At 51.7% G+C, this 114,667-nt stretch carries 107 protein-coding genes and 2 tRNA genes (2 of these 109 cut by a window edge); 47 read left to right on the top strand and 62 right to left on the bottom strand.

Annotation, left to right across the window (positions count from 1 at the left end; translation table 11 throughout):
* The 3 genes in view from ABDW36_RS20380 to ABDW36_RS20370 are tightly spaced (at most 13 nt apart) and all read right to left on the bottom strand, a layout consistent with a single transcriptional unit that may run on beyond the window.
* Positions 1-126: the beginning of a Gfo/Idh/MocA family oxidoreductase gene (locus tag ABDW36_RS20380; protein ID WP_343703765.1), read on the bottom strand. 795 nt of this gene lie to the left of the window's left edge; 126 of the gene's 921 nt are visible here — the first part of the coding sequence; its start codon is at positions 124-126; its stop codon lies beyond the left edge, outside the window.
* Positions 123-893, bottom strand: a complete 771-nt coding sequence (locus ABDW36_RS20375; protein WP_343703764.1) for an aldolase/citrate lyase family protein — start codon at positions 891-893, stop codon at positions 123-125. Before ABDW36_RS20375 ends, ABDW36_RS20380 begins: the two co-directional genes overlap by 4 nt.
* A 13-nt stretch (positions 894-906) precedes the next feature.
* Positions 907-1,767: a hypothetical protein gene (locus tag ABDW36_RS20370; protein ID WP_343703763.1), complete on the bottom strand. Its 861-nt coding sequence runs from the start codon at positions 1,765-1,767 to the stop codon at positions 907-909.
* A 155-nt stretch (positions 1,768-1,922) separates the two neighbouring features.
* Here ABDW36_RS20370 and ABDW36_RS20365 point away from each other — a divergent pair, with 155 nt between their 5' ends.
* Positions 1,923-3,227 carry an MFS transporter gene (locus ABDW36_RS20365; RefSeq protein ID WP_343703762.1) on the top strand — a complete coding sequence of 435 codons (1,305 nt, stop codon included), beginning with the start codon at positions 1,923-1,925 and terminating at the stop codon, positions 3,225-3,227.
* A gap of 68 nt (positions 3,228-3,295) precedes the next feature.
* On the opposite strand, the gene ABDW36_RS20360 is transcribed toward ABDW36_RS20365, so the two are convergent.
* The 8 genes from ABDW36_RS20360 to ABDW36_RS20325 form a co-directional block, all read right to left on the bottom strand.
* Entirely contained in the window at positions 3,296-4,246 is a 951-nt protein-coding gene (locus ABDW36_RS20360; protein WP_343703761.1) for an aldo/keto reductase, read from the bottom strand.
* A gap of 35 nt (positions 4,247-4,281) precedes the next feature.
* A complete protein-coding gene (locus ABDW36_RS20355; RefSeq protein WP_343703760.1) occupies positions 4,282-5,736 on the bottom strand; it encodes a hypothetical protein in 1,455 nt (484 codons plus the stop codon).
* A 9-nt stretch (positions 5,737-5,745) separates the two neighbouring features.
* Positions 5,746-6,951, bottom strand: coding sequence for a DUF4998 domain-containing protein (locus tag ABDW36_RS20350; protein WP_343703759.1), 1,206 nt, complete (start codon positions 6,949-6,951; stop codon positions 5,746-5,748).
* 19 nt (positions 6,952-6,970) lie between these two features.
* The gene (locus ABDW36_RS20345) at positions 6,971-8,158 is read right to left on the bottom strand and encodes a DUF5000 domain-containing lipoprotein (protein WP_343703758.1); all 1,188 of its coding nucleotides are present in this window, start codon (positions 8,156-8,158) and stop codon (positions 6,971-6,973) included.
* Positions 8,159-8,182: 24 nt separating this feature from the next.
* Positions 8,183-10,069 carry a RagB/SusD family nutrient uptake outer membrane protein gene (locus tag ABDW36_RS20340; protein WP_343703757.1) on the bottom strand — a complete coding sequence of 629 codons (1,887 nt, stop codon included), beginning with the start codon at positions 10,067-10,069 and terminating at the stop codon, positions 8,183-8,185.
* Between the two features lie 20 nt (positions 10,070-10,089).
* Positions 10,090-13,194 carry a TonB-dependent receptor gene (locus ABDW36_RS20335; RefSeq protein ID WP_343703756.1) on the bottom strand — a complete coding sequence of 1,035 codons (3,105 nt, stop codon included), beginning with the start codon at positions 13,192-13,194 and terminating at the stop codon, positions 10,090-10,092.
* A 377-nt stretch (positions 13,195-13,571) separates the two neighbouring features.
* Positions 13,572-14,000 carry an SRPBCC family protein gene (locus ABDW36_RS20330; RefSeq protein ID WP_343703755.1) on the bottom strand — a complete coding sequence of 143 codons (429 nt, stop codon included), beginning with the start codon at positions 13,998-14,000 and terminating at the stop codon, positions 13,572-13,574.
* Positions 14,001-14,062: 62 nt separating this feature from the next.
* A complete protein-coding gene (locus tag ABDW36_RS20325; RefSeq protein WP_343703754.1) occupies positions 14,063-14,278 on the bottom strand; it encodes a hypothetical protein in 216 nt (71 codons plus the stop codon).
* Positions 14,279-14,485: 207 nt separating this feature from the next.
* On the opposite strand from ABDW36_RS20325, the gene ABDW36_RS20320 reads away from it, so the two are divergent.
* Complete coding sequence (locus ABDW36_RS20320) at positions 14,486-15,208, top strand: hypothetical protein (protein WP_343703753.1); 723 nt, start codon at positions 14,486-14,488, stop codon at positions 15,206-15,208.
* Positions 15,209-15,361: 153 nt separating this feature from the next.
* Here ABDW36_RS20320 and ABDW36_RS20315 read toward each other — a convergent pair whose 3' ends face one another.
* The 3 genes from ABDW36_RS20315 to ABDW36_RS20305 all read right to left on the bottom strand — a co-directional run bounded on the left by ABDW36_RS20315 (position 15,362) and on the right by ABDW36_RS20305 (position 17,955).
* Positions 15,362-16,069: a LytTR family DNA-binding domain-containing protein gene (locus ABDW36_RS20315; RefSeq protein ID WP_343703752.1), complete on the bottom strand. Its 708-nt coding sequence runs from the start codon at positions 16,067-16,069 to the stop codon at positions 15,362-15,364.
* Between the two features lie 12 nt (positions 16,070-16,081).
* Positions 16,082-17,077, bottom strand: coding sequence for a histidine kinase (locus ABDW36_RS20310; RefSeq protein WP_343703751.1), 996 nt, complete (start codon positions 17,075-17,077; stop codon positions 16,082-16,084).
* Positions 17,078-17,172: 95 nt separating this feature from the next.
* A complete protein-coding gene (locus ABDW36_RS20305) occupies positions 17,173-17,955 on the bottom strand; it encodes a hypothetical protein (protein WP_343703750.1) in 783 nt (260 codons plus the stop codon).
* A 365-nt stretch (positions 17,956-18,320) separates the two neighbouring features.
* On the opposite strand from ABDW36_RS20305, the gene ABDW36_RS20300 reads away from it, so the two are divergent.
* Both ABDW36_RS20300 and ABDW36_RS20295 read left to right on the top strand, forming a co-directional pair.
* A complete protein-coding gene (locus tag ABDW36_RS20300) occupies positions 18,321-19,715 on the top strand; it encodes a hypothetical protein (protein ID WP_343703749.1) in 1,395 nt (464 codons plus the stop codon).
* Between the two features lie 8 nt (positions 19,716-19,723).
* Positions 19,724-20,197 (top strand): hypothetical protein, encoded by a 474-nt coding sequence (locus ABDW36_RS20295; protein WP_343703748.1) that lies wholly within the window; start codon positions 19,724-19,726, stop codon positions 20,195-20,197.
* Positions 20,198-20,205: 8 nt separating this feature from the next.
* On the opposite strand, the gene ABDW36_RS20290 is transcribed toward ABDW36_RS20295, so the two are convergent.
* Positions 20,206-20,439 (bottom strand): helix-turn-helix transcriptional regulator, encoded by a 234-nt coding sequence (locus ABDW36_RS20290; RefSeq protein WP_343703747.1) that lies wholly within the window; start codon positions 20,437-20,439, stop codon positions 20,206-20,208.
* Between the two features lie 141 nt (positions 20,440-20,580).
* On the opposite strand from ABDW36_RS20290, the gene ABDW36_RS20285 reads away from it, so the two are divergent.
* Positions 20,581-20,811, top strand: a complete 231-nt coding sequence (locus ABDW36_RS20285) for a hypothetical protein (protein ID WP_343703746.1) — start codon at positions 20,581-20,583, stop codon at positions 20,809-20,811.
* Positions 20,812-21,228: 417 nt separating this feature from the next.
* Here the strand turns inward: ABDW36_RS20285 and ABDW36_RS20280 are convergent, their stop codons facing one another.
* From ABDW36_RS20280 to ABDW36_RS20255, 6 genes are all read right to left on the bottom strand, one after another.
* The gene (locus ABDW36_RS20280; RefSeq protein ID WP_343703745.1) at positions 21,229-21,810 is read right to left on the bottom strand and encodes a YdeI/OmpD-associated family protein; all 582 of its coding nucleotides are present in this window, start codon (positions 21,808-21,810) and stop codon (positions 21,229-21,231) included.
* Between the two features lie 22 nt (positions 21,811-21,832).
* Positions 21,833-22,258, bottom strand: a complete 426-nt coding sequence (locus ABDW36_RS20275; RefSeq protein ID WP_343703744.1) for a VOC family protein — start codon at positions 22,256-22,258, stop codon at positions 21,833-21,835.
* Positions 22,259-22,408: 150 nt separating this feature from the next.
* Positions 22,409-23,464, bottom strand: a complete 1,056-nt coding sequence (locus tag ABDW36_RS20270) for a hypothetical protein (protein WP_343703743.1) — start codon at positions 23,462-23,464, stop codon at positions 22,409-22,411.
* A gap of 158 nt (positions 23,465-23,622) precedes the next feature.
* Positions 23,623-24,846 carry an alkaline phosphatase family protein gene (locus ABDW36_RS20265; RefSeq protein ID WP_343703742.1) on the bottom strand — a complete coding sequence of 408 codons (1,224 nt, stop codon included), beginning with the start codon at positions 24,844-24,846 and terminating at the stop codon, positions 23,623-23,625.
* Between the two features lie 18 nt (positions 24,847-24,864).
* The gene (locus ABDW36_RS20260) at positions 24,865-26,343 is read right to left on the bottom strand and encodes a SusD/RagB family nutrient-binding outer membrane lipoprotein (RefSeq protein ID WP_343703741.1); all 1,479 of its coding nucleotides are present in this window, start codon (positions 26,341-26,343) and stop codon (positions 24,865-24,867) included.
* Between the two features lie 34 nt (positions 26,344-26,377).
* Positions 26,378-29,437 (bottom strand): SusC/RagA family TonB-linked outer membrane protein, encoded by a 3,060-nt coding sequence (locus tag ABDW36_RS20255; RefSeq protein ID WP_343703740.1) that lies wholly within the window; start codon positions 29,435-29,437, stop codon positions 26,378-26,380.
* A 333-nt stretch (positions 29,438-29,770) separates the two neighbouring features.
* On the opposite strand from ABDW36_RS20255, the gene ABDW36_RS20250 reads away from it, so the two are divergent.
* Positions 29,771-30,388, top strand: coding sequence for a TetR family transcriptional regulator C-terminal domain-containing protein (locus ABDW36_RS20250; RefSeq protein WP_343703739.1), 618 nt, complete (start codon positions 29,771-29,773; stop codon positions 30,386-30,388).
* Here the strand turns inward: ABDW36_RS20250 and ABDW36_RS20245 are convergent.
* On the bottom strand, positions 30,354-30,626 hold the full coding sequence (locus ABDW36_RS20245) for a hypothetical protein (RefSeq protein WP_343703738.1): 273 nt from the start codon (positions 30,624-30,626) through the stop codon (positions 30,354-30,356). The genes ABDW36_RS20250 and ABDW36_RS20245 overlap by 35 nt on opposite strands.
* Positions 30,627-30,740: 114 nt before the next feature.
* Here ABDW36_RS20245 and ABDW36_RS20240 point away from each other — a divergent pair, with 114 nt between their 5' ends.
* Positions 30,741-31,151 carry a VOC family protein gene (locus ABDW36_RS20240; RefSeq protein WP_343703737.1) on the top strand — a complete coding sequence of 137 codons (411 nt, stop codon included), beginning with the start codon at positions 30,741-30,743 and terminating at the stop codon, positions 31,149-31,151.
* An 11-nt stretch (positions 31,152-31,162) separates the two neighbouring features.
* Here the strand turns inward: ABDW36_RS20240 and ABDW36_RS20235 are convergent, their stop codons facing one another.
* Entirely contained in the window at positions 31,163-32,290 is a 1,128-nt protein-coding gene (locus ABDW36_RS20235) for a TlpA disulfide reductase family protein (protein WP_343703736.1), read from the bottom strand.
* Positions 32,291-32,459: 169 nt separating this feature from the next.
* On the opposite strand from ABDW36_RS20235, the gene ABDW36_RS20230 reads away from it, so the two are divergent.
* Both ABDW36_RS20230 and ABDW36_RS20225 read left to right on the top strand, forming a co-directional pair.
* Positions 32,460-33,494: a hypothetical protein gene (locus tag ABDW36_RS20230; RefSeq protein ID WP_343703735.1), complete on the top strand. Its 1,035-nt coding sequence runs from the start codon at positions 32,460-32,462 to the stop codon at positions 33,492-33,494.
* A gap of 62 nt (positions 33,495-33,556) precedes the next feature.
* Complete coding sequence (locus tag ABDW36_RS20225; RefSeq protein ID WP_343703734.1) at positions 33,557-34,897, top strand: Gfo/Idh/MocA family oxidoreductase; 1,341 nt, start codon at positions 33,557-33,559, stop codon at positions 34,895-34,897.
* Positions 34,898-35,001: 104 nt separating this feature from the next.
* On the opposite strand, the gene ABDW36_RS20220 is transcribed toward ABDW36_RS20225, so the two are convergent.
* Positions 35,002-35,532, bottom strand: a complete 531-nt coding sequence (locus ABDW36_RS20220) for a DinB family protein (RefSeq protein WP_343703733.1) — start codon at positions 35,530-35,532, stop codon at positions 35,002-35,004.
* 142 nt (positions 35,533-35,674) lie between these two features.
* On the opposite strand from ABDW36_RS20220, the gene ABDW36_RS20215 reads away from it, so the two are divergent.
* The 4 genes from ABDW36_RS20215 to ABDW36_RS20200 all read left to right on the top strand — a co-directional run bounded on the left by ABDW36_RS20215 (position 35,675) and on the right by ABDW36_RS20200 (position 41,357).
* Entirely contained in the window at positions 35,675-37,909 is a 2,235-nt protein-coding gene (locus tag ABDW36_RS20215; protein ID WP_343703732.1) for a tetratricopeptide repeat protein, read from the top strand.
* A gap of 60 nt (positions 37,910-37,969) precedes the next feature.
* On the top strand, positions 37,970-38,602 hold the full coding sequence (locus ABDW36_RS20210; RefSeq protein WP_343703731.1) for a response regulator transcription factor: 633 nt from the start codon (positions 37,970-37,972) through the stop codon (positions 38,600-38,602).
* Positions 38,603-38,742: 140 nt separating this feature from the next.
* Positions 38,743-40,041, top strand: coding sequence for an OmpA family protein (locus ABDW36_RS20205; protein ID WP_343703730.1), 1,299 nt, complete (start codon positions 38,743-38,745; stop codon positions 40,039-40,041).
* Positions 40,041-41,357, top strand: a complete 1,317-nt coding sequence (locus ABDW36_RS20200; RefSeq protein ID WP_343703729.1) for a hypothetical protein — start codon at positions 40,041-40,043, stop codon at positions 41,355-41,357. Before ABDW36_RS20205 ends, ABDW36_RS20200 begins: the two co-directional genes overlap by 1 nt.
* A gap of 52 nt (positions 41,358-41,409) precedes the next feature.
* Here ABDW36_RS20200 and ABDW36_RS20195 read toward each other — a convergent pair whose 3' ends face one another.
* The 3 genes from ABDW36_RS20195 to ABDW36_RS20185 form a co-directional block, all read right to left on the bottom strand.
* Positions 41,410-41,946 carry a VOC family protein gene (locus tag ABDW36_RS20195; RefSeq protein WP_343703728.1) on the bottom strand — a complete coding sequence of 179 codons (537 nt, stop codon included), beginning with the start codon at positions 41,944-41,946 and terminating at the stop codon, positions 41,410-41,412.
* Between the two features lie 18 nt (positions 41,947-41,964).
* The gene (locus ABDW36_RS20190; protein WP_343703727.1) at positions 41,965-42,366 is read right to left on the bottom strand and encodes a nuclear transport factor 2 family protein; all 402 of its coding nucleotides are present in this window, start codon (positions 42,364-42,366) and stop codon (positions 41,965-41,967) included.
* Positions 42,367-42,535: 169 nt separating this feature from the next.
* Complete coding sequence (locus tag ABDW36_RS20185; RefSeq protein WP_343703726.1) at positions 42,536-42,964, bottom strand: winged helix-turn-helix transcriptional regulator; 429 nt, start codon at positions 42,962-42,964, stop codon at positions 42,536-42,538.
* A gap of 90 nt (positions 42,965-43,054) precedes the next feature.
* On the opposite strand from ABDW36_RS20185, the gene ABDW36_RS20180 reads away from it, so the two are divergent.
* Positions 43,055-43,501 carry a hypothetical protein gene (locus ABDW36_RS20180; RefSeq protein ID WP_343703725.1) on the top strand — a complete coding sequence of 149 codons (447 nt, stop codon included), beginning with the start codon at positions 43,055-43,057 and terminating at the stop codon, positions 43,499-43,501.
* A gap of 154 nt (positions 43,502-43,655) precedes the next feature.
* The gene (locus ABDW36_RS20175; protein ID WP_343703865.1) at positions 43,656-44,168 is read left to right on the top strand and encodes a class I SAM-dependent methyltransferase; all 513 of its coding nucleotides are present in this window, start codon (positions 43,656-43,658) and stop codon (positions 44,166-44,168) included.
* 154 nt (positions 44,169-44,322) lie between these two features.
* Here the strand turns inward: ABDW36_RS20175 and ABDW36_RS20170 are convergent, their stop codons facing one another.
* Together ABDW36_RS20170 and ABDW36_RS20165 are read right to left on the bottom strand one after the other, a co-directional pair.
* Complete coding sequence (locus ABDW36_RS20170) at positions 44,323-45,180, bottom strand: potassium channel family protein (protein WP_343703724.1); 858 nt, start codon at positions 45,178-45,180, stop codon at positions 44,323-44,325.
* A 141-nt stretch (positions 45,181-45,321) separates the two neighbouring features.
* A tRNA-Pro gene (locus ABDW36_RS20165) sits at positions 45,322-45,395 on the bottom strand.
* Between the two features lie 201 nt (positions 45,396-45,596).
* Between ABDW36_RS20165 and ABDW36_RS20160 the strand changes: the two genes are divergently transcribed.
* From ABDW36_RS20160 to ABDW36_RS20115, 10 genes are all read left to right on the top strand, one after another.
* Positions 45,597-46,865: a dihydroorotase gene (locus ABDW36_RS20160; protein ID WP_343703723.1), complete on the top strand. Its 1,269-nt coding sequence runs from the start codon at positions 45,597-45,599 to the stop codon at positions 46,863-46,865.
* Between the two features lie 12 nt (positions 46,866-46,877).
* Positions 46,878-47,363, top strand: a complete 486-nt coding sequence (locus tag ABDW36_RS20155; RefSeq protein ID WP_343703722.1) for a DUF4199 domain-containing protein — start codon at positions 46,878-46,880, stop codon at positions 47,361-47,363.
* A complete protein-coding gene (locus tag ABDW36_RS20150) occupies positions 47,364-48,317 on the top strand; it encodes a glycosyltransferase family 2 protein (RefSeq protein WP_343703721.1) in 954 nt (317 codons plus the stop codon).
* Positions 48,314-49,432 (top strand): glycosyltransferase, encoded by a 1,119-nt coding sequence (locus tag ABDW36_RS20145; RefSeq protein ID WP_343703720.1) that lies wholly within the window; start codon positions 48,314-48,316, stop codon positions 49,430-49,432. The genes ABDW36_RS20150 and ABDW36_RS20145 overlap by 4 nt, the downstream gene beginning before the upstream one ends.
* A gap of 26 nt (positions 49,433-49,458) precedes the next feature.
* On the top strand, positions 49,459-50,439 hold the full coding sequence (locus ABDW36_RS20140) for a hypothetical protein (protein WP_343703719.1): 981 nt from the start codon (positions 49,459-49,461) through the stop codon (positions 50,437-50,439).
* A 78-nt stretch (positions 50,440-50,517) separates the two neighbouring features.
* Positions 50,518-50,997: a YdeI/OmpD-associated family protein gene (locus tag ABDW36_RS20135; protein ID WP_343703718.1), complete on the top strand. Its 480-nt coding sequence runs from the start codon at positions 50,518-50,520 to the stop codon at positions 50,995-50,997.
* A 5-nt stretch (positions 50,998-51,002) separates the two neighbouring features.
* Complete coding sequence (locus tag ABDW36_RS20130; RefSeq protein ID WP_343703717.1) at positions 51,003-51,632, top strand: VOC family protein; 630 nt, start codon at positions 51,003-51,005, stop codon at positions 51,630-51,632.
* Between the two features lie 81 nt (positions 51,633-51,713).
* Positions 51,714-52,100, top strand: coding sequence for a group III truncated hemoglobin (locus ABDW36_RS20125; RefSeq protein WP_343703716.1), 387 nt, complete (start codon positions 51,714-51,716; stop codon positions 52,098-52,100).
* A complete protein-coding gene (locus ABDW36_RS20120) occupies positions 52,097-52,609 on the top strand; it encodes a hypothetical protein (RefSeq protein WP_343703715.1) in 513 nt (170 codons plus the stop codon). Before ABDW36_RS20125 ends, ABDW36_RS20120 begins: the two co-directional genes overlap by 4 nt.
* Positions 52,587-53,042 carry a hemerythrin domain-containing protein gene (locus ABDW36_RS20115; RefSeq protein ID WP_343703714.1) on the top strand — a complete coding sequence of 152 codons (456 nt, stop codon included), beginning with the start codon at positions 52,587-52,589 and terminating at the stop codon, positions 53,040-53,042. Before ABDW36_RS20120 ends, ABDW36_RS20115 begins: the two co-directional genes overlap by 23 nt.
* 77 nt (positions 53,043-53,119) lie before the next feature.
* Here ABDW36_RS20115 and ABDW36_RS20110 read toward each other — a convergent pair whose 3' ends face one another.
* From ABDW36_RS20110 to ABDW36_RS20095, 4 genes are read right to left on the bottom strand one after another with little or no spacing between them, the layout of a single operon-like run.
* Positions 53,120-55,654, bottom strand: a complete 2,535-nt coding sequence (locus ABDW36_RS20110; protein ID WP_343703713.1) for a DNA gyrase/topoisomerase IV subunit A — start codon at positions 55,652-55,654, stop codon at positions 53,120-53,122.
* Between the two features lie 33 nt (positions 55,655-55,687).
* A complete protein-coding gene (locus ABDW36_RS20105) occupies positions 55,688-56,089 on the bottom strand; it encodes a hypothetical protein (protein ID WP_343703712.1) in 402 nt (133 codons plus the stop codon).
* A gap of 1 nt (position 56,090) precedes the next feature.
* Positions 56,091-56,987 (bottom strand): DUF1835 domain-containing protein, encoded by an 897-nt coding sequence (locus ABDW36_RS20100; protein ID WP_343703711.1) that lies wholly within the window; start codon positions 56,985-56,987, stop codon positions 56,091-56,093.
* Positions 56,988-56,991: 4 nt separating this feature from the next.
* A complete protein-coding gene (locus ABDW36_RS20095; protein WP_343703710.1) occupies positions 56,992-58,887 on the bottom strand; it encodes a DNA topoisomerase IV subunit B in 1,896 nt (631 codons plus the stop codon).
* Between the two features lie 436 nt (positions 58,888-59,323).
* Here ABDW36_RS20095 and ABDW36_RS20090 point away from each other — a divergent pair, with 436 nt between their 5' ends.
* From ABDW36_RS20090 to ABDW36_RS20075, 4 genes are all read left to right on the top strand, one after another.
* Positions 59,324-59,479: a hypothetical protein gene (locus tag ABDW36_RS20090; RefSeq protein ID WP_343703709.1), complete on the top strand. Its 156-nt coding sequence runs from the start codon at positions 59,324-59,326 to the stop codon at positions 59,477-59,479.
* Positions 59,480-59,837: 358 nt separating this feature from the next.
* On the top strand, positions 59,838-62,123 hold the full coding sequence (locus ABDW36_RS20085) for a PSD1 and planctomycete cytochrome C domain-containing protein (protein ID WP_343703708.1): 2,286 nt from the start codon (positions 59,838-59,840) through the stop codon (positions 62,121-62,123).
* Positions 62,124-62,205: 82 nt separating this feature from the next.
* Positions 62,206-63,663, top strand: coding sequence for a DUF1501 domain-containing protein (locus ABDW36_RS20080; RefSeq protein ID WP_343703707.1), 1,458 nt, complete (start codon positions 62,206-62,208; stop codon positions 63,661-63,663).
* A gap of 3 nt (positions 63,664-63,666) precedes the next feature.
* Positions 63,667-65,802 carry a c-type cytochrome domain-containing protein gene (locus tag ABDW36_RS20075; RefSeq protein WP_343703706.1) on the top strand — a complete coding sequence of 712 codons (2,136 nt, stop codon included), beginning with the start codon at positions 63,667-63,669 and terminating at the stop codon, positions 65,800-65,802.
* Positions 65,803-65,847: 45 nt separating this feature from the next.
* Here the strand turns inward: ABDW36_RS20075 and ABDW36_RS20070 are convergent, their stop codons facing one another.
* On the bottom strand, positions 65,848-66,477 hold the full coding sequence (locus ABDW36_RS20070) for a response regulator transcription factor (protein ID WP_343703705.1): 630 nt from the start codon (positions 66,475-66,477) through the stop codon (positions 65,848-65,850).
* Between the two features lie 84 nt (positions 66,478-66,561).
* Complete coding sequence (locus tag ABDW36_RS20065) at positions 66,562-69,693, bottom strand: two-component regulator propeller domain-containing protein (protein WP_343703704.1); 3,132 nt, start codon at positions 69,691-69,693, stop codon at positions 66,562-66,564.
* Between the two features lie 542 nt (positions 69,694-70,235).
* On the opposite strand from ABDW36_RS20065, the gene ABDW36_RS20060 reads away from it, so the two are divergent.
* The 3 genes from ABDW36_RS20060 (at position 70,236) to ABDW36_RS20050 (ending at position 74,760) form a co-directional block, all read left to right on the top strand.
* On the top strand, positions 70,236-72,632 hold the full coding sequence (locus tag ABDW36_RS20060; protein ID WP_343703703.1) for a glycoside hydrolase family 31 protein: 2,397 nt from the start codon (positions 70,236-70,238) through the stop codon (positions 72,630-72,632).
* Between the two features lie 128 nt (positions 72,633-72,760).
* Complete coding sequence (locus ABDW36_RS20055; protein WP_343703702.1) at positions 72,761-73,990, top strand: MFS transporter; 1,230 nt, start codon at positions 72,761-72,763, stop codon at positions 73,988-73,990.
* A 41-nt stretch (positions 73,991-74,031) separates the two neighbouring features.
* Positions 74,032-74,760, top strand: a complete 729-nt coding sequence (locus tag ABDW36_RS20050; RefSeq protein WP_343703701.1) for a hypothetical protein — start codon at positions 74,032-74,034, stop codon at positions 74,758-74,760.
* A gap of 13 nt (positions 74,761-74,773) precedes the next feature.
* Here ABDW36_RS20050 and ABDW36_RS20045 read toward each other — a convergent pair whose 3' ends face one another.
* The 5 genes from ABDW36_RS20045 to ABDW36_RS20025 form a co-directional block, all read right to left on the bottom strand.
* Positions 74,774-75,274, bottom strand: a complete 501-nt coding sequence (locus tag ABDW36_RS20045; RefSeq protein WP_343703700.1) for a DUF6691 family protein — start codon at positions 75,272-75,274, stop codon at positions 74,774-74,776.
* 10 nt (positions 75,275-75,284) lie between these two features.
* Positions 75,285-75,848 carry a YeeE/YedE thiosulfate transporter family protein gene (locus ABDW36_RS20040; protein WP_343703699.1) on the bottom strand — a complete coding sequence of 188 codons (564 nt, stop codon included), beginning with the start codon at positions 75,846-75,848 and terminating at the stop codon, positions 75,285-75,287.
* 23 nt (positions 75,849-75,871) lie between these two features.
* Positions 75,872-77,284 carry an MBL fold metallo-hydrolase gene (locus tag ABDW36_RS20035; RefSeq protein WP_343703698.1) on the bottom strand — a complete coding sequence of 471 codons (1,413 nt, stop codon included), beginning with the start codon at positions 77,282-77,284 and terminating at the stop codon, positions 75,872-75,874.
* A 69-nt stretch (positions 77,285-77,353) separates the two neighbouring features.
* Positions 77,354-78,154, bottom strand: coding sequence for a sulfite exporter TauE/SafE family protein (locus tag ABDW36_RS20030; RefSeq protein ID WP_343703697.1), 801 nt, complete (start codon positions 78,152-78,154; stop codon positions 77,354-77,356).
* A gap of 59 nt (positions 78,155-78,213) precedes the next feature.
* Positions 78,214-78,837, bottom strand: coding sequence for a Crp/Fnr family transcriptional regulator (locus tag ABDW36_RS20025; protein WP_343703696.1), 624 nt, complete (start codon positions 78,835-78,837; stop codon positions 78,214-78,216).
* Between the two features lie 142 nt (positions 78,838-78,979).
* On the opposite strand from ABDW36_RS20025, the gene ABDW36_RS20020 reads away from it, so the two are divergent.
* From ABDW36_RS20020 to ABDW36_RS19990, 7 genes are all read left to right on the top strand, one after another.
* Entirely contained in the window at positions 78,980-80,203 is a 1,224-nt protein-coding gene (locus ABDW36_RS20020; protein ID WP_343703695.1) for a sterol desaturase family protein, read from the top strand.
* A gap of 4 nt (positions 80,204-80,207) precedes the next feature.
* Positions 80,208-80,277, top strand: a tRNA-Cys gene (locus tag ABDW36_RS20015).
* A 188-nt stretch (positions 80,278-80,465) separates the two neighbouring features.
* Positions 80,466-81,296, top strand: coding sequence for a universal stress protein (locus ABDW36_RS20010; RefSeq protein ID WP_343703694.1), 831 nt, complete (start codon positions 80,466-80,468; stop codon positions 81,294-81,296).
* 10 nt (positions 81,297-81,306) lie between these two features.
* Positions 81,307-81,825 (top strand): flavodoxin domain-containing protein, encoded by a 519-nt coding sequence (locus ABDW36_RS20005; protein ID WP_343703693.1) that lies wholly within the window; start codon positions 81,307-81,309, stop codon positions 81,823-81,825.
* Between the two features lie 11 nt (positions 81,826-81,836).
* Positions 81,837-82,238 (top strand): hypothetical protein, encoded by a 402-nt coding sequence (locus ABDW36_RS20000; RefSeq protein ID WP_343703692.1) that lies wholly within the window; start codon positions 81,837-81,839, stop codon positions 82,236-82,238.
* A complete protein-coding gene (locus tag ABDW36_RS19995) occupies positions 82,235-82,837 on the top strand; it encodes a hypothetical protein (protein ID WP_343703691.1) in 603 nt (200 codons plus the stop codon). The genes ABDW36_RS20000 and ABDW36_RS19995 overlap by 4 nt, the downstream gene beginning before the upstream one ends.
* Positions 82,838-82,914: 77 nt before the next feature.
* Positions 82,915-83,748, top strand: coding sequence for a hypothetical protein (locus ABDW36_RS19990; RefSeq protein WP_343703690.1), 834 nt, complete (start codon positions 82,915-82,917; stop codon positions 83,746-83,748).
* A gap of 8 nt (positions 83,749-83,756) precedes the next feature.
* Here the strand turns inward: ABDW36_RS19990 and ABDW36_RS19985 are convergent, their stop codons facing one another.
* Positions 83,757-84,602, bottom strand: a complete 846-nt coding sequence (locus tag ABDW36_RS19985) for a TIGR00730 family Rossman fold protein (RefSeq protein WP_343703689.1) — start codon at positions 84,600-84,602, stop codon at positions 83,757-83,759.
* 121 nt (positions 84,603-84,723) lie between these two features.
* Between ABDW36_RS19985 and ABDW36_RS19980 the strand changes: the two genes are divergently transcribed.
* Both ABDW36_RS19980 and ABDW36_RS19975 read left to right on the top strand, forming a co-directional pair.
* Positions 84,724-84,903: a hypothetical protein gene (locus ABDW36_RS19980; protein WP_343703688.1), complete on the top strand. Its 180-nt coding sequence runs from the start codon at positions 84,724-84,726 to the stop codon at positions 84,901-84,903.
* Between the two features lie 20 nt (positions 84,904-84,923).
* Positions 84,924-85,166, top strand: coding sequence for a hypothetical protein (locus tag ABDW36_RS19975; RefSeq protein ID WP_343703687.1), 243 nt, complete (start codon positions 84,924-84,926; stop codon positions 85,164-85,166).
* Positions 85,167-85,184: 18 nt separating this feature from the next.
* On the opposite strand, the gene ABDW36_RS19970 is transcribed toward ABDW36_RS19975, so the two are convergent.
* From ABDW36_RS19970 to ABDW36_RS19875, 20 genes are all read right to left on the bottom strand, one after another.
* Positions 85,185-86,195, bottom strand: coding sequence for a pyocin knob domain-containing protein (locus ABDW36_RS19970; RefSeq protein WP_343703686.1), 1,011 nt, complete (start codon positions 86,193-86,195; stop codon positions 85,185-85,187).
* A 75-nt stretch (positions 86,196-86,270) separates the two neighbouring features.
* Positions 86,271-87,284 carry a formylglycine-generating enzyme family protein gene (locus ABDW36_RS19965; RefSeq protein WP_343703685.1) on the bottom strand — a complete coding sequence of 338 codons (1,014 nt, stop codon included), beginning with the start codon at positions 87,282-87,284 and terminating at the stop codon, positions 86,271-86,273.
* 96 nt (positions 87,285-87,380) lie between these two features.
* Positions 87,381-89,273, bottom strand: coding sequence for an ATP-binding protein (locus ABDW36_RS19960; protein WP_343703684.1), 1,893 nt, complete (start codon positions 89,271-89,273; stop codon positions 87,381-87,383).
* Positions 89,274-89,532: 259 nt separating this feature from the next.
* On the bottom strand, positions 89,533-90,108 hold the full coding sequence (locus ABDW36_RS19955) for a hypothetical protein (RefSeq protein ID WP_343703683.1): 576 nt from the start codon (positions 90,106-90,108) through the stop codon (positions 89,533-89,535).
* Positions 90,109-90,216: 108 nt separating this feature from the next.
* Positions 90,217-91,140 carry a DUF4382 domain-containing protein gene (locus tag ABDW36_RS19950; protein ID WP_343703682.1) on the bottom strand — a complete coding sequence of 308 codons (924 nt, stop codon included), beginning with the start codon at positions 91,138-91,140 and terminating at the stop codon, positions 90,217-90,219.
* A 151-nt stretch (positions 91,141-91,291) separates the two neighbouring features.
* Positions 91,292-93,280: a 1,4-alpha-glucan branching protein GlgB gene (gene glgB / locus ABDW36_RS19945; protein ID WP_343703681.1), complete on the bottom strand. Its 1,989-nt coding sequence runs from the start codon at positions 93,278-93,280 to the stop codon at positions 91,292-91,294.
* 90 nt (positions 93,281-93,370) lie between these two features.
* A complete protein-coding gene (locus tag ABDW36_RS19940) occupies positions 93,371-95,128 on the bottom strand; it encodes a DEAD/DEAH box helicase (protein ID WP_343703680.1) in 1,758 nt (585 codons plus the stop codon).
* Positions 95,129-95,193: 65 nt separating this feature from the next.
* Positions 95,194-96,501, bottom strand: a complete 1,308-nt coding sequence (gene rimO, locus ABDW36_RS19935) for a 30S ribosomal protein S12 methylthiotransferase RimO (protein WP_343703679.1) — start codon at positions 96,499-96,501, stop codon at positions 95,194-95,196.
* A gap of 175 nt (positions 96,502-96,676) precedes the next feature.
* Positions 96,677-97,576, bottom strand: a complete 900-nt coding sequence (locus ABDW36_RS19930; protein WP_343703678.1) for a cupin-like domain-containing protein — start codon at positions 97,574-97,576, stop codon at positions 96,677-96,679.
* Positions 97,577-97,772: 196 nt separating this feature from the next.
* Positions 97,773-98,735, bottom strand: coding sequence for a signal recognition particle-docking protein FtsY (gene ftsY, locus ABDW36_RS19925; RefSeq protein WP_343703677.1), 963 nt, complete (start codon positions 98,733-98,735; stop codon positions 97,773-97,775).
* A 634-nt stretch (positions 98,736-99,369) separates the two neighbouring features.
* A complete protein-coding gene (locus ABDW36_RS19920; protein ID WP_343703676.1) occupies positions 99,370-99,540 on the bottom strand; it encodes a DUF4295 family protein in 171 nt (56 codons plus the stop codon).
* A 95-nt stretch (positions 99,541-99,635) separates the two neighbouring features.
* A complete protein-coding gene (gene rpmG / locus ABDW36_RS19915; RefSeq protein ID WP_012790733.1) occupies positions 99,636-99,818 on the bottom strand; it encodes a 50S ribosomal protein L33 in 183 nt (60 codons plus the stop codon).
* A 28-nt stretch (positions 99,819-99,846) separates the two neighbouring features.
* Entirely contained in the window at positions 99,847-100,086 is a 240-nt protein-coding gene (gene rpmB, locus ABDW36_RS19910; protein WP_119079658.1) for a 50S ribosomal protein L28, read from the bottom strand.
* 115 nt (positions 100,087-100,201) lie between these two features.
* The gene (locus tag ABDW36_RS19905; protein ID WP_343703675.1) at positions 100,202-100,789 is read right to left on the bottom strand and encodes a carboxymuconolactone decarboxylase family protein; all 588 of its coding nucleotides are present in this window, start codon (positions 100,787-100,789) and stop codon (positions 100,202-100,204) included.
* A gap of 70 nt (positions 100,790-100,859) precedes the next feature.
* Complete coding sequence (locus tag ABDW36_RS19900; RefSeq protein ID WP_343703674.1) at positions 100,860-101,414, bottom strand: peroxiredoxin; 555 nt, start codon at positions 101,412-101,414, stop codon at positions 100,860-100,862.
* A gap of 710 nt (positions 101,415-102,124) precedes the next feature.
* The gene (gene bshB1, locus ABDW36_RS19895; RefSeq protein WP_343703673.1) at positions 102,125-102,856 is read right to left on the bottom strand and encodes a bacillithiol biosynthesis deacetylase BshB1; all 732 of its coding nucleotides are present in this window, start codon (positions 102,854-102,856) and stop codon (positions 102,125-102,127) included.
* Between the two features lie 68 nt (positions 102,857-102,924).
* Positions 102,925-103,524, bottom strand: coding sequence for a DUF4294 domain-containing protein (locus ABDW36_RS19890; protein WP_343703672.1), 600 nt, complete (start codon positions 103,522-103,524; stop codon positions 102,925-102,927).
* Between the two features lie 28 nt (positions 103,525-103,552).
* Positions 103,553-104,548: an alpha/beta hydrolase gene (locus tag ABDW36_RS19885; RefSeq protein WP_343703671.1), complete on the bottom strand. Its 996-nt coding sequence runs from the start codon at positions 104,546-104,548 to the stop codon at positions 103,553-103,555.
* Positions 104,549-104,624: 76 nt separating this feature from the next.
* A complete protein-coding gene (ccsA, locus tag ABDW36_RS19880; protein WP_343703670.1) occupies positions 104,625-107,111 on the bottom strand; it encodes a cytochrome c biogenesis protein CcsA in 2,487 nt (828 codons plus the stop codon).
* Positions 107,112-107,150: 39 nt separating this feature from the next.
* The gene (locus ABDW36_RS19875) at positions 107,151-107,552 is read right to left on the bottom strand and encodes a cytochrome c maturation protein CcmE (RefSeq protein WP_343703669.1); all 402 of its coding nucleotides are present in this window, start codon (positions 107,550-107,552) and stop codon (positions 107,151-107,153) included.
* 137 nt (positions 107,553-107,689) lie between these two features.
* Here ABDW36_RS19875 and ABDW36_RS19870 point away from each other — a divergent pair, with 137 nt between their 5' ends.
* From ABDW36_RS19870 to ABDW36_RS19860, 3 genes are read left to right on the top strand one after another with little or no spacing between them, the layout of a single operon-like run.
* A complete protein-coding gene (locus ABDW36_RS19870) occupies positions 107,690-108,724 on the top strand; it encodes an agmatinase family protein (RefSeq protein WP_343703668.1) in 1,035 nt (344 codons plus the stop codon).
* 2 nt (positions 108,725-108,726) lie between these two features.
* Positions 108,727-109,314 carry a hypothetical protein gene (locus ABDW36_RS19865; RefSeq protein WP_343703667.1) on the top strand — a complete coding sequence of 196 codons (588 nt, stop codon included), beginning with the start codon at positions 108,727-108,729 and terminating at the stop codon, positions 109,312-109,314.
* Positions 109,311-110,606, top strand: a complete 1,296-nt coding sequence (locus tag ABDW36_RS19860) for a radical SAM protein (RefSeq protein ID WP_343703666.1) — start codon at positions 109,311-109,313, stop codon at positions 110,604-110,606. The genes ABDW36_RS19865 and ABDW36_RS19860 overlap by 4 nt, the downstream gene beginning before the upstream one ends.
* On the opposite strand, the gene ABDW36_RS19855 is transcribed toward ABDW36_RS19860, so the two are convergent.
* Positions 110,548-111,807 carry an MFS transporter gene (locus ABDW36_RS19855; protein ID WP_343703665.1) on the bottom strand — a complete coding sequence of 420 codons (1,260 nt, stop codon included), beginning with the start codon at positions 111,805-111,807 and terminating at the stop codon, positions 110,548-110,550. The two genes, ABDW36_RS19860 and ABDW36_RS19855, sit on opposite strands and share 59 nt — an antisense overlap.
* A gap of 235 nt (positions 111,808-112,042) precedes the next feature.
* On the opposite strand from ABDW36_RS19855, the gene ABDW36_RS19850 reads away from it, so the two are divergent.
* The 3 genes in view from ABDW36_RS19850 to ABDW36_RS19840 are tightly spaced (at most 54 nt apart) and all read left to right on the top strand, a layout consistent with a single transcriptional unit that may run on beyond the window.
* Complete coding sequence (locus ABDW36_RS19850; protein ID WP_343703664.1) at positions 112,043-112,924, top strand: hypothetical protein; 882 nt, start codon at positions 112,043-112,045, stop codon at positions 112,922-112,924.
* Positions 112,925-112,978: 54 nt separating this feature from the next.
* Positions 112,979-114,457, top strand: a complete 1,479-nt coding sequence (locus ABDW36_RS19845) for a DUF5723 family protein (protein WP_343703663.1) — start codon at positions 112,979-112,981, stop codon at positions 114,455-114,457.
* Positions 114,458-114,465: 8 nt separating this feature from the next.
* Positions 114,466-114,667 carry the beginning of a folylpolyglutamate synthase/dihydrofolate synthase family protein gene (locus ABDW36_RS19840; RefSeq protein WP_343703662.1) on the top strand. 1,085 nt of this gene lie beyond the right edge of the window, so 202 of the gene's 1,287 nt are visible here — the first part of the coding sequence; the start codon lies at positions 114,466-114,468; its stop codon lies beyond the right edge, outside the window.

The raw sequence follows: 114,667 nt of genomic DNA, 5'->3' as shown, positions 1-114,667 counted from the left end.
AGCAGTAACGCCGGGGTACCCCACGCGGGTGATCTCCTCCCCGTCAAACACACCGTTGATAATGGCAGACCAGGAGTATGGATGAGCGTTGCCGCTGCTCATGCCGATGATGCCCGTCCTGATCATGCTTCACTGAATTTCTGCACCAGCTGGCGGCAATAATTTTTCATGCCTACCACGTCAGCGCCCACGTTTACAAACTGGTACCCCATGCCCAGAAAATCTTTCAGGCTGTCTATACTTCCGGAAGTGGCGGCAAACTTCCCGTGCTTGCGGGCTGCTTCCGCCACCAGGCGGCGGGCTCTCAGCAGCTCCGGATGGTCCCACTGGCCCGGCGCGCCAATGCTCTGGCTGAAATCTCCCGGGCCGAAGAAGAGCATGTCATACCCTTCCAGGGCGGCAATGGCCTCAATTTCCCGCAGCGGTTCATGATCTTCGATCTGCAATATTACAAACCGCTGCCTGTTAGCCTGCTGCATATATTCCGTCAGCTCAATGCCGGTATAACCCGCGTCTGCGCTGCCGCCGTCTATGGCGCGTTTGCCCAGCGGGTGGAAACGGGTCATTTTTACGATGGCTTTGGCATCTTCAAGGCTCATGACATGCGGCACCAATATGCCGGTGGCATCCAGCTCCAGCGGTTTGATATAGTCGCTGTAGCTGCCGCGCGGTACGCGTACCATCACATCTACGTTATGCGCCTTGGCGGCACGCACGTGTGAAGCTACCACAGACCAGTCTTGCGCCAGGTGCTCCCTGTCTACCCATAAGCAGTCAAACCCTGTCATGGCAGCCAGTTCAGACACCTGGGCGTCCCCAAAATTGACCTTCAGGCAACTGGCCGTACCGCCTGCCCTTAATTTATTCAATACCCGGCTTTCTCTCATTTTCATAGATCCTGTCAGTTTATTGTTTATTGCGTTGTTCAATGTGTAAAATAGCATTGGCGGCGGCCACTCTTACGTCTTCATTTTCATCGGCCAGCATCCGTTCCAGCACCGGCAAGTCTGCCGGGCCTCCCCTGAGCGCCAGGCCTTCCGCTACCTGGTAACGGTCTCCGGCGTTTCCCTGCAGGCAGTTCAGCAACGCCGCCCTGGCTTCCGCCAGGCGCTCCGGCGCGGCGTGGGCATAAAAGGAACTGAGCACCAGCACGCTGCCTGTGCTGCCCGTGGTTACAGCCCTTGCGCATGAGTCCAGCAGGCGGTAAGTAGCGGGCAGTATACGTTGCCGGAAGCGCAGCGCGTAAGCGGCGTAATAACTTTCAGCCGGTACATCAGAAGCCAGCAGCGCGGCCAGCCGTTCTTCTCCCTGCGCTGTACCGTTGTTGGCCAGCACCCACAAGGCCATGGCCCTGAAACCGCCGCTGCCGGTATCCGCCTGCGCCGTGATGGAGCGCAGCGGCTTGCTGAAGCCTATTTTGGCAAGGCTTTCCAGCGCCGTCAGCCGGGCGCGTGCGGAATCCGCATGCAAAAATTCTTTTATGATGCGGCGCTCCATGGCTTTCCGGCGTTGCAGCCTGGCCCGCACACGGGCGGAGCCGGTAGTTTCAATGGAAGGCATGCGCCTGCGCAGCGGGAAATAACCTGCCACGTTATTCGTATAGCCGTTGCCTGTCAGGGCTTCCGCAGCGTGCATTCTTACCAGGAACTGGCTGCTGTGGGCCATGGCCCCTCTTAAAACAGACAGGCATTCCGCGGTACGGCCCTGCCCTGACGCTTGAAAGGCGGCCAGCAGCGGCAGGAACACAGCAAAAAGATATTTCGGCATAAGCTCAAAAGTACCCACTAAAGGCAGCCGCATCTGTTACGATCATCTATATTAATGATACTTTCTTTCAAGGGTTGCGCTACCCGATATTTCGTATATTGATCACTTGCAAAAAAGCATAGCCAATATAATGAAAAATAGTACCATTAATATAGATGATCGTAACAGCAACGCTGTTACCGGAGGGCTACTTTTGGAGCTTTGACATGCAAACACCTGATATGACGACCATCAACGCTATACCCGCTTCCCGGCCTATGTTCCGCGCCTGGCTGGCGGTGGCCCTGCTCTGCGTGGTAGGCTGCCTGAATTACCTGGACAGGATCATGATCACCACCATGCGGGAATCCATTGTATCCGCCATTTCCATTACAGATACGCAGTTCGGCATGCTTACGTCTGTATTCCTCTGGGTATATGGCCTGCTGAGCCCGTTTGCAGGTTTCCTGGCAGACCGTTTCAGCCGCAGCCGCGTGATCATTATCAGCCTCTTTGTATGGTCTGCCGTTACCTGGCTTACCGCGCATGCCACTACCTATGAGCAGCTGCTGGCCACGCGCGCGCTGATGGGCATCAGTGAGGCCTGTTACATTCCCGCAGCGCTGGCCCTGATCACAGACTACCACCGCGGCCCCACCCGCTCGCTGGCTACCGGCATACACATGGCCGGCATCATGTTCGGGCAAAGCCTGGGTTTTGTAGGCGGGTGGATAGCGGAGCGGTCAGACTGGTCTCATGCGTTCAGCCTGTTCGGTATAGTGGGCATTGTGTATGCATTCATCCTGTTCTTCTTCCTGCGGGACGCGCCGCAAAGACAAACCGCCGCAACAACGGAGCGGCCGGTCAATTTCAGGGAAGGCGTCCGCAACCTGTTCAGCACACGGGCATACTGGCTGGCGCTGGCCTTCTGGGGCCTTATAGGGGTGGTGAACTGGATGATCGTGTCCTGGCTGCCTACGTATTACAAAGAACAATTCAACCTGTCTCAAAGCATTGCAGGCTTATACGCCACCGGCTATTTCCACACCGCCAGCCTGCTGGGCGTGCTGGCGGGCGGCGCCTGGGCAGACCGCTGGAGCCGCAGCAACCCGCGGGCGCGCATCCTGGTGCCGGCCATCGGCCTTGCCATTGCCGCGCCCTGCATTTTAATGGCCAGCAGTACCGATGTGCTTGTACTCGCTATCACCGGCTTTGTAATGTTCGCTTTCACCCGTACGTTCACAGATGCCAACATGATGCCCATCCTCTGCCTGATATCAGACAGCGGCTACCGCGCCACCGGCTACGGCATCCTGAACATGGTGGGCTGCATTGTTGGCGGCATCGGCATTTACGCCGGCGGCGCCCTGCGTGATGCCGACGTAAACCTCCGCCTCGTGTTCCAGCTGGCTGCGGGCGTTGCGCTGCTGTGCGTATTGGTGCTGCTGCTCATCCGGCCGAAAGCCGCCAAAGGAGCATAACAACCGCAAATAAAAAGGCGGCGTATCCAGTAACCGGATACGCCGCCTTTCATATTTGTACCTGCAAATTACCGCAGCCAGCCGTTACGGTCCCAGGCCGGCAGGTCAAGAAATTCCGGATCGGGGAAAGCCAAAGCCCTGGCCGCGGCCAGCAGCTCATCACTGAGATAGCGGCCGTTGGCAGTGTGTAGCGTGGCGTTGAGATATTCGGGTTTATCGATCCCTATGAGCACAGCGGCTACCTTGCTGAAAGAAAGGGCAAACTTCACGGCAAACTCCGCCAGCGGCAGCTCTCCCGCCAGCGTGCCATAACGCTGCACGTGCGCTTCTACTTCCTTCAATGCCGGGTGCAGCCCTTCCCCCCTGCCGCTCAGTACGCCTTTCAACAGTACGGAGCGTACTACAATGCCTGTGCCCGCGGCCTCCGCCTTGTCAAAACAGGCCTCCTGCCGCTGGTCCATCAGGTTGAAGGGGAGCTGCACTACATCCCATACGCCGCTTTGAACGGCCGCCTCCGTTTCTTCCACGTGATAGGTGGAAATGCCGGTTGCGCGGCACAGCCCGCGCTGCTTCAGCTGCGTGAATATGCGGGCAATATCTTCACTGGCCAGTATGGCGGCACTGGCCTGGTGAAGCATGAATACGTCTACATAATCTGTTTGCAAAGCCTGCAGGCTTTCCTGTAAGGAGGCCTCTACTATCTCCTTCAATTCATTATACGGCGGCAGCACGCCGTCAGCACCGTGCACATGGCGGCATTTGGTGGCCAGCACCACTTCGCCGCGGCGGTCTTGAAAAGCGCGGCCCATGATCTCTTCGCTATTGCCGTAGAGGCGTGCGGTATCAAAAAAATTAATGCCGCCGTCTATAGCAGCATGCAGCAGGCGCACCGCTTCGTTTTCCGGCAGCATATGCTCCCGGCCGCTGACGCCTATGCCGTAGGGCATGCCTATCTCCACGCCGCCGAAAGCCACTTCAGACACGCGGATGCCTGTTTTACCCAATGATCTTTTCTCCATATGGTATGCCTGCGCAAAGGCAGGTTTGTGTAAGTTTATTTGTTGAACTTTAAAGCGTACAGGTCAGCGTCTTTCATATGGATCTTTAACCGTACGGTTTTCCCGGCCAATGCGCTCACGTCTGCGCTTCCTTTCCAGCGCACCACGCGTTTGGTTTCATTGCCGATGATGGTGGTGGCGTCTTCCATAGTGAAACCCGGCAGGGGCGTTCCTTCCGCATCCTGCATCTCTATGCGGATGCCGCCCGCCGCGGAGGTAGCATAGTTGATCTCCAGTTCCCTGCCGGAAAACGTGAAGGCTTTGGTAATTACTTCACCGCCTGCGTATGGCGCATTCAGGGAAGCAAAACCGTCCAGCCGCAAGGTATATCTTTTCAGGTGGGCGCCCGGCTGCGCGTATGCTTCATTAACAAACAGCGATAGCTCATCAGGCCCCGTCTGCACCACGTTCAGCGCGGGGTAGTTGGAGCGTGACACCCAGTTGTCAAGCCCGATGCCCGGCCGTATGAAAGATTCCATGAACGTTCTGGAATAAACATTGCCTCCCCTTGTGGCCATCAGTACTACGTCAGAACAATCTTTGTAATACGCAGGGTCTACCTTCAGCCTGCGGGCCTCTTCCGCGGGCACTACCTGCCTGTTGGGCATGAAGCGCGCGCCAATGGCCAGGTAAATATGCGGCGCCCTGAAGTAGGGGCTGGTTTGCTGTGTATACAAGTGTTCCATGGGCGTATTGCCGAACTGCATTTCTTCGGGCTCGGACCAATGCAGGAAGTCTTTGGAAACAGACCGGCTAACCGACCTGAAACGCTCCCCGCGTACCGGCGCCGTCATAGTACGGAAATAGCACACGTACTGCCGCTCGCTTTCCGACCAGAACACTACGTTCTGGGAATCGAACGCGCCTTTGGTGATGACGGGCGCGGCCTGCATTTTTTCCCAGCGTATGCCGTCTGCAGACGCATATGCCAGCAGGCCGGTTTCCCTGGTGCCGCTGAAAGCCTTGTAACGCTGCGCTGCCGGGGCAGCGGGGTTCTTGTCAAGAAAGGGGCTGAAGTTATGGCTGGCCGGCGTTGCATGGGCCAGCACCACATTGTTGCGCTTGTGGCCGGCCACCACGTATTGTTGCAGCAACGGCTTTTGCCATGTTTTCCCGTCTGCTGATTCCGCCAGGCAGGTTACCTCTCCCGCGTTGCCGTCTTTACCGGCCACCGGCTCTCCGCGGTAATACGCGCGGAAACGCCCGCCGTCCTGTATCACCGTTACATAACCGCTGAACCGACCCTCCCACGGCTTGTCAAAATAAAAGGCCACACCCGCTTCCTGCGGGGTATGCATTGCCATACGCACATTATGCAAGCTGCCTATCAAATGCGTATCTACGAATATTTCCCGCCTGTCTTCCAGCTGCAGCGGCCGCTGCTCCTGCGCCGCACTATCTGGCAGGCGCAGGAAGACGGCGGCGCATGTCCACAAAAAAAGTTTCCGCATCTGTCTGTTTTATTTAACACCCATGAGGCTCATTTCCATAAATTGTATGCCTGCCTGCTTGCCCCAGGTTTCCTGGCTCACAATGCGCAGGTAACGCACAGCAGGCGTAGCAGCGGGAAAATAGAACTTTTCCCCGTCAACATGCCCGTATTGCAGATCTTCCGGCAGTATAGTGCCCAGGGGCGCGCCGGAAGGCTTTAACGACTCAAATTCTCCCAGCAGCGTCCAGCCGGCAAAGTCTGCCGTTACATTGGCCGTAGCGCTGCCCCATACCTGGAACTTCCGCATGTGGGAGTGATTGAACAAGAGGTTGGACTCCGGCCTGTTATTGATCAGCAAACGGGTCAACCTGGCCTGCTGGCCCATATCCAGCGTAAACTGTGCGTTGTTGTTGGCGAAGCCCACGGTTATGGAATTGTCCCATGCGTTCTCTATTTTCCAGGCAGCGGCGGTGTTGCCGGCATACGGGATGCCCGTAGGGTTCCAGCGTTTAAAGAGCGCCTTGTTCAGCGCTACGCCTTCCACCACAATGGGTTCCAGCGGCCGGAAGCTGGTAGCGAACGTATCTATGGCATCGGGTTCCGGCAGGAAGAGCGTACGGTATTGCACGTCTCCGGAGGCCACCCCTTCTATTACGGACATGGTATCTGTAACCGGCACCTTCCTTACTACGGCGTTGCCGCCGAGGTCTGTATAACTGATCTCCGTCAATACAGCGTACTGTGGCGCACGTACCCACTTTACGGTGAGCCTGCTGTCTTCCTCTACCAGCTCCCTGCTGCTGACAGCACGGTCTTGCAGGGTTGCCTGGAAACGGTCTCCATACACATTCCCGCTCACCTCGTAGGGAACTGACGGGTACCTGGACTCCTTGGTCATGGTGATCAGCTCGAAATTATAGTTATCTTCAGGCAGGTTGCCCACCACTACACTCAGCGTATCTCCCGTGCCCGGAGGGAGATCAAGCATGGCGGAATCCTGCCGGGAGCGCCAGTATACCAGCAACCGGGCCACTTTGGGGTCTTTGTTCACATAGCGGAACAACACCCGGTTCTGGCCGGCTTGCACTTTTACGGCATCCAGCCGGCTCACGTAGATGGTCTCCCCTTCCCTGAGGTACTTGTCATGCAGATCGTTCATTTTTGAGCAGGCCGCCATACCCGCTGCGCCCAGCAGCAGAATGATTGCGATCAGTGATCTATAGTTGCGGATCATGTTCTTTTCTTTTTGTGTTTTAATAGTTGGTATCACCCCACATAGATAATTCCATCACCTGCACGTCATTAGCCTGCGCCCAGGTTTCCTTGCAAACGAAACGGATATACCGTACCGGCTTGGCATCCAGCGGCATGTTCCACTCTTCACCGTTCACATGAGCATATTGCAGGTCTTCATCTGTCAGCTGGCCCAGCGGCAGCCCTGAAGGTTTGATGGATTCGAACGTTCCGAGGTAGATCCAGGTAGAGAAGTCTGCATTTACGTTGGGATGCGGCGAGCCCCAGAGCTCAAATTTCTTCGGGTGTGCGTAGTTGTAGAGCAGGGTTGGCTCGGGCCGCTGGTTGATCTTGAACCTGCTGATCTTGGCCATTTGCCCCATATCAAAAGTAAACTCCAGCCCGAAGTTGGCGAAGCCTGTTCCGCCCGTTGGACTTGCCTCTATCCGGTCGTTCCAGAGGTTTTCTATATACCAGTTGGGCGTGGTGTAGGCTGAATAAGGGATGCCGGGCGGGTTCCACCGCCTGAACAGCTTTTTGTCAAGCGCCTCTTCAAAAAACGGTTTGAAGGTACCGAACACGGTGTCTGTGACATTATTCCAGCGGTCATGTATATATACGCCAAACTCGCGCTCTTCGTCAGAATAACCGCGTACGGCACCAACACCGGCAACGGCCTTGGTGTAGAAATTGGCCGCCTGCGCGTATTCTTCCACGCCGTACCGGATTTCCCGGGTAATAACGGTAACTATTACGTCAGCGCCAAGCTGGTTGGCCCAGTTAAGGCGTATCCCCCCAAAATCTGCCTGCATCTTCATTGTTTCCAAAATGGAAAAGATCGGCGCGTCAAGCGGTGTAATATCTACAGATACGGGTGAAGAGGGGTTCCCGCTACGGTCATACGCCGTCAGCGTAACCGCTTGCGTTTGCGATTTGCCCAAACCCTCCACCAGCAGCTGATTGTCATACACGGAAGTTTTTTGTTCCACCTGTTTGCCATTCCGCTGGTAAACAGCTTTTACATACAGCAGGTCATCATCAGCCGGGATGTTGTAGCGGATGATGGCGCCGCCGGCCACATTTTCCACCGCGGCGCCCGTAACGGGGCCAGGCGGCACTTTATCAACGGCATATTGCCCTATCTGGTCATCTTCCCGGCAAGCCTGCAAAAGCGCAATGAGCAGCGGGAGCAGTAAATATTTTTTCATATCGGTATATTTTTATGATCTGTGTTACCACCCGGGGTTCTGCACCAGCTTGGAGTTCCTGAGCAGCTCATCCTGCATGATGGGCCACAAAATGTCTTTAAGGGTGTAAGGCTTCCGGCCGTAAGTGACCGGCTGATAGAAATCTTCAGAGGCCACTCCTTCCGTGTTCCACCCCATGATGGGCTGATTGTAGTACTCAATAGCCTTTTTCCAGCGGCGGAGGTCCCAGAAACGATGCCCTTCAAACGCCAGCTCAATATTCCGCTCCCGCTGGATGATGTCGCGCATCCCTTCTTTGGTCTGGTACTTGCCGGGATAAATAGAATGCTGGGACCATGATTCCGCCACGCCTTTCAGCCCGGCCCTTACCCTCACCAGGTCAATATATCTCAGCACCTCCTGGTCTGGCGCCGGCAGGCTTTCGTTGAGCGCTTCGGCATACATCAGGTAAAGGTCTGCCAGCCTGATGATGGGAAAATCGAAACGCTTGCCCACAAAGGTTTTCCCGCTGTAGGTAGACAGGTAGTTGCAGAGCTTTTTGATATAGAGCGTGGTGACGGAATAACGGGCAGTACCAATGCGGCCGCCGGTCATAGACCCAAGCCGGCAGTTGAGCGGCCACTGCTGCTTGTCATCAAGCCGCCCGAGGCCAAACCACCAGCCGCCGTCTACTCCCAGGCTGCCGTAAAAACGCGGCTCCCGGTTGAGGTGAAGGTTGGCGGTAACATAACCCGGCTGCATGTAATAGAGATGGTCTTGCGGCGTTACCGCCAGCTCATAACGTTCGTTATACTTGAATTTGGTGTCTTCATTGATGGGCACGCCGTTGCTGGTATAATACATTTCCGCCATTTTGAGCGTGGGCACCAGCCGCTGGAACACCACGTTCTCATGGTCAGGGTGCAGGCGCGGAATAGTGGCCAGCTCCAGGGAAGAGCTGACAAAAGAGGACAAAGACCAGATTCTTTCCCGGTTATACTTGTCCGTCACGATCTGCCCCGGCAGCAGCACGTACCTGGTAGAGTCGGAGATCTTGAGAGACGGATTGTTGAATTCGTATAGCTGGATGCCGGCCAGGTGACAGGTATCTATTGCGTTTTTGCAGGCCACCACCGCCTTGTCCCACTTGCCCGGGTCAAAGGTGGTATTGAAGAGCTTCACGCCCCGGCTGTCTACCATGTTGCCGTAATCCTGGTTGCCGTTAAACAAGGGGCTGGCCGCGGTAACGAGCACCTGCGCCTTGATGGCCAGCGCTATTGTTTTGGTGATGCGCCCCGCTTCCGTAATTTCATTCGTAATGTTCAGCTGCAGGTCAGGAATAGCTTCGTCCAGCAATTCAACAATATAGTTCACTACGTCATCTACCGGCTCCCGGTATACCAGTACTTCCTCCGGCGAGGCGGAAATAGGCAGGTTCTCCCGCGCTATCGGAATGGGGCCGTATTGCTTCATCAGGTAAAAATGATAGAATGCCTTGAGCGTTTTTGCTTCTGCTATCCATTGCTTCCGCTCAAAGCCGTCCAGGTCCCTGGCATTGCCTGCGTTGGCAATAAAAGTATTGCAGTCCCTGATGGCCTGCCACAGTGCCAGCCCGGCCTCAATACCGTGCCAGTTGCTGAAAAGCGGCCGTACAATGTTGTTGCCGTTCAGGGCCAGGGAGTAGGCGTATTGCACCCTGTTGTCAACATCCTGGTGAAACCAGATGTCTTCCCCGGCCATAAACCCTACCTCGTTCAGCGTACCTACCCTGGGTAACCTGGAATAGCAGGTGGTCAGGAATTTCTCCGCACCTACACGGTCTCTGAACGCGTGGTCAAGCGTGGGCACGTTATCCGGGATCACGTCCAGGTACTTGTTACAGGAGGAGCACAGCAGCAGCCCCGTTATGGCGAATAATAATGTTTTTTTCATCAGATTGACATATGACTGGATCATAAAGAACATTGAATACCGAAATTAATGATGCGTTGCAGCGGGTAGCCCAGGCCGTTCCCCGCCATTTCGGGGTCCCACAGCTTGAATTTGCTGAAGCTGAAAAGATTGGCCCCATTGGCGTAGATGCGCAGCTTCGACATGCCCACTCTTTTCATGGCGGCTTCCGGAATGGTATACCCCAGCTCCAGCTGTTTGAGGCGGAGGAAAGTACCGTCTCTCATAAACCACGTGCTGATGGCGCTGTTGTTGGTGTTGGACACGTCAGACAAACGTGGCCACAACGCGTAGATGTTGCGGTCCTCTTCAGACCAGTGATTGTCTGCATACACTTTCAGCAGCTGGTTAGATGAGCCTTCCGCACCAATGAACGGCGCAGTGGCCACAGGGTCAATCCAGAAAGACTCCCGCGCCAGGCCCTGGAAGAAGCAGGAAATATCGAAGTTGCGATACCCGGCAGACAAGCCGAAGCCGTACACGATTTCAGGCGTGGTGGGGTAGCCGATGGGCACCTGGTCCAGCGCATCTATCCTGCCGTCTTTGTTGATGTCTTTAAACTTGATGTCTCCTCCCATTACTTCTCCCGCCTGGGCGGGCGAGTTGCGCACTTCCTTGTCGTCTACAAAGAGGCGTTCCGCCACGTAACCCCATGACTGGCCGAGGGGATAGCCTATTCTCGACTTCCAGGGAGCGGCGCTGTAGTCCGGCTCTTCATAAGTAGTAAAGGCGCTGGTGGCATAGGTAAAGTTGCCTCTGCCGGAGAGGAAAAAATGCTTCGAGAACTGTTTGTTCATTTCCACGGAAAGGTCAAAACCCTTGCTGGTAGCCGCGCCCACGTTTGCCTTGGGCAAGGTTACAAGGCCCATGGTATTGGGAATATGCGAGCGTGTCATCAGGATGTTGGAACGGCTTTCCTTATACACGTCTGCAATGATGTTTATAAACCCGAACAGCCCTATTTCCGCGCTCAGGTTCATTTTTTTGGCGGTTTCCCAGCTGATGTTGCGGTTCTCGTAGCGGGATTCCACGATGCCGCTGGGCGTATAGCCGAACTCGGAGCCGAAGGTATAACCATGCGCCGCGCTGTTCATGTTCACTTCTGAAAGGAAGAAGAACCTTTCGCTGGGGCTGCCGATGGCGTCATTGCCCACCAGGCCGTAAGTACCGCGCAGTTTCAGGTTAGACACCGTTTTGCTGAAGCGCTCCCAGAATGGCTCCCTGGAAATATACCAGGCGCCGCCGATGCTGGGGAAGAACCCGAAACGGTGACTTTTGTAGAACCGCTCGGAGCCGTTGTAGCCGAAGTTGGCTTCCAGGAAATATTTGTTGGCCAGGGCATAAGTAAAGCGGCCCGCCAGCCCCATATTGCGGTGCGGCAGCGAGTTCTGCAGCGTACCGGCGTTGGCCTCCAGCTTGTTCAGCATGGTGTATACCAGCATGGCGTTCACCGTGTTCCGGGAATTGATCTCTTTATCGTAGCTCAGAATGCCCTGGAAATAGTTTTCGGTAGATACGTCTTTCTGGCCTTCCGTATAACCCAGGTACTCCGTACCCACCGTAGGGTTGAGCGCAGTCAGCGTATATGCCCCCGTGTTTTTATCGTAAGTGCCTATGTTGTAGTAAAAGGGATTGTAGTTGCGCGTTACCGTATAATAATTGTAGCGCGTGGTATTGTACATACCGCTTGCCTTGAGGCCTTTGGTGATGAAGCTCAGATCTTGCTTGAGCTCGAACTGCGCCAGCATCATGGCATTGGTATAGTCACGGTAGCCCCTCATCACGTCTGCATAGGGATTGCTGTACTGGCCGGCATCATAGTTGCCGAACAGGATGTGCCTGGTGGAGAGGTTGTTGGCATCAGGCAGGTAATAAGCCGGGTAGAGCACCGGGCTGGTACGCATGATCTGCTTGTATACGTCAGCACCGCCGTTGATGGGGCCGCTGTAGTCAGACCAGGTAGTATTCAGCCTTACAATGGCCTCCGTAGTTTTGGTGAGGTTGATGTTCACATTGGAACGGAGGCCGTAAGTTTTCAGGCTGATATTGTTATTAAAATTATTCCGCTTGTCTACTTTCAGCAAACCGTTGTCTTTATTGTAGGTGGCCGCCACATAGTACCTGGCAACCTTGCCGCCGCCGCTCACGTTGAGGTTAGCCCGGTTGTTGATCACGTTGTTCCTGAGCAGCATTTGCTTCCAGTCTGTAGCCGGGTACAGCAAGGGATGCAGACCGGCTTTGGTATTGGCTATCTTCTCCTGGGAGAAGGGCGAAAGCCCGCGCCCGCGGGTGCGTACCGCTTCGTTAGCCAGCTCCATATATGTTACCGGGTCTGCCAGCTCCGGCTCCCGGGTAGGACTTGAAATAGAGTTTTCCAGGCGCAGTGTTACGGAGGCCTTGCCTTCCTTACCTTCCTTGGTGGTGATCAGTATAACGCCGTTGGCGCCCCTGGCGCCATAAAGCGAGGTGGCGGAAGCGTCTTTCATAATAGAGAAGCTGGCAATGTCATCTACCTGCAGGCGCGCCAGCTCGCTGGCGGGTACTTCTACCCCGTCTACCAGTATCAGCGGCCGGTTGGAATACCCGAAACTGGTAACGCCGCGGATGAAAAAGTCCGCATTGTCCTGCCCCGGCTCCCCGCTGCGCTGGTACGCCACCATGCCGGCAATGCGGCCGGCCAGGGCCGTAGTAAGGTTGCTGGACGGCACCTTCAGCTCCGAAGGTTTGATGGTGGTTATAGCGCCCACCACGCTTTCTTTTTTCTGCGTGGCAAATGCCACTACCGTTACTTCGTCAAATGTGTCTTTTTTTCTTTTCAGCTGCACATCCAGCTGCTTGCGGCCATTGACCGGTACAGACAGCGTTTCCATGCCGATGAAGGTAAACACGAGTTTGGCGGCCGCCGGCGCCTCAATGGAGAACCTGCCGTTCTCGTCCGCGATCACACCTTTTGTACTGCCCTCAATAGTGACGGTAACACCGGGAAGCGCGTTACCTTCCTCATCTGTAATAACGCCCCTCACCATCTGCTGCCCGGCCGCAACCTGGGCCATGGCAACGTTGGCGGTTATGAGCATCCCCGTCAGCGCTATACAGCAGCAGGACAAAATGTGCCAAATTAGTCTAGCATTTTTCATATGTATACATTCAATAATGTCTCAATAAAATATCCCGCCGGAACATACCTGTCCTGCAGGGGCAAACTGCCCCCTTTCTCCAAGCTGGCTGTCAATAAAAAAGCTAAAAATGCCTGTTACCCCCTTGTCATGTCTAGCTGTTGATTTCAGTTGATCTTTCTAACGTGGTACGTCTTTATACAAGCGTGATTATAAACCTCTGAAATTAAATATGGCCAAATTTATTCCAACTATCCGGCCCTTTTGTATACTATCAATTATATTTTTAGTACTATTTTTCACGGGAAATCATAAAAAGAGCCCCATGGGACTATGGGGCGGCGTCAGGGGTATTATATTGGGGGAGTCTACCGTTCCAGGACCTTTTTCAGTTGCTGCAAGTCAGCCAGCACGGTGGCCGCATCTTTCTCAAAAGCCTCATTGGTTGTACCGGGCAGGCGGTACACGGTGAAAATGATCTCGCTGCCTTCGTTATTTTGTAATACACGAACAGGGTTGTACACTTTCTGGCCGGAAGGCAGGGTTACCTCATGATCTATAATGCCAAACTCGTTCCTTCCGGTAAACTTTACTTTGACTTTACCCATCGGGGATTCCATCAGCCACTGATCTCCTTCCTTTTTGACCGTGCCGGTACTTAGCCCGCTTGCCCACTCCGGCAAATGCTGCGGGTTTGATGCAAAGTCATACACGTCCGCTACGGGGCGGTTGATGGATACGCTGACATGCCTTGCCACGTATGTAGGGTGCTGGGTTTGTGTGGTATTGTTTTCCATTTTATGGGTTGAGGGTTTGCAATAAATATGGTACCCCGAATTTCCGACAAAAAATTTACATCTCAATTCAGCATTACCAGCACCGTTTCCAGCGTATACATCGGGAAATACTCCAGGAATTCGAAGATGGTTACAGGGTCATTCTTGCGCCGCCCTTTCGCATCCCTGATGGTGGCCAGGTCTCTCCTGGCTTTACGTTCGCTTTTGCCGGTGATTTTCGCCACATCTTTCGGGTAAATCACCAGCCGGGGCAGCCACGGTAATTCTCGATTTTTCATAGCAATCAGTTTACGGCCAAAACGGCCATTTTGGTGTTTTTCGGTCAAATCGGCCAAAACGGCCAAAATGGCCATTTCGGCCAAGGGTTCTTATAAGCGGGTTTACATTCGTGGTGTAATTACAATTTTCTTCTCTGACCGGTCGGAACGCCTTACGGGCATGGCGTTTCAGAATGCCCTTTTATTCATCTTTTAAAACTTACAATTATGTCTAAATCAAGTTTCACTATTACGGAAACCAAAGGTGGTATTTCCGTAAAGAAAAAATCAAACACGATGGCAAATCTCATTGAAAACGATCTTGCCTTCGAACGCACCAGGGAAAACAATGCCGAGTTCGGCAGGGCTGGCAAAGCCGCTTCATTGTTCCTGGACGCCTTTTCGCCGATATTGCCTTCGCACATTACAAGAGGCGCCTACCCCCGATTGCAGAGCGCGTTTTTTGCGGCACTGCAACAAGACCCTGAAAACGAACGGGGCGAACGCCAGATAGCCCTGGGCGATCTGGAAAAGCTGCGGCGTTTTGAACTCAACAATGCCTATAAGCTTAAAAGTTACAGGGTGCAGGAAAACATGGCTCTTATTGACCGTGCTACCGGTATCCTGAAGGTAAATCTTCCAGCTTACGTGCCTTCCAATTTTAAAAGGCCAAAAAAATCCACACATTTGAAAATGACCATCGGTGGTGCGTCTATTGACTTCGTGAACGAGCGTTTCACCAACGCATTTATGGCCACGGACTTTGTACGTATCAATAAAACCCCTGTGGAGGGATTTAGCCTGGAGGTCAATCTGGAGGCCAACAGTGTTCATCCGCTGTTTATGCTGTTCAGCATTGAGTTTCATGAGGTCATGTTCGGCAAATCTGGCCGGTTCAGGAACAAGAAATATGATGCAGTGCAAATAGTTGCCGTATCTCCGCGTCCATAACCGCGCCGTAAGCCAAACCGCAGTTAAGCAGGAATGATGTAACATCACTCCATTTGTTTGGCCGCCCCCTGCATTTTGCAGGGGGCTTTTTGCGTATGCAAAAAAAAGCCTGCTCCCATATGGAAGTAAACATTTTATCATCCTGTAACTTGCTTAACGTACGGTTTGATAGAATTTCTCCTGGTAAGACTGACCTATGGGGATCTCTGTTTGCTGTATAGTGATAATATTATTGCTGATGGTCTCAATTTCGGTGAGAGCTACAATGAAAGAGCGGTGTACGCGCAAAAAATGGCCTTCCGGCAGTGTAGCCTCCAATTCACTCAACGGCGTAGAAGATTCCAGGCAGCCTTCTTTCAAATGCAGTATGGACTTATACCCCTCTGCCTGTATATAGCATATGTCTTTGTGATCAACTTTATAAAATTGCTGCCTGCCCACTCCCCTGATAAAGCTGCAATCCGGCCGCGCTACCGGAGAAGCCGGTGCAGCCGGCCTAAGCACCTCCAGGGCCTTACCTGCAGCCATCAGGAAACGCTGATAGGTGACCGGCTTCGCAATGTAGTCCGTCACACCCAGCTCATACCCCTGCAGGGCATACTCCGCAAACCCGGTAGTGATGATGAACCGGCTCTTTCCACCGGCCATCCTGACAAAATCGGTTCCATGCAGCACCGGCATGTTCAGGTCAAGGAAAACAAGCTCCGCACGGCCTTCCATTACCCAGGCCAAAGCTTCATGCGGGTCCGTACTTACGTCTACAAGTTCCAGGAAGGGAGTTTGCCTGACCATGCCGGCAATGTGATCAGCCGCTTTGTGCTCATCATCAACTACAATACAACGGATTGGTGAAATTGCCATATATACCGATTTTTAAAGGATTATCTGCAAATTGGTAGTATATACTTCCGCCTGTTCAGTAATTTTCAACGTATGCTTTCCGGGGTATATTAATGCCAGCCGCCGCCTGATGCTTGGCAAGCCCACTCCCCCTGTCGAGTCTTTGTAGTTGTGCTGTGCAATTATATTTTGTACCGTGAGCCACAGGGTGTTCCCTTCGGTTTTCAGCTGCACCCTTACTGGCCGCTGCGGGTCGGTGACCACCCCATGTTTGAAGGCATTTTCCACAAAAGGCATCAGCAACAGCGGCGGAATTTGCAGATCTTCGTTACTGCCCTCTACCTCTACCTCAGCATGAAACCTTGGTCCGAAACGCATCCGGAATATTTCTGTATAATTCAGTATGTGTTCTACCTCTATACTCAGTGGAACCAGCCCATCGCTATGAATCCTGATGGCATACGTCATCAGGTCTGCAACTCGTTTCACCTGCAAGGCCAGTTCTTCAGACACCTCAGCTGCGCAGATATAGAGGTTATTCAGCATATTAAGCAGGAAGTGGGGGTTAAACTGCATCTGCAGGTAATCCATCTCCATTTTTTCATTTTCCTTTTCCAGCAGCCGGTTTTCTCTCCTTTTTCCTGACCATGCCTGTATGCCCCATACTGCGCCGGCAAGAATAACCAGCGTTATCACCTTTTCGGACGCATACATGGTTGTGTCTCCGTATGTCCTTATCGTTGGCGGCAAACCGGCTACCAGGTACACGAACCTGTGCAAAACGAACAGGCATAGCCAATACAGTGGAGGAACTATTACCAGCAATACCGGTGTGAGCCAGCGTTTACCCTTCCGGTTGAGACATGGCCAAGCCAGCGAGTAGCAATAGTAAAACATCACGATAGTGCTTGCCGGAGTAACCAGCATGGCCCAAAAAGCTACGCCATCCGGCATAGGTCTGGGCAAAACCATCCAGAGCGCCAGCGCCCAGAGCAATATGTGAATCGATATGTGTATCCAGCGTTTCATGCAAGCAAATGTAAAACAGGAACAAACTCGTTCGGCACAAGTCCGGCGAAATGTGCTTTTCAGCTAATGAATCCCCCTTTATCGTTCATGAACATCTAAAACACGGTCAGAATTTTGGCGGTGCCTGCTCCTGTTTTCGGTTCTTTTTCGCCAAAGCGGTCGGGGACGCCCGGCTCAATGCCAATGGCCAGCACATAGGAAACCGTCCTCGAAGAAGATTTTTCCAGTTGCATGTCAATAACGGTCTCTTCAGCAGATGCTTCTGCATGTTGCCATTCGGCAAAGCTGAAATGAGTAGCTCCAGCATCTTTGCAGTCAAAAGCGTTGTCTTTGAATAATACGTCACTTATAGGGCCAAGGGAAAAAATAAAGCGATAATAAGGTGTTTTCCATGGCAGATGCAGGTTGACCCCAGGCACCGCCTTCGGGATAATAATACTGGCAGTGGCATTCTTTCTGTTTGTTTTTACAACTACCGGCGCACGGAATACACCGTCGAACGGGCACTCCAGGTTAAGATTAAAACCATCTAACATATGCCTGAAGCGGGAAAGCCTAATGTTTCGTTCTCCCCTTTCCCCCATTTCATCCAGTACTTGAATCTTCTTTGCCAATGAGGTCAATGCGCTTGTAAAACCGGAATCTCCAAGGTGGTTAACCGGGTACATGGCGGCCCTGATGCCCGCTGTAAACATGGAACAGGCGGCAAACTCGCTATTATTCTGCCGCGTACGTTCAAACTGGGGTAATGAGTTGATTTGCTGCTTTGTGGGGCCGCCGCTTCTTCGTAAAATGATCTCGTCAGAGTCTTTCCTTTTGTAGATGGAGTACTTGCCGTTCTTACCCGAAAAATCAAACAGACTTTTGAACTTCGCCATGATGTTTGGGATTTAGGTAGTTAACAATCGTTTTCCATTGCGGCGAAATTATATGAAAATTGTTTTCCAGCCAAGAATGAGTTGTGTCTATATAGAGACAAGATATAGACAACTGGAACACAAGATATATACGGGATATACACGGCTCATATACGAAGGAACATTGAAGGGTGACCGATGTCCGAACGACGTTTTACCAAGGATAATACGACTCGTTTACCACTATTTACCGTATTTCACAAACCACTTTGTGAAACAAAAAATTTAGTCACTGATATGAAAAAAAGTTAAATTACATGTAGCCAGCCAGAATCGAGAACCAAGCTTTGCAATTGTTTGTTGTTTTAATCCTAAAATGTTACCTGATGTTAGTATCCCGTTCCTGGTTACCCGTCATTAGCGTTATCATGCTTCTTTTCGCTTGTTCCAGAGGTATTGAAAACGTTGAAGTAAAAGCGCCTTTTCATCAATTTGCCACTCTAAAAGACGGCGCTGACGAAAGACTTGCTCCGTTCATGGACTCCCTGCAGCACGTGGAAAAACTGCGCCCCTTCATGGATAGCGCCGCCAATGCCTATGGTTATCCCTTGTGGGAACATGCGGTAATAGGTATACAGAGTGGCGGGTTAATGGTACTGGCGCCTATGGTGCGTAACGGAGGCTCACGCGTCTCTGGCCTGATAGCGTTGAAAAATAACGGGAAGTTCAGTGTACGGATTTTTGATGCGGAGAAGCCGGGAAAGTATGGATACGGCAAGGGCCTCAGTGCGCGAAATGTTTTCATTGCGGCAGACCTGTTTAACCAGCGGGCGTTTGACCACGACGGGGCAGCCATTAATGACCCTTGTATGATGTCTCGTATGGAAAGGGCGTATATCACGGGTGCACGGATGGCGAAGCCGGGGATGACGATTACTTTGACCGCGCGGGAAATTGTGGGGTATGTTGAGACTTGCTATTATACAACGGTTTGTACGGGTGATGGGAGCGGAAATTGTATTGGGGAGGTGGTGGTGCAGAGGGATTGTATTTTGTCAGCGGTTTGGGTAGATGACAACAGCGGATATGATATGGGTTATAATCCTTATCCCGATGACTATTCATTTGGTCAAGGAAATGGAACCGGGGGTACTCCCACGCCTTCCAATGATTGTGATGGGGCTTTTGGAGAAAATGAGCAAGAAGCCTTGGCGGCCGTTCTTCCACCGTCAAAGCCCATTACGGATGTGACCAAATACCTGGGATGCTTTTCATCAAATAAGGGAGCGATCATTACCTTCTTTGCAGATCAACCGCTAGCTGGGTCTTCAGAGCCGTTTAGTATGAAAGAGAAAGTCGGCCATGCGTTTCTGACAATAGAACAACTTGACAATGGCAATATAACAAGAAGAACTATTGGCTTCCATCCAAGCGACGCCGTATCCCCTTTTCTTTCCAAAAGCAGCGAAAGCCTGCTTGGTGACGACTCAAACGAGCCATATGATGTGCGTCTTGACGTGTCTGTCACGCCTGCTGTATTGGAGCACGTCTTAGGTCTTATACAAAATTACAATCCAACCTACCACCTTGAAAACTATAATTGCACTAATTTTGTTCTAGATATTGCTGACGCCTGTGGCGTTAAGGTAAATCGCACAAAAGGGTCATGGGTTGTAGGTTCAGGACTGAATCCGGCAAATTTTGGAGAGGATCTCAAAAAAATGCGTGGAGCTGTTGCAGGCCCTGGAAAATCCAAAGAAAACGCAGGAAACTGTAATTAGAACTAGCAATGAAGAAGATACTCTTTACAATCCTTGTTTCTGTTCTCTACCTCCAGGTACGTGGACAATCTCCGGCTAACGATGAAAAGACGATAATGGAGTTCCTCTCCTATGTTGCAACCAAGAACTGGAGCCTTTTTGACCGGCACACTATGCATTTTTTCGACACTTTAACAGATCGCCATCTTATATTTTATAAAAACGATACGACAAACCTGAAATTCCGGAGACAGTATGTTTTAGCTGAATTAAAACGGTTGAATAAACAGCTTCACCAAGTAAAGAAAAAAGACTTGCAAATAGTTCCCTATAACGATGCACCGGATTCTTTACAAATTATGCAGCTTAGCCCTTCATACAGGGATAGATCATATATAGCATTCGACCGGACCGGCTCATTTAGACGCTACTTTTTGATGGAGGAAGGCAAAATAGACGCGTTTGTACTTTGGGGAAAAACGGCCTTCGCAAAGCTAAACTAAGCCGGGGCCTACTCCTGAAACGTAAAATCAAATAACTCTTTCGGGTGAACTTCAAGACCTTTGGCTATGGCATAGACTATCGAAAGAGTAGCACTATGCTCTCCGTTAATAACCCTATAAACCTGTTTGGTTTCAATACCTCCCAGGGCTGCTACGGTTTCGGCGTTTTTATTACTCTTTGCCATCAATTGCTTTAAATTCTCACCAAAAGCCTTCAGGTAAGCATCGTTACGTACTTTCATCCAATAAAAATGGAAAAGATGCGAAGAATATAATTGTCAAATTTGACAATTATAAAATTTACCCTTAAATTTGTACATGTGGTTTGGGTATCGAGATAAAGTCTGCGTTGCAATATTTGTACTTATATAAATCATGAAAATATGAAAAAGGCCATTGTTCAACCCTCCTGCCTTTCAAGCACAACAATAGAAAACTTAAAGGATACTTATCCCTCCGTAGAGGAAGCTCAAAAGCCTCTCTGGGAATTGCTTGTTGCAGCTATGGGAAGCCAGCATGCGGACATGTGGAATGGGATGGACAGAGCCAACCTTCTACTCTATTATGAATTGTTGAGCGATCTCATTTCGAATATATACAATTCCAATAGCTAAGTAAGAAATCCCTCACCTGATCCGCAGGTACTAATCATCGACAGATTAAATTCCATTTGAAGATTATAAACCAATGATTTGCCTCAACTTCAGCTTCTAGTATTCATCCTGCTCCATCATATCCTTGAAGCATCGCGCAAAATGTCAGAAACAGGATAATTGATTAATGCCACATCCTAGTCACCCAGCAGCTCAGAAAAAGTCGCCTTTGAAGGCCCGCTAACTCAGCCGCCTGCCCCAAAGACAACCTGCCAGCCTCATACAGCTTGGCAGCCAAAAAACGCGCGGTTTCCCTTGGGTCCAGTTCCACCTTTTCAGGCACATGCAAAGTTATTGTACTCATAGTTTTCCTTTTAAAATGACCGCGGACTTACCACAGCATCACTTCAGTTGAAGATACAGCGAAGAACTGCCCACTCACCCCACCGCCCCCGGCTTCTGCCCCGCATTCCCGCTCTCAACAATCGCAGCAATCCTCTTCTCCCTGGTTTCCTGCCGCTGCGCCAGCACCAGCCAGCGGAGCACCAGCTTCTTGTCTGAACTACTCAGCCCGAGAAAGAACTTTTCCGCTTTCCTGTTTTTCCGGAAGGCTGCCTGGAGGTCTTCCGGCACTTTGAGTTGCTCCACGTCATCCATAATAGTCCAGTAACCATTGGCTTTGGCCACTTTGATGCTGTTCTGCCCCGCGGGCATCATCAGGCCGTCTTTGACCAGTCTTTTCACCCTTTCCTTGTTGATGGGAGACCAGGGGCTTTTAGGCTTGCGGACGGTAAATGACTGGATGAAGTGAGATTCGTCGTAACTGCGGGTAGTACTATCTATCCAGCCGAAACAAAGCGCTTCCTCAACGGCTTCGTGATACGCCAGCCCCTGCTTCTCCGCGTTCTTTTTTGCGATCATTACCCAGATGGTAACACCTTGCCGCAGATGGTGCTCTTCCAGCCACTCCCTCCATTTGGCGCGGCTGCCAGGGTTGATGATGGTGATTTCTCTAGACATACGGTTGTTTTGAAACAGACAATTATTCCCCTTTCAACACCTCAAGATAATGCGGGTTGTACATAATGCCCAAAACATTCCCGAAAGGGTCTATAACAGCGGCGGTCACAAACCCGGCAGTGCCGCGTTTCGTAATAGGCTCAAACTCCCTGGCGCCCAGGGACAGCAGCCTTTGGAACACGGCTTCAATATCGTCTACATGCCAATAAGTGATAGCGCCGCCGGGGCCGGGGGCCGCTTTTTTAGGGGCGTATTTCCGGTCAATGAAGCCCAGTTCATGCTGGTAGTCCCCTATCCGGAACTCAATGTAAGCGGGTGCGCCTGTCTGGGGAAAAGCGAAATAGGCGTCTATGCCCAGGAATTCCGCATACCATTTTTTAGCCGCCGCCAGATCGTCTGCGTAAAAGTTGACGGTGGCCAAACCGCGCAAGGAAGGTGTTGTTGCCATGTTTCTTTCTTTTTTTGATGATAGTCAAAATTAAAAAAGGTTCGTGTCAACCCTATGTCAGTAGCACGCATGTTTATGCAGTACAAAAAAGTTACGAGGAGTTCGAAACCATGGCTGAAAAAATTCTTGAAAAATGCCCATAACAACCTTTCACTCCGCCCACTTCAACCTGCCGTTCTCATCATATTCCCCCCACCGGCGTAATGTGCCGTCTACATTAAACTCCTGGTATTGTCCAACCGTGCGCGATTCCCGAAACCGTGATATGTAGTTAATCAGGCCGTTGGGGTAATAATTGATATTGATCTTGATGCTGCTATCTTTATCATTCACCCATTCGCTCTTGATCCTCCCTAACCTGTAATATTCCCTGGTGATCACTGGCGTTCCCTCCTGGTCATATATATTTTCTAAATGAACTTGTATCCTGCTGTACTCGCTGTTCAAAGAGTCCGCCGTTTTATAGACTACATCTATCAGCATCCGCCGTTGGCGGTCAGACAGTGTAGTATCGTAATAGTAACGGGAAACATTATACTTTTTTCCGGCCCGGTAATAGCTTTCGAAAGACAGTTGCCCACTGGGATAGAACCATTCTGACTTGCCGTCAAGCTTACCATGCAGGTAATGTTCAGATGCATATAACTGTCCATTGGCATGCCAAATCTTCCTGGAACCATGCAGCTGCCCTGACAAATAGTGTTCTTCCAGCTCTTTTTTACCGGAGGGATAATATACGGTATGGGAGCCGTCAGGGTGCTGCTGCACTGTATGCCGGTACAATGATCGCAGTTTTTGCAGGTCTCCTATCCCCCTGAGAAATTGCCAGTCTCTTTCTCCCTGCTGGTTCTTATACCTGATATTCCGGTCGCAGGGTTGAAGCAGCAACTTGCCGTTGTGCATAATGCCAAATAGTATCCATTCTTCCTGGTCTGATATGCCGATATCGCAGGAGGACATTTTATCGGACTCGAATATGCTGTCTATCCGGTCGCCTTTGAATAATTCTATGATCTTGAACTGTACCGTCCCGGTGTGCGCGCTTCCGCGGTCTCCGGCGTCCGTCACAGATACGTGGGCAATAAAACTGTATTTGTTTAACTGGGAAATGGAATCAAGAACTGGCAAGGAGATGCATCTGCAGGCATGGGCCGGCTGTCCCCATACGAGGCTGCAGAGGCTAAACAATAGCAACAGGTGTTTCATGGAATAAATTTAGCAGAAGGATGCTATATTAGCAGCAATTCCATAAAAAACATGCAATAAAGGGCGAAATTAAAAAAGGCTGGTGTCAACCCTATGTCAGCAGTAAAAAAAGGGGCTGCCAATAAATTGACAGCCCCTGCTCAAATAATTCTGATCAGCTACTTCACCACTATCCACCGGTTCAGGAAATTATCCGGTGTTTCGATCACTATCTTGTAAAAACCGGACTGACCTGCATCAATCACGGCTTCCTGTTTGCCGACAGGTACTGTGGTTTTCAGCACGTACTGGTCACGGCCGCCTTCCTTGAACTGGTTGGTTGTGGCCAGCCATATCTTTGCATTCCCTTTCCGGCCGGTGGCCTTCCAGGTTACTTTGATCTTCCCGTTTTCCAGCCTGGCGCCGGGGTGCGTGGCGGCTACGGGGCCGGTGAGGGGGATGCCGTCTACTTCCATCAGCTGCTCACGGGGTATTTTTACGCCTAAATAGCTGGCAATGGAGGGCATAATGTCTACTATGCCCGGATGGCCGGTTTTAAAGTAATTGTTCAGGCCCTTGGCATTGGTAACGATCCAGGTGCTCCGCTCGCGGTCAGACTGGCCGCCGTGGTGTTTGCCGGTGGCACTGTCACGCCCATGGTCTGTGGTGATGTAGATCACCCAGTCTTCCCTGAATTGTTTTCCGCGGTACTGGATGGCTTCCCAGAGGCGGCCCATTTGTTTATCCATCAGGTCTACGGCGCGGAAGAATTCGGGGCTGTCGCCATAACGGTGACCCATATCGTCCGTAAATTCCAGGTACACCCAGGAGAGGTCGGGCGCTTCCTGGCGGATGTAGCGGGCGGCCTCGTTTGTTACCGCTTCATCTATGAGGTGCATGTACTCCTTTTTCTTGTCGTGCGGGTATTTCACCGTGTCCAGCTCCAGGCCGTCGAAATGATAGTCCAGCTGCAGGTTGCCCGTGGCCGGCAGGCCTTCTCCTACCAGCTTGGTGCGGTTGTCCAGCCAGCTGGAAAAAATAGCCGCTTTCTTTTGCGGGTATTGTGTTTTAAAGAAGCGGAAAATAGTCCAGTAGTTATAGTCCGGAGCGGCAATGTCATTGTCCCACACGTTGTGCTTGTTCACCCAGGTACCGGTCAGCAGGCTGTTATAGCCTACCGCGGAAATGGTGGGCGTTTGGGAATACCCGCCTTTCTCGCCGCCTACGTACGCGCGGGTATAACCGCCGGCTTTGGCAATCTTGTCCAGGTGGGGTGTGGGTTGTTTTTCGATCACATCAGCGGCAATACCGTCTACTATCACAAATACCGCCTTTTTTGTTCTTTGCGCCTGCAGTCCTGTAACACAGGCAAAGCATACGGCTATTAAAAATCCTTTCTTCATGTTATCTGAATGTCTTTATTATTGCAAGATCCACATTACGCCGTTGATATTATCCCCATCGGGATACTGGCTTTTCACCGCATTTTCCACGTTTACGCGGTTGTTGGTAAACTCATCATTAGGGTACATCCAGCGTTTGGGCACAAGGCCGCCGTTCAGGATGCCCGAGCCGGTTACGTCAAAGGCAGGAAAGCCTGTACGTCTTTGTTCGTAAAACGGCTGCCAGCCGGTATTCATAAACATGCTGACATACTTTTGCGTGATGATCTGCCTGATCTCGCTACCCGGTTGTAAAGCTACAACAGGCTGGGCAAGATAGTCATTGATCTCGGTAGCGGAGTAGGCATTGCCGAAATTGGAGAACTCCAGGGAAGCCCTGATGCCGTTTTTGTAATAGGTGTCCGCATTGCCGGTGATCCAGCCGCGTACTACCGCCTCAGCCAGTATGAACTGCAGCTCGGCATAGCTCATCAGCACGCTGGGCTCATTAATGGCCTGGTAGGCATACCGGTCATGGATCTGGGAGGCATTACCCGCTCCCCTCTTGGCGGTATTCTGGGCCAGGGAAGCGCTGCCCCGCAGGCCGTCATAGGCATTGAAATCTTTCACCGGGAGGCCGGAAGAAGGTTTGGGCTTGCCAAAAACGAACAGGCGGGGGTCTTTCAGCTCCTGCAGGATATCAACAAAGGTGCTATCCAGGTAATAGTCCGTTTTCATGGAGTTGTTGTTGAAATAAGGATACTGGTTGCCCGTGATGTCATAATAAGGCAGCCGCCCGTTATCCGCGTTAGACGCCATTAACGGGTATTTGGCAGGATTGGAGACGATCTCGCTGAAACGCTGTTTGATGTTTAAAGAGGCCTCTCCTTCCTTTTTAGACAAGCTCATCAGTACCCGCAGCGTATAGGAATTGACCAGTTTTTTCCATCTTTCAATATTGCCGCCGTACACCAGGTCTCCCGTTACGGCCACTTCCGCGGCTGACAGGGAGTCGCTGGCAATTTTAAGTTCGTCCAGCACACCACGGTATACATCCTGCTGCTTGTCATACGCCGGCCTGATGGCGGCGGTATCTGTTACGTTATTGTAGCGGATAGACTGCATCATTTTTGAATAGGGAATATCCCCGAAGGTCTGCGTCATGTTCACAATGAAATAGGAAGTAAAGAACTTGCCGATGTACCGGTAGTTCTGCTTACCGGTACGGGCGGCCTCCTGTTCCATTTTCACCACCTGGCTGATGTTGCCATAGCCCATGCCGCTGCGTTGCCAGCCGTAATACTGGGAATTGCTCACGCTTTGCGTATACACCAGGTACCTGGAAGCCAGGGCGGCGTCTGCGGATATGGTGGAAAAGGCCGTTCTTTCAATAGCAGGCAGCAACAGTGAAGGGTCTGCTATGGTGGGATTGTTCGGGTTGATCTGGAAGTCCTCAAACTTTTTGCAAGAAGCAAAACCGGCAACCAGTAACAGGAACAATAATGTATGTCGTTTCATCTTGTTAACGTTTAATAAATGTGAATGCAACTGGTTAGAACTTCAGGTTGATGTTGAACCCTATAGAGCGCATGGAAGGCGTTTGCAGGTTATCGCTTTCAGCATCCGGGTCTACGTTGGGCATCTTTGACAGGATGAACAGGTTGTTGCCTATCAATGATACAGAAGCGCCGTTGAATTTACCCTTGATCCACCGGTCAGGGAAATTGTAGGTCAGCACCAGTTCACGCATTTTCAGGTAGGTTCCGCTGTAGTAGTGGTAATTGTTCAGCATGCCGCCGCTGGTGGTTTGCATGAAGCTGATGTAGTTCACTTCTGTGGTGTTGGGAGCAAACTTGCGGGTATCTGAAGTGATGTTGCCATATGCATCGTAGGTTACGCTGCCGCCGGTTACCACCACGCCGGGCCCTACATAGGTGTTCTTGCCGGCGTTGGCATCGTCACGATAGGAAGTAACCGTTCCTTTGGCCGTACCGCCCCACCACATTTTCTGGTTGGTGGTGGAATAGATCAATCCGCCCAGGCGGCCGTCGAAAGACAGGCTGAGGGAGAAATTCTTGTACTTGAACGTGTTTTGCACGCCGTAGATCCAGTCTTCGTCACTATGGCCAAAAAACTGGCCCACGGGCGTAAAGGCCTGCATGCCGTTGGCGTTATAGATGGCCTGACCGTCAGGGGCGCGGCTCTCTGTGATATAGATCCGGTCCATACGCTGGCCTTCCTTCACCAGCCCCAGGTAACCGTCGGGATTATCCGTAGCATCTTTCAGCCAGCGGTGTACGCTGCTGAAGTTGATGGATGCCTCCCACCTGAAGTCTCTCGTTCTTACCGGCGTTCCGCTAAGCATGAACTCCCACCCTTTCCGCAGGAAAACGTTCGCATTTTTCCGGATGCTGCCATAACCGCTGCCCTGGGAAATAGACACCAGCTGGAAATTGTTATAGTCCTTGTTCCTGAAATAGGTGGCGTCTACATTAAGCCGGTTCTGGAAGAAGCCGGCGGCTATGCCATACTCTCCGGAGAGTACTGTTTCAGGTACCAGGTCTGGCGATATGAATTGGCTCGGTACGCCCAGGGAAGGTATATTGTTCCACTTGGCCCCGATGTTATAGGTGGGGATGTGCGCGTAGGGATTATTGGCATCAATAAACCCTGTGTTCACCTTGGCCCAGGAGCCGCGTATTTTCAGGAAAGAAATGGCCTTGGGCAGGGTGAGTACGTCAGACAGTACGGCAGACACGCCTGCGGAAGGATAGAAATAGGCGTTATTCTTGATGGGCAGCGTGGAGGTTTTGTCATACCGGCCGGTTAATGACAGGTAGAGGAAACCCAGGGTCTCAACATCCAGCATGCCATAAGCAGAGGCCGTTCTGCGCTCACGCAGCACGTTGGAGCCCTTGAGGGGATTGATGGTATTGCTGATGGCATAGAACCCCGGTATGGTCAGGCCGTCTGTAGTGGTATATGCAGATTCGAACCTCCTGTAATTGTTGGCGCCGCCGGCGGTTACATTAATTTTCAGGTTCTTGCCGAACTGGTGGTTGTAGTTCAGGATAAGGTCTGAATTAATGTCGAAGTAATTGGCCATGTCAGTAGAATAGTTGCCACGTGAAATATAGTCGTAGGCAATATAGCTGTTAGGCTCGCGCAGTTCGGAGTTGGTGGAATACTGGTTGAAACCGTTCCGGAACTTGACCGTAAAGTTGTCCAGTATTTTATAATCGAACGTTACCTGCCCGAAGCTGTTATTCCGTTTGTACCCGTTCAGCAGCTCATTGGCCACAAAATGCGGGTTATTGTACCATGACAGGTTGTAGTTGCGCTGCTGCAAACCTTCCCTGCCCGGCATCCAGTAGTTCTGCAGGTCACGGATATCAATATCAGGCCCTATCCAGAGGATCAGGTTGTACAGGTAATTGGGGGGGCCGTACCCTACCGTGGGGTAGTTATCAGAGTACTCCCTGTTGTAGGTCAGCTTGCTATCCATAGTGAGCCTGGGAGACAGCTGGTAATTACCGCCGATGGAGAAAGAAGTGTTGTTCAGCTCCGTATTGGGTACCACCCCTTTCTGGAAAACATGACTGGCAGACACCCGGAAGGAGCCTTTATCAGTACCGATAGACGCGGAAACGCTGTTGGTAGATAAAAGGCCTGTTCTGAAGAAATTCTTGATATTGTTACGGCCCCTTGACACCCAGGGCGTTTTTATACGCTGGTTGGTATTGGGGTCTATAGGACTGTCATACTGCGTGGTTTCATAAAAGCCGCTGGGCGTGGAAGGGTCACGCTGGTCCAGCTTGGGGCCCCATATCCAGCCGCCGCCTTCCGTGCCGCCGCCTGAACCGTTCACATAGGCATATTTCCCCTGGTCTCCCCCGCCGTATACGGTTTGTACCTCAGGAATAACGGTATAGCCGGGCTGGAACATGGTAGAAGAATTGATCTCCACATGCAGCTTGCCTTTGTTCCCCTTTTTGGTGGTATACAGGATAGCGCCGTTCACCCCCATGGCGCCGTACAGGGCGCCCGCGGCCGTACCTTTCAATACGCTGATGCTTTCAATATCGTCCGCATTCAGCTTGTAGGGGTCTGCATCCGGGTCAGGGATGCCATCAATTACGATCAGCGGCGATCTGCCCCTGAGGGATATGCCCGGGTTGCGGAACAGGTCTGTGGTGTTGTTGATGTTGAGGCCGGCGACTTTACCGGTCAAAGCGCCCAAAACCGTAGGGGTTTTGGTTTTGGCCATCGTTTCACCGCTCACTTCCTGTACGGCGTAACCCAGTGTTTTTTGCTGCTTTTTAATGCCCAGCGCCGTGGTTACCACTACTTCCGCCAGGTCGCTGCCGCCTGGCTGCAAATCAATATTAATGTTCGTTCTGCCGTTTACCGCCACTTGCTGGGTGGCGTGGCCAAGGAAGGAAAATATAAGAACGGCATCTCCGGGGACCTGGAGGGAATACCTGCCGTCTACATTGGTGGTGGTCCCCCTGCTGGTACCGCTCACCGCTATTGATACGCCTATCAGCGGCGCATTATCGCTGGTGGAGCGTACCGTGCCTGTTACGGTGACATTCTGCGCGAATGCTGACATCTGTAACAGCAACGAAAAGATGAGTAAAAAATTTGTTTTCATAAATGAAACTAGTTGTTAGTAAATGGGATTGCGTGCTAGAAATCGGTTCGTGTTTTTACCGGCGTAAAAATCTACATTTAGATCAAAGTATAAAAATTAATTGAACATTCATTCAATTTATTATTATTTTTATAATAAAATCTTTACAATTAGTTAACACAGATCCCGGGGGAAATGTCTATGGCAGATAAGTTCGGGGGAGCCCGGCCCGTCATGCAAACGATAGCAAACACACATACAACATTGAACCGGGAATGTTATATTTGCCGGAAATCAGCAGACAGCACTACTATGGGAAGAAGAAGCATCAAGGAGTCAAGGCAGAAGGAAATTATTGAGGCTTTTTATACGATTGCAAAGAAGGAAGGGCTGGAAAATGCCTCTATAGCAAAAACGGCTGCGCTCATCAATATCAACCCCAGCCTGGTCATCCACTACTTCAAAACCAGGGAATACCTGGTTTACGGGCTTATTGAATACATCCTTGACCAATATTTGCTGATCTATAAAACGCCCCCTGCCTACAAGAATGATCCCGGCAAGAAGCTGCTGAAAATAATAGACAACATCTTCTCCCATAAATGGCACCTGCTGTTTGACGACAGTGTTGCGTACAGCTGCTATTCACTCGTTTTCCGCGATCAGAAGGTAAAGGAGAACTATAAGGTATTGCTGGATACGCTGCGGGAGAACTTGAGGGTACTGATAGAAGAATGCAACCAGCAGGGCGTGCTCAAGGTGAAAGACCCCGCAGCGGCGGCAGACACCATTTTTGTAATGGTAGACGGCGCTTATTATTACCTCAGCCTGGTGAGCAACAAACGGGAATACAAACAAAAGCTGGCGCAGTACAAAGGGCTGGCCTTGCAGCAACTCAATTTGGTTTCTTCTTCCGCTTCCGGGAAATAACAATAAAAGCGCTGAGGGCAATAAGTCCCCACACAAAATTGACCACTACATTAGGCAGGTCTGCATAATACAGGGCGTTGGCGGTGAGCCCCACGGCGCCCACCAGGTTCAGCGTGTGGTAGATCAGCTGCCGGGCAGTGATCTTGTTCACGCTCAGCAGGAAGTAGGCCAGCAGGTAGGCAAGCGTACCCACCCAGCCCAGCACGGGATAGATACCATTCATCGACAATAAATACATACTACGGGTTGTTTTCAACTTGGTCTCAATATACGGAACCTTGGGGATTCCGGGAGTAATGGAAAAACGGGCAATAATCACTAGCTTTATCAGGAGCTTTTCATGCCTATCCATATGACACAAGCAAAAATTTCCAGTATTGCTCCATTCTTCATTGTAAAGAATGTTCCGGCTGCGCTGTCATTCTACCGCGACCGGCTGGGATTTGAAATTGAGTTTCAGGGGCCCAGTGAAGACGATATTTTCTTCGGCATCGTACGCCGGGGCGCGGTAATGATCTTCTTTAAGGACATTGGCGTTGACCCCGTACCCAACTACACCAGGGATATTAAACAAGGCATTGCCCGCTGGGATGCCTACGTTTATGTTGAAGACCCCGACGCATTGGCGGCAGAGTTTTCCTCCCGCGGGGTGGTGTTTTTCCGAACACTGGAGGATAGTGTTAATGATAATGACGGGCTGCGGGGATTTGAAGTGCAGGATGTTAACGGGTATGTGCTGTTTTTTGGACGCCCTGACAGGTAAACCGGTCCCGTTTACTCTCCGGCGGGCCCAAGCAGCTCTTCCAGCTTTCTGAACAGCTCTTTTCCGCGGAGGTTCTTGGCTACAATGAGGCCGTCCGGCCCTATGAGCACGTTGGCAGGGATGGAGCGGATACCGTATAGCTTTCCGGCGGCATTGTCCCAAAACCTGAGGTCAGATACATGCGTCCAGGTCAGTTCATCATCGTGAATGGCCTTTATCCATTTATTTTTTTCATCCGGCCGTTCAAAAGCAACACCGAGCACTGTAAAGTTTCTGGATTGATATTGTTTGAAAGCTTCCACTACATTCGGGTTCTCCGCGCGGCAGGGCACGCACCAGTTGGCCCAGAAATCCACCAGCACATATTTTCCCCTGAAATCTGCCAGGTTTACCGGTTTGCCGAGCGTATCGTTTTGTGTAAAGAGCGGTGCAATTGTTCCTACCGCCGTTTTGGCGTTCCGGAATTCGGTCTCAAGCATCCTCGCCGGGGCGTTATTGCGGGCTGATTCGGTCAGTGCATTGTATACTGTTTCCTTTTCTGCAACCGTTACCTCGCGCCCCAGCCTCGTTGTCATCAGGTAGGCGCTGATTGGGGAAGCAGGATGGTCCTTTACCCAATTGAGCGTGAATGCGGATTCCGCCTCCCGCATTTTCTGCACTTCATATTGCAGGGCCTTGTAAGAAACTGAATCCTTTGCGCTAGATGCATGCAATCTCTTATACAACTCCAGGCGCCCCTTAAGCTGCGGTGCTTTGCCCATTTCAGTCTCAAAACTGTTATAGTCATTCATTGCCCTGGTACCGGTAGCCCTGGCGTCTTTGAATCCAGGGCCATTCCCGCTGATGTGGAGGTTTCCTTCGTCCAGGTATATATACATGCCGTTGTAATGGTTGTGGCCCCTCCCAATCTGCAGCATATAACCATTCCCTTCACCGGGCAACACACGGGTGCTGATGCTAAAGCGGCCGGATGTGGTAGTAGCGGAGTCTGTATCCGACCCACTGACTTGCGAGCTTAAATAGACAGTCTGACCGGCGGGCAGGCCTTTGATGCGGCCTTCGATGGTCACATTCTTTTGCGCCAGTGCGGCGAGTGCGGTTAAGACAAACAGGCTGATTAAAGTAGCATTTTTTATCATGTGCTGTGTTTTTCTATTGATCATATGCCGGGGCTGACCTGTAATGCCATCATTCCTGGTTTAAACGAATTAAACGATTTTGCATGAAAAAGGCAACTGTTTAGGCATAAATAAATCCGGCATTAGCATTATATTAGAAGGAGCTGCATATACTTTCAAAAAATGGTTTATGAAACCAGCAAGGATAATAAGATGCCTGGTAATACCGCTTCTTGCTCTTTTAACTTCCTGTAGCGGACAAACCGGTAGTGAAACGACATCCGTTTCAACCGCGCAAGGCGCTCCTTCCTCCGGTACTGACCACCCGCCAGACACGGCAGGCGGCATCGTCTATTTTTCGGCCGACAACGGGTTGACCTGGAAAAATAAAAGCGCAGGTTTGCCCGCTGCAACCAGCATCGGGCTGGGTGGAATTGCCGTCTCCGAAAACAGGCTTGCCCTCCTCTCTAAAGACAGCGGGCTCTACTTTTTTAATGACCGGGAAGGCAAATGGATCAATGTCCCTACAGACAGGCAACTGATTAAAAGCAATCCGGGAGCTTTGTTGTTCCACAAAGGCCGCATCTATGCAGGAACACAATTTGGCGGCGTTTTCTACTCCGGGAATGAAGGAAAAAGCTGGACAAAACTGAATACCGGTTTGGATAACCTGACCATCCGGAAACTTGCCGAAATTGACCATCAGCTCTACGCCGCAACAAACTCCGGGCTCTACTCCTACAATAGCTTACGCGGCCAATGGGAACAGGAATACGGGCACAGCACACTGCAGGTAAACGGCATTGCAGTGTTGGACGGAAGCATTTACATTGCAACCAGCCAGGGCGCGTTCAGCTCCCCAGCAGGCAAAAAAGACTGGAAGAAGATCTTTTCAAACGGGGCCTTGCACAATATCAGCACAGACGGCAAAACCCTCTATGCAATGGTGTATAACGAGCTGTTCTCGTCATCTGACAAGGGAAACAACTGGCAAAACATTCAAAAGGGCCTACCTGCAGAGCTGTATACCTTCAATGTAATAAAGAGCGGCCATGCCTTACTGGCCGGGCAATGGGACGGGGTTTACCGGATGGATGAGCAATCCGGGTACTGGAAGCCCTCCGGCGCCGGGTTGCCCGGCCGGCTGGCTATCGCCAATATGGTCAGCTACAAGGGTGTCATTGTTGTAAGCGGCAGCGAAAGGAAACTAAGGGCTAAAAGGTAGTACAAAGTGTCAATATTTATTATATTTGAGGGATCGCCAAAAGCATTCAAAAACTAAAACTCATGAATAGACGAAGTTTCCTTAAAAACACCGCAGCCGGAAGTCTGGCTTTCTTTCTGCCGTTACGCTCCATGGCGTTTGGCACCGATAAAAAATTAAGGATTGCCCAGGTAGGGCTTGGAATGATGGGTGTCAGCGATCTGAAGAGCATATCTTCCCACCCGTCTGTGGATGTGGTTGCACTTTGTGATGTTGACCTCACCAAGATCAACGCTGTAAAGGCCAAGTACCCTAACGCAAAAATATTTGCAGATTACCGGGAGATGTTCAAGAGCATGGGAGGAGACATAGACGCTGTTGTGGTATCAACGCCTGATCATGCGCATGCGCCCGTTTCACTGATGGCCATGGAAATGAATAAAAACGTTTATTGCCAGAAGCCTCTCACCCACTACATTTCGGAATCCCGCAAAATGGAGGCCGTTGCCGCAGAGAAAAAACTGGTAACTCAAATGGGCATCCAGGTACATTCTTTCTATGACTACAAGCTGGCCACTATTCTGATCCAGAAGGGCATCATCGGCAAGGTAAAAAAGGTAATAGCCTGGTCTCCCAAAGTGTGGGGGTACGACGGGCCCGCGCCTGAAGGCAGCGATCCGGTACCGGAGGGACTGGATTGGAACCTCTGGCTGGGAACGGCAAAAGAAAGGCCATACAAAAAAGGATTTTACCATCCCGGCAACTGGCGCAGGTGCATAGATTACGGATGCGGTACATTGGGCGATATGGGCGTTCACATCTTCGATACGCCCTATAATGCGCTGAAGCTGGGTGTTCCTTTAACGGTAAAAAATGAATGCCGTGAGCCGAATGATTTTGGCCATGCTGAAAAGAACCATGTAACCTACGTTTTCCCCGGCACAAAGTATACCGCCAAAACCCTGGAGTGGGTTTGGTACGATGGCAAAGGGGCGCCGGAACTGCAGGAAGAGCTGGCATTGCCCGGCGGAGACAAGCTGCCTGACCAGGGCGCCATGTTTATTGGCGAGAATGGCAAACGGTTATTGCTGCCGCATTTTATGGAGTTCCCTAAACTGATCGTCAACAACAAGTACGAAAAGATCGATGCAAAAAAATACGATCCGAAAGGAGAAGCAGGCAAACCCACGGTTAGCTACGATATTGAAGGAGATAAACATTATCACGAGTTCGTAGACGCCTGCCTCGGAAAATCCAAATGCAGCGCACCTTTCTCTTATGCAGCGAAACTCACCGAAGTGATATTGCTGGGCGTGGTTGCGGCGCGGTTCCCGAATCAGACGCTTCATTGGGATGGGGCTAATGCGCGGTTTAAGGAAGAGGAAGCCAATAAGTATTTGACCGGGGAGTATAGGAACTTCTAGGAACAACTATTTGACAATACAGGCCTGGTGGCCAAAAGGGAGGCTTCCGCCTCCCTTTTTCTTTGGAAGAATGGCGCCAAACAGTACCGGGCCGCCATTTCGCATCAGAATAATTTTTCCTGCGGCGGCTTCACCCCGGCAAGCCGGAGGTAGACCGTTGTTTGCCCGCGGTGGTGTGTCTGGTGCTCGAAAGATTTTGCCAGCGCCATGCCGCGCGTAGTTTCAAACTTGTCGAACAGTTTGATCTTTTCATCGAATTGCGCGGGTTGGGCTTTCTTTACCTGTTCTATGGCATAATCGTAACCGGCCATCACTACTTTGATGACGTTCGCCTTCGATTTGTCCGCTATTTTTTCGGACTCACCGAACCCAACAGGGCTTTTCACGCCCAGTGCCGCGGAGGTCAGCCCGTAATTGGCGTCTGTCAGGTGAAGCATTTGTTCGGCAAAGGAGCGCATTTCCGGCGTGGGCTTCAGGGCGTAGCCGGATTCGGGCATGGCTTCGAGATATTCAAGGGTGTAAGCCTTGGCCCGTTCCCATTCTTTGGCCATTTCTTCGGGGCTGCCCTGGGCAAGCACGAACGTACCGGTCCCCAGCACCAACGCGAGAACGGCCAGCATTTTTTTCATCAGCATGTTGTTGGATTTTTCAGATAAAATAATGGAATGGCAGCTACCCGTTTCCCCGCGGATCGTTGCCTGCGGGGGGCTGACTGCCGTGTTAAAGATACGGCAAGAAATAATATACCGGCATGGCCGCTACCAAAATAAGCCCGGATTGTTTACATTTGGGCTGCACCTTATCACCGTGAAAGCCACTAAATATACGCTACCCCTCCTCCTGCTGGCTTTGTTGCTCTGCAGCATTACCCCGGCGGATGCTCAAACTTCCGGTTCCCGGCAAATAGACCGCCTGCTGTCCGAATCGGATAGCCTGACCCATATTGCCAGGTACCCTGAGGCCATCCGGAAAGCCGAGGCCGCCCTGCAATTCAGCCGGGAAAACGCATACCCTTTCCAGGAAGCCATGGCGCTCCTGAAAATTGCGGAAGTGCATTACCGCCGGTCAGACTTCCATCTCCTGCCGCATTATGATTCAGCGGCCCTGCAGATCGGCCTGCGGCTAAAAGATAATTTTATCACGGCGCTTTCCACTTACCGGCTCGGTGTGTATTTTATGAGCATTGACGACCACACGCAGGCATTCCGGCTGTTTGACAAGGCGCTGTCCTTAAAATTCGGCAATGAAAATTCCACCCACACCGCCACTGTCTATAACGATATCGGGGTGCTTCACGGCAAGCTGAACCATCTGGACAAACAGGTGGAATGGCTGCTCAAAGCCCTGAAAATCCGCGAACAATTGAAGGAAGAGACCGGCATTGCCCAAACATGCAATAACCTGGCCGTGGCCTACAATGACGCCGGCAATTACAGCAGGGCCCTTCAATATGGCATAAGGGCCGTTGAGCTGAGAAGAAAGGTTAACGATGTAGCCGGTGTGGCCATCAGCGCCGGTAACCTCTCCCAGATCTATCTCCGCCTCGATTCCATCAACCAGGCCCTTCATTACCAGGAGACCGGCTTGCGGTATGCGGAATTAAGCGGGCTGGAATCCCGCATGGCGCAGAGTTATATCAACATGGCGCTCATGCTGAACCGGCAAAAAAAGAACGCGGAAGCGCTGGAGTATGAGAAAAAAGCGATAGACATCCTGGGAAGGACGGGTAACAGCGAAATGCAGGCCCGCCGGCAGATTGCCGCCGGCATCCTCTCCAAGATCACGGGAGACACGGCACAGGCCCTGCAATTCTATCAGCAGGCATTCGATATTTCGGGCAAACTGAACAACAAATCCAACATCAGGGACATCTATCTCAACAAAACGGTGCTGTACAAGGATTATAAAGACTTTTACAATGCGTACGAGAATTACAAAAAATACATCCTCTACCGGGACAGCATCATCAACCAGGAAACCCTGGTGAAAATATCCGAAGCCCAGGCCAGGTACGAAACAGAGAAAAAAGACAATGAAATAAAACAGCTGGCCAACGCCCGCCGCATCCAGGAACTGGAAACGGAGAAACAAAAAGCGCTGGCTGCGGGGAATGCGCTTTTGGCGCAACAACGGCAAAACGAGATAGACCTGCTTTCACGCGGGCGGGAGCTGCAGCAAATAAAGATCCTGCAGCAACAGGAAGACCTTGAAAAACAAAACCTCACGGTTCAAAACCAGCGGCAGGCGCTGCTGCTGGCACAACAGGAAAAAGATCTGCAGGAAGCCGCCCTGAGAAAATCGAACCTGCTCGGCAATGCGCTGATCGCAGGCGCTATCATGATGCTGATCATTGTCTGGTTCCTCTTCAACCGGTATAAACTGAAAAGAAAGATCAATGAGCAACAGGCATTGCTGGCCGTGAGGAACGACATCGCCAAAAACCTTCACGACGATATCGGCTCCTCCCTCAGCAATATCCACATCCTGAACGAACTGGCCAGAAAGAACACTTCCAGGCCGGCACTGGCGTCCCAATACCTGGACAAAGCGGGGGAAGACATCCAGCGCATCAGCGAAGACCTCAACGATATTGTATGGAATATCAATCCACGGTACGACGACCTGCAGCAACTTTTCATCCGCATGAAACGGTATGCCGCCGATATGCTGGACGGGAAAAACATCAACTACACCCTGAACTTCCCCGATAACGCCAATAACATCGGCATGACCATGGAACGCCGGAGGGATTTTTACCTCATCTTCAAGGAAGCCGTCAATAACCTGGTGAAATACTCGCAGGCCACCACGGCATCCATTGCAGTGCTGTTTGAGGGGAATAGGCTGATCATGAAAGTGGAAGACAATGGCATCGGGTTCAACCAATCACAGGCGCAATACGGGAATGGACTGTCCAATATGCAGCAGCGGGCCGCATTCTGGAAAGACCGCCTGAGCATTGAAAGCAGCCCGGGCAATGGGGCCTCCATTTTTCTCGAATTACGTTTGTGACGGTAGGGTACCCGATTGTGTAGTCAATTTTCATGAGATGCATCCTTAACTTTACGCCAAATGCCGGCCAAACTGATTCTATATGAAGACAATCTCCGCCTGCGGCAGTCGCTGGAGCTGCTGCTCGGGGGCGACAGCGGGTTTATTGTGGTCGGCTCATTCGATCATTGCAACGATGCGGCCGCACACGCTGCCGAACTTCTCCCCGAGCTGGTGATCATGGACATTGACATGCCGGGCGCCAGCGGCATCGAAGGCACCCGGACCATTAAATCCGCACTGCCCGATACCAAGGTGGTGATCCATACCGTTTTTGACGACGACAACCGGATATTCAATGCCATCTGCGCCGGCGCCGACGGTTACCTGCTGAAGCATACGGCGCCCCTGAAACTGGTACAGGCGTTGCACGAAGTGCTGGAAGGCCATGCCCCGATGAGCCCTTTTGTTGCCCAGAAAATATTTCAGCATTTCCGGTCGCAGGTGCCTGCACAAGACCCCTTCAACCTTACCGCGCGGGAAAAAGAGATACTTGACCTGCTGGTAAAAGGAAATTCCTACAAAATGATTGCGGCTGCCGCCGGCATTACTATTGACGCGGTAAAAAAACACCTTCAGAACATCTACCGCAAACTTCATGTCAATTGCGGCACGGAAGCCGTTGCCAAAGCATTGAAACACAAAATTGTATAACCTCCCCCGGCGCATCCTCCATCTTTCACTACCCGAATGTGTAATTGTCATTCTTGACGGTATTTAAAACCTTTGCAGCATAACATTGGCCACGCCCCTTAGTGGCCTGCTTTTCTTACAACCCTAAATACAAACAACCGATGAAAACAATATTGTTCTTCGTTTTGCTGATTGCGGCATGCAATATTTCACAGGCGCAGTCTATTATCGACAAACTCGGTAAAAAGGTAGAACGCAAAGCCAACCAACGGGTGGACAGGAAAACAGACAAGGCCATAGATAAGGGTCTCGACGAAGTAGAAGGCATATTCAGCGGGAAAAAGAAAAAGACCGGCAAGCAGGATACCGGAAATGAAAACCCTCCATCCGGTGGCGGGCATGAATCAACCGGCGGCTTCTCCGCCAATTCCAAATACGACTTCGTTCCCGGCAGTAAAGTGATGGTGATGGAAGATTTTATGCAAGACGCCGTGGGTGACTTCCCCGCCAAATGGAACACCAACGCCACCGGCGAGATCATGACCATGAACGGAGAAGAAGGCCACTGGCTGGCCTTTACAGGCAAAGGCGCCTTCACCCCTGACTTCATCAATTCCATCCCGGAAAACGCCACCGTAGAATTTGACCTGGACGTTAGTCCCACTTATGGTTTTTATAACGATGCGCTTTTTATCTGCATTGTTGAATCCCGCAGCAAGAACGATTTTACCAACTGGGTGCATTTTGGCAGGCCTACCCTTTCCGGGGTCAGGCTGGAGCTCCACCCACAAGACGCCAGCTCCAAACCAGTTGGTCGTACGGCCATTTCCGTGTACGAAAACGGGAAACTGGCCATGACCAATAAGGCCAATGCCGTTGAAGCGTTCAACAAAAACAGGCACAAGGTGCATATGGCGTTCTGGCGGCAAAAGCAGCGGCTGCGCATCTATGCCGGGGAAACCAAACTTTGGGACATCCCGCAGGCTTTCACCGCAAACGGCAACTATAACAAGCTGGTGTTCTGCACCAGGCAGAGCAAAGCCGGAGAATATTTCTTCATTTCCAATATCCGCCTTGCGGTGGGCGATCCCGATACAAGGCACAAGCTGGTCACCGAAGGGAAATTCTCCACTTCCGGGATCTACTTCAACACCGGTTCAGCCGGCATCCGCTCCGAATCTCATGGCATATTGAAAGAAATTGCCGGCGTATTGAAAGAAAACCCGCAACTGAAGGTCCAGATCATCGGGCATACAGACAACACCGGCAATGCAGGGACCAACCAAAAATTATCGGAACAGCGCGCCGCAGCCGTAAAAAACTATCTCAGCCAGACTTTCGGGATTGACGGCAGCCGGATGACCACAGCCGGCAAGGGCTCGTCACAGCCTGTTACAGACAATAATTCTCCAGAAGGCAAAGCGCAAAACCGCAGAGTGGAATTTGTAAAACAGCCCTGATGAAAAAAACCTTATCAAACATTCTCATTCTTTCGCTGTTTTCCACGGCCGTATTTGCCCAGCCAACAACCCCCAGAAAGGATACCGTGAAAGGCGGTAAATGGTGGACGGGCCCCGGCCCGGCGCCGCAGCTTATCCCGGCAGTATTGCAATACCCTGAAAAGAAAAAAACGATACAACCGAAACAAACGATCTGTTTCGACAAAAAATTCTTCGTCCTCGGCGAGATGCAGGGCCAGGTGATCAATTGCTGTTTTGTGATCAACAGCGAATCAGGATTTGCCGGCGCCGTTCCGCTTTACGATGCGCAGTGCAAATGTGATTTCGACATCCTGGACCCGCGCTTCCAGTTCATGCTGTTTACAAAAAAGGGGCTGGAATTCCGCTACTTCAACCGCGAAGAAAGAGATCATGCAAGCCGGCCGGCGGTTATCAAACATTATGTTATCACAGGCAATACCCACCGCAACCAAATGGACGAGGTGATGGACCAGAAAATACTGCACCTCAAGGAAGGCAGTTACCGGGAATTCCTGAACGGGCATGTCAAGGCCAGGGAGTACGTTACCGACGACGGTAAATCCAGCCTGTTCCTGGCCGGCGACGACTATCCGAAAGAACTGACGGTCAGGGACCATCTGGGCGCCTATGGCCTGGGGCATATCAAAACCGACGCGGGTTATTACCTGGTGCTGGGGCATACGAGGGCATCGGAATTTAATATGGCCGTTCGTGAAATAGAAAAGTTCGGCCTTGGCGGGCTTTGTTTCTCCACTGCTTCATTTTCCGTGATGGAGGAAGAAAAAGTTCCCGTTGCCGTGGATGAAGCCACGGAACGGGAAAGGAAGCTGGAAGAAAAACTGAGCAGGCAAAACACGTCCACAGCCCCATGCGCTTCAAAAAAGGCCGAATGGACGGCTTATAAACTGAAAGCCGCACAAAAAGAAAAAGAAGTACTCCAAAAGCTGCAGCATGAAAAAATAAGGGCCTCCAACGAGGCCGACATATACAGTCTTGCCGCGATGTACAACCCGATGATGTCTTTTGCCATTGAAAGAAGGGAACTGGAACACAAGCTCTGCGTGCTGGACGAAGACATGGCCCATGGAAGAGTGTCCCGGAACCAGATGGCCAGGGCCGCACAACAAAGGCAATGCTGGGAAAACAAGGTGGCCGAATACAAACGGCTGGAAGACCTGTGGAATGAGATTGAATCCAAATACAAAAACGATCCCAGGCGGTTAGCGAAGGCAAGGGCGGAGTTTCAGCGGGATGAAATGCTTCCGGGGATTAAAAGGGTGCAATGCAAGTCCTAGGGCTGCCGTTGAATCGCAAGCCTTTTTTTGGGAAGCTTGTATCGTTTCCCCCTTAAGCTTCGACAACTTTTTTAATATCAATCCTTGTCATATGGTAGATGGCATTCATCACTCGTTGTGCCCGTGCCCTGTCCTCGCCTTCATCTATCTCCCACAACACATCCGGAACAATCTGCCAGGAAATCCCAAAACGGTCTTTCACCCAGCCGCAAGGTTGCTCTTCCCCATCGAGCGACAAGGTTTCCCACAGTGCGTCAATTTGCTGTTGATTTTGGCAGCTTATGTAGAGGGAAACACTTTCATGAAATTTGCCAAAATACCCGCCTCCGTTCACTGCAACAAATTCCTGCCCTTTTAAGAGGAAACGGATTGTCTTGACCGAACCGACCGGTCCGGGAAGCATATCTTTGGGTACCGCTTCCACGTCGTTCAACCCTTCCAGCTCTTCTGCTCCGAAGTAGGTGATCTTTAAAATCTTCGATACACCATTTGTGCTGCCGAAGACCCTGTCAAACAGATCTACATACAATTTGATGGCTTCTTCCCCATTCTTCTCGAATGTGAAGCTGATTGTGATTGTTTTGTCCATAATGTTGTTGTTGAGAAATTAGGAAATTGGTGCAGGTGCGGAATGATGCTCATGCGTAATCAACCACCTGCCATCAATTTTTTTTAGCCCTACAGTAAGACGGCACTCCGGCTTTCTGCCTTTTCCAATAGCAAGCAATGCCGTACAAAAAGCAACGTCTTCTCCCGCGGTGATCTGCAGCTCTTCCAGTTGAAATGAGCCTTCTCCTCCCGAACTGTACTGAAAAAACAAATCCCATGCTTTTTTATATTGATCAAGCCCTTTGCTTTGCAAAGGCGGCGGAACATCAAACATCAAAACATCATCGGCATGATTTGATAGCAGGTTTTCATAATTAATGTCACGAATGGCCTGACACCAGTCATCTATGACCCTTTTAACCTGCATTTCATTACTGTCCGATAGTGCTACCTTTTTCATTTCTTTATTTTTAGATATTTTCACCTTACAATGCGCAACCATTTGGTTGCAAATATAAATGCAATTATTTAGTTGCGCAACTTTTTTTTCTCGCTATACTGGTTTTGCGTTAATTTTTGCAGATTGGATGGGAAAAGACTGCGGTACGCTTCCCCAAGCAGGTGCTTTCTTACGAAAGATTTTCATCCTTTCGTTTATGTTTCAGCCAAGGCAGTCTCTTTGCAAGATCAGGGTGAGTGTTGATATAAACATCTACTACATCATCCGGGATTTCGTCTTTCAAATACGTCAGCGTCCACGCAATGATCTCATCAATCAGCCTTCTTAAAGATGTGCCTTGGGGCGTGAGCCTGTACACCACGATCTTGGGGGCTTTGGCTTTCAATTCCTGCCTGGAGATCAGCCCATCGGTTTCAAGCTCTCTCAGTTGTTCTGTAAGGATTTTTTTACTGATGGTGGGCATGTGGCTTTGCATTGCGCTGAAGCGGTCAATTCCGCATTCCACCAGATGCAGGATAATTGGCTTCCATTTTCCCATGATCAGGCCCGAAAACCTGGTCATTACGCATAAGTTGGCGTCATAATGCACTGGCTGCATAGTTTTCAAATTTGGATGTTCCAAAGGTAACCATATGGTAACTTATTGCCTATAAAGATTCATGTTTTGATATTTGAAAAAATATCGATCATGACAAAACGATTCCTGTTTTACTGCAATGCGTTAATGCTGCTGACCAGCATCCATCATGTGTTGGGTGCTTATATTTATGATACGCCCTGGCGCCTTCATATATTGGCATTCAGCATCCCGGTTATTCTACTCAATATCATTCTCAATTTGAAGTTCAGGGCGAATAAAATCGCCGTTTACCTGCTGTTAGCCATCAATTTTATTATCACTATTTCACTGATCGGATTGTTCGAGGGCGGATATAATCACCTGGTAAAAAACATCCTATTCTTTTCCGGTACGCCTGCGGAAGTTATGGTACGCCTGTTTCCGCCGCCTACGTATGTTATGCCGGGTAATTTCATTTTTGAGTTTACCGGAGTTTTGCAGGCTTTCTTGTGTGTTCCGTTGCTGTATTTCTTTGTTAAGGTAGTCAAAAATAGCTTTAGGATGCTGGGGGGATAGGTTGGGGCGGGCATCATACACTTTTAAAGAAATTTTTTAAAAATTAAATAGACCGGGTATTTTTAGTTTAAACCTCGTTTATGATGGACGAATCAAAGGGCTACGAAGGCATTGCAGAAATATATATTAAAGGCGAGGCAGGGCAGTAAATGGTATAGGTTCGTCAACTGCCCGGGCATGGGCTCGAACCTTTACTAAAGGCTCCGTAGTATTGGATATTGGATGTGGAACGGGTATTCCAGTTATGAAAATATTGCTCGATGAAGGGTTAACCGCCTACGCATTGGATGCATCCCCCAAAATGATTGCAGCCTTTCGCCATAACTTTCCAAATGTACCTGTTGCCTGTGAATCTGTTGAGAGGTCGCCTTTCTTTAATCGCTCCTTCGATGGCATTATAGCCGTGGGACTGATCTTTCTGCTCCCTGAAGAAACCCAGCGGGCGGTAATCCCCAAAATGGCAGCAGCATTAAACCCCGGCGGGAGATTATCATTCACCGCTCCTCTTTACAAAATAGAATGGAAGGATGCAATGACCGAACAGCTCTCCAGGTCACTCGGGGCAGAGCAATACAGGGAGCTCATTTCTGCATCAGGATTATCTATTGTTGAAGAGCTGGATAATGAAGGGGGGAATCATTATTTCAATGCGATCCGGCAAGGTTAGGGGACTCTATGGAATGACAGAAAATATGGGTTAAAAGTAAGATGCTGAAAGATAACAGTAATTTAGCACGTCAAAAAAAGTGACGGAAACAAAAAGGGCCACCATTGCAGACGACCTCTTTAAAGCTGCATAGACGACTAGATTAGTTAAAATATCATCTTGATTCCGTCATGTATTTTTTCAGTACTTTATCTGTTCCCAAGGCAATCAAGAAAATACAAGTTATAGCCTGAATAAAGAGTATTATACGGACTAAATTAGAATTAGGAATTACATCGCCGTAGGTAACAGTAGAAGAATTAGAAGCACTGAACAATAAAAAATCTAAAAAAGATATTCTTTTGGAAAAGGAGCTTAATGCTTCGAACCTTAACTGATCTATATCAAATTGATTTTTCAAAAGAGCAAGTTCTGCTTTGGGTAGCAACTGATACTTATTTAAAGTATATAATGAATCTAAAGTCATCATTTTGTTTGTTAAAGCGCTGTCCTGAAACATAGTCAAATTGGATAGTACAAAATCGATAGCATTTACTTTTACTTTGGCTATTTCATAGTCCATGGCTGACTTTTCAACTTTCAACTGCGCAAGTGCAACTTCAGTATGACTTAGTCCAGAGGTGTATTCAATTGCACTCTCAATAATTCTGAGCTTCTTCGTAAGTGAGTCGAGTTGTGCCTTCTCCCATTTATCCGCATTTTCCCACTGCTTATCTTCAAAGCGCTTGTATGCATCATTTTTGAGCGGCTCTAATGAATCAATGATCTTCTTGTAGATGACTATTTGAGTTCTTAGATAGCCTTCATTCTTCCTTATAGAATCAGCTTTCCGCTGGTAATAAGTAAGACTGATTGCGTCCTCTCCCATAATACTTTTCGAAGAAAATGGATGCAAGTTATATTGTTCATCTATCACGAATGAATCGGGATAAAAAAACCAAGTGAAAAAATAAATGAGTCCAAACAATAAGATAATGCCGATATAAGAAATTAGAAAACGTATGCCATTCATATGTATAGCTTTAAAATCAGTAGAGGAGTTTAATAAAAATCCGTTAAGTATTACCAGACAAAAATGTATGAAGGAAGCTTTCAAGCAGTTTTCAAAAACAAAAAGGTCGCCCCATTGCTGAAACGACCTCTTTAAAGCTTGTCGGGACGACTAGATTCGAACTAGCGACCCCTTGCACCCCATGCAAGTGCGCTACCGGGCTGCGCTACGTCCCGAAACCGGTAACAGAAACTTTCGCTTCTGCCGTACAAACAAATCGCTTTGTTTACAACGGGATGCAAATGTAAACATTAATTTCATTTTATGAAAAATTTGTGCAGATTTTTTATCAAATGCCCAAAATTCCCCATGCATTCCTGCATACGTATGAAAGCATAAATGCTTACATTTGCCCCTGATTGGGCTAAAATTATACAATGCAGATTTTAATCAAAAGCGCAAAAATCATCGCACCTCTCTCCCCCTTTCACGGGCAAACTCAGGATATTTTAATTGACAACGGCGCTATTGCCAACATTGCCGCAGACATCTCCGCCCCGGCAGGCGCCAAAGTGATCTCCGGTAACAACCTGCATGTTTCCTCCGGGTGGATGGACGTTTTTGCACAGTTCTGTGATCCGGGGCAGGAGTATAAGGAAGACCTCAGCTCCGGCGCCAACGCCGCAGCTAAAGGCGGCTTCACCACCGTCATGATAGTTCCCAACACCCAGCCCGCCATCCACACCAAAACACAGGTGGAATACGTGCTGAGCAAAACCCGCTTCGGCGCGGTGACGGTACTGCCCATGGGCGCCATCAGTAAAAACCTGGAAGGCGCCTCCCTGGCGGAGATGTATGAAATGCGGCAAACGGGCGCCATCGCCTTTTCAGACGGCCTCAAACCGGTGCAGTCTTCCGGCATCATGCTCAAGGCGCTCCAATATGTAAAAGCATTCAACGGCACTATTGTACAAGTGCCTGATGATACCAGCATTTCCGGCCATGGCCTCATGAACGAGGGTATCTATTCCACCCAGCTGGGCATGCCCGGCAAACCGGCCATAGCGGAAGAGATCATGATACGGCGGGACCTGGAGCTGGCCAGGTACACAGACTCGGCTATCCACTTTACCGCCGTCTCCACCCGCCAGAGCGTGGAGCTGATTGCGGCGGCTAAAAAAGAGGGCATCCGCGTAACCTGCTCCGTAACGCCTTACCACCTGCTGTTTACGGATGCAGACATGGCCTCTTACAACAGTTTCCTGAAGGTGAACCCGCCCCTCCGCGGCGCGGATGATGTGGAGGCCCTGAAAGCCGCGGTGAAGAACGGTACGGTAGACTGCTTTGCCACGCACCACCAGCCGCAGGACTGGGATGCCAAACAGGTAGAGTTCGAGTACGCCAAACACGGCATGATAGGGCTGGAAAGCTGCTTCGGCGCGCTGCGCAAGGCGCTGCCCGATGTAAGCCTGGAACGCCTGACGGATATGCTCACCGCCGCCCCGCGTGCCATTTTCGGGCTGCCGGAGGCAAAGATAGAAAAGGGCGCCGTGGCAGACCTCACCTGCTTTGAGCCGGATGAAAAGTATACCTTCACGGAGCAGCACATCGGCTCCAAAAGCCGCAACACCCCCTTCCTGGGCACGGAGCTGACCGGTAAGGCAAAAGCGATTGTTCATAACAAACTATTATTTGAAAACCACTAAAATGTATTTCCCATGAAGAACAAAAACCATGTTGTTTACGGCCTTGTGGGCGCGCTGGTGCTGATCGTTTTGTTCATGATCCAGTACTTTGCCAAAATCTCCTCCCAGAACATGGTAATGCGCTGGGTGCCCGTACTGGTACTGGTAGGCGTGGTCATTGCCGGCTGCATCAACTACAGCAAGATCAACGGTGAAGATGTTACCTTCGGGGAAGTATTCGGCAACGGTTTCAAGATAACGGCCATCATCACGGTGATCACCTGCGTGTTCTACGGCATTTTTGTAAGCCTCTTCCCTGATTTCAAGGAAAGGGCCATAGAAGAGGCCATTGCCAATGCACCGGGCAACGTGAACCAGGAGCAGCTGGAACAGGGCATGGAATTTACCCGTAAAAACTTTACCCTCATGATGGTGGGCGGCGCCCTCTTCATGAACCTGCTCACGGGCGTTATTGCCTCCCTTATTGGCGCCGCCGTTGCTAAAAAAAGAAAAGCGTAAATGCAGCAGCTGGATATATCTGTAGTAGTTCCTCTGAAAAACGAAGAAGAGTCCCTGCCGGAACTGGCAGCCTGGATAGCGCGCGTAATGGAGGAAAATAATTTTTCTTACGAAGTGTGGATGGTGGATGACGGCAGCACGGACGAGTCCTGGCTGGTGATACAGCGCCTGGCCGCTGAAAACCCGCGCATCAAGGGCATCAAGTTCCAGCGCAACTACGGCAAATCTGCCGCGCTGAACGAAGGTTTCCGCAAAGCGCAGGGCAACGTGGTGATCACGATGGACGCGGACCTGCAGGACAGCCCGGATGAAATACCCGGCCTGTACAGCATGATCGTGAATGACGGGTATGACCTGGTGAGCGGCTGGAAAAAAGTGCGGTATGACAATACCCTCACCAAAAACATTCCCTCCAAGCTCTTCAACTGGGCCACGGTGAAAATGAGCGGCATCAAACTGCACGATTTTAACTGCGGCCTGAAATCTTACCGCAAAAAAGTGGTGAAGACCATTGAAGTGTACGGGGAAATGCACCGCTACATTCCCGTCATAGCCAAATGGAGCGGTTTCCGCAAAATAGGCGAAAAGGTGGTGGAGCACCGCAAACGCAAGTACGGCAGCACCAAGTTCGGGCTGGAAAGGTTCATCAACGGGTTTCTTGACCTGGCGTCTATCACCTTTGTAGGCCGTTTCGGCAAACGCCCCATGCACTTCTTCGGTGCGCTGGGCACCCTGTTCTTCCTGCTGGGTTTCATCATTGCCGCCTACCTCGCCTTTGCCAAAATTTTCTTTTTGCAGTATAAAATGACGGAGCGGCCCATCTTCTTCCTGGCGCTGCTGCTGCTCATCATCGGCTCGCAACTGTTCCTCACCGGCTTTATTGCCGAAATGGTAGGCCGCAACGCCCCTGAGCGCAACGCCTACCTGGTAGAAGAAACGCTGGATAATACATGACCCGCCCACAAAAAATAACGATCATAGGCCCGGCCCACCCCTTGCGGGGCGGGCTGGCTGCTTTTAATGAGCGCCTGGCGCTGGAGCTGCAGCAGCAGGGCCACGAAGTAACTATTCATACCTTTTCTTTCCAGTACCCTGGCTTTATGTTCCCCGGCAAAACACAATACGCCGGAGGGCCGGGGCCGGAAGGCCTCCGCATCAAACGCAGCGTGCACTCCATGAACCCGCTCAACTGGCTGCGCACGGGCAAGGCTATTGCCAGGGAGCGGCCTGATATAGTGATAGTAGCTTTCTGGCTGCCCATGATGGCGCCCAGCCTGGGAACGGTGGCCAAAATGATCAGGAAGAACGGCCATTCCCGCATCATAGGCCTGGTACACAACCTCATTCCGCATGAAAAACGGCCGGGAGACGTGCCGTTCACCAAATACTTCATCCGCCAGTGCCATGCCTTTATTGCGCTGAGCCGCGAAGTGGAAAAAGACCTGCGCGCCCACACCGCCGCCCCGGTGGACTTTGCGCCCCACCCGGTGTATGACAGCTTCGGAGATGCCGTGCCGCGCCAAACGGCCCTGCAGCACCTGCAGCTGGATGAAAACAACCGTTACCTGCTGTTCTTCGGCTTCATCCGGGCCTACAAAGGGCTTGACCTGCTGCTGGAAGCCTTTGCAGACCCGCGCCTGCAGGCCATAGACAACCTGCGGCTGCTGGTGGCCGGGGAATTTTATGAAGACAAAAAGAAATATGAGCCCTTGCTGGGCCCGCGGGTAGAGCTGGTGGAAGATTTTATTCCCAACAGCGAGGTGAAATACTACTTTTCCGCGGCAGACCTGGTGGTACAGCCCTACAGAACGGCCACCCAGAGCGGCATTTCACAGATGGCGTATCATTTTGAGAAACCCATGCTGGTCACCAATGTGGGCGGTCTGCCTGAAATTGTGCCGGACGGCAAGGCGGGCTATGTAACGGATACCACGCCGAAAGCCATTGCAGACGGCATTTTGCGTTTCCTGGAGCAAGCTCCGGGAGTTTTCAGTAACTTTATACGGGAGCAGAAACAGCTATACTCCTGGAAGCATTTTACGGACGTGCTTGGTTCCCTGGCACAATAATCCGCGAATTTTATTGTTATTGCACTATGAAGCTTTTGATTGCCACACTTTTGAGTTTCCTGACAATTACCGCTACCGCCCAACGCATCAGCAGCACCAGCACAGCCGCGCTGCGCACGGTGGAAGACACGCTTCGTGAGCTGAGCTACAACATTATTCACGGCAAGGAGCAGGCCGTGCGCGAGCGGAGTAACGACGAGTTCATTCCCAAACTGGTAAAAGCGCTCAAAACGCCCTACTCCTACTACTACCCTTTTGACTCCGTGCGCACCATGGCCAAAGTATACCCGGCAGACAGCACATTCCGCGTCATTACCTGGCCGCTGGAGTACGATAACAGCACTTTCCGCCACTTCGGCGTTATACAGATGAACACCAAAGACGGTTCCCTGAAACTGTTCCCGCTGTTCGACAATTCAGACTTTACAAGGGATCTGGACACCATCACCAACCACAAAGCCTGGTACGGCTGCCTGTATTATGCCATGATACAGCGCCGTTTCTTCAACAACGAGTACTACACCCTCTTCGGCTGGGACGCCAACTCCCAGACATCACAGAAAAAAGTGATGGAAATGCTCACCTTCAAAGACGGCGAGCCCGTGTTTGGCGGCCCGTATTTCAGCTTTGCGGAAGATACCGTGCGCAAGCCCACCCGCAACCGCTTCATCATTGAATACAAGCGGGATGCCGTAGCCACGCTCAATTACAACCCGGAAATGGACATGGTGGTGTATGATCACCTGATCTCCGAAACGGGCGAAGACCATAAAAAATACACCTACGTGCCAGACCTGGATTTTGAAGGCTTCAAATGGAAAGCCGGCAAATGGGTGCACATCGAAAAGGTATTTCACGATGCCCTGGAGCAGGGCAAAGCCCCCGTGGTAGCTCCGATAGACCGCAAGCGCGTAGATCTCACCCGCCCGCGTACCGCGGAAGAAATTATGGCGGAAGAGGCAGAAAAAGCGGCGCAAAAGGGTAAAAAGAAGAAAAAAGACAGGTAGGGGGAGCCCGGCTTCGGCCCGCTATGGAGCGTCCGTTGCGTCGCACTCTTCAACGTTTTGTACTATATTGTGCCTGTTATGCAAACCCCGCTGTGCAATAAAAAGTACCTTCTCGAAAAATTCCCCGGCAAAGGCGGCTGGACGTACGCCCGCATCCCCGAGTTCAGCAGCGGCAAGCGGAAATATTCCTCCTTCACCAAAGTATCCGGCACTATAGACGGGTATGAGATCAGCAACGCCACCCTGATGTCTATGGGCAACAAACAATACTTTCTGCCGGTGAACGCTGCCATCCGCAAAAAAATAGGCAAAGAGGCCGGAGACAAGGTGCACATCACGCTCCATGTAAACGAAAACACCGGGCCCGTGGCGGCAGACGAGTTTACAGACTGCCTGAAAGACGAGCCCGCGGCCTGGGAGCACTACCTGGCTTTCTCTAAAGCGGATCAAAAGGCCTGGGTGAAGTGGGTGAACGAACCGGTAGATGAAAAGCTGAGGATTGAACGCATCGCTGCGGCCGTTACCAAAATTGCTACAGGCAAAAAACTGGAAAACTAAGTATTATGGCTCCTCATATTGAATATGCGCAGGTCTTCCCCACCCTTGCCGTGGGAGATATAACCGCCGCCCTCGATTTTTATCTGAAACGCCTCGGCTTCACCCTCCGTTTTACCTGGCAAGACCCGCCCACCTTTGCAGGCGTTGGCCTGGGCAATACTACCTTACACCTGCAGTTGCAGGAGCCTTCCGTTACCGGCCATTCCAACATAAGTTTTATCGTAGAGAACGCAGACGAACTTTATGCCTTTCACCAGGCCAACGGCGTGGAAATAGCCGTGCCGGTAGACGACCGGGCCTATGGCATCCGTGATTACGCGGTAAAAGACCCCTGGGGCAACTTCATCGGCTTCGGGCATTATATCTACAACCAGGGCCCCAAAATCAAAATTGAACGGGTAGACGTGCCGGTGCGCCTGGAAAAACGGCTGGCCGCCCTGCTGGAAGACCTGGCAAAGCACAAACGCATGAGCATCAGCAGCTGCCTGGAAGAAACCCTGCTGCATACCTTTGAGCGCGTGGGAGACAGCGTGGCAAGTCCCCATACCCTCCACACCCTTGAGCACATACAGGAGCTGAAGAAAAAACATGGTATTGACTACGATACCCATGCCAGCTACCTGTTTGAGGAATAAGCCACGGGAACATGAGCAAGATCATATCTTCAAATAAAAGATGTCATTGTCTTTATTCTTCGTTATCCCTACCTTTATACCATGCAGGATATTTCAACAATAGCAGACATCCGGCTGCTGGTAGACACCTTTTACGGAAAAGTGAGGGAACAACCGCTGCTGGGCCCCATTTTTAACGGCGCCATCGGCGGCCGCTGGCCGGAGCATCTTGACAAGATGTACCGTTTCTGGCAAACAGTACTGCTGGAAGAGCATACCTATTACGGCAGCCCCTTTCCCCCTCACGCCAACATGCCGCTTGACCAGCGCCATTTTGATGCCTGGCTGGAGCTCTGGCACCAGACGGTAGACGGGCATTTTGCCGGCCCCAAAGCGGAAGAGGCCAAATGGCGGGCGCATAAAATGGCCGGCATGTTCCTTTCCAAAATTGAATACTACCGGCACACCGGCTCAAAACCGCTGTTATGAACGTTTATGCACCGGCAAAGCAGAATAATGTACGGGAGAAGCGTACCGCTATATCCCCTGGCATTGCACAATCATACGCACTGGCAGGCACTTTTATCTGGATAGGCGCCGTATGCGCCATCAGCTTCCTGGAAGCCTGGCTGAAGTTCAGGGCGCCGGGCATTACCCTGCCCCTGGGCCTGGGTATTGGCCGCTTGGTGTTCAGCGCGCTGAACAAGGTGGAATGGATGTTTGCCATTGTGCTGCTGGCCAGCGCATGGCTGTATGCCCGCCACCGGCTGCTGAGCGCAGCCCATGCAGTACTGCTTTGTGTGATTGCCGTACTGGCGGTGCAAACGGTCTGGCTGCTGCCTGCGCTTGACGCACGCGCGGAACTGTACATCACCGGGCAGCCGGTACCGCCCTCCCTGTTGCACGTGTACTTTGTAATAGCGGAAGTGATCAAAACCGCCCTTCTCACCGCCTACGGCATCAGCCTTTTCAAATATGACACAGCCCATCAAACGTAGCGAACATATTGCGCCGCTGTCAAGAGACCATCACCACGGCCTGCTGTTCTCCTGGAAAATAAAACAGGGACTGAAAAAACAGGCAGATACGGCCAGAATTGCCGCGTATGTGGCGTACTTCTGGGAAACCCACCTAAAGCAGCATTTCAGGGAAGAGGAGACATTACTCTTTAACACAGTGAAAGAAGAAGGTTGCACGGAAGCCCTGCGGCAGCACGCGGCCATAGCGGCGCTGGTAAAACGGCAAGACGCGGGCTCGCTGGCGGAGCTGGCGGCCCTGATGGAGCAGCACATCCGCTTTGAAGAGCGGGAGCTGTTCCCTCACCTGGAAACAGTATTGCCGGCAGACACGCTGGCCCGCATCGGCGCAGAGCTGACACGGCTGCACGCGGCGGAGAAAAAAGATGATTACAAAGACGAGTTTTGGCGCTGATAGCGCCATTGCCAGTGAGGCAGCGTAAGTTGATAGAAGAAAAAAGGGCGCATCTGTTGAGATGCGCCCTGTTATTTTCAGAATAATTCTCCCTGTATGTTCCCTTCGTCTTCCGGTGCTTCTTCCTCCTCTTCATTCAGCAGCTCCACACTAACAAAATCATCACCCGCCAGCTTGTTGCCTACGGCCTTCCAGCCGGTTACCTCAATGGTTTCCGCCAGGGCTATCTCTTCTTCCTGCGGATCACGCTTCTTGCCGGTTTTCAGCAGTACTATCGGGTCTTCCTGCGTGGTAACCAGCTCCAGGTAGTTGTTGGCGCCTTCCTTGATGAACAGGAACTTGTTGTTCAGCGTTTGCGTCTCGATCTTGAAACGTTTGGCGTTGAACTGTTTTTTATCTGCGTCATAATAGATGGCGGTTACCAGCTTTTCCGGGCTGAACTTTTCGATATACACCGCGTCGTTAGACTCGTAACGGTTGGTGATCTCGTAGTTGGTCAGCTCATAGGTGCCGTTCTTGTAGAACACCAGTATTTTATCGTCTCCCTCAAAAGAGCCCACGTACAGGCCGCGCTGCTCTGTGTTGAGACGGCCTACGGCATCGTCATACCAGATCTTGATGCCGCTCAGCGTGGAAGCGCCTGCTTCCTTGAACTTCACGGTGCGGATGGGGTACTTGGTCACCACGTTGCCCATAGAACCGCGGCCCTTGATGGGAATGGTCTCGAAGTAGAAATCAAATTCTTTCTTCTTGGCCGGGCAGTTGGGGCTCAGCTTCACGGTCACCACTTCCGCCTCTCCGTTGGAGTTGGCGGTGAAGTAATGCACCTTGGAGCCTTTTTCGCTCTTGGTGAGGTTGTATTCCTTATCGCGCGTAATACCGGTTACATTGAAGCGCTTGGCCAGGCTGTAGCCGGTTTTGCCGTCTGCGTAGATCATGTTGTAGATCATGCGCTCGTCTCCCTTGCGGAATATGTCTACGTGAATGATGTCTTTCCCTACAAAGGTTTTGTCTGCCACCTTGGTAACCAGCATTACGCCGTCTTTCCGGAATACGATGATATTGTCGAGGTCTGAACAGTCTGCTACAAACTCATCTTTCTTCAGCGAAGTGCCGATGAATCCGTCTGCACGGTTTACATAGAGCTTGGTATTGGCAATGGCCACCTGCTGCACCTGTATGGTGTCAAACAGCTTGATCTCTGTTTTGCGCTCGCGGCCGCGGCCGTACTTTTTCAGCAGGGTTTCATAGTACTGTACGGTGAAGTCTGTAAGGTTAGCCAGGTCATGCTTCACCTGTTTGATGTCTGCCTCAATGGCCTTGATCTGTTCTGCCAGCTCGTTAATGTCCAGCCGGTAGATGCGGCGCACGGGCTTTTCCGTGAGCTTGAGAATATCTTCCCGCGTGATCTCGCGGCGGAGCTGTTTCTTGTAGGGATTGAAACCTTTGTCTATGGCAGTCAGTACGGTTTCCCAGTCTTTGTGCTTTTGCTCCAGCTCCTTGTAGATCCCTTTTTCAAAGAAGATCTTTTCCAGCGAAGTATAGTGCCATTTGCCTTCCAGCTCTTCCAGCTTTATTTCCAGCTCCCGTTTCAGCAGCTCTTTGGTGAAATCTGCAGACTGGCGCAGCAGGTCTGAAGCGCCAATAAAGCGGGGTTTGTCACTAATGATCACGCAGGCATTGGGGGAAATAGACACTTCACAGTCTGTAAAGGCGTACAGGGCGTCTATAGTAATATCAGGCGATATGCCGGGGGCCAGCTGCACTTCTATTTCCACTTCCTTGGCGGTGCTGTCTACCACCTTTTTGATCTTGATCTTGCCGTTGTCATTAGCTTTAACGATAGACTCCATCAGGCCGGTGGTGGTAACACCGTAAGGCACATCACGGATGATGAGGGTCTTTTTATCTTTCTCCTCAATATGTGCGCGCACCCTTACTTTACCGCCGCGGCGGCCGTCGTTATAATTGGTGACGTCTATCATGCCGCCGGTGGCAAAATCAGGGTACAGCTCAAATTTTTTACCGCGCAGGTATTTGATAGATGCGTCTATCAGCTCGCAGAAGTTGTGCGGCAATATTTTGGTGCTGAGGCCCACGGCAATGCCTTCGGCGCCTTGTGCCAGCAGCAGGGGAAACTTCATGGGCAGGGCTACCGGCTCGTTCTTGCGGCCGTCATAGCTCAGTTGCCATTCTGTAGTTTTGGCGTTGAAGGCCACATCCAGCGCAAACTTGGAGAGGCGGGCCTCAATGTAACGGGCGGCGGCTGCATCGTCTCCGGTGCGCACATCGCCCCAGTTACCCTGGGTTTCAATGAGGAGGTCTTTTTGCCCCAGGTTCACCATAGCGTCGCTGATTGACTGGTCTCCGTGGGGGTGGTACTGCATCGTTTGCCCTATCACATTGGCCACCTTGTTGAAACGGCCGTCGTCCATTTCCTTCATGGCGTGCAAAATGCGCCGCTGTACGGGCTTCAGGCCGTCTTCCACTGCCGGTACGGCACGCTCCAGGATAACGTAAGATGCATAATCAAGAAACCAGTCCTTGTACTTCTCATCCACATGCTCCATGCCGTGCAGTGATTCGTCCGTCGGTTCGTTTATAGTACTCATATGATCCTTTAAAAACTTTCCTTAAAATGTTGTTTACCGCTTGCCGCGCAGAAAATCATCCCGCCACACGCGCACCGAGTCTATCTTCACATCTTCCAGCGTGTTCAGCTCCATAAAAGAGCAATCGGTAATGGCTTCCAGCTCGTGCCAGATGCGGATGGGTATCTCTACCCGTGCCGGCGCCTCCACCACGTCTGTTCGGATGGCGGTCTCTTCAATAGGGCACCAGTGTATGGCCGCGCGGCCGCTCAGCAGGTACATGATCTCGGGATTCTTGTAATCGCTGTGGCCGTTGTGGTAATGCTGCCCGCTGCTGCTGCCGGCGTTGCGGTAGCAGAGTATGAAGGTGCCGGTACGGAAGGTGGCCCATTCGTAATTGCGGCCTCTGTTGTCTTCACCTTTCAGCTCCAGCGGTGTAATAATGATCTGTGCCATATCAGTTGGTTGCCTCTTCAGTGGCGTCTGCCTGTGGCGCAGGGCCTCCGGGCAGCTTCACTTCATAGTCTTTCATGGTTTTCAGTTCCCCGCGTGCTTCCAGCTTCTCTTCGCGTACCAGCTCTTTCAGCCGCCAGTTGAGGTACTGGTCCATCACGGGGTATTTGAACTTGCCGGTAACCTGCGCTATCACCTTGTTCGCTTTCTGGAACTCCTGCGTTACGGCTTGCAGCAGGTCTTTATCATAAAATGCCGCGGCTTCTCCCCTGATCTTCTTGCCGCCTTCCAGCAGGCGTACGCCCGCGTTCTCGTTCATAAGGCGGCGCCACTCGTCCCCATCCAGCTCAAATTCCGCCAGAGATACTTCCCGCGCCAGTTTTTTGGCTTTCAGGAATTCTTTGGGGAGTATCTGGTGCAGGTGGGTAGGATAAAATACGGCGTTCTTTTCGTTGAGGAAAGGCAGGTTGTTGAGATAGATGAGGTGGATGCGGCCGGAGAAACGGTCCAGCTGGCTGATGAGCCAGTAGTAGCCGCATACGTCTGTGGCATTCTGCCCGGCCCATATCCATACGGTCAGCTCCTCTTCTTCCCGCAGGCGGCCTTTGAGGGCGCGCACGGGGTCTACATCTTCATACGTTGTTTCAGGCGCTTCGGCTTCCGGGGCGGCATCTACCGCCAGTGCGGCCTGCGTACCCGCCATAGCGGGGCCTGCAGCCTGCATGGCGGCCCACCATTCCTTGCGCGCGCGGCGCCCGTCAGGCGTGTCCAGTATGAACAACGGGCCTACGGCCAGGTCATCTTCAAAACACAATACTTCTCCCGCCAGGTTGGGGTCCAGCTCAAAAGCGGCCTTCAGGTTGGCGGCCGATGATTGTCCGAATACTATATGCAATATCATATTGTCAGCTCACTGTTTCTTCCGCCAGGTCTTTCTCATAGCGGAGGTTCTCAATAATAAACTCCTGCCGGTGTTGGGTGTTCTTGCCCATGTAATACTCCAGTATTTTGGCCACCGGCATGTCTTTGGAGGGGATGATGGGAGACTTGCGCATATCGTCCCCGATAAACTGCCCGAACTCTTCCGGAGAAATTTCTCCCAACCCTTTAAAGCGCGTGATCTCCGGCTTGCTGCCCAGTTTCTTCACGGCTTTTTGCTTTTCTTCCTCGCTGTAGCAGTAAATGGTTTCCTGCTTGTTGCGCACGCGGAACAGCGGCGTTTCCAGGATGTACACATGTCCGTTCTTCACCAGGTCAGGGAAGAACTGCAGGAAGAAGGTGAGCATCAGCAGGCGGATGTGCATACCATCTACGTCAGCATCTGTGGCAATCACAATATTGTTGTACCGCAGCCCTTCCAGCCCTTCTTCAATATTGAGGGCGTGCTGCAGCAGGTTGAACTCTTCGTTCTCGTACACTATTTTTTTGGTAAGGCCGTAGCAGTTCAGGGGTTTACCACGCAGGCTGAACACCGCCTGCGTTTCCACGTTGCGGGATTTGGTGATGGAACCGCTCGCGGAATCGCCCTCGGTAATAAAGATGGTGGTCTCTTTCTGGCGGCTTTCCATTTCTTCCTTGCCTTTGCCGCTGTACTCTTCGTTGAGGTGCACACGGCAATCACGCAATTTCTTGTTGTGCAGGTTGGCCTTCTTGGCCCTTTCGTTGGCCAGCTTCTTGATGCCGGCCAGCTCCTTGCGCTCGCGCTCGCTTTGCTCAATGCGTTTTTTGAGCGCATCCGCCACGGCGGAGTTGCGATGCAGGTAATCGTCCAGCTGTTTGGCCAGGAACTCGAGCACAAACGCCTTCATGCTCTGCCCGCCTTCTGATACGGCCAGGGAGCCCAGCTTGGTTTTGGTCTGGCTTTCGAACACCGGCTCCTGCACCCTTACGGCAATGGCCGCGCAAATGGAAGCCCTGATGTCTGTAGCATCGTAGTCCTTTTTATAGAAATCACGCACGGTTTTCACGAACGCCTCGCGGAAGGCCGCCAGGTGCGTACCGCCCTGGGTGGTGTGCTGACCGTTCACGAAAGAATAATATTCCTCACCGTACTGGTTCTCATGCGTAATGGCCACCTCAATGTCTTCCCCCTTCAGGTGAATGATGGGGTACCGAAGATCATCCGGGTTGGTTTTGCGCTGCAGCAGGTCCAGCAGCCCGTTTTTGGACAGATACTTCTGCCCGTTGAAATTGATGGTGAGGCCTGCGTTCAGGAAACAGTAGTTCCATATCTGGTTCTCCAGGAAGTCCGGTATAAAATGATAGTTCTTGAACACCGTATCGTCCGGCACAAAAGTAACCAGCGTACCGTTGGGCTCTTTGGCATCCGCTTCGCGGTGGTCTTTGGTGAGCACGCCGCGCTCAAACTCCGCGGCCTTTACCCGGCCATCACGGAAAGAGGATACTTTAAAATAGCTGGAAAGGGCGTTCACCGCTTTGGTACCCACCCCGTTAAGGCCCACCGACTTCTGGAAGGCCTTGCTGTCATATTTGGCGCCGGTGTTGATCTTGCTCACCACGTCTACCACCTTGCCCAGGGGAATGCCCCGGCCAAAGTCACGCACCGTTACACTGTGTTCCGTTACCTTGATGTCTACCTGTTTGCCAAAACCCATCATGTGTTCGTCTATACAGTTATCTACCACCTCTTTAATAAGGATGTAGATACCATCGTCCATACTGCTGCCGTCTCCCAGCTTCCCGATGTACATGCCGGGGCGCAGGCGGATATGCTCCCGCCAGTCAAGCGAGCGGATAGACTCTTCGGTATAGGCATTGAACAGCTCTTTATTTTCTGCCATAGTTTGTCAATTAATCTGAGAAAGCAAATCGCAACCGGGTAAATACCTGATGTAGAAAGCATTGGGGCAGTGTGTCCGCCCGGGGGCTTACTAAATCTTTTAGCAAAATCCGGTCGTTGGCAAAAATAAAGGATTCGGATAAAATCCCAAGTAGATTTTATGCACTATACCTATTCCATTGGTTACAAGCGTCTTGAATATTTAATTCACATCCCCTTCCAGTCTAAAATCACACTTTCGTATAATGATTATTTTCAATAAAAGTCATATTTTTTTAAACGGATACAAGGCAGATTTAGGCTCAAATAAATTTCTATTCAAATATTATTTTATATGATTTAATTATCTATATTTACATCCACATCCATTAGCTGAAGACCCGCCGGGATGCATCTGCAAGAGCATATCCCTTTTTGAAAACCTTAAATCTATCCTGATGAAAACACTGTTCTTTACACTTGTAGCGGCGGTAATGGTGATAGCTATCATAGTTACCTTATTAATAGGACATGAGCAGCGGACGATGTACCGCATTAAGGATATCTGCATCCGGGTGGCGCAGAAATTCGACTCCTGGCAAATGCTCCGCTGAAGGGGGCACACTCCTGCGCTCTTTTTTTCCAATTTTTCAGAAACTGACTAAATCCCTATACCTATGAAAACCGGCTTATTGTTCAAACTGGCATGCCTTTGCATTGCCTCTGTAGTGCTGATTGCCCATTTTGCGCGTAAATACATGAGAACACGCATGGTGAAGGTCCGCTCTGCAGGCTGATGCGATATCCAGGCATTGGCTTCGGGGCTGACTGGAAAGTGCTACGCTTTCCGGTCAGCCCCTTTTTCAATTTGTACTTGTAAACTCCACTGAAAAAGCATATATTGTTACAGACGCAGCACTACAGTTATTACACCGTTTTATCACTAATACAGCGGGAATAGATTCCACCGATATGCAAATACAATATTGCCTGCTCCTACTCTTGTTCTTTGCCTGTAACCGGCCGCAACCCACCGCGGATGCCAGCAGGTTGCCGGACGAAGTGGACTATAATTTCCACATCCGCCCTATCCTGTCAGATAAATGTTTTACCTGCCACGGCCCTGACGCCAACAAGCGTGAAGCCGGCCTGCGGCTGGACATTGGGGACAGCGCCTTCAAAGCCCTGCAGGAAACGCCCGGCGCCTTTGCTTTTGTGCGCGGCAAGCCCCATCTGTCCGAAGTATACAAAAGGATCACCACGGAAGACACCTCCCTGCGCATGCCTCCTGTCAACTCCAACCTGCAGCTCACGGAACGGGAGATCAGGCTCATAGAGAAATGGATCAAACAGGGCGCGCAATACAAGCCGCACTGGGCCTTTGTACCGCCCAAAGCAGTGAAGCCGCCGGGAGATGAAGATGACAAGTGGCCCCGCAACGAAATTGACCGCTTCATACTGGAAGCCATGGACAATGCCGGCCTGCGCCCCAATGAGGAAGCAGACCGCGAGCACCTGCTCAAACGCGCAGCGCTCGATATTACCGGCCTGCCGCCTACCCTTGAGATGATGGACCGCTTTCTGGCAGATACCCGCCCGGACGCCTATGAGCGCATGGTAGACACCCTGCTGGCCATGCCGCAGTACGGGGAGAAAATGGCGGTACACTGGATGGACGTGGCGCGCTACGCAGACTCCCACGGCTACCAGGACGACGGCTACCGTTCCATGTGGCCCTGGCGGGACTGGGTGATACATGCCTTCAACACCAACATGCCCTACAACCGCTTTGTGACCTGGCAACTGGCGGGAGACCTGCTGCCCGGCGCTACACGGGAACAGCTGCTGGCCTCCGGCTTCAACCGCAACCACAAGATCACGGAAGAAGGCGGGGTGATAGACGAAGAGTACCGGGTAGAATACGTGTCTGACCGCACCAACACCTTCGGCAAAGCCTTCCTGGGCGTTACTATAGAATGCGCCAAGTGTCACGATCATAAATACGATCCCTTCTCGCAGGAGGAATATTACAAGCTCTACGCCTTCTTTAACAACATCAAAGAAGTAGGCCTGGAATCTGTTATAGGCGGGCCGGAAACCTACGCCAAAAAACCTTTCATGGAAATATCCAACGAGGAGGTGAAAGACGTATTGAACTTCATCAACAAACCTGATACCAACCGCCTGATCGTTTCCGTAATGGGAGACCAGGATACGGTGCGTACAACGTATATCCTTGAACGTGGGGTGTATGACGCGCATGGCCGTGAAGTAACGGCCGGCACGCCGCGCTCCATCCTTTCTTTCAGCAACCGGCAAGACAGGCTGGGCCTGGCGGAGTGGCTGTTCAGTCCTAAAAACCCGCTCACGGCCAGGGTGTTCGTGAACCGCATGTGGCAGGAAGTGTTCGGCAAGGGCATTGTAAAAACCTCCGGTGATTTTGGCATGCAGGGCGAGCTGCCCTCCCACCCTGAGCTGCTGGATTGGCTGGCGGTAGATTTTATGCGGCATGGCTGGGACATCAAACGCCTCATGAAACAAATGGTGACCTCCGCCACTTACCGCCAGAGCGCCGTAGCCAGCAAAAAGAAACTGGCGGCAGACCCAGACAATACCTGGCTCTCCTGCGCGCCGCGGCAGCGCCTTACCGCAGAGCTGGCGCGAGACCTGGTGCTCAGCAGCAGCGGCCTGCTGGTGAAAAAGATAGGCGGACCCAGCGTAAAACCGTACCAGCCGAAAGGGCTGTGGGAACTGGCCACCTCCGGCCGCGGGGAGCTGGCGCGTTACGTGCAGGACCATGGAGAAAGCCTCTACCGGCGCGGCCTCTACACCTTCATCAAAAGAACGGTGCCGCCGCCCTCTCATTTGATATTTGACGGCAGCAACCGCGATCAGTGTGAAGTAAAACGCACTTCCACCAACACGCCGCTGCAGGCGCTGGTAATGCTGAACGACCCGCAGGTACTGGAAGCTTCCCGCGTGCTGGCCGCAACACTGCTGAAGGAAAAAACAGACCCGGTTGAAACGGCCTTCCGCCGCATTGTTTGCCGCAAGCCGAACGAAAAGGAGCTGGCCCTGCTGAAATCTTACTACAGTGAACAACAACAATACTTCAGGAGCAAGCCGGCAGATGCGGCCAAGCTGCTTTCCCAGGGAGAATACCCCTTGCCGGAAAAGGCAGACAAACCCGCCATTGCGGCATTGATGCAGGTGGTTACCACCATTTACAACCTGGAGGAAACATTATCTAAAACGTAGCGTGTTCCGGCTATGGGCCTGCGCACCGGCATCCGGAAAGCAGGCGCAACAAAGCCGGCTGCAGCATAAAATATATATCACGATGGACAAAGAATTCCTGGAACACGGCCTCAACATGAACCGCCGCCGCTTTCTTTCCCGGCTGAGCCTGGGGCTGGGCAGCGTGGCATTGGGCTCCCTGCTGATACCAGACCTTTTCGGCGGCGGCAGCGGCGTGGAAGAAATGGGCCTGGCGCCTGGCATCCCCCACTTTGCGCCCAAAGCCAAAAGAGTGATCTACCTGTTCCAGAACGGCGCTCCTTCGCAACTGGAATCTTTCGACTATAAACCGAAGCTGCGTGAAATGATGGGGCAGGAACTGCCGGCCTCCGTACGCATGGGCCAGCGCCTGACGGGCATGACCTCCGGTCAGAGCTCCTTCCCGCTGGTAGGCTCCTTCTACGATTTTAAACAATACGGTGAGGCCCGCGCATGGGTGAGCGACTTGTTTCCTTATACGGCCAAAGTGGTAGACGACATCTGCATCGTGCGCTCCATGTTCACCGAAGCCATCAACCACGACCCCGCCCTCACCTTTTTCCAGACCGGCGCCCAGCAAGGCAACCGGCCCAGTATGGGCGCGTGGGTGAGTTATGGCCTGGGCAGCGAGAACAAGAACCTGCCGGCCTTCTGCGTACTGCTCTCCCGCGGTAAAGGCAACGGGCAGGGCGTGTATTCCAAACTGTGGACCAACGGCTTCCTTGACAGCATTCACCAGGGCGTGCAGTTCAGCAGCGGCGAAAGCCCCGTGCTGTACCTCAACAATCCCGCCGGCATAGACTCTACCGGCCGCCGCAAGATGCTGGACAAGCTGGCCGAGCTGAACCAGCTTTCTTACAGCGAATTTGGAGACCCGGAGATCACGGCCAAGATCCAGCAGTATGAAATGGCCTACCGCATGCAAACCGCCGTGCCCGATATTACAGACCTTTCCAAAGAATCAGACGATATCATTAAACTCTACGGCCCCAACTGCCTGGTGCCCGGCACCTTTGCCTCCAACTGCCTGCTGGCGCGCAAGCTGTCTGAAAACGGCGTGCGCTTTGTACAGCTGTACCACCAGGGCTGGGACCAGCACGGCAACCTGCCCAAAGAAATGGCCGGCCAGGCGCTGGATGTAGACCAGGCCTCCGCCGCGCTGGTAACAGACCTCAAACAACGGGGCCTGCTGGATGAAACGCTCGTGATCTGGGGCGGTGAATTTGGCCGTACCAACTACAGCCAGGGCAAACTCACCAAAGACAATTACGGGAGAGACCATCACCCGCGCTGCTTCTCCATCTGGATGGCCGGCGGCGGCGTGAAGCCGGGTATTGTGTACGGTGAAACGGATGACTTCGGGTACAACATCACGCAGAACCCCGTGCATGTGCACGACTTCCAGGCTACCGTGATGCACCTGCTGGGGCTTGATCATGAAAAACTCATCTACAAACACCTGGGCCGCCGCTACCGCCTCACAGACGTGGCCGGCACCGTGGTAAAAGACCTTATAGCATAACCAATGAACATTAAACGCCTGGCTGAGAACCTGCTGATTGCCGCGAATGTCTTCATCCTGTTTATCCTTTTGTTCTACCCTGCATTGCATTTACCCGCCTGGGTGCAGGTAACGGGCAGAATGCACCCGCTGCTGCTGCACTTTCCCATTGTGTTATTATTGCTGGCCCTGGTGCTTGATGTGATGATGCTGCGCAACGCCGCGCTGCGCGGCTACCAGCCGCTGATCAGCAACCTCTGGCTGGCGGGCGCGCTTACGGCCGCTATTACCGCTATTTCAGGGCTGTTCCTGTCTGTGGAAGACGTATACAGCGGCAGCATGCTCAGCTGGCATAAATGGACGGGGCTGGGCATTGTATGGCTTTCTTCGCTGCTGTACATGCTGCGTTATTACAAACAGCCCATTTTTATGGCCGGCAGCGTATTGATGCTGGCGGGCCTGGCCATGGCCGGGCATTTTGGCGCCAACCTCACACACGGTACAGATTTTCTGCTGGCGCCGGTAACGCCGCCTCCGCAAAAGATCACCGTGCCCATAGAGCAGGCGCTGGTGTATGACCACCTGGTAAAACCCATCCTGGAACAGAAATGCGCAAGCTGCCACAACGCTTCCAAAGCCAAAGGGCAGCTGCTCATGGAAACGCCGGCGCAATTGCTCAAAGGCGGCAAGAGCGGCCTGCTCTTTATTGCCGGCAACCCCGCCGCCAGCCTCATGCTGCAACGCATACACCTGCCGCTGGAAGAAAAGAAACACATGCCGCCCAAAAACAAAACGCAGCTGGAGCCTGATGAAATTGCCATCCTGCAACACTGGATACGGTCTGGCGCAGATTTCAAACGCAAGGTAACTGAACTGCCCGCGGAAGACAGCCTGTACCTGCTGGCCCTGCAAAAGCTGGCGCCGGCTGAGGCGGATGATGCGTACGCTTTTGCCGCGGCTGATGAGAACGTTATCAAAAAACTCAACAATAACTACCGCGTGATATACCCCGTGGCCCGCCACTCCCCTGCGCTGGTTGTGAACTTCTACAACAAAACACAATACTCGTCTAAAGCGCTGGAAGAGCTGCTGGCGCTGAAAACGCAGATAGTAGAGCTGCACCTGCAAAAAATGCCGGTGCAGGATGCAGACCTGTCTATCATCAAACAGTTCGAGAACCTGCGCAGGCTCAACCTGGATTTTACCGCCATTACCGGGGCCGCGCTGAAAGAGCTGAACGCTTTACCCCGCCTGCGTTCCCTGGCTGTGTCAGGCACGCGGGTAACAGCCGCCCACTTGCAGCCGCTGGCGGCCAGCAAAAGCCTGAAAGAGATCTATTGCTGGAATACGGGCATTACCGGGCAAGACTGGCAGCAACTGGCCGCCATCAAACACATCCGCTTTGAAAAAGGGTATGTGGACGATGGCAGTGATTCCTTGCGGCTCAACCCGCCCATCATTGAAAATGAAGAAATGATATTCAATCACCGCATGGGACTGGTATTGCGCCACCCCATCCGCGGCACGGAAATACGCTATACGCTGGACGGGTCTGAGGTAGACAGCCTTCACTCCCCCATCTTCAAAGATTCGTTGCAGATAGACTCCTCCTTTACCATCAAAGCCCGGGCCTACAAACCAGGCTGGTACGGCAGCGAGCCGGTGAAAATGCGGTTCATGAAAACCACCTACCTGCCAGACAGTGCGGTATTGCTGCAGCCAGCGAACGAACGGTACGTAGCGCAGGGAGCCAAAAGCCTGTCAGACCGGCAAACGGGTAACTTTGAGCTGGCCAGCGGCAAATGGCTGGGCTTCCGCTATAATAACATGGAGCTGCTGATGCTTTTCAAACAGCCGGTGAAGATGAAAGCCGTTACGCTCAATACCATGCGCAATACACGCAGCTACATCTTCCCGCCGCAGCTGGTGGAAATATGGGGCGGCCCGCAGCCGGACAAGCTGCAGCTGCTGAAAAAAGTGATTCCGGCCCAACCGGGCAAAAAAGACGGCGGCGCTTTTATTGACATTACCTGCCGGTTCCCGGAGCAGGAGATCAATTGCCTCAAAATAGTAGCGGTACCGGTGCCCAAACTGCCGCAGTGGCATGAAGGCAAGGGGAAGAAAGCCTGGGTGTTCGTAGACGAGATATTACTGAACTGATACAAAAGAGGGGGCGCAGAGCCCCCTCTTTCGTTGTATACGGTGTTACCGGTTAAAATACTTATTTACCGCATCGGTACGGCTGCGCACGTGCAGCTTCTCATAAATATTATGCACGTGCCTGCGCACGGTTTCTATACTGATGAACAGGTTGCCGGCAATTTCCTTGTAAAGAAAACCTTTGGACAACTGGTCGAGAATTTCTTTTTCGCGGGAGGTGAGCGCTTCCAGCGCGGGGTTAGGGCGGGCCTGTTTCTGGAAGTAGGCCACTACCCTGCGTGCAATCTGCGAGCTCATAGGTGAACCGCCGTCGTGCAGCTCACGGATAGCGTCCAACAAATCACCGGGAGAGGTTTTCTTCAGGATGTAGCCGCTGGCGCCAGCTTCAAGGGCCATGAATATCTTGTCATCATCTTCATACACGGTCAGCATCATAAATTGCATGTCGGGGTATTCGGCTTTCAAACGTGCAATACATTCAATTCCGTTAATTCCCGGCAAATTAAAATCCATCAACACTACATTGGGTAACAATTGAGGAATTTTTTCCAGTGCCATTTCCGCATTGTTGAAAGCGCCAATACATGCGTACCCTTCAGAACCATTGATCAACAACTCCATGGCGGAACGGATATCATGATTGTCTTCAACAATAGCCACAGAGATGATATCCATGCTATTTTGCAGCTTTTTTTTCGAATATACCATCATTTCAATTTAAAGTCATAACACCAAGATGTTATAAAAATCAAATTTAAATTAATTTAATGGTATATCTAGGAAAACTGTTGTGCCGTTTTGAGATATGATGTCTGCCTGCCCGCCCACCTGCTGCATGCGCTTCTCAATATTTTTGAGCCCGTTGCCAAACAGCCGTACCTTTTCGGGGTCAAAGCCCTTGCCGTTGTCTTTGACCATGATGGTCATATTTTTGAAAACTTTCACTTCAATGATCACTTCTGTGGCTTCTGAATGCTTCACCACATTGTGCAGGGACTCTTTTACGGCCAGGTAAATATGGCGGCGGGTGCCGCCGCTGAGCTTGAGGTTGGGAATATTGTCAGGAATGATGAAATGATGCGGAATGTGGGCATGCTCCAGGAAGTCTGCCGCAAAGCTGCGCATGTAGGCAATCAGGTTGGCCAGCGAGTCATTTGAAGAGTTCATGGCCCAGATGATCTCGCTCATTTTGTCTACCAGCTCACCTGCCGCCTCCGAAATACGTTCTATTTCCTTTGTCTGGCCTGTGTCTTTGATCTTCCGTTTGGCTATTTCGCTCAAGAGCCTGATGGTGGAAAGGCCGGAGCCAAGGTCGTCATGCATATCGCTGGAAATACGCGCCCGCTCCTGGTCTACCGCCTGTTCCTTCTCCAGCTTCAGCTTTTCATTGCGTATCTTGTAATCCAGGTACAATGCGGAGAAATAATAAGCAATACCCAATATCAGTAACAGCAGTAAGAAGCGGAACCAGAGAGACTGCCAGAAAGGTATCTTGATCACGATCTGCAGCATGGTAGGCTCCGTGTTCCACACCTCGTCATTATTACAGGCCTTTACCTTGAAGGTGTAATTGCCGGGGCGCAGGTTGGTATACCGCGCCACGCTCTGGTTGCCGGCCATCAGCCAGTCTTCGTCCACTCCTTCCAGCATGTACTGCACCTTGTTTTTGAGCGGGTTGGTAAATTCCAGCGGTACGTACTCTATGGCAATGGTGTTCTGGTTATACGGCAGCTCCACTTTGGTGACCAGTGATATGGCGGTGTCTGACTTATAGGGTTTGTCAAGCACTTCCAGCCGTTTGATGATCACCTTGGGCATGTAAGGATTGTTCTTGAAATTGCGGGGATAAAAACCCGTTACGCCGCGCACGCCGCCAAAGAACAGCTCCCCGTCCATAGACTTGAAATAGGCGCCGGTATTGAACTCGTTTGATTGCAGGCCGTCTTCAAAATTGTAGGTAACCAGGTTGTTGGTGTTCTGCCGAATCTGCGTGATACCACGGTTATGGCTCACCCAGATGCCGTCCTTGTCGTCCAGCAGCACGGCGTACACATAGTCGCTCGGCATGCCGCGGTAGTCATAGCTGTTGTAATGTTCTTTCTTGCGGTACTGGTCGTCCAGAATCAGCAAGCCCTTGTTGGTGGCCAGCAGCAGGTGTTTGTGGGCATTTTTGTTGATAGACTTGATCTCCAGGTCTTTCAGCGGCAGTGGTATCATTTCCCAGACGCTTTTGTCTGCCTTGCGCCAATAGAGATGCGCTTTGGTGCCAACATACTGGTTGCCCCAGAAATCTTCAAAATAACAGGTCAGCTGTTCGTTGGCGAAGCGGTGCACAATGGCCGCCTTGTAGCCTTTCTCCGCTTCGGAGAACATGAGCAGGTACTCCCCGTAGTTGAAATAGGTTTCCCCGTTGGGGCGTTTGGCCACAAAGGGGTACACATCGTCCTGCGGCGGCAGGCCCAGCGCCAGCACACTGGGCGTAAGGTCCCGGAACTGCTCTGTGGTTACGTCAAACAGGCCAATGCTGCCTTTTACGAAGTGGAACCAGAGCGTGCCGTAATCTTCCCGGCAAATGGCGTGCAGGTTATTGGCGGGAAAGCGGCCCGGCGTTTCTTCATTGGAGATGCGCTTGAGATATTTGCCCCCTTTCTCGTAAATATCCAGCCCGTCCTGCAGCAGGCCCACAAACAGCCGGCCATCGTCATGCTTGTACACGGCTTTCACCACGTTGTGAGACATGCGGGGCGAGCGGTAAAGGGAGAACACCTTTTTGTTGGGCGCGTATTTCTTCAGCCCGTCACCGTCCGTGCCTACCCACATGTTATCATTCCGGTCGCGGAAGAGGCAGATGATCTTGTTGAAGGAGTTGGTTTCGAAGGTGTTGAAGCTGGTGATGTGATTGGTGATCTCGTGGCTGCCGATGTTGTATACCAGCACGCCGTTGTTGCCCCCGATCCAGGCATTGCCCCTGTCATCCAGCTCCACGGCGGTGGGCAGAAAAGGTTCTTTCAGCTGGTTAGGGTGGCTGAAGGGCAGGTCTGTGTATTTGTTGCGTTTGATGTCGAAAATGGTGATGTGGCCGTGGCTGGCCAGCAGCAGCGAGTCTGTGTTGAGCACCTTGATCACCGGTTTGTCTTGCAGGGTGGGCAGGCAGTAGGTGGTGAGGCGGGCGGTGTGGATGTCCATTTTCACCAGCTGCTCCTTTTCAAACACCATCCAGATGTTGTTGTCCTGCTTGGTGATGGTGAGCGGGCGCTGTTTTTTGGCCATGAAGGCCGGAGGGTACAGGATGGTCTTTTTCAGCTCGTAAGTGGTATTGTCCAGCACGTACAGGCCTTTGAGCGGCCGCCATACCCAGAGGGTCTGTGTGGCGGGGTCTTCCCCCAGAATCTGGAATTTGGGAATAAAGTCCCGCTCCGCTTCATTGACGTATGCCGTGTCCGTAAACACATGGCGGAAGGTGTTCTTGTACCGGTCATACAGGCTGATACCCAGGTTGTGCGCCAGCAGCAGCTGCTTCCGGGAATCCTGGTAGAAGGAGTAGCTGCGGGTGCCCATGAGGCCAAAACTCTTTACTACGGCGCGGCCCTGCTGGGAAACGGAGCTGTAGAGCACCCTTTCTTCCGGTTTGCTGGCCATCCGGTCTTTCCCGGAAGGATTATAGCGGTATTCGTTGAACACGTACCCGTCAAACCGGTTGATACCGTCAAAAGTGGAGATCCACAAAAAACCTTCTTCGTCCTGTATCACCCCGCTGATGCTGCTTTGAGACAAACCGTTCTCCACTCCGTAAGAATCGAAATTATAATTCCGTTCCTGCGCGGATACAACTGAGAAAATGGTGCAGAACCACAGGGTAAGGATGCCTATCTGGATTTTCGGGTGCATCATCAATTGATGGGTGATGGTTTGCGGGTTTACGGTAAATGCAAATATATAATTCTGTGATACACTTTCTAACGATTTTATATTTTTCTTAATTAATATTGCTCCAAAGCGATATCCAGGGGGCTGGCATGCCGAAAAAGGGCAAAAAAAGGGAATACCGTATATTTGGCCGGCAGTTGGGGGAAAATAGCCCTGCCGGAAAGAAGCAAGGGGCAGCAGCATGTCAGGGGGAAGGGCCCGGGGAAACCGCCTGGCCGTGAAAAAGGCGCCCTGGAAAGAAGCGCCTTGTATTTTTTAATACGCTTATTGTATCACAACCGGAACAATAGGTTAAAGCAAAAAGTACATATACCTGAAATTAACATTTTCCACTGCAATAATTCCTACAAAGTTCGCCAAGGCAGCAATTTAATTTGTTAAAGGCGGAATTAGGGCGGTCAATGCAGCAAAAAAATGTGTGGCAACCCTCTTTTTTTTATAATTTAGTTTGGAACAGGGCCCCGGCGGGCCTGTATTTATAGTACTCAGAAAATCAGATCGGCACGATGCAAGTGGCTACATCATCGGGTAAATACTCCGTAAAACATTACCCGGACAATATTCAATCGTGGAAAAAGGAAGGAAATTACTTTTATTTCTATACTTCAGAGACCATACTTGAACTGCGGGTTATTTCAGATAAGATAGTGCGCTTCCGCTATGCAGCAGACGGCACTTTCCAGCGTGACTTCTCCTATGCTCTCAGTGAAAAGCTGGAAGAATCTCCTGAATTTTTCGACATCCGCGAGTGGCCGGACTCCTTCGAGATCATTACCACCGCCATCAGGGTGTTCGTAGCCCGTGAAAACCTGCGCATTACCATCACGGATACCGAAGGCCGCATCATTAACCAGGATGAGACCGGTTTTCACTGGCAGTATTACCTGCAAAAAGGCGGAAAAATAGTGTACTGCACCAAGCTGGTACAGGAAGGCGAAGCCTTTTACGGCCTGGGAGACAAGCCGATGGACCTGAACCTGCGCGGCAAACGGCTGGAAAACTACGGCACGGACGCCTACGGCTATGCCAAAGACACCGACCCCCTCTACCGCAACATCCCCTTCTATTACGGGCTGCACAACGGCATTGGCTACGGCATATTTTTCGACAACACCTTCCGCACCCTGTATGATTTTGGCAAGGAGCGGGACGATGTGAGCAGCTTCTGGGCCAGAGGCGGGGAAATGAACTATTATTTCATTTACGGCCCTGAACTGCTGAAAGTAGCAGAATCTTACGCCCGCATTACCGGTACGGCAGAATTGCCGCCCCTCTGGGCTCTCGGGTACCACCAATGCCGCTGGAGCTACTTCCCTGACAAAAGGGTGAAAGAGATAGGCCAGGAGTTCAGGAAACGCGGTATTCCCTGCGACGCCCTTTACCTCGACATTGACTATATGGAAGGTTTCCGCTGCTTCACCTGGAGCCAGGAGCGCTTCCCCGACCCGAAGGGGCTGCTGCAAGACCTCTCTGACCAGGGCTTCAAAACCGTGGTGATCATAGACCCCGGCATTAAGGTAGACCCTGAATACAGCATTTACCAGGAGCTGGTGCAAAAAGGCTTTGCCTGCAAACGGGCAGACGGCGCCCCCATGGAGGGAGACGTGTGGCCCGGCAAATGCGTGTTTCCCGACTTTACAGACCCTAAAGTACGCGAGTGGTGGGCCGGCCTCTTCCGCGGCCTTGCAGAAACCGGCGTACGCGGCGTATGGAACGATATGAACGAACCCGCCGTATTTGAGCTGGGCACCTTCCCGGAAGACGTGCGGCACGACTATGACGGGGAAAACGTGAGCCACCGCAAGGCCCACAACGTGTACGGCCACCTCATGAGCAAAGCCACGGCTGCAGGCCTCAAGAAACACCTGATGCCCAACCGCCCCTTTGTGATCACACGCTCCGCCTACTCCGGCACACAGCGCTGGAGCTCCGTGTGGACGGGAGACAATATTGCCTCCTGGGAACACCTCTGGCTGGCCTCTGTACAATGCCAGCGCCTCGCCGTTTCCGGCCTTTCCTTTGCCGGCAGCGACATTGGCGGTTTCATCGGCGAGCCTGACGGCGAGCTTTACACCCGCTGGATACAACTGGGCGCCTTCCACCCCCTCATGCGCACCCACTCCGCCAGCAACGACACCGGCTTCAACCAGGAGCCCTGGAGCTTTGGCCCCGAATACGAAGCAGTGATAAAGTCCTTTATCCAGCTCCGCTACAGGCTGCTGCCCTACCTCTACACCACCTTCTGGCAATACGCGGCCTACGGCACGCCCATGCTGCGCCCGCTGGCCTTTGTAGCCCAGCACGATGAAAACACCCACGACCTGAACCACGAGTTCCTCATGGGAGACAGCCTGCTGGTAAGCCACGTAAGCGAGCCCGGCATGAAAGAAAAATCCGTTTACCTCCCTGAAGGCACCTGGTACTATTACTTCAATGACCAGCGCTACACCGGCGGCCAGGCCGTAACCGTGCCCACGCCCATTGAAGAGATGCCGCTGTTTGTGAAAGGCGGCGCCGTAGTGCCCCAGTACCCTGACCTGCAATATGTTGGCGAAAAGAAGATCATGGAAATGATACTGCAGGTATACTTCGGTGAAGGCACCACGCACAGCATCCTCTATGAAGACGCCGGCGACCATTACGCCTACAAAACCGGCCAGTACAACCTGGTGCGTTTCAAACAAACGTCAGAGCCCGCCTTCTTCCGCCTGAAGAAAAAGTTCGTGGGCCGGTTTGAAGCAGACTACACGCACCACCGCGTGCGCGTTCACGGCCTGCCGTTCACGCCCACCACGTATATTGTTGACGGCGGGGAAGCAAAGCCATTGCAACCCGGACATTTGCAGAACGGCGTGGTAGAAATTGCGCTGGAACGGAAGTTTGAAGAGCTGGTAATAAAATAACCATCCGGGCCGGGGAAACACCCCGGCCTTTTTTTGTCCAGATCCGCCTGTTACAATGTCCAATAAACACCCCTCCAGGTAAACATGCAGCCATTAGCTTTGTACGATCTAACAAACAAACGCCAGAAATGACCGGTAATCCTGTAACACAGGCCGTAAAAACGAAGTATGCCATGAAGCCGGCGGAGTTCATAGCGCTTTCTGCCTGCAGCATGATCCTGACCGCGCTGGGCATAGACATTATGCTCCCTGTGTTCAGCGAGCTGCGTGCGCACTTCGGGCTCAGCCCAGACTCCACGGCCACAACGCATATCATCGAGTTCTTTTTTATGGGGCAGGTTGCCCAGATCGTTTTCGGCCTGCTCTCCGACCGCTTTGGCAGGAAGGCCATATTGCGCACGGGGTTCCCGCTGTACATTGCCGGTGGCGTTGCCGCCGCATTTGCGCCGGGCCTGGAATTGATGTATGCGGCCCGCTTCGTGGCCGGCGTGGGTGCCTCCGCCGTATTTATGACCACCATTGCCGGTGTTCGGGACAGGTTTGTGGGAGACCAGATGGCCCGCACCATGTCACTGATACTGACCATCTTCCTGTTCACGCCAGTGGTAGCCCCTTTCCTGGGGCAGGCCATTCTCTCCGTGGCATCGTGGCAAATGGTATTTCTCACGCCGCCGCTCTTTGCCGTTATTATTTTCCTGTGGTCTTTCCGGCTGGAAGAGTCTCTCCCGCCGGAACGGCGCATTGCTCTCAAATGGGCAACTGTTGTTCACTCGGTACGGCAAGTGCTCAGCAACCGTGTGTTTCTGCGGTATATGGCGGCCACCACCCTTCTTTTTGCCGCATTAAGCTCCTACGTTTCCAGCTCGGAAAGAATAGTGGGCGAAATTTACGGCAGGCCGGAGCTGTTCTCCCCCATCTTTGCAGGCATCGGGCTGTTGATGGCGCTCTTTGCGTTGATGAACTCCCGCCTTTCCGGCAGGTTCGGGGCAAAGCGCGCCATCAGGTGGCTGCTGCTTGTTTACCTGGCAATAGCCGCTTTGCTGCTGCTTTTCACTTTCCTGACCGCCGACCCGCCAGATATGCGTGTATTTTTCATGGCCGTTTCGCTGATGATGGCGCTCAATTTAGCTATAGAACCCAACAGCGGAGCCCTGGCGCTGGAACCGCTGGGTAACGTTGCAGGCATTGCGGCGGCGGTGTACGGCACCTGTTTCTTCTTCATCGGCTCGTCCCTGGGTGCGGTTATCAGCCACTTTATGGTGTACGGCGTATTTCCCCTGGTGCTGAGTTTCTTTATCATAGGGCTGGCCGCAGTGTTGCTGGTGTTTGGCGACCGGCGCAGCGAATTGCATTTGTAGTTCAGGCTTAATATATTTGAACGCATATCTCAATATACCTTATGATACATCGTGTACTCCCCCTGATATTCGTACTGCTTTCAACACACACGTTCGGCCAGAACTATGAACGTAGCAGGACCTGCGGGAACGATACAATTGACGTTGATTACATCAATATGAAGACCGGGGCCAGAATTCAATACAAAGCTTTTGAATGTACAAAAGTGTCGAAACTGGGGATCAGGATAGACGTAGGGTTTAATCACTACAGATACAATGCTAAAACAAAAAATTGGCTGGGGAACCACAACGGCCCGCTTTTAGGACTGACGATTGCATACGGGAACTTCAACTTCGGCGTTAAATTCAAACCGGCAACGGTACGCCCGAAACAAAACCTGGACTTTGACGGGGAGCAACTCACCGGCAATGCAAAACTAAATCCTAATAAAATAGACTATGACTTTAGCTATTCTGTAGATTTCAAGCACAATGTCTCATTGGAGCCTTATATAGCATTCACTGCAAATAGTTTTCCTGTCATAAATGAAGAGGAGCTGGGTAAGACTTATAATATTAGTAAAACAAGGGGATTAACAGCCGGTGTTGCCTTGAACAAGTATTTCCGCCTGAAGGGCTTCCAGTTCTTTTCTGTATTTGCAAAATACGGCTACGGCCTGACCGACTTTAAAAAAGTCAATTCCAGCCTGGGTTTTGGATATTCAGATATTTCTATCGGTGTTGCTTATAAGGGATTCTTTAAACAAGTGTTTTTGAAGAGGATTTAGTTGCCCAAGCACACTAATGCGGCAGCTTCTCCCTTAAATACCCGTACACCCACGTACCCGCTATGGCACTGAGAAGCGTAACGGCAACCACCGAAGCCCCCACCCCTATCTGTGCAAAAAGCGGCCCCGGGCAGGCCCCGGTAAGAGCCCAGCCCAGGCCGAATATGATTCCCCCGTATACCTGTCCTTTGTTGAACTTTTTAGGAGCAATGGTGACCGGCTCTCCATATATGGTTTTAACCCTGAATTTTTTGATCAGCCAAACAGACAGCATCCCTACCGTCACCGCGCTTCCAATAATCCCGTACATGTGAAAAGACTGAAAACGGAACATCTCCTGTATCCGGAACCAGCTGATCACTTCTGCTTTTACGAATACAACACCGAACAGCAAGCCTGCGGCCAGGTATTTCAGATTGTGGTACCACTTGTGCTCCAGTCGGCTTTCATTGATGCATACCACATCCTGCCGGCGAACGTCATTACCCGCGCGGGCCATTACTTTTTCCTGCATGTTGTTGTTATTAAAGTGAAAGGATTGCCGGCAATATGTAGTTGGCCATGACAAGCCCGCCGGCCATAAAACTGACGGTAGCTACCAGAGACGGCCACTGGAGGTTAGACAGGCCCATGATAGCGTGGCCGCTGGTGCAGCCACCGGCATAGCGGGTACCGAAACCTACCAGGAAACCGCCCGCGACCATCACCAGCAGCCCTTTCAAGCTGAACAGCGTGCGCCAGTTGATAATGTCTTCAGGCACCAGGCTATTGTAATTGGTGATGCCATACCCGGCAAGCTCTTTCGCTAGCGCAGGGTTGACCGTCACGGGACCCGGGTTTGCCAGCAGGCGGGCTGCCAGCACCCCGCCCAGGAAAATACCTGCTACAAAAAACAGGTTCCAAACCTCCTTTTTCCAGTTGTACCTGAAAAAAGGAATATTGGCCGGCATGCACGATGCACAAATATGCCGGAGGGATGAACTGATACCGAAAGATTTATTTCCGATGATGAGCAGCAGCGGCACAGTTAATCCGATCAAAGGCCCCGCAATATACCAGGGCCAGGGTTGTTGTATGAACTCGAACATGTATGATGATCCGTTTTGTTAAACTACTTGACCGTTTTGCTCTGGCACGCATAGGCCGTTTTCGGAACAGCGGTTTTGGAAATGGCATTAAACCCACCTTCAATTTCCGTGAAGTTGCGGTACCCTCTTGCCTGTAAAATACTGGCCGCCATCATGCTGCGGTAACCGCCTGCACAATGCAGATAAAAGTGCTCCTTCGGATCAATCTCCTCGATCCAGCTGTTAATATCTGCCAGCGGCTTGTTAATGGCCGTTTCAACATGCTCGGCTTCATACTCGCTATTCTTCCGCACATCTATCACCTTGCCTTGTTTGTTTTCCTGCTCTTCCGCAAATTTTTCCGCGGTGATGCGGTGAACGGCATCCGTTTCTTTTCCTGCCGCTACCCAGGCGTCAAAACCGCCTTTCAAATGCCCAAGCACATTATCAAAACCAACCCGGCTCAGGCGGGTTACTGCTTCTTCTTCCTTGCCTGCCTCAGTTACCAGCAAAAGAGGCTGGTCCACATCTTTCACCATTGCCCCTACCCAAGGTGCAAAGTCGCCCCCCAGGCCGATATTGACAGATTGCGGAATGAACCGCTGCGCAAATGATTTATCGCTCCGCGTATCCAGTACCAGCGCGCCGGTTGCCTCAGCCAGTTGCTCAAACTCCGTTACTGAAAGCGGTTTCATGCCCTGGCTCAGCACTTCATCAAAGCTGTGGTAGCCCTTTTTGTTCATGGCCACATTCATGCTAAAGTAGGCCGGCGGCGGCAGCAGCCCGTCAGTAACTGCCTTTACAAAGGCCTCCTTGCCGGGCTGGTTCAATGCATAGTTCACTTTCTTCTGGTTGCCTAGCGTATCAACTGTTTCTTTCATCATGTTCTTTCCGCAGGCAGACCCGGCCCCATGCGCGGGATATACGATAATATCATCCGCCAGCGGAAGTATCTTGTTGTACAGGCTTTCATACAGCAACCCCGCCAGCTCATCCTGTGTCAGGTTAGCAGCTTTCTGCGCCAGGTCCGGCCGGCCTACGTCGCCGAGGAAAAGCGTATCGCCGCTGAACAAAGCGGTTTCTTTCCCGTTCTCATCTATTAGCAGGAAGCAGGAACTTTCCAGCGTATGGCCGGGCGTATGCAATACTTTGATCTTAACCTGCCCCAGCTCAAACACCTGGTTATCTTCCGCAACAATAGCGTCAAATGCAGGCGCGGCAGTTGGCCCGTAAACTATGGGCGCCTGTGTTGCGCGGCTGAGGTCAAGATGACCGCTTACGAAATCCGCGTGAAAATGGGTCTCAAATATGTATTTGAGCCGGGTGCCATCTTTCTTCAACCGGTCAAGGTATGGCTGGGTTTCCCGTAACGGGTCTATAATGGCTGCTTCTCCGTTGGAAGTGATGTAGTATGCGCCCTGTGCCAGACATCCCGTGTATATCTGTTCTATTTTCATGACTGAATATTTTTATGTGATCGACTTTACAAAGGTCTTTTGTTTAATATTGCTGTACAGCTACTTTTGTTACAAAGCGGGTAATATTTCCCTGACCAGGATGTAAATGCCCATTGCCAGCACCAGCCAGCCAAAGGCAGGCTTCAGCTTCTCGCCGTTCACTCTTTTGGACAAGGTGAAGCCAATGAAGATACCGGCAATGGCAAACGCAGTAATGAGCAGTAAAAAGCCCCAGTTCAACTGCGCTCCTCCTCCCTTGCCCAGGAAACCAATGAGCGAGTTCACTGCTATGATAACCAGGGATGTTCCTACGGCCTCCTTCATGGGAAGTTTGCTCAGCACCACCAGTGCGGGAATGATCAGGAAACCGCCCCCGGCGCCCACCAGCCCTGTCAGCGTTCCGGCCATCAGGCCCTGCAGGAGAATAAGCGGGTAGTTGAATTGCTGTTTAAGGGCTGCCCCTGCAACAACCGGCCGCTCTTTCCTTATCATGGAATAAGACGCGCCTGCCATAAGCAGTGCAAAAACCACCATCAGCAAGCTGCTGCTGGTTACCGTGTAATCTCCCATCTGCCATATTTCCCGCGGAATGGCCGGCACCAGGCAGGCCCTTGTCAGAAAAACAGCTGCAATGGAGGGTATTCCGAAAACGATGGCTGTTTTGACATTCACCAGCCCCTTCCTGAAATAAGGGACCGCACCGGCTGCACTGGTAACACCTACAATAAACAGGGAATAAGCCGTTGCCTGCATGGCATCTATCCCGAATGCATACACCAGCAAGGGCACTGTTAATATACTGCCACCTCCGCCGATGATGCCTAATGATATCCCTATCAGCACTGATGCGATGTAACCCGGTAGTTCCATGTGTTTCAGATTGATGGCACAAAAGTGCATCAACCAGATAACGGCTACAGCTACTTTAGTTACAAAAGGGTAATTTTATTCCGCCCCAGCGTTACAACACCATCCTCTTCCAGCTGCTTCAGCAGCCGCGATACCACTACCCTCGCGGTGCCCAGCTCATTAGCCAGTTGTTCATGCGTGGTTTGCACTGTTTTGGACGATGCCAGCTCAGACTTCTTGCGAAGCAGGTCCAGGAGCCGCTCATCTACCTTCTTGAAGGCAATGGCATTGACCACCTCCAGCAACTCTTCAAAACGCTTGTGGTATAGCCGGAAAATATAATCCAGCCACTGCGGGTACAACCTGATGAAATGGGGCACCTTTTCAATGGGCAGAAAAAGAATTTCCGCGTCTTCCTCCACTTCCGCCTTCACCTTGCTCGTTTCATTATGCAGCCCTCCCAGGAAAGACATAATGCAGCTCTCACCTGCCTTGATATAATACAGCAATATCTCCTTCCCCTCTTCCTCCGTTCTGACTACGCGCATGGCTCCCCTGGTAACAATGGGGATTGAACGGATGGAAGCGTTCTCATTCAGAATGACCGTGCCGGCCTTGTATTCCTTTTGCAGGCCGTATTTGTATAATTCCTCCAGCAGCTCCGGGGAAGAGCGGAATTCAGGTATTTGTTCCAGATGCTCCATAATACAAATTTACGTTTTCAGGGATTTACACAGTTGACGCTGATCATCAGGATAACCCATGCTGGTCATTTCCTCAAAAAAATTTGCCTCAATAACCCTAAACAATTATATTTGTCTACAAAATCAATAGACTAACCATATTATGCATCACTTCAACTGGATCGCACTATCCATTGGCGGGTTCCTGTTCTTTATAGGGCTGGAGTACGTGATATCCCGCAGAACGGGAAAGAACTACTTTCAGTTTGCCGAATCCATTGCCAACCTCAATGTTGGCATAGCCGAGCGGTTGCTGGACATTTTTGTGACGGGCTTGTTCTATTTCTTTTTTGATTACATCTACCGCAATTTTGCGCTCTGGCATATCAAACCAACCTGGTACACCTGGTTCCTGCTTTTCCTGGTTACAGACTTTGTATGGTACTGGTACCACCGCCTGGCGCATGAAGTGAACATTCTCTGGGCGGCGCATGTGGTGCACCACCAAAGTGAAGATTTCAATTACACCGTATCAGCCAGGATCACGGTGTTCCAGGCGGCCGCACGTTCCCTCTTTTGGGCGGTATTGCCGCTGGCGGGCTTTCCGCCGGCCATGATCACCTCCCTCCTGCTGGTGCACGGCCTTTACCCTTTCTTCATCCACACCCAAACCATTGGCAAGCTGGGCATCCTGGAATACTTTATGGTAACGCCCTCCCATCACCGCGTACATCATAGCTCCAATGAAAAGTACCTGGACAAAAACTATGGGGACGTGCTGATCATCTGGGACAAGCTGTTCGGCACCTTCACCCCGGAACAGGAGGAAGAGCCCTGCATATATGGCCTCACCAAACCCCTGAAAAGCCACAGCTTCCTCTGGCAGCAATTCCATTTCATGCTGGAGCTGCTCACGGCCTTTAAACGGGCAGGCAGCTGGAAAGCGCGCTGGAAGGTGATATTCGGCAAACCTGACGATATTGACCCTGACATCCGTGGGCAACTGGAAGCGGTATGGTTGCGGAAAACGGAAGCGCGGAAACAAACAAAGTTCCAGCGCATTTACATCATCATACAAACGGTGATCAGCATCAGCCTGCTGTTTGTGGCCACCTTGCTGGAAGCCTACATTCCCACGGGCCTGAATATATTTATAGTTCTGTTCATTTTGCTCAGCCTCGTTAACACCGGCGCCATACTGGAGCAGAAAAAATGGTTCTTCTACCTGGAGTATGCGCGCATGATGCTCATTGCGGTTACATTCCTGGTGTACTTCCCGCACCTGTACGTATTTGCCAGCGTACTGCTGTTTGCTGGACTGGTAACGTTTTATTTCTCGCGCATCGAAAGATCTTTGCACCGCCTGTTATTTCAGCGGGCGCAATAATATTGTCGTGTGGCCGAGTGGTTAGGTAAAGGCCTGCAAAGCCTTTCACGGTGGTTCGAATCCACCCACGGCTACATAGCCGGGAAAATGCTGTAAATACGGCATTTTCCCGGCTTTTATTTTTGCTCCTATACCGCTGACGTGAATCATGGGTGGCGGGCATTACCGTGCCCCATCTGTTGATCAGGATCATTCAGCCTCTGTTCCCCCGTCATTTTCCTGGAGCCATGGTTCATCTACTTTCGTATCAAAACCTCACGATATGAAAAAAATAATAGCCGCCGTAGATGCCCTTAACTTTTCGGAACTGGAGCTCCGCAGTTATAAGTACCTGGCTGACAAAGCCCGGGGAGAGCTCACTGTGCTGTTCCTGGAAAATATCGTAGGCGAATACGCCGTTCCCGCAAACCCTGAAAGCGCGCTGGTTGACTATGACGAAATTTTCCGCAAAAGCGTGAGGGAAAGGCAGGAAAAAGCCCGGCGAAACATACACCAGCTGAAAAACTTCTACAGGGACAGCGGCATGGACATAACCGTACGTGAACTAACGGGCATGCCGGCAGCCGACGTTATTCCGGAAACCCGCTTTGCAGACTTGCTGCTGGTACGCAGCACTACCTCCTTTGCCCAGCTGCCTGACTCCAACCCGCCGGGGTTTGTGAAAGACCTGCTGGCAGATGCGCGCTGCCCGGTAATGGTTATTCCGGAACATGTGCACTACATCCGCCAACTCATATTTTCCTATAACGGCTCTGATTCCTCCGTATACGCCCTACGCCAGTTTTCGCAAATATTCGAAGAGCTCAGCGACGTTCCGGTACGGGTGATTTATGTGGAGGAAAAAGATCAGGCGCAGATACCGCAGGGGAAACTGCTAAAAGACTACCTGCGCCACCATTATGAAGACATATCCTTTGAAACCCTGCAGGGAGCGCCCTCTGCCGAGCTGCTGGCTACAGTGGTACACAAGACCGACAGTATTATGACCCTGGGCGCCTATGGCCGCAGCAGGACCTCCCGCTTTTTTCACCGCAGCGATGCGGACAGCATCTTGCGCACCGCCAATATCCCGCTCTTCATCACACATCCATAAACCCGCAATTATGAAAGGTATAGTACTATATAAAGGGAAATACGGCGCTACCATGCAGTACGCCATCTGGATAGCGGCTGCCTTGAACACCCAGGCGGTGAAAGCTGACCTTGCCGGTGAAACCCATCTTGCCGGGCTGGACTATGTAATAATTGGAACGAGCGTATACATCGGCAAGCTGCAAATAGCCAATTGGCTCGGGAAACATGCATCCTGGCTCAAGGGAAAAAAGCTGGTCTTCTTCATTGTAGCAGGCACACCGCCTCATGAAACAGAGAAGCTGCGCGGCTACTATGAAGGCGGCGTACCCGTGCAGTTGAGGCATCAGGCCAGCGTTTATTTCCTCCCCGGCAGCCTGCGGTTCAGGAAGCTGTCTCTTATGGACAAGCTGATGCTCACATTAGGCTCCCGCATGGCAAAACGGCGCGGGGAAAATATCCATACGGAAGACTATAACAACGTATCCAGGGAGCACATCCAGCCCATTGTGAACGAGTTACGTGATCTCCAACAGGAAGCGCAACGCTAAAACCTATCATCATGAAAATATTCATCACCGAAGAATTTCTGCTGGAGTCCATCCAGAATGAGTTCAGGGCGGTGTACCCGAACCTGAAAATCCTGTTCTTCAAAAACCCTCACGCCGCCTATGAAGGCAGCCTGCCGTCTGAATTGCTGCCCTCCGGTACGCCAATAGACGAGATACGCAACATTCATGCTGCCGGCTGGATAGATATTGGGCCACAGGTAACAGCAAAGCAGCTGGAGCGGCAGTTCCTGCGGCAGTTGGGGCTGAACGCCCAGGTTTTCAGGCGCTCAGGGGCGGCATGGCTGGAAACCACTGCTACTGACGACCGTACGCTGCAGGAACTGGAGGCCCTGGCATCCCAGATTCCGGCCGGACCTGAAATTCCGGAAACGGACCTAAACGAACAAACATGAAATATCCAATCTTACTCCTGCTAGGCATCACCTTGCTCCTGGGCGGATGTTATTCCACCAGGCCCACAGGATACTGGACATCTCCGGAGCTCACCCGGCAAACCTACCAGAAAATTCTTGTGCTGGGCATGATGCCTGACCCGCTTTTGCGGGGACGGATGGAAGCGCATATTGCCGGAGACCTTACAGATATAGGTATTCCTGCCGTAACGGCCAGCGCCGGGTTTGATACGTTTTCTTTCATCAGAACGGAAGACAAGGATGTGATGCGCCAATTTTCAGAAGCCGGGATAGACGGCGTACTGACCATTTCGCTGTTGAATAAAAGCACTGAGGGCTTCTTTCTCCCCGGAAGCCTCTACTACCTGTTGTCAGATCAATATGCAAAAGACTACTTCCGCCTGTTTGCCCCCGAATTTTACAAGGAAGCCGATCAATACCTTTTTGAAAGCAACTTTTACTGCGTAAAAAAAGGCCGGCGCCTGTTTGCCACCCAAACCATGACTTTCGATCCCGCTTCACTGGAAAAAATGGCGCATGAATACGGTAAAGTGGTTACCAGGGAGCTCCGCAAGCATGGCATTGTATCACGGCAGTGACGGCCGGGCATGACCCGATGATACGCCGCGCGTTTTCAGCCCGGTATGTTTTAAATTTAGGCATCAAACATCCTGATATGACAAACATCCTGGTTGTACTGGACGGCCTTAATTTCTCCATTTCACAGGCGGGGCCCATTGAATATATTGCGCGGCTGGCCCACGGGACACTGAAAATCATTTTACTGGACGTTATTCCGCCTCCCCTTCCCACATTACTTCCTGCCGTGGCAGACAGTATGTATTACAGTAATGAGGCTGCAGATGAACATATTGCAGAACTTCAGCAGGAGGTCCGGCAGCATGCGGAGGAACTAAAGGCCTTGCTATCGGCAAAAGGCATGGAATATACTTTCACTACGGTTACCGCCCGGCCCGTTGAGACGGTGGTGCACGAGAGCCGCTTTGCGGATATCCTGCTGGTGCCCCATACTTTGTCTCTTTCAGGCATCCGTGACAGCGAGCCGCCGCGGGCTATCCGGCAAATACTGGAAAAGGCGGAATGCCCCGTTCTCACACTTCCCGCTACCATGCAGGACATTAAAGAAACGGTATTGGCATATAACGGTACGCATTCTTCCATGCTCGCCATCCGCAACTTCTTCCGGTTGTTTCCTGCCCTGGGCTTACGTAAGGTAACCGTTATGTACGTCAATGAAAACGGGGATGATACTGTACCTGATGAAGAGTTGCTACGGCAATACCTGGCAGGCATTTGCCGCAAGCTGACATTCCAGACGCTGCATGGAAGCCCTTCGGCTTCCCTCAAGGTATGCCTCCAGTTCAGGAGGAACATCGTCATTACCCTTGGCGCCTATGGCAGAAGCAGGGCCTCACGCTTTTTCCGGGAAAGCCAGGCAGACAGCCTGCTGGAACTTCAGCATGCCTATTTCTTCATTTCTCACCAGTAAGCGTATTTTTATTCACCCAGCAAGGTGAACCGTTTGAAGATCTTTTTCCTTTTGGCCTGATACTTCAGGGAAGCATAATGGCGGAGGTGGGCCAGGGCCTCTTCCGGGCTGTCTGTTACAAGAATATAGTTGAGGTCGGCCGGCGATATCATACTTTCCCTGACCATAACGTCCAGCATATCCGCAATTGCATGCCAGTATTCAGTTCCCATCAGCACAATCGGGAAATCCAGTATTTTTTGCGTCTGGATGAGGGTCAATGCTTCAAAAAATTCGTCCAGCGTACCTATGCCGCCGGGCATAATAACAAATCCGTAAGAGTACTTGAACATCAGCACTTTCCTGACAAAGAAATAACGGCAGTTGAAATAGGCGTCAAGCCATGGGTTGGGCCGCTGTTCGTGCAGCAAGCGGATGTTGCACCCTACGGCCGTACCACCGGCTTCCGACGCTCCCCGGCTGGCCGCCTCCATAATTCCCGGCCCGCCGCCGGTCATTACCGCAAACCCCAGGCCTGCAATGCCTTTGCCCATGGCTACGGCATTATTGTAATAAACGCTTCCCGGGCGTACCCGCGCTGAGCCAAACACCGCAATACAAGGCCGTACAAAGTGAAAAACCCTGAACCCGCGTATAAATTCGCCAATGATCTGTAGCAGGAAAAAAAACTCACGCAACCGTGATCTGGGACCTTCCAGGAAATACCTTTCCTCTTTATGGAACGCTTCCTTGTCTTGTGCGCCCGCAGGGGGAGACTGGGTGGTAACTGACATCATTTTTATTTTCACGAAAGTTCGCTCCCGTAACTGTCCGTGGAAAGAGCGCCCGTCATGCGCTTCTATGATTGCGATCAATGCAGCATTCTCTTTGCCTCTCCTGCTGACCGGGATCATGACATACGTCCCCCAAAATCATTGCCCGCATGCCGCTCATTCCGGAAATTAGGGGTGTTATTCACGCTCAAAAATCTGTTGTATGCAAATCACATATCCACGCGAAAGCACAGCACGCCGGCAAGAGCCGTTGCTCACCGCCGCGGAGATTGCCTGGGGCGTAACTATAGCCGCCGCCTGGCTGGGCCTGCCATATCTCCGGGCATTGTTAACATTCTTGCTGGAAATAATCTATGACTGGTTCCTGGTATTTGTACATTAACCTGCTAAACCTTTTAAGTCATGAAAACCGAATCATACGTTGTACAGCTATTCCATAAAGGCAAAACATGGCGCCTGCCGGTAAAGGTGCAGGAATTGGGGGCCGGTTTCAAGATCAGTGCGGAAATAGAAGAAAAAGAGATCTGTTTTGCCCGGGACGATCATGACGGCCTGCGGGCTATCAATCACCAGGAAGATTTTGACCCGCAATTCCTTTACCTGCTGGCCCGGGAGATACAGCGGCTGCGCCAGTCAGACAGATGAATGGGTAATACGTTGATCTTATTTCCGCTTGTCCATAGCCACACGCAGGGCATTGATTTCTTCCTGTTGGGCGGCCTGTTTTTTTGCCTGCTGCTCCAACTGCTTTTGCTGGTCTATCAGGTACAATGTCAGCTCCTCCACCTTTTTCAGCAACTTCTTATTCATCTCGCCAAGGTCATGGCCTTGTTCTGCTACTTCAGCGGCTGAAGGGATTTCCGGCAGATGTTGATGCTTACTGATATACTGGGCTACATACTCCAATGATGGCAAAATATAATTTTTATCAAAGACGTAATCCGGCCACGCGGTCAAATTCTCGCTCACCTTCACCTTTTTTGCCAAAATCCCTCCATTGACAGTAAGTTTTGCATTTGTTATATCCGTACCAATGCCCACGTTGCCGGTGGCCCTTGCAATAACCAAAGGCGCGCCCAGATAGTTGCCGGCATCGTCGTACGAAAAAATGGCAAAGTTGCTACCGGTATTGTTGCCTGTTTCCAATTGATGATACCCCAGTGCAAACCTTGGCAGATCTTGCGTGTTGTGCAGGCTATACAACCTGGAGCCATACTGACCTGCTTCCTGCTTTGCTATGTATGAAGCGGCGGCGGTATTTCCGTTAATCTGCAAGGCGGAATAACCATCATCAACAGTTCCATTGATCAGGGCACGGGGCGTTGCATTAGTCAGTACTTCCACCCAATTATCCCATGTCCCCCCTACCTGTGAGCGGAGAAACATCCGGTTCCTGTTATAGGTCAATCCGGTGGCTATCTGTGTACCCCATAACGGGCCATCTGCTGAGCCATTCCGGTGCCTGATATTGATTACGCTCCACCAGTCTGTGGGTAGCGGCGAGTAATGTGGGTTGGGCGTTCTACCTATAGTCCCTAAAAAATGCTTGCTGGTTGTAACTGAATCATTAAAACTCGCGGCATCTCCTTCCAGCGTAACAGCATTTACCTGGGCAAAAGAACGGTTTGACACAAACAGGAAAGTCAAGATGAGGAAAAGGGCGTTTCTAGGCATAGGGTACATTTTATCCGGGTTAAACTCGAATTTAATAAAAAAGCGTATCATTTCCGATACGCTTTCCCAATCTCTTTATTTATCCCTTACACACCTGAACCCCAAATTATTGCTGGCACTGCTGATCTCGCCCTTGCCCCTGCTGCCGGCGCGGTACCGGATGCAATACTGGTCACTGCAAAGGAAAGACCCTCCCCGTTGTACCCGCTTCACGGCACCGGGCTCATCAGGGTCATAACTGTCTGAAGGGCCTTTAGGGTTCTGGCTCGGGCTCTGTGCATAATAGTCCGGGCGGTAAAAGTCTTCACACCATTCCCATACATTACCGTCCATATCATACAGGCCAAAGGCATTGGGCGGGTAACTTTTTACCGGGGCCACGGCGGAGAAGCCGTCTTCCAGGGTATTACCGGAGGGGAAATTGCCCTGGAAAATATTGGCGGTCCATTTACCGCCGGGTTTCAGTTCATTGCCCCAGTAATAGTTTGTATGACGCGCGCCGGCACGGGCCGCATATTCCCATTCCGCTTCCGTAGGCAGCCGTTTACCCGCCCATTTAGCGTAAGCGGCGGCATCGGAATATGCGATATGTACTACAGGGTCATTATCCTTGCCGGCAATGCTGCTGCCTTCTCCGAACGGATGCTGCCAGTTGGCGCCTGGCACGTACTCCCACCACTGCAGAGGATTGTCTAGCGATACGGGTTGCGACGGCGGGGTGAACACGGCAGAAGAGGGCACCAGCTTTTCCGTGGGAACGCCGGGATAATCAGCCGGGTTGAGCGGCAGCTCCGATACGGTTTTATAGCCGGTGGCTTTTACAAACTCGGCAAACTGGGCATTGGTCACCTCATGCTCGTCCATCCAGAAATCACTGACGGTAACGGTATGTACAGGGCGGCTGTCAGGGAACTCGTCCGAACCCATTTCAAAAGCCCCGCCCTTGACAAGCACCATGCCGGTGGTAGAGCCGGTGGTGGCAGGTTTTTCAGCAGCAACGCTGTCTGTGGTGTTCTTTTCGGTCCCGGCGGAACGTGGCTGGCAGGCAGCCAGTGCCAGCACTGGCCATACAAGTTGAATTAAACGCATGATAATGTTTTTCTACGGATGAGCGGGCGGTTGTGTAAAACAAATAACTTTTTCTGCAAAAAGCAAACAATTGTTACCTGCTGTTGCAAATAAAGATCAACACGCATGAGACTGCGCACCAGCCGCCGCATTAGGCGCCCCGTACAGCAGCTTTTCCAGCACGCCGTGCAGCACCCTTATTTCCACAGGTTTGCGAATATACCCGTCCATGCCCATGGAAATATATTCCTGCTCCTGTTCCTTGAAGGCATCTGAAGAAACGGCTACAATAGGGATATGTTTGAGCAGTTCGTGCTGCCGGAGGTTAAAAAACGTTTCACGCCCGCTCATGACGGGCATGTGAAGATCCATCAGTATCACGTCCGGCAGTATCTGGCGGGCCAGCTCAATGCCTTCCAGGCCGTTTTTAGCAAAGCCGGTCTGGGTAATGCCGATACGGGCCAGGAAATGTTTCATAATGGTATGGTCAATAGCGTTATCGTCCATCACCAGTACTTTGGTATTGACAGGCAGCAGCGTCAGCTCTCCCGTGGTTTGCGGGCCGCTCTCCGTACTGATCTGCAACGGCAGGGCTATGAGGAAGTTGCTGCCTTCGCCTTGCTGGCTGCTCACTTCTATGGAACCGCCCATCAGCTCCACCTTTCGTTTCGCAATGGCCAGGCCCAGGCCGCTGCCGCCAAACTGCCGGTATACGTCACGGTCTCCCTGCTCAAAGGGTTTGAATATAGCACTCAGCTGCTGGGCGGGAATACCTCGCCCCTCATCACACACCTGTATGAACACATTGCGCATGTTGTGGAAGCAGCGCACGCGGATGTTTTTTTCCGAGGGGGTGAACTTGATGGAGTTGGATAGCAGGTTGTTGACCACCTGCCCCAGCATCAGCTTGTCTCCGAGTATCATTTCAGGAAAGCGCCCATCTATTTCAAGGTGGATGAACACTGATTTTTTGCTGGCTATGCTCTGGTAAATGTTGACGGTATTCTGCAGCCACTCCCGCAGGGAGAAGGCGCTCATTTTTACTTCATCTGTTTTGCCGGCTTCAATTTTGCTCAGTTCCAGCACGCTGTTTACCAGCTCCAGTATGTTGTGGCTGGTGGCATGCAGGTTTCTGGCCATCTGCCTGATCCTGGCGTCTGAATCGGGCTGGCCCAGGGCCTCTGTCAGCAGTTCGCCGATGCCCATAATGGTGTTGAGCGGCGTACGTATTTCATGGCTTAGCTCGCTGATGAACTGGGTCTTGGCATCGTTGGCGGTTTGCAGGGCCATGGTGCGGTCATGCACCAGGTCTTCCAGCTCTTCACTGTATTTTGCCAGCTCCATACGCTGTGCCAGCACCTCATTGCGGCTGCGTACCAGGGCCGTATTGCGGCTGCGCAATACACGCAGCAGGTCCATGATGTTACGCTGGTAAAGGCTGATAGCAAGATAGTTGAGAAATAACACCACGGGCATCACCATCCACCGGTACATATTCTGTGTTTGGGCTGATAACGGCAAGGGCGCTACGATGCCGAAATAGTAGTTGAACTCCAGCGCTATGAGGCAAATAATAGGCATGGACACGCATATGATGCGCTGCGCTTTTTCCTGCGGGCGGCAAACCAGCAGCGCCACGCTCATCAAAAACACGGCCAGCAGCTGCACTTCAGTAACTCTGCCCAAAATGGCGCCGTAGTATAGTATGATCACAATGAAAATGGCCTGCAAACCTATGCGGGAAGCATTGAAATACCCACGGTAGTTGAGCCATATCATGCCAAAAAAAGCGGGACAAAAAACAAACACGGCGGGTATCAATATCAGCAGGGAACGCAGCAGGAGATAAAATGATATTCCATATATCGTTACCAATATGCCGGTAGCAAAACTTACAATGTTGACCACCCTTATTCTGCGGGCTTCTTCCTTGACAGATGTACGCGATGTGCCCAACTTGAAAATGTGCTGTAGCCTTGCGCGGAACGTTTGGGATATAAGAGTTGACATCACGAACAGGTTTAATTAAACAATAGGACTGACATTATCACTACCCAATAAAGACACGGTATTCAAAACACAGGGGATGATAAATTTTGGTTGTTATTTGCTCTTACTAAATTTAAGGAATACTGTCCTAATTTGCTAACGCGATATATACGTTGGCCGGCAGTTATCCGGATTTAAACAAAGAGAAAAAAGTTCCCCGCCCGTACCACATTATCAACCAGCATGTAATACTTGCGGAGCGGTTTTAAATGGAAAAAACTTACTCTTTCCCCTTCTTCTTTTTCCCGGCCTGCTGTTCGTGCGGCAAAGGGGTATTGGTATTGCGGGGTTTGCTGCTGGGGGCGGAAGTGCTCAGTTCCCCGCGTTCATAAGTTTCACGTATCATACTCCCGTCTTCATCGTACACACGCCATTCTCCGTGCCTTACGGAGTGGCCTTTACGGGTTACTTCAGTAAGGGTTTCCTCTCCGCTTACAGGGTCTACTACGGTTACGGTATCTTTCTGGCCTTCCAGGTCTACGGCCAGCATCACACCGGTAGCGGCCAGCCGCCCGTCCGGGTAATAGTATTTGCACAGGCCGTCCAGTGCGCCGTTTTTAAAAGTCTCTTCGGCAATAACGTCTCCATTCACGTTGTATTTTTTCCAGATGCCTTCCTTACGGTCGTTCTTGTAGCTGCCTTCCCAGGAGTAACCGGGCTCTCCGCGTACAGACGGCACCTGTTCTACCCAGGGGCCCTGTTTGCGTTTTTTGGCGTCTATGCTGTTCATGCCGCTTTGAGCAGCGGCAGTAAGCACAACAAATGAGCAGAGAATCAATAAAATGAGTTGTTTCACAGGAATGATAGGATTTATTGGTATATCACAAGTTAAGCATTTTCCTTTACAAGAAGAGGCCCCGGACAATACCGGGGCCCCTGTTGTATTAATTCAGGTTGCAAGATTTTACTTTTTTAAAGTAATAGACGGAATCTTGGTTTCCCTGTTTCTTTCCACTTTTATATCCGTAATGGTAGTATCTCTATACCCGTTGCCGGCGTTCACGAACAGGCTGTAAGTGCCCGTTTTTAGGCCACGGATCTTGAATTCGCCATGGCGGCCCGGCAGCGCATACATGGAGTCTGCGCTGTTGTATACGGTGATCACTGACTGGGCGTCTGTGGGCAATACCTTGCCAGACACGGAGCCGGTAGATTTCAACGTCCACACATGTATGTAGGGGATCAGGATGAACTTGCCCCTGCTTACCTGTACTATAGAACGTTGTACGTCAAAGTCAAGCCAGAGCTGCAGGTTGTCTGGTGAGATCTCATCCCATTCGGAATGCCTTACCTTGATCATGATCTTCACCTGCCCGTTGATAGACTTGAGGGGGTAGCTGATGCTGTCTTTTACGAGGGAGTTGTTGGGGCCTACCGTGATGCGGATGCCCTTGATCTTGCCTTTGGCAATAACGCCTGCGGCCAGGCTGGTATCTACACCGTTGCGGAGCTGCAGCACGTCATATACACCAGGCCTGATGGCCAGAGAATCCCATACCTGGCAGTCTTTATCATCATCGTCATCCCTGTCACGGCCTCTCCTGTCTTCCCACCAGCCGCAACGGTCACGGTCATCCCAGCGGTCATCATCATCGTCATCATCAACATTCCGGGCGCAGGTATCTATGAGCACTTCTACTTTCTGAATGTCTATCAGCACCTGGTCAAAAACGCCAGGGCCGTCTGTAAGCATAATGCTTACACGTTGCTTCCCGTCGGGCACTTCACCCGGTTCAGCGGAGTTATTTTTGGTGCAAGCGTACAAGATGAGAGACAGGGTAGCCACGAGCATAACGGGCATTCCCCATTTGTGGAACACTTTTTTCATAAAGACTGGTTTTAGAGTTAATTACTCGTTTTTCAACTTATATGGAATAATCAGGTCAAGTGGTAAATAAACGTGAAGTCACGTTTGCTTATTGCACCAACGTGTTAGATGCAATTTTTTGGGGAAGGTTTAAACAGCTTTAAAAAAAATTTCACGCCCCCTTTTTGCCGGGCTTCCTGCTTTTGAAGATAGCGGCTCCGAGGGGCGGCAGCCGCAGTATGATGTCATAAGGTTTGCCAAAGCGGCCGGGCACGGGTTTGACAAGGCCGGTATTGACCACGCCACTGCCATAAAACCGCGCTTCGTCACTGTTCAGCACTTCCCTGAAGGCAAGGTTCCAGGGAATGCCAACGGGGTAGTCTTCCCTTGCCACGGGGGTCATATTAAGGACAACCAGTATCACCTCCCCTTCTTCCCCCTTGCGGGCATATACCATCACACTGTTATCCTGGTCTGCCAGGTGTACCCATTCAAAGCCGTTAATGTCAAACTGGGTCTTATACAGGGCCGGCTCGCCGGTGTACAGCTTGTTAATGGCTTTTACGAACTGCTGCAGGCCTTCATGGGTAGGGTGCTGGAGCAGGTGCCAGCCCAGCTCTCTCTTGTAGTTCCATTCTTTTGTATCTCCAAACTCCCCGCCCATGAACAGCAATTTGGTACCGGGGTGGGTGAACATGTAGGCATACAGCAGGCGGAGGTTGGCGAAACGCTGCCAGTCGTCTCCCGGCATTTTATAGATCAGCGGGCTTTTGCCGTGTACCACCTCATCATGGCTGAGGGGCAGCATAAAGTTCTCGCTGAAGGCGTACATGATGCTGAAAGTGATCTGGTTCTGGTACCATTTGCGGAAAAGGGGGTCTTTCTTGAAATAGTCAAGCGTATCGTTCATCCAGCCCATCATCCACTTCATACCAAAACCCAGCCCGCCCATGAATACGGGGCGGGATACACCGTAGAACGAGGTGGATTCTTCGGCAATGGTCTGCACGTCGGGGAAGCGGCTGTAAATGGTGCTGTTCATTTCCTTCAGGAAGGCAATGGCCTCCAGGTTCTCATTGCCGCCCTGGGCATTGGGTTCCCAGGCGCCGGCCTTCCGAGAATAATCCAGGTGTATCATGGAGGCTACGGCGTCTACCCGCAGCCCGTCTATATGGAATTTGTCCAGCCAGAACAGGGCATTGCTGAGCAGGAAAGACTTTACTTCATTGCGGGCATAGTTGAACACATAGCTGTTCCAATCAGGGTGGAAACCTTTGCGCATGTCTGCATACTCATAGCAGTGGGAACCGTCAAAGCGGTAAAGGCCATGGTCATCGTACGGGAAATGAGAAGGCACCCAGTCCAGTATCACGCCCAGGCCGGCATGGTGAAAAGCGTCTACCATGGCCATAAAGTCTTCCGCCGTGCCATACCGCGAGGTAGGCGCGTAAAAACCGGTCAGCTGGTAGCCCCAGGAGCCGTCAAACGGGTGTTCCATTACAGGCATCAGCTCCACGTGGGTGAAGCCCATTTCCTTGACGTATGGAACCAGCATGGCGGCTATTTCCCGGTATGAGTAAAACACCTCGTGGTTCTCAGGGTCTGGCCGGCGCCAGGAACCAAGGTGTACTTCGTACACGGAGAAAGGACTGGTAAGGCTGTTTTTGGCGGCGCGTTTCTTCATCCAGGCCCCGTCTTTCCACTTATAGTTAAGCTGGGTAGTGATGGAGGCGGTTTTAGGCCTTACCTCCCACTGGTTGGCAAAGGGGTCTCCCTTGCGCAATTCTTCACCGGAATTGGAGCGGATGAAGTACTTATATAACTGCTGGTCTTTGAGATGCGGAATAAAACCTTCCCATATGCCGGACTTGTCCCAGCGGGGGTACAGGGTGTGGCTGTAGCTGTTCCAGCCGTTAAAATCGCCTATAACAGACACAAAAGCGGCATTGGGCGCCCATACGGCAAAATAGGTACCGGCTACCCCTTCGTAGGTGAGCGCATGGGAACCGAATTTTTCATACAGGCGGTCATGCGTACCTTCCTGGAACAGCTGAACGTCCCGGGCGGAGAACAGGGAAAACGGCTCTACGGTCTTTAACGTGCGGAAGGGCTCTTCATCCTGTGGAATGTTGCTTTTGTTCAGGTTACGGGCTTTGCTCATACGGGTGGCCTGCTGGTTTTTTTTCAAGATAAAAAAAATAACCCGCAAACTTCCGCCTGCGGGTTAAAATAAATATCTGTGTGGCTGTTTTTAGCGTTTGCCACGGAAGCCGCCGCCGGGCCTGGAGAACTCGCGGCGCGGACGGAAACCACCGTCTTCGCTGCCCTGCCAGGTTTTGCGGGGGCGGTCTCCATAGGAGGAGCGGTAACCACCGCCGCCTGAGCGGCGCTTGTCTCCATCCTGGGAGGTTTCTATCCTTACAGAGCGACCGTTGTACTCTACCTTTTTAAAGGAGTTCTGTACTTTTTCCACCACGTCGTTCTCTACTTCAAAGAAGGAGTATACCCCTTTGAGGTCAATACGGCCAATCATGTTGCCACGGAGGCCGGTATTGTCGCAAATGAAACGGAGCATGTCCCCGCGGGTGAAGTTATCTACAGAGCCCAGGTTGATGAACAGGCGGCTGAACTTGCCATTACGGGAAGAGCGGCCGAAATCTTCACTGCCGCGGCGTTCTTCTTTCACGTTCAGGTCAGGCGCATCCTGGTAATATTCCAGGAATTCGTTGAATTCCAGGGAAGCAAAGCGGCGGATCAGCTCTTCCTTGCTCAGGTCTGCAAATTCTTCGTATATGCGTGTGAGATAAGGATCTATCTGTTCTTCGTTCACCACTACGTTATGCACCCTGTGCACGAGGGCAAAGAGTTGTTTTTCACATACGGCAAACCCGTCCGGCACTTCGGCCTTTACAAATTTCTTGCCGCCAAGCACACGTTCTATCTGGCGGATCTTGCCAATGTCCCGGCCGCCGATGATGGCGATAGACACACCGGAGCGGCCTGCCCGGGCGGTACGGCCGGAGCGGTGGGTGTAGTTCTCTACATCGTCAGGCAGGTCGTAGTTGATCACGTGGGTCACATTGTCCACGTCAATACCGCGGGCGGCCACGTCTGTAGCTACCAGCACCTGTATAGACTTTTCGCGGAAGCGTTTCATCACCTTGTCACGCTGCTGCTGGGTGAGGTCACCGTGCAGGGCGTCTGCGTTGTACCCGTCCTTGATCAGGTTTTCCGCGATCTCCTGGCTTTCAATTTTGGTACGGGTGAATATGATGCCGAAAATATCCGGGTTATAGTCTACAATGCGTTTCAGCGCGGCGTACTTGTCACGCGGGCGGACCACGTAGTACTCGTGCTCAATGTTGGCGTTGCCGCTATTTTTGCTGCCTACGGTCAGCTCAAACGGATCGTCCATGTACTTCTGGGCAATACGGCGTACTTCGGCGGGCATGGTGGCGGAAAACAGCCAGGTGGTCTTTTCTTCCGGGGTGTTGGAGAGAATGCTGTTGATGTCTTCCTGGAAGCCCATGTTCAGCATTTCGTCCGCTTCGTCCAGCACAGCATAGCGTACTTTTTCGAAGTTGATGGCGCCGCGCTCGATGATGTCAAGCAGGCGGCCCGGGGTAGCCACTACAATGTGCACGCCCCTTTTCAGCTCGCGCAGCTGCAGGCCTATGGCGGTACCGCCGTATACTGCAACTATGCTTACATCGCCAAGATATTTGGAGAAATTCTTGAGGTCGTTGGTGATCTGGAGGCAAAGCTCGCGCGTGGGGCAAAGAATGAGTGCCTGGGGCTGGCGTACTTTTACGTCCAGCTGGTGCAGCAGGGGCAGGCCGAAGGCAGCGGTTTTACCGGTGCCGGTCTGTGCCAGGCCCACAAAATCCCTGTCTCCGCCAAGGAGCACGGGAATTGCTTTTTCCTGGATAGGCGTAGGGGAAACAAAGCCAAGGTCTGTAACACCTTTCAGCAGGTTTTCCTGCAGTCCTAATGATTCGAATGTTGTCATTTAATTTTTTTCGGTGGCCCGCTTGTTTTTTTAACAGGCCGGGTGATCAATTGCCGGTTGTTGTCTTACACCAGCTCTCCTTCCAAGTCATAGTCGAACGCCTTGGTTATTTTAACCTGTACAAAATCGCCGGGTTTCAACTTCCTGTCTGTGTTAATGATCACCTCATTATCCACCTCCACCGAATCGAACTCCGTACGGCCCAGGTAACGGCCGGATTCTTTTTTATCTACGATTACTTTAAATACCTTTCCAACTTTTTCCTGGTTCTTTTCCAGGGAAATTTCCTGTTGCGTTTCCATGATGTCTTGCGCGCGCCTTTCCTTTTCTTCCGCGGGGATGTTGTCTTCCAGCGCGTAGGCGGAAGTATTTTCCTCATGGCTGTAGGTAAACACGCCTACCCTGTCAAACCGCACTTCTTCCAGGAAACGCTTCACGTCTTCCACATCTTCTTCCGTTTCTCCGGGGAAGCCGGCTATGAGCGTGGTGCGGAGGCAGATGCCGGGCACCTTTTCCCGGATGGTCTGGATGAGGTCAAATATCTCCTTGCGGGTGATCTGGCGTTTCATGGCCTTGAGCATGGGGTCTGCAATATGTTGCAGCGGCATGTCAAGATACTTGCAGATGTTATCCCTTTCCCGTATTACGTCCAGTATTTCCAGGGGAAACCTGGTGGGATATGCGTAGTGCAGGCGGATCCATTCCAGCCCTTTTACGTCTGCCAGGGCGTGGAGCAGGTCTGAGAGGCGGCGCTGTTTGTACAGGTCAAGACCGTAATAGGTCAGTTCCTGCGCAATCAGCATGATTTCCTTTACACCGCTCTTCACCAGCTTTTCCGCTTCCGCTACCAGTTGTTCAATGGGTTTGGACACGTGCTGCCCGCGCATCAGGGGGATGGCGCAAAAAGCGCAGGTACGGTTGCAGCCTTCCGATATTTTGAGGTAGGCATAGTGCGAAGGGGTGCTTAACAACCGCTCCCCCACCAGTTCCGCCTTGTAGTCCGCATCAAATTTTTTGAGGATAAGGGGCAGTTCCATGGTACCGAACCAGGCGTCCACGCCGGGTATCTCTTTCTCCAGGTCTCCACGGTAGCGCTCGCTCAGGCAACCGGTTACAAACACTTTATCAAGCCGGCCCCGGTTCTTCAGCTCCACCTGGTCAAGAATGGTGTTGATGGATTCTTCCTTGGCCTTGTCAATAAACCCGCAGGTATTCACTACCACAATGTTATGGTCCCGTTTGGCATTTTCGTGCACCACGTCAATGTCGTTGGCTTTCAACTGACCGCTTAACACTTCGGAATCAACCATGTTCTTGGAACAACCCAGCGTAATAATATTAACCTTGTCCTTCTTTAAAGTTCTTGTCTTCAAATAGCAATATTTAAGTTGGTACCGGTTGCCCGATATTGCCACGAAGACGCGCAGACACGCTATGAATGTACAGCAGGCGGCTGTTTTTGAGTGACTATGAGTCTTTGTGGAGTCTCTTGAGAAGGTGCAAAGTTAGCAAATTATATTGAAAATATGTGTATTAACATATAATTAATCAAGCCTGCAGGCCATTGCCCGCTACCACCAGCTCCTTCATGGCCTTTTCCGCTCTCTGGCGGGCTACCTTGCGTTTGTAGTGGTACCACCATTCCGGGGCCATCTTGATCATGAGGTTGTTCATGCTGCGGAGGCCGGCAATGTGGTAGAGGCCGTTCAGCTTGCCGGCCAGGGTATGGTCAAGGGCGCGGAGGCTCATGGCAAAGCCGCCGTCCATATACTCCATATGATGCCAGTAGCCGCCGGGCATGAACATGGTATCTCCATGCTCCAGGATGGTGCTGTACCCTTTGGCGTACTGAAGCGCAGGGTAGTTGGTTTCGTCCAGCTGCTCTTTCCAGTTCACGAAATTGGCCGCGCTTTCTACCGTGAGGGGCATGCGGTAAATGAGGCGCGACTGGTTATTTTCCAGCAGCAACACCCTTTTGCGGCCCAGAAACTGGGTGTGGAAAATGTGGCTCAGGTCAATATCGTAGTGCATATGCGCCACGGAGCCGGCCCCGCCCACAAACAGCATGGGGTATTTTTTCAGGAAACCTTTTGCCAGGAAATCAGGCCACGTAAAGTCATTGACCAGCTGGGGGGCGTGCTGAAAGATGTTGAAAAGGAAAATGCGTAGCTTGACCGGCCCCTGCTGTATCATGTCCAGGTAGTCTCCGAAGCTGATATAGTCATCTGCGCCGTTTACCAGGGTTTTGGCCCCTGCCCTTTCATTGTTGTAAACCCCAACTGTTTTGTCTCCTACAATGGATTTGAAGTAATCCCACGTCCATTTGTCATATGCAGGCCAGGCTTTAGACAATCCTGTGATGATCAAGGGTTTGCGTGGTTCGAAGTATTGTGTCCTGAAATCTTCTGCGGAAATATGCTCAACTCGATCTATGGATTGTATTTTCATAAAAACGAATTGTTTTCGGGTGAAACAATATTAAACTATATCAAATTTAAGGAATTGCCGCAATAGAAGTACAGGGTGCGTAAAAGGTTGATAAATAGTTAGGTACGGGGAGGTTTCTCGCAATGGTGACCAAGAGTTACAGCCATGAAAAAAGCCGGAAGTAAAACTCCCGGCCTTTTATACAGTATTATAACAATCAATTATTTAGGCTAAAAAGTGTATCTACAAACTCTTCCCTGTCAAACACCTGCAGATCTTCCATTTTTTCCCCTATGCCGATGTATTTCACCGGTATTTTGAACTGGTTGGCAATGGCCAGCACTACCCCGCCTTTTGCAGTACCATCCAGCTTGGTAATGGCCAGGGAGGTTACTTCGGTAGCGGCAGTGAACTGTTTGGCCTGTTCCAGGGCATTCTGGCCCGTGGAGCCATCCAATACCAGCAATACCTCATGCGGCGCGTCAGGGATCACCTTGTTCATCACCCTTTTGATCTTGCTGAGCTCATCCATCAGGTGGAGTTTGTTATGCAGGCGGCCGGCGGTGTCGATAATGATGACGTCCGTTTCCCGGGCCACGCCGCTTTGCACGGTGTCAAAGGCAACGGCGGCCGGGTCTGAGCCCATTTGCTGCTTTACGATGGGTACGCCTACCCTCTCGCTCCAGATGGTAAGCTGATCTACCGCTGCGGCACGAAAGGTATCTGCGGCGCCCAGCAGTACAGATTTGCCGGCTTTCTTGAAGTTATAGGCCAGCTTGCCGATAGTGGTGGTTTTACCTACCCCGTTTACGCCTACCACCATGATCACATAAGGCTTTTTACCGGCGGGCACGTCAAAATCACGGAAGCCGCTATCTGGCGCATCTACGAGAATAGCTGCCACTTCTTCTTGCAGTATTCTGTTCAATTCACTGGTGTTCAAGTATTTATCTCTCGCTACGCGTTCTTCTATTTTATTGATGATACGAACGGTAGTATCTACCCCAACATCTGCAGATACCAGCGCTTCTTCCAGGTTATCCAGCACTTCAGCGTCTACGGTAGATTTGCCGGCAATAGCGCGGCCAATTTTGGAGAGGAAACTTTCTTTTGTTTTCTGCAGGCCCTGGTCCAGACTTTCCTTCTTTTCCCGGGAGAAGAGCTTATTGAAAAAACCCATACAAAGTCAATTACGGTGTTAATACATCTCCGGAGGCGGTTAACTGCCTGTTTTCCGAAGCAGGGTACAAATGTAGCTTTATTCACGATGTGATGTATAAAAATATTCCTGCAAGAGGTTGTAAGGCGTGCCTGTGCTGGTATGCCGCCCTGCCCGGCAGCGTGTTGCTACGCCTGACTGGGCAACAGTATCGTAATCAGGTAGCGGCAGTTAGTACCAGGCAGGTACCTGGTACATTCCAAGTACGTTTCAAGTACGTATGAAGTACCCCTATATATGGGGGTACTTCATACGTACTTGGAAGGTACTTGAAACGTACTTGGAACGTACTTGGAATACCTGGGCGCCACATTACCGGGCAACGACTGCCCATAACCCGGCCTACTAGGTCTTGTCCTGATATAGGTTTACACGGTTAGTTAGAAAATACTGATATTGGTTTACAAGGCTCAAAACTAATCCTGATCCGGGTTTACAGGCTAATTCCCGGTCTTGACGCGGTCAACAAAGTCTTGGGCGAGCTTTCTCTATTTCTTGCGATAGCGGCCTTGCGTGCCTTTACAGTTGCCCCAAAACACAAAAAGCCGTCCGCGGGAGCGAACAGCTTTATTGCAGTATGATTAGTAAAGCCGAATTACTTCTGGTTAATGTACTCCTGAACTTTGTCTTTGTGTACGATAGCTTCTTTAAAAGTATACGCACCGCTTTTCGGAGAACGTACCGCTTTGATCACCTTGGTCCACACTTTTGCTTCGGCAGCAGCCTTTGCATCTTTCTTGATCGCGGTTTTTGCTTGTTTTGCCATTGGTATAAAAGTTAATCGTTAATTGTAAAGTGTCAATCATTCAGAGCTAATCGTATGAAACCCGAAACGATTAACTGCTCAGCAATTAACTGACCTTATTTGATTTCTTTGTGTACAGTCACCTTTCTCAGGATAGGATTGTACTTTTTCAACTCCAGGCGCTCCGGAGTGTTCTTTTTGTTTTTGGTGCTGATGTAGCGGGAAGTACCCGGCTGGCCGGAGGTTTTATGCTCCGTACATTCCAGAATCACCTGCACCCTGTTACCTTTCTTTGCCATTGTTTATTCGGATTAAGTTGGTCCTCAATTAGATGTCTTTGTTACCTTCTGCGCGGAGCTCTTTTACTACGGCATACAGGCCACGTTTGTTAATGGTTCTCAGACCATCAGCAGACACTTTTAAAGTGATCCAACGATCTTCTTCTGCCAAAAAGAAACGCTTGGTTTGCAGATTGGGCAGAAACCTCCTTTTCGTCTTGATGTTCGAAAAAGATACATGATGACCTGTAATTGGTTTTTTCCCTGTCACCTGACATACTCTTGCCATGTTCTAAAAATTTTGGACTGCAAAAGTCGCACTATTTTATGGAAATATCAAATTATGTGAATTGTTTTTATTCACATAATTAGAGACTGTCTAATTTTGTGAACACCTGCGCGACTTACAGCAGTACGCCAAGGCTCTTGACAACCGCGCCCAGCCTCACTGCATCCAGGATGCGCTGTTGTTCCGTTCCGTGCTTCAGCAGCGCTTCTTCATGGGAGCTCACGCACATTTCGCAGCCGTTGAGGGCAGATACCACCAGGCTCAGCAGCTCGAAGAACTCCTTCCCTATCACCGGGTTGGCCATAATGCTCATACGGATGCCGGCCGGGGCGGTGGTGTAAAACTCCTTGCCTACAAAGTGGCGGAAGCGGTAGTACACGTTATTGGCGTTCATCAGCGAAGTGCAGCTCAGCACGTCGGCCACTTCCTTGTCTGTAGCACCGGCAGCCAGTGCCAGCTGCTCAAAACCTCCCTGCAGCGTGGGCAGTTTCTCGTTTACGGCCACGGCCAGGCCCAGCAGGTAGGCTTCCTTCTTGTTGAGGGTAGCGGCTTCCAGGGCATTGGTCACATTGATCTTCAGGTCTTTCAGGTAGCGGGCGTCCGTAGCAGCCAGCGCGGCCAGTTTTCCCGGCACGTCGGCACTGGGCATCCCTACCGCCTGCAGCAGTTGCTGGGCGGTCTCCTGTGTATTGGTAGCAAACATATTAGTCTTTTTAGATATTCAGTGATGATAAAAAGCGGAAGGGGCCGGTATAGCCCCTTCCGCCAGTCAATTAAGCGTTCAGGGTTGCTTCGCCTTTCTGCCAGTTGCAGGGGCACAGCTCGTCTGTTTGCAGGGCGTCCAGCACACGGATCACTTCTTTCACGTTACGGCCTACAGAGAGGTCGTATACGGAAGTCCACCGTACAATACCCTGGGGGTCTACTACAAAAGTGGCGCGGTAAGCGATCTTTTCATCTGCCTGCAGGATACCCAGTTCTTCCGCCAGGCTTTTGGAAGTGTCTGCCAGCATGGGGAACTGAAGGCCGCGGAGATCTTCATGATCTTTCCTCCAGGCCAGGTGCACAAACTCGGAGTCTGTAGAAGCGCCGATCAGGATAGCGTCACGGTCAGCAAAATCCTGGTAGTGCTTGTTAAATTCAGCAATTTCGGTAGGACAAACAAACGTAAAATCCTTAGGCCACCAGAACATTACCATCCATTTACCGGAGTTTTTGATCTCTTCGGAAGAGATCTCGTAAAACTCTTTCCCTTTTTCGATTGAAACAACTGCCTTTTTTGCGAACTCAGGGAATTGAGACCCTACGGATACAACTGCATTTTTCATGATTCTATTTCTGTTTTATTGTTTGAATGCTAAGCTATTTAGTAAAGCCGCCGCAAAGGTCACTATCAAATTCCTATAAATCAAATAGATTTCGCCCTACCATATATCGACTTTATCTATACTGTTTGCAAATTCAATAGACACCATTCCCGGCAAACCCGCTACCAGCCTGAACCTCCCTATTTTACTGGCATTCCGGCCGCTAAAACACACAATTTTTTAACGATTTCCCGTAACCTTTTGGCACGTTATTTAGTTATATATGTAGCAAGAATTAAAAAGACTGGATATGAAATTGAGAAATGTACTTTTAGTGATCCTTACGGTTGGCCTTGCTTTGATTCCGTTTATCAAAAACAGCATCAACAAACAAGATGAATTTGATGCAACGCAGGATTTATTCATCTAGTTTCGGCAGGTCATGAGGCAGCTAAAGGCCTTTGACCGCAGCGGGTTCCATTGTACCGTATCTGAAAAAAATGTTCTCGTGCAGAACACGTGGAACTGTTTTGCTGCCACTGGCATCCTGGCGCAGTGAGCATCAGAAAGGCATCCTGCCCCCTTTTCCGGGGTTTTACATAAAAAAGCGGGTTGAAACATTGACGTTCAACCCGCTTTATTTTTTTGCTATGCGGATGCCCGGTGATAACTGCGCGCACTAACAGCCCGGTGTCAGGCTGAAGCCAGCTGCAGCATTCACGGCAGTACTATCAGGTGTTTTCGTTGATAAAGTCTTTCAGGCTCCTCACCCCTATCATTTTAGCGGATGTATACCCCTCTGCATGGGCCACACCTACCATTTTGCCAAGCATTTTAGACCGGTACAGCACGCTGTCAAAAAACTCCGGGGAGGAGATGTACGTCTGCGGCTCATTGTCTTTCTGGGCCAGGAACTGGGTTTTAAAACACTTGATGGCCTCTATTTTCTTGTCAATAACGGGACTGATGTCTACCACAAAATCCGGCTCATGGTACCGGTCTTGCAGGAAGTGGAACACCTGCTTGGGGCGCCAGGCCTGCTGCGGCTGGCCATCGTCTCCTGTGGTCTCTATTTTGCGGAGGCCGGCCAGGAAGCAGCTGTCTGCTATCAGTTTGGCGGCGCGGCCATGGTCAGGGTGGCGGTCGTCTACCGCGTTGGCCAGCACAATTTCAGGCTTGAACTTGCGGATGGCGCGGACCACGGCCAGCTGGTCTTCCCGGGTGTTCTGAAAAAAACCGTCTGCCAGCCCCAGGTTCTCCCGTACATCCAGGCCCATGAGCTTGCAGGCGTCTGCGGCCTCCAGCAGGCGGCCTTCAGGAGTGCCGCGGGTGCCCAGCTCACCGCGGGTGAGGTCTACGATCCCTACTTTCATTCCCTGCAGCGCGTGCACCATGAGGGTGCCGGCGCAAGACAGTTCTACATCGTCCGGATGGGCGGCTATTGCCAGTATGTCCAGTTTCATTCTTTCATAAATTTAGCGGGGCAAAGTTCGGGGTTATGGGGGGATGTTCCAAATTGGAGGGGCAACATCTAATTAAACCGGTGATACAACTGTATCTCCTGCACGATCATCTCAATATCCCTGTCGTCCTGCGTGTTGAACTCGCTCTTGAGGTTGCCGCCGAAGAAGAAGGCCACCGTCTGGTATACCCGCGCATTGAAGCCGCCTTTCAGCTCCTTGATGATCTCGTAGCAGTTTTCGCCGGTTTCCCGGTGTATCAGCTTCATGAGCACCTTGCCCTGGTATACGGAGAGGTTTTCCAGCTTGTTGCCGAACTGCTCTTTCAGCTCTTTTTCCTTGGAGGCGAGGTAAGCTTTACGCTGTTTCTTGTTGGGCATTTTGTTCAGCTCAACGCTCACGTCTTTCAGCACCCGGCTGGCGGTAACGGCGTAGGGATAGGTAACGTAGACGGCATTGCGCAGCCTCGTCCACCGGGCGCGCTCCTTGCGCAGGCGTTTGGGCAGCCTGTCTACCACTTCTACAATAGCGAGGGTAATGGAGGGAATGGTGTCTGTTCCGACTACAACTGCCCGCACCGCCACAGAGTCTGCACCTCTCCGCTGCTGGGCGGAGGCAGTGAACTGGAGGCATAGCGTACAAAAAACGGCAATTGTCAGGAAGCGGCACATACAATTTCGAATGAAACCAAGATACGAATTAGTTCTGATTCGCGGAGATTTCCTTCCACCAGCGGCTGATAGCGGCACTTACGGCCGGCACATCGGCTGATGTAATGCTGGAACCTATTACATGCGCGCCGGCGTTGGGAATGGCTACGGCGCGCTTCAGGGCGGCGGGCGTACCCAGGTGCTGATGCATGTCCAGGATGGCTGATACTTTCACCGTATGGTCTTGCTCCTGCTCATTCTTATAATAATACAGGTTCAGCACCGGCTGGTGCACCCTACGGAACAGCTCCGGCGTCATGGTATGAGACACCAGGTTCTCCAGCTCCACAACGGCCTCCAGGCGGTATTTCGTATACCAGTACTTTGATTTTTCAGGGTTTTCGGGCTTGTATTCGTTGTATTTGCTGCCTTTTACCAGTCGCGCCAGGTAAATGCCCCAGGGCTCGTCCAGCAGCCCTATCATAGCCTCATTGATGGCAATATTGGGAGAAAGGTTGATCACGGCGGCTACATCGTCAGGGAATTCCGCGGCCAGCAGCAATGCCAGCGTGCCGCCGGTAGAGGTGCCTACCAGTATCACCTTGTGCCCCAGCTTTTTACCGATGGCCAGGGCTTCTTTTGCATCCTGCCAGAGGCCGGCGGAGGTCATGTTCAGCAATGGTTCCGAAGTATCCAGCCCATGGCCGTTGAGCCGGCTGAGGTAGAGGTTGTAGCCGAACTGCCGGGCAAAATCGTGATGTACGGGGTCTCCCTCCTTTTCACTGGCGGAAAAACCGTGGAGGTATACTACGCTGTAAGGCGTTTTCTGGTGCAGGGAATCCGCCCAGCAAATGCGGGCCTCATTATGCGGCCGGGTGCGGAAACCGGCCTCTTTCCGTTTCACATACCCCTCCAGCGCAATAGACCCTTCCGGCACCGGCGGCAGCGAGCCTCCCAGTACGGGCGGGGCCGGTTTGGGGCCCAGGAAGTACAGGATGCCGAACAGCACCAGAACGAGTAATATTATACGGAGGATACGGCGCATCGGGGCGTTATTTACCTGCAATATAACAAAAGGGCAGCCTGTTGCGGCTGCCCTCCCCATATTATTTTTATTTTATCTATCTTCTGATGCGCTGGCGGATGCTCATCACAAACCCCACTATCATCACCAGGATGCCTATCCACAACACGTTAATGAAGGGGAACACCAGGGCTTTCATCACCACGTAGTCCATCGGCGCCTGTGTTTCTTTCACTTCTATCTGCACCTTGTTCTCGTTGGGCAGTATTTTGGTGAACCGCACGGCCAGGGAAAGCGGGCTGATGGAGTCTGGTATATTGCTCTGGAAGCTGCTGTCACGGATGAAGTAGACGGGCTGCAGGTTAAAATCCCCGTTGCTTTTGGTGTGCACATAAATGTCCGCCCCTACGGCAATATCTCCCGGCTCAGGGTGATAATTCTTTTGCTGCGGGCCCGTTTTCAGGTTGTTCAGTACCATAAAGCCTTTGGAGAAATAAATGGTATCTCCCTGGGCAATGATGTGCTCCTTGTAGGGCGTACTGTCTGTCACCACGTCTTTCCGCGGTACGGCGGTAATGTAGGTGAAGATATCGCGGGTGAGGTAGTGTTTGGAATCGGGGTTGGGAGTGATGCCCTCCTGCCCTTTTACGTTCAGGAACGCATCTGGGTACAGGGTGAAGCGCTCTGTAGGCTCATCTTCCAGGCGGGCTTTCTTTTCATAGTCCATGATGAAAAGGGTTTTGGACTTGTCTGCCGCATCTACGGAATCTCCGCGGTAAGTCACAAAATAAGGTCCCATCTGCACAGGCAGCCCTTTGGGCAGCATCACGTTTTCCCTTGAGTTTTGCCCGCTTTCCTTGGTGAAATAACCGTTGAGCACGCCCATGCTGTCAATTGACAGTACTTCCATTTTGGAGGAAGAAATGAGAATGCCCAGCAGCGTAAGGCCAAAACCGATGTGGGCCACGGAAGCGCCGGCAGCTTTGGTTTTTCCTTTCAATACCAGGAAGATGTAACCAAAGTTGGCCACTATGGCGTATACGCTGGCAAACAGCATGAGGTAGATGGCCACCAGGAAGCCGGCGCCGTAATTGGTATAATAAATACGCCCGGCCCAGGCAATGAGCACGGTAATGCCCAGGGCTATCAGCGTGGGCCAGCCCAGCTTCTTCATTACGGTACCTTTGGGCGTGTCTTTATACTTCAGGTACTGCACCACGGCGGTAAGCGTAGCTACGATAATGGCCAGCCATATCTGGATCTGGTTGTAGTAGAACACGGGCTCTGTGGGCGGTGCAAAGTCTTCCAGGTTGAAGAGCTTTTTAAGGCCGAAGAAGTCCAGCAGCTTGTTCCAAACGGGAATGGAGGTGATGAAGGTGATCTGCAGGCCTGATACCAGCAGCACCAGCGCGCCTACGAACAGCCAGAACTCGCGGGAGTAGGTGCTTTCCTCCTTGACAATTTTCGGTATCTCCTTGTTCCGCTTGATGAGCAGCCAGAAGGAGGGAATGGAGAACAGACCCAGCAGCACCAGCAGCTGGCCGCTCATGCCCATGTCTGTAAAGGAGTGTACGGAAGTTTGGCCCAGTACGCCGCTCTTGGTCAGGAAGGTGGAGTACAGGATGAATACGAAAGAGATGATGAAAAAGAAAAAGGTGGAGCGCAGCGCATGCCCGGAGCTGCGGTAAGCCAGCAGGGTATGCACGCCGGCCACAAGGGTGAGCCAGGGCACCAGGGAGGCGTTCTCAACGGGGTCCCATGCCCAGTAGCCGCCGAACGTGAGCGATTCATACGCCCAGGCCGCGCCCATCATAATACCGGTACCCAGCATCATGGTGGCAAAAAGGGCCCAGGGCAGCGCGGGTTTCACCCATTCGCTGTAATTACGCGTCCACAGCCCGCCGATGGCGTAAGCAAAGGGCACAATCACGGAGGCAAAACCCAGGAACAGTACCGGCGGGTGAATTACCATCCAGTAGTTCTTCAGCAGCTCGTTGAGGCCGTTGCCGTCTACGAACTGTTTAAACTGCAGATAGTTGGGGTTCATGAACACGGGAGAGTCCGGCGCGTCTTGCCGCATCAGGATGAAGGGCGTTCTGCCCATCTGGTAGTCAAAGATGTAAATACCCAGCAGCATGGCGGCCAGGCAGGCCTGGGCAAAGGAGATCACGGTCAGCACCGGGCCTTCCCATTTTTTGGAGGTATAGATGAGGATGCAGCCCAGCACACTGTGCCAAACGCTCCAGAGCAGCGTGCTGCCCTCCTGCCCTTCCCAGAAGCAGCTCAGTAGGTATTTCACCTCCAGGTCTCGCGAAGAGTGCTGCCAGGCGTATTTGTATTCAAAAAGGTGATTGGAAATGATATAGTACAGGAAACCGAACACGGCAAACACAGAGGCTGTTTGCACAAAAAAGGCCCAGCGGGCCATTTTCAGCCAGGATGCCTTTTTAAGCGGGTCTTGCTGCCGTACACTGCTGAAATAAGACACGGTGGCCACCAGGGAAGCCACAAATGCCAGGATGGTAAAGAAATGCCCCAGTTGGCCGGGAAGTAAATGCTCCCCTACATATTTAATATTTTCCAAAGCTGTGATCCGTAAGTTGTTGTAGTTGTGAAAATGACGTTATATGTCTTTTTGCGCGCTGTAGGCCGTTTGTTCGTCTTTGTATTTGGAAGGGCATTTCATCAGTATCTTGTCGCAATGGAACTCTGAGCCTACCATTTTGCCTGTGAGCACCAGCTCCGTAGATTTTTCGAAGTCGGTGGGGCGGGTGCCGTTGAAGACCACTTTGGTTACCTCACCTGCCTTGTCTTTCATAAAAAAGCTGAAATAATTGGCATCTTTGGCGGGATCGTACACCACCTCCTTATCCTTGTCCAGCGCGCCTATCACGTGAATTTTCTTCCCTTCTTTCTTGCGCGCGGTGGCAAATGTTTCATAGGTACTGAAATCCCCCACCATCATTACCATACCGGCCACACATACGGCTATTACGACGAGTAAAATGATACTAGTTTTCTTCATCCTTACCAGATTAATTGTTAACAAAGGTAGCCAAAAAACTGAATGGGGAAGGCTGATATTCGTCAGGTTTGCGGGACGGGGTTTCCGATTTTTACCGTTACCTTTGCGGCGGAATAGCAAAGTATATTGAAATAATCATGGCTGATCTTTCGAATTTTGATCCCAACTCGCCGGGGTTATTGTCCAATAACATTTTCGGGCTTCCCTTCGGTGAGGAAGATGCGCGGCTGGTATTGGTGCCGGTGCCCTGGGAAGTGACGGTGTCTTACACACATGGTACAGCCCGCGGGCCGGAGCACATTTTCAAGGCATCCCTGCAGGTAGATCTTTACGACGCGGATGTGGACGGCGGCTGGCGCCAGGGGTTTTACATGCGGGAGTGCGACAAGCAGCTCCTGCTCCGCAGCGACTATCTCCGCAAGGAGGCGGAGCTGTACCTCCGGTTCCTGGCAGAAGGCGGTGACGTGCAGGAAAACGACTTTCTCCGCCGCTCGCTGGATGATGTGAACAGGGGAACCCAGAAAATGAACAACTGGGTATACCAGCAAACGAAAGAACTGCTGCAGCGCGGCAAGCTGGTAGGCCTTGTAGGAGGAGACCACAGCACGCCGCTGGGCTATTTCAAGGCCATAGGCGAGCATAAGGGCGACTATGGTATTTTGCAGATAGATGCGCATGCAGACCTGCGTGACAGCTATGAAGGGTTCAAATATTCCCACGCTTCCATTATGTACAATGCGCTGGCGGAAGTACCGCAGGTGAAGAAGCTGGTGCAGGTGGGCGTAAGGGATTATTGTGAAGAGGAGCTGCAGTACATCCGCAACAGCAATGGCCGCGTGGTGACCTTCTTTGACCAGCAGATCAAGGAACGCGGCTTTGAAGGCGAATCATGGAAAAGCATTTGCGACGATATTATCAACCAACTGCCGCAGCAGGTGTATATCAGTTTTGACATAGACGGGCTTGACCCGAAGCTGTGCCCCCATACAGGCACCCCGGTAGCCGGCGGGCTGGAAGGGCCGCAGGTATTTTACCTGTTCAGGAAAATACTGGAAAGCGGCCGCAGCCTGATAGGCTTTGACCTGGTGGAAGTGAGCGCAGGGCTGGATGAGTGGGATGCCAACGTAGGCGCCCGCATGCTTTTCAAGTTGTGTAACCTGATGGTGAAATAATCATGTACAAATTCCGCATTTTACATCCCAACGCTATGACCCGCCTGCGTTTGCAGCCGGTAATGCATGGCATGGTGGGTATACTTTTCCTCTTTAACGTAATAGGCACCTATAAGCTGGAGCGCCCTAACTGGATGATAGCCTTCCTGTTTATAGCAATGGGCCTGGTGAGCGTGGCTTTTCCCCTGCTGATGCGCCGCATCCGCAAATTTTCAGAAGCCAATACGGTGCTGCGCATGCTGCAGGCTTTCACCATGCTGAGCGGCTGCCTGTACTTCCTTTCGCACATGCAGCCCATTGTGGGCTTTACGCTTTTCCTGGCCGGCCTGGGCATCGGCTACATCGGCTATGCGGAATACAAGATACTGCAGCCGTCTTACGTATCATTTGACACCACAGGCATTACCCTGCCTACCGTGTTCGGCACGCGCCGCATAGGCTGGAACGAAATGAAAAACGTAATTTTGCGGAACGACCTGCTCACGCTGGATTTTAAGAACAATAAAATACTGCAGCTGGAGGTGCTGGACGATATTTCCACCACCAAAGCCGCGGAAATGAACCAATTTTTCCAAACACGCATACAATGAACGTATCTCCATACATACTCTATTCAGACGGTAAAGGGAATATTTTTGAAGACACTTCCCTTTACGTGGCCGGGCGCAGCGGCTGGGATGCCCTGCCCATCCCGGACGATGAATGGATAGAGCTGCCGGACGGCGGCAATCTGTACGAATTGCCGGGCCGCCGTGGTATTGGCATAGATGTGGAAACGGGAGAAATGCGCCTTTGTGAAAAAGGCTGGGCGGTGGCCGCCTTCATTCCGCCCGCACATACCGGCTTTTACCTGGCCGCTTATGAGACCATGCCTGATGCGCCTACGCTGCCGCTTTTCTGTTATACCGCAGCCGGCTGGCATGATGACAAGTTTTACGTGCCGGCTACCCGCATTGAGCAAGACATCCGGCAGGAATGCGCCGGTTTTAGCGACAGCAAGGTGAAGAGCGGCGTATCCACCCTGCTGGAAGCCTATCCGCACAACCGCCTGGTGCAGCACCTGGCCAACAACTGCGCCCTCACCTACCACTGCCCCGCCGCCCGCAACTATTTCATGGGCCGGTGGGAGTGCCCGGTGCCTTCTTCTCCCGCCTGCAACGCCAACTGTATTGGCTGCATCTCTTTCCAGCCGGAAGAAGAAACCATTGTATCTACGCAAGACCGTCTCAGCTTCAAACCCACCGCTGCGGAAATTGTAGAGTTCACCGTGCCTCACCTGGAAACGGCGCCCTTCCCTATTGTGAGCTTCGGCCAGGGCTGCGAAGGAGAGCCGCTGCTGATGTGGGAAACCATCCGCGAGTCCATTCTCGAAATACGCAAACATACTTCCAAGGGAAGCATCAATATCAACACCAACGGCAGTAAACCCAACGCCGTGCGGGAGCTGTGCAAGGCGGGTCTCAACAGCATCCGCGTAAGCCTCAACTCCGTGCGAGAGCACATCTATACGCCGTATTACCGCCCCAATAACTACACCTTTGCAGACATTGTGGAAAGCATTAAAGTGGTGCGGGAGCATGGCGGCTGGGCTTCCATCAATTACTTCGTGTTCCCCGGCATGACAGACAGCGTGGAGGAATATGAAGCGCTGCGCGAACTGATCAAAACCACCGGCCTGAGCATGATACAATGGCGGAACTTCAATATTGACCCTGACTGGTACCTCGGCAAGATCGGCGTTACCGAAACCGGAGACTGCCTGGGCATGAAACAAATGCTGGAGCTGCTGCGCGAGGAGTTCCCGGATCTGAAGTTCGGCTATTTCAACCCACCGATGGAACGGATGCTGGGGAACTATGAAGAGGATTTTGCACACGCCTGAACAGCCATCTGAACCCGATGAAGGTAAGCACGCAAATGCCCGCTACCATGTACCACCAGGCCGAATAACCCAGGTTTTTCACTACAAATGCGCCTAATGTGGGCGCAATAAGGTGCGCCGCACTGTAGCAGGCCATATACAAACCCGCATATTGCCCGCGGTTGTGGTCTTTGCTGCGGTGAATCCAGAAGTTGTTCATAAAAGGCAGCGTCATCATCTCCGCAAAAGTGAACGTGATGATGTAGATGAACGCCAGGGCGGTTACCGCAGGGAAAATATTGAACACCAGGTACGCCAGGCCCATCAGCAGGGCTCCTATGCTGATGTAGTACACATCCGGCCGTTTATTTTCCAGTTTATATACCAGCACCATTTCCACCAGCGCTATCAGCAGACCGTTAACGGACAGCGCAATGCCGATGAGGCCTTCCGTAAGCTGCAATTTATCTTTAAAGAACACGCCCACAATGGTGAACATCTGGAACAGGCACACGGCAAACAAAGTAACCAGCAGTATAAAAAAGAGATATACCCAGTCTTTGTACGCAGAATCCAGCCTTTTGACCTGCGTTTCTTTTTCTTCCTTCTTTTCCCGGAGCACTTTTACCGGCGGCAGCACCATGCGCATCAACAAACCTGCGGTGATGCACACCAGCCCGTCTGTCCAGAACAGCCATTTGTAGCCGATGGCAGCCAGCATGCCCCCTAAAGCGGGGCCAACGGCCCAGCCCAGGTTAGTGGCCAGGCGGATGAGGGAATAGGCCCGCAACCGGCCGGCAGCGTCACTGTAATGCGCTACGGCGGCGGCATTGGCCGGCCTGAAAGATTCACCTATCAAGCCCTGGAAGAAGATGGCTGCGGCCAGGGAGGGGAAGGTGTGCATTTGTCCCAGCAAAATGAACATGGTGCCGTTGAGCACCAGGCTCCAGAACTGCACGGGGTAAAAACCGATGGTATCCGCCAGCTTGCCGCCCAGCAGGGAGCCGCAGATAGCGCCGGCGCCAAAAAGGGTCATGATGATGCCGGCCTGTTCCAGGGGCAGATGCAATTCAAACGTCAGGTAGATCGTTAAAAAGGGGATCACCATGTTGCCGCTCCGGTTAATGAGCAACACCACGGCCAGCCACCATACGCGGGGGGAAATGCCGCTGTAGGCGTTCCTGTAAAGCGAGATCGTTTTGTTGTACATATGCGTTTGCAAGCTATGCCGGGTTGCAGTAAGAACCAAAAGGAATATTACCAATGAGGTGATTTGTTGATTAATTGCGTTTATCCGGTAATGCGGCCGGCAGGTTGCCTGAAATGGCCACAGCGCCATTTTCTCCTCCGCCTGGTGCGGTTTTTGCCGCAATTATGCAGCAAAGGCCGGGGGCGGGTTCCGCCGCTCATACAATCCCCGGGCGGCATATTGAAAAAATATTAACTTTGGAACCAAGATGGAGGAACAAAAACAACAGAAAAATATAAAAGCCGCCGGTTTTACAATTGCCGTGCATGCGTTGCTGTTAGTGGGCCTGTTCATGATCAGCTTTTCAGCACCGCCGCCGCTGCCCAACCAGGACCTGGGCATGGAAGTGAACCTGGGCACCTCGGATGATGGAATGGGAGACGAACAACCGTTGAACCCCAACCCGCCTGCAGCCAGCCAGCCGGCGCCTTCTGTTCCTCAAAACACGCCGGCCCCGGCTGAAGACCAGGGCAATACGCAAGACCTGGCCACCCAGAACGAAGAAGACGCCCCTGAGGTGAAAAATCCTCCCAAACCGGCGCCCAAACCCAAAGAAATTGCTAAAACCATAGAGACCAAAACGGAAAAGACACCACGCAAGCCCAAGGCTGTAGCGCCACCCGCCCCGCCGGCCCCCCAAAGGCCCAAGGCAGTGTTCACCGGCGGCAGCTCCAACAATGCCAATAGTGGCAACAGCGCCAATGGCAGCAACAACTCCAGCGGCGAAGGCAACACCGGCAGGCCCGGAGACCGTGGCGTAATAGGCGGAGACCCGAATGCCACCGGCTATACCGGCACGCCCGGCGCAGGCAGGGGCGCGTCTGACTTCCGCCTGCAGGGCAGAAACCTGGTAAACAGGCCCTCTGTGACGTGGGATGGCAACGAAACCGGCTATGTAGCCGTAAACATAAAAGTAGACCGGCAGGGCAATGTGATCAGCGCCGCCTATACCTTGAAGAATTCTACCATTAACAATCCAAAAGCGATCCAGATTGCCATTGAAGCGGCTAAAAGAATCAAGTACAATGCCAGTTCGGACGCGCCGGAAGAACAGTTCGGCCCTATCCGTTTTTACTTCAAAGCGCAATAAGGAGAATATTATTCCGGTTTTCCCGTTATTAAAAACTAATCTGCCGACTATTCTATGTACTTAAAGAACAGGCTCTTACTGTTAATAGCGGGAATATGCGCTGCTGCCGCTGTGCAGGCGCAAAGTTTTCCGGGGTATCATACCAGCCAGTACGCAGGTATACACGCCGTGCCGTTCAACCCTGCCAGCGCGGCCGGCAGCCGTTACCGCTGGGATGTGAATATCATAGGGGCCGATGCAAGGGCCGGCAATACCTACGTCAAGTTCGAAAAATCTTCCCTGCTCTCTGCAGACTCTTTCCGGATGTGGCGGGATTACTTTCCGGATACCAATGCCACCCGCAAACAATACGCCTGGGGCAGCGCAGACATCATGATGCCCTCAGGGCTGTACGCTATTGACGAAAAGCAGTCTGTAGCCTTCACCTGGCGCGTACGCGGGTCTACGTACGGCGGCGGCCTGGAAGCCTCCACCGCCAATTTCTTCGCCATCAACTACCCTAACCCGAAATACAACAACCGCAATATTTCAGACACCTACGGCGGCGGTTTCGCTCATTGGTGGAACGAATTTGGCCTCAGCTACGCCCGGGTAATACGAGACCGCGGAGATCACCGCCTAAAAGCCGGCATTACGCTCAAGTACCTGGCCGGCCAGGCCGCTGTATATGCCGTAGGGCGGGATGGCTCACTGCTGCTGAAAAACCAGAACCTGATTGACATAAACCAGGGTACCGTATTCTACGGTTATAACGCAGAGCTGGATACCAACGGAGATAGCTGGCAATCTCTTTACAGCCCTTTCCATAACCCGGGCATAGGGGCAGACATTGGCCTTATTTACGAATGGCGGACAGATAACGACGGTTTTGGCAGCGTGTACGAGAACGGCGACTGGAACCCTGACGCCGATACCTGGAAAGCCCGTGCAGGCATTTCTGTGGTAGACATCGGCGGTATCAGGTATGACAAGTCACCCATCAGCGCAGACCTTGACATGCGGGCGCAGAATTACCCGGCCAACATGCTCGGCAAACGCAAGGAAGAAAGCATCCGGCAATATGCCAACCGCATGGCCAGCACCTTCACCTCCCTGGAATCGGACAGTACCTTTTACATGAACCTGCCCACCTCCCTCAACCTGATGGGAGACTATAACATAGACGGCCGCTTTTTTGTGAGCGCCAGCGCTACCATTGCCCTCACCGGCGGTACCAATGACGATCACAAAACCAGCGCCCTCACCTGGCTGATGGTAACCCCACGTTTTGAAACGAAACACCTGGGCGCTTACCTGCCGCTTTCCGTTAACCGCTACGGGCAGGTAGACGCGGGGCTGGCCCTGCGTGCCGGGCCGCTGGTCATCGGTTCTTCCAGTCTTTTTACTACTCTTTTCCAGCCCCGCATCAATCATGCGGATGTATTCGTAGCTTTGCGCGTGATCCCGATCCGCTTTAAAAAGGGGAGCTGGGACAAGGGAGATGGCGGCATTTTTCGCAGGCGGAAAAGCAGCGTTGCCTGCCCTGACATATAGCCAGGCATATGAACTACCAGCAAACTATCGACTACCTGTACAACCAGCTGCCCATGTTCAGCAAACAGGGTGCATCTGCCCTGAAGCATGACCTGCTGAACACCCGGGAGCTTTGCACCATACTGGGCCACCCGGAAAACCGCTTCCCGTCTGTACACATTGCCGGTACCAACGGCAAAGGCTCTTCCAGCCACATGCTGGCGGCCGTGC

The organism is Chitinophaga sp. (genome assembly GCF_039596455.1).
GTDB lineage: Bacteria > Bacteroidota > Bacteroidia > Chitinophagales > Chitinophagaceae > Chitinophaga.
This window is presented reverse-complemented; position numbering and strand designations above follow the sequence as displayed.

What these genes read in the sequence shown, in the direction of transcription:
- ABDW36_RS20130 (WP_343703717.1), top strand. Translation starts at nt 51,003, where the DNA reads ATGGCTCCTCATATTGAATATGCGCAGGTCTTCCCCACCCTTGCCGTG.
- ABDW36_RS20040 (WP_343703699.1), bottom strand. Translation starts at nt 75,848, where the DNA reads ATGTTCGAGTTCATACAACAACCCTGGCCCTGGTATATTGCGGGGCCT.
- ABDW36_RS20315 (WP_343703752.1), bottom strand. Translation starts at nt 16,069, where the DNA reads ATGGCAATTTCACCAATCCGTTGTATTGTAGTTGATGATGAGCACAAA.
- ABDW36_RS20135 (WP_343703718.1), top strand. Translation starts at nt 50,518, where the DNA reads ATGCAAACCCCGCTGTGCAATAAAAAGTACCTTCTCGAAAAATTCCCC.
- ABDW36_RS20095 (WP_343703710.1), bottom strand. Translation starts at nt 58,887, where the DNA reads ATGGCAGAAAATAAAGAGCTGTTCAATGCCTATACCGAAGAGTCTATC.
- ABDW36_RS20205 (WP_343703730.1), top strand. Translation starts at nt 38,743, where the DNA reads ATGAAAACAATATTGTTCTTCGTTTTGCTGATTGCGGCATGCAATATT.
- ABDW36_RS19975 (WP_343703687.1), top strand. Translation starts at nt 84,924, where the DNA reads ATGAAAACCGAATCATACGTTGTACAGCTATTCCATAAAGGCAAAACA.
- ABDW36_RS20115 (WP_343703714.1), top strand. Translation starts at nt 52,587, where the DNA reads ATGACACAGCCCATCAAACGTAGCGAACATATTGCGCCGCTGTCAAGA.
- ABDW36_RS19960 (WP_343703684.1), bottom strand. Translation starts at nt 89,273, where the DNA reads ATGTCAACTCTTATATCCCAAACGTTCCGCGCAAGGCTACAGCACATT.
- ABDW36_RS20005 (WP_343703693.1), top strand. Translation starts at nt 81,307, where the DNA reads ATGAAAGGTATAGTACTATATAAAGGGAAATACGGCGCTACCATGCAG.
- ABDW36_RS20330 (WP_343703755.1), bottom strand. Translation starts at nt 14,000, where the DNA reads ATGGAAAACAATACCACACAAACCCAGCACCCTACATACGTGGCAAGG.
- ABDW36_RS20355 (WP_343703760.1), bottom strand. Translation starts at nt 5,736, where the DNA reads ATGCGGAAACTTTTTTTGTGGACATGCGCCGCCGTCTTCCTGCGCCTG.
- ABDW36_RS20150 (WP_343703721.1), top strand. Translation starts at nt 47,364, where the DNA reads ATGCAGCAGCTGGATATATCTGTAGTAGTTCCTCTGAAAAACGAAGAA.
- ABDW36_RS19865 (WP_343703667.1), top strand. Translation starts at nt 108,727, where the DNA reads ATGTACAAATTCCGCATTTTACATCCCAACGCTATGACCCGCCTGCGT.
- ABDW36_RS20140 (WP_343703719.1), top strand. Translation starts at nt 49,459, where the DNA reads ATGAAGCTTTTGATTGCCACACTTTTGAGTTTCCTGACAATTACCGCT.
- ABDW36_RS19900 (WP_343703674.1), bottom strand. Translation starts at nt 101,414, where the DNA reads ATGAAAAATGCAGTTGTATCCGTAGGGTCTCAATTCCCTGAGTTCGCA.
- ABDW36_RS20345 (WP_343703758.1), bottom strand. Translation starts at nt 8,158, where the DNA reads ATGAAAAAATATTTACTGCTCCCGCTGCTCATTGCGCTTTTGCAGGCT.
- ABDW36_RS20070 (WP_343703705.1), bottom strand. Translation starts at nt 66,477, where the DNA reads ATGGATATCATCTCTGTGGCTATTGTTGAAGACAATCATGATATCCGT.
- ABDW36_RS20235 (WP_343703736.1), bottom strand. Translation starts at nt 32,290, where the DNA reads ATGATAAAAAATGCTACTTTAATCAGCCTGTTTGTCTTAACCGCACTC.
- ABDW36_RS20245 (WP_343703738.1), bottom strand. Translation starts at nt 30,626, where the DNA reads ATGTATTTATTGTCGATGAATGGTATCTATCCCGTGCTGGGCTGGGTG.
- ABDW36_RS20350 (WP_343703759.1), bottom strand. Translation starts at nt 6,951, where the DNA reads ATGATCCGCAACTATAGATCACTGATCGCAATCATTCTGCTGCTGGGC.
- ABDW36_RS20305 (WP_343703750.1), bottom strand. Translation starts at nt 17,955, where the DNA reads ATGGCGAAGTTCAAAAGTCTGTTTGATTTTTCGGGTAAGAACGGCAAG.
- ABDW36_RS20225 (WP_343703734.1), top strand. Translation starts at nt 33,557, where the DNA reads ATGAATAGACGAAGTTTCCTTAAAAACACCGCAGCCGGAAGTCTGGCT.
- ABDW36_RS20060 (WP_343703703.1), top strand. Translation starts at nt 70,236, where the DNA reads ATGCAAGTGGCTACATCATCGGGTAAATACTCCGTAAAACATTACCCG.
- ABDW36_RS20050 (WP_343703701.1), top strand. Translation starts at nt 74,032, where the DNA reads ATGATACATCGTGTACTCCCCCTGATATTCGTACTGCTTTCAACACAC.
- ABDW36_RS19970 (WP_343703686.1), bottom strand. Translation starts at nt 86,195, where the DNA reads ATGCCTAGAAACGCCCTTTTCCTCATCTTGACTTTCCTGTTTGTGTCA.
- ABDW36_RS20365 (WP_343703762.1), top strand. Translation starts at nt 1,923, where the DNA reads ATGATCGTAACAGCAACGCTGTTACCGGAGGGCTACTTTTGGAGCTTT.
- glgB (WP_343703681.1), bottom strand. Translation starts at nt 93,280, where the DNA reads ATGAGCAAAGCCCGTAACCTGAACAAAAGCAACATTCCACAGGATGAA.
- ABDW36_RS20030 (WP_343703697.1), bottom strand. Translation starts at nt 78,154, where the DNA reads ATGGAACTACCGGGTTACATCGCATCAGTGCTGATAGGGATATCATTA.
- ABDW36_RS20200 (WP_343703729.1), top strand. Translation starts at nt 40,041, where the DNA reads ATGAAAAAAACCTTATCAAACATTCTCATTCTTTCGCTGTTTTCCACG.
- ABDW36_RS20300 (WP_343703749.1), top strand. Translation starts at nt 18,321, where the DNA reads ATGTTAGTATCCCGTTCCTGGTTACCCGTCATTAGCGTTATCATGCTT.
- ABDW36_RS20185 (WP_343703726.1), bottom strand. Translation starts at nt 42,964, where the DNA reads ATGCAGCCAGTGCATTATGACGCCAACTTATGCGTAATGACCAGGTTT.
- ABDW36_RS20010 (WP_343703694.1), top strand. Translation starts at nt 80,466, where the DNA reads ATGAAAAAAATAATAGCCGCCGTAGATGCCCTTAACTTTTCGGAACTG.
- ABDW36_RS19920 (WP_343703676.1), bottom strand. Translation starts at nt 99,540, where the DNA reads ATGGCAAAACAAGCAAAAACCGCGATCAAGAAAGATGCAAAGGCTGCT.
- ABDW36_RS19905 (WP_343703675.1), bottom strand. Translation starts at nt 100,789, where the DNA reads ATGTTTGCTACCAATACACAGGAGACCGCCCAGCAACTGCTGCAGGCG.
- ABDW36_RS20120 (WP_343703715.1), top strand. Translation starts at nt 52,097, where the DNA reads ATGAACGTTTATGCACCGGCAAAGCAGAATAATGTACGGGAGAAGCGT.
- ABDW36_RS20160 (WP_343703723.1), top strand. Translation starts at nt 45,597, where the DNA reads ATGCAGATTTTAATCAAAAGCGCAAAAATCATCGCACCTCTCTCCCCC.
- ABDW36_RS19885 (WP_343703671.1), bottom strand. Translation starts at nt 104,548, where the DNA reads ATGCGCCGTATCCTCCGTATAATATTACTCGTTCTGGTGCTGTTCGGC.
- ABDW36_RS20055 (WP_343703702.1), top strand. Translation starts at nt 72,761, where the DNA reads ATGACCGGTAATCCTGTAACACAGGCCGTAAAAACGAAGTATGCCATG.
- ABDW36_RS20230 (WP_343703735.1), top strand. Translation starts at nt 32,460, where the DNA reads ATGAAACCAGCAAGGATAATAAGATGCCTGGTAATACCGCTTCTTGCT.
- ABDW36_RS20020 (WP_343703695.1), top strand. Translation starts at nt 78,980, where the DNA reads ATGCATCACTTCAACTGGATCGCACTATCCATTGGCGGGTTCCTGTTC.
- ABDW36_RS19950 (WP_343703682.1), bottom strand. Translation starts at nt 91,140, where the DNA reads ATGAAAAAAGTGTTCCACAAATGGGGAATGCCCGTTATGCTCGTGGCT.
- ABDW36_RS20370 (WP_343703763.1), bottom strand. Translation starts at nt 1,767, where the DNA reads ATGCCGAAATATCTTTTTGCTGTGTTCCTGCCGCTGCTGGCCGCCTTT.
- ABDW36_RS20375 (WP_343703764.1), bottom strand. Translation starts at nt 893, where the DNA reads ATGAAAATGAGAGAAAGCCGGGTATTGAATAAATTAAGGGCAGGCGGT.
- bshB1 (WP_343703673.1), bottom strand. Translation starts at nt 102,856, where the DNA reads ATGAAACTGGACATACTGGCAATAGCCGCCCATCCGGACGATGTAGAA.
- ABDW36_RS20100 (WP_343703711.1), bottom strand. Translation starts at nt 56,987, where the DNA reads ATGATATTGCATATAGTATTCGGACAATCATCGGCCGCCAACCTGAAG.
- ABDW36_RS20340 (WP_343703757.1), bottom strand. Translation starts at nt 10,069, where the DNA reads ATGAAAAAAACATTATTATTCGCCATAACGGGGCTGCTGCTGTGCTCC.
- ABDW36_RS20170 (WP_343703724.1), bottom strand. Translation starts at nt 45,180, where the DNA reads ATGAATGGCATACGTTTTCTAATTTCTTATATCGGCATTATCTTATTG.
- ABDW36_RS19870 (WP_343703668.1), top strand. Translation starts at nt 107,690, where the DNA reads ATGGCTGATCTTTCGAATTTTGATCCCAACTCGCCGGGGTTATTGTCC.
- ABDW36_RS19965 (WP_343703685.1), bottom strand. Translation starts at nt 87,284, where the DNA reads ATGCGTTTAATTCAACTTGTATGGCCAGTGCTGGCACTGGCTGCCTGC.
- ABDW36_RS20090 (WP_343703709.1), top strand. Translation starts at nt 59,324, where the DNA reads ATGAAAACACTGTTCTTTACACTTGTAGCGGCGGTAATGGTGATAGCT.
- ABDW36_RS20260 (WP_343703741.1), bottom strand. Translation starts at nt 26,343, where the DNA reads ATGAAACGACATACATTATTGTTCCTGTTACTGGTTGCCGGTTTTGCT.
- ftsY (WP_343703677.1), bottom strand. Translation starts at nt 98,735, where the DNA reads ATGGGTTTTTTCAATAAGCTCTTCTCCCGGGAAAAGAAGGAAAGTCTG.
- ABDW36_RS19845 (WP_343703663.1), top strand. Translation starts at nt 112,979, where the DNA reads ATGTACTTAAAGAACAGGCTCTTACTGTTAATAGCGGGAATATGCGCT.
- ABDW36_RS19940 (WP_343703680.1), bottom strand. Translation starts at nt 95,128, where the DNA reads ATGACAACATTCGAATCATTAGGACTGCAGGAAAACCTGCTGAAAGGT.
- ABDW36_RS20210 (WP_343703731.1), top strand. Translation starts at nt 37,970, where the DNA reads ATGCCGGCCAAACTGATTCTATATGAAGACAATCTCCGCCTGCGGCAG.
- ABDW36_RS19875 (WP_343703669.1), bottom strand. Translation starts at nt 107,552, where the DNA reads ATGAAGAAAACTAGTATCATTTTACTCGTCGTAATAGCCGTATGTGTG.
- ABDW36_RS20195 (WP_343703728.1), bottom strand. Translation starts at nt 41,946, where the DNA reads ATGGACAAAACAATCACAATCAGCTTCACATTCGAGAAGAATGGGGAA.
- ABDW36_RS19860 (WP_343703666.1), top strand. Translation starts at nt 109,311, where the DNA reads ATGAACGTATCTCCATACATACTCTATTCAGACGGTAAAGGGAATATT.
- ABDW36_RS20110 (WP_343703713.1), bottom strand. Translation starts at nt 55,654, where the DNA reads ATGAGTACTATAAACGAACCGACGGACGAATCACTGCACGGCATGGAG.
- ABDW36_RS20190 (WP_343703727.1), bottom strand. Translation starts at nt 42,366, where the DNA reads ATGAAAAAGGTAGCACTATCGGACAGTAATGAAATGCAGGTTAAAAGG.
- ABDW36_RS20255 (WP_343703740.1), bottom strand. Translation starts at nt 29,437, where the DNA reads ATGTCAGCATTCGCGCAGAATGTCACCGTAACAGGCACGGTACGCTCC.
- ABDW36_RS20075 (WP_343703706.1), top strand. Translation starts at nt 63,667, where the DNA reads ATGAACATTAAACGCCTGGCTGAGAACCTGCTGATTGCCGCGAATGTC.
- ABDW36_RS20325 (WP_343703754.1), bottom strand. Translation starts at nt 14,278, where the DNA reads ATGAAAAATCGAGAATTACCGTGGCTGCCCCGGCTGGTGATTTACCCG.
- ABDW36_RS20220 (WP_343703733.1), bottom strand. Translation starts at nt 35,532, where the DNA reads ATGCTGATGAAAAAAATGCTGGCCGTTCTCGCGTTGGTGCTGGGGACC.
- ABDW36_RS19990 (WP_343703690.1), top strand. Translation starts at nt 82,915, where the DNA reads ATGACAAACATCCTGGTTGTACTGGACGGCCTTAATTTCTCCATTTCA.
- ABDW36_RS20320 (WP_343703753.1), top strand. Translation starts at nt 14,486, where the DNA reads ATGTCTAAATCAAGTTTCACTATTACGGAAACCAAAGGTGGTATTTCC.
- ABDW36_RS20105 (WP_343703712.1), bottom strand. Translation starts at nt 56,089, where the DNA reads ATGGCACAGATCATTATTACACCGCTGGAGCTGAAAGGTGAAGACAAC.
- ABDW36_RS20310 (WP_343703751.1), bottom strand. Translation starts at nt 17,077, where the DNA reads ATGAAACGCTGGATACACATATCGATTCACATATTGCTCTGGGCGCTG.
- rpmG (WP_012790733.1), bottom strand. Translation starts at nt 99,818, where the DNA reads ATGGCAAAGAAAGGTAACAGGGTGCAGGTGATTCTGGAATGTACGGAG.
- ABDW36_RS19930 (WP_343703678.1), bottom strand. Translation starts at nt 97,576, where the DNA reads ATGAAAATACAATCCATAGATCGAGTTGAGCATATTTCCGCAGAAGAT.
- ABDW36_RS20085 (WP_343703708.1), top strand. Translation starts at nt 59,838, where the DNA reads ATGCAAATACAATATTGCCTGCTCCTACTCTTGTTCTTTGCCTGTAAC.
- ABDW36_RS20025 (WP_343703696.1), bottom strand. Translation starts at nt 78,837, where the DNA reads ATGGAGCATCTGGAACAAATACCTGAATTCCGCTCTTCCCCGGAGCTG.
- ABDW36_RS20145 (WP_343703720.1), top strand. Translation starts at nt 48,314, where the DNA reads ATGACCCGCCCACAAAAAATAACGATCATAGGCCCGGCCCACCCCTTG.
- ABDW36_RS19995 (WP_343703691.1), top strand. Translation starts at nt 82,235, where the DNA reads ATGAAATATCCAATCTTACTCCTGCTAGGCATCACCTTGCTCCTGGGC.
- ABDW36_RS20065 (WP_343703704.1), bottom strand. Translation starts at nt 69,693, where the DNA reads ATGATGCACCCGAAAATCCAGATAGGCATCCTTACCCTGTGGTTCTGC.
- ABDW36_RS20285 (WP_343703746.1), top strand. Translation starts at nt 20,581, where the DNA reads ATGAAAAAGGCCATTGTTCAACCCTCCTGCCTTTCAAGCACAACAATA.
- ABDW36_RS20295 (WP_343703748.1), top strand. Translation starts at nt 19,724, where the DNA reads ATGAAGAAGATACTCTTTACAATCCTTGTTTCTGTTCTCTACCTCCAG.
- ABDW36_RS20080 (WP_343703707.1), top strand. Translation starts at nt 62,206, where the DNA reads ATGGACAAAGAATTCCTGGAACACGGCCTCAACATGAACCGCCGCCGC.
- ABDW36_RS20000 (WP_343703692.1), top strand. Translation starts at nt 81,837, where the DNA reads ATGAAAATATTCATCACCGAAGAATTTCTGCTGGAGTCCATCCAGAAT.
- ABDW36_RS20155 (WP_343703722.1), top strand. Translation starts at nt 46,878, where the DNA reads ATGAAGAACAAAAACCATGTTGTTTACGGCCTTGTGGGCGCGCTGGTG.
- ABDW36_RS19890 (WP_343703672.1), bottom strand. Translation starts at nt 103,524, where the DNA reads ATGTGCCGCTTCCTGACAATTGCCGTTTTTTGTACGCTATGCCTCCAG.
- ABDW36_RS20240 (WP_343703737.1), top strand. Translation starts at nt 30,741, where the DNA reads ATGACACAAGCAAAAATTTCCAGTATTGCTCCATTCTTCATTGTAAAG.
- ABDW36_RS20270 (WP_343703743.1), bottom strand. Translation starts at nt 23,464, where the DNA reads ATGAAACACCTGTTGCTATTGTTTAGCCTCTGCAGCCTCGTATGGGGA.
- ABDW36_RS20360 (WP_343703761.1), bottom strand. Translation starts at nt 4,246, where the DNA reads ATGGAGAAAAGATCATTGGGTAAAACAGGCATCCGCGTGTCTGAAGTG.
- ABDW36_RS20250 (WP_343703739.1), top strand. Translation starts at nt 29,771, where the DNA reads ATGGGAAGAAGAAGCATCAAGGAGTCAAGGCAGAAGGAAATTATTGAG.
- ABDW36_RS19850 (WP_343703664.1), top strand. Translation starts at nt 112,043, where the DNA reads ATGGAGGAACAAAAACAACAGAAAAATATAAAAGCCGCCGGTTTTACA.
- ABDW36_RS20180 (WP_343703725.1), top strand. Translation starts at nt 43,055, where the DNA reads ATGACAAAACGATTCCTGTTTTACTGCAATGCGTTAATGCTGCTGACC.
- ABDW36_RS20275 (WP_343703744.1), bottom strand. Translation starts at nt 22,258, where the DNA reads ATGGCAACAACACCTTCCTTGCGCGGTTTGGCCACCGTCAACTTTTAC.
- ABDW36_RS20280 (WP_343703745.1), bottom strand. Translation starts at nt 21,810, where the DNA reads ATGTCTAGAGAAATCACCATCATCAACCCTGGCAGCCGCGCCAAATGG.
- ABDW36_RS20125 (WP_343703716.1), top strand. Translation starts at nt 51,714, where the DNA reads ATGCAGGATATTTCAACAATAGCAGACATCCGGCTGCTGGTAGACACC.
- ABDW36_RS20035 (WP_343703698.1), bottom strand. Translation starts at nt 77,284, where the DNA reads ATGAAAATAGAACAGATATACACGGGATGTCTGGCACAGGGCGCATAC.
- ABDW36_RS20265 (WP_343703742.1), bottom strand. Translation starts at nt 24,846, where the DNA reads ATGAAGAAAGGATTTTTAATAGCCGTATGCTTTGCCTGTGTTACAGGA.
- ABDW36_RS20290 (WP_343703747.1), bottom strand. Translation starts at nt 20,439, where the DNA reads ATGAAAGTACGTAACGATGCTTACCTGAAGGCTTTTGGTGAGAATTTA.
- ABDW36_RS20045 (WP_343703700.1), bottom strand. Translation starts at nt 75,274, where the DNA reads ATGCAGGAAAAAGTAATGGCCCGCGCGGGTAATGACGTTCGCCGGCAG.
- ABDW36_RS19980 (WP_343703688.1), top strand. Translation starts at nt 84,724, where the DNA reads ATGCAAATCACATATCCACGCGAAAGCACAGCACGCCGGCAAGAGCCG.
- rpmB (WP_119079658.1), bottom strand. Translation starts at nt 100,086, where the DNA reads ATGGCAAGAGTATGTCAGGTGACAGGGAAAAAACCAATTACAGGTCAT.